Source organism: Sorangium sp. So ce381 (genome assembly GCF_051473845.1).
Classification (GTDB): domain Bacteria; phylum Myxococcota_A; class Polyangia; order Polyangiales; family Polyangiaceae; genus Sorangium; species Sorangium atrum.
Genome location: NZ_CP150336.1, coordinates 11818944 through 11934286 on the forward strand (window position 1 = coordinate 11818944; position 115343 = coordinate 11934286).

At 71.8% G+C, this 115343-nt stretch carries 88 protein-coding genes and 2 pseudogenes (2 of these 90 cut by a window edge); 40 read left to right on the plus strand and 50 right to left on the minus strand.

Annotation, left to right across the window (positions count from 1 at the left end):
• The 3 genes from WMF29_RS44300 to WMF29_RS44310 all read right to left on the minus strand — a co-directional run.
• Positions 1 to 679, minus strand: partial view of a CotH kinase family protein gene (locus WMF29_RS44300; protein ID WP_437326065.1) — the beginning only. It extends 1061 nt beyond the left edge of the window; only the first 679 of its 1740 coding nucleotides appear in the window; the start codon lies at positions 677 to 679; the stop codon falls past the left edge of the window.
• A gap of 262 nt (positions 680 to 941) precedes the next feature.
• A complete protein-coding gene (locus WMF29_RS44305; RefSeq protein ID WP_437326066.1) occupies positions 942 to 1571 on the minus strand; it encodes a hypothetical protein in 630 nt (209 codons plus the stop codon).
• 141 nt (positions 1572 to 1712) lie between these two features.
• Positions 1713 to 2300: a hypothetical protein gene (locus tag WMF29_RS44310; RefSeq protein ID WP_437326067.1), complete on the minus strand. Its 588-nt coding sequence runs from the start codon at positions 2298 to 2300 to the stop codon at positions 1713 to 1715.
• A gap of 647 nt (positions 2301 to 2947) precedes the next feature.
• Here WMF29_RS44310 and WMF29_RS44315 point away from each other — a divergent pair.
• Complete coding sequence (locus WMF29_RS44315) at positions 2948 to 4534, plus strand: vWA domain-containing protein (RefSeq protein ID WP_437326068.1); 1587 nt, start codon at positions 2948 to 2950, stop codon at positions 4532 to 4534.
• A 110-nt stretch (positions 4535 to 4644) separates the two neighbouring features.
• Here the strand turns inward: WMF29_RS44315 and WMF29_RS44320 are convergent, their stop codons facing one another.
• The 4 genes from WMF29_RS44320 to WMF29_RS44335 all read right to left on the minus strand — a co-directional run bounded on the left by WMF29_RS44320 (position 4645) and on the right by WMF29_RS44335 (position 8016).
• A complete protein-coding gene (locus WMF29_RS44320; protein ID WP_437326069.1) occupies positions 4645 to 5295 on the minus strand; it encodes an NAD-dependent epimerase/dehydratase family protein in 651 nt (216 codons plus the stop codon).
• Between the two features lie 66 nt (positions 5296 to 5361).
• Positions 5362 to 6444, minus strand: coding sequence for a hypothetical protein (locus WMF29_RS44325; protein WP_437326070.1), 1083 nt, complete (start codon positions 6442 to 6444; stop codon positions 5362 to 5364).
• Positions 6445 to 6774: 330 nt separating this feature from the next.
• On the minus strand, positions 6775 to 7170 hold the full coding sequence (locus WMF29_RS44330; RefSeq protein ID WP_437331236.1) for a GFA family protein: 396 nt from the start codon (positions 7168 to 7170) through the stop codon (positions 6775 to 6777).
• Between the two features lie 168 nt (positions 7171 to 7338).
• A complete protein-coding gene (locus WMF29_RS44335) occupies positions 7339 to 8016 on the minus strand; it encodes a hypothetical protein (protein ID WP_437326071.1) in 678 nt (225 codons plus the stop codon).
• Positions 8017 to 8176: 160 nt separating this feature from the next.
• Here WMF29_RS44335 and WMF29_RS44340 point away from each other — a divergent pair, with 160 nt between their 5' ends.
• Both WMF29_RS44340 and WMF29_RS44345 read left to right on the plus strand, forming a co-directional pair.
• A complete protein-coding gene (locus WMF29_RS44340; protein ID WP_437326072.1) occupies positions 8177 to 11347 on the plus strand; it encodes a hypothetical protein in 3171 nt (1056 codons plus the stop codon).
• Positions 11348 to 11559: 212 nt separating this feature from the next.
• Positions 11560 to 12087 (plus strand): RDD family protein, encoded by a 528-nt coding sequence (locus tag WMF29_RS44345; protein WP_437326073.1) that lies wholly within the window; start codon positions 11560 to 11562, stop codon positions 12085 to 12087.
• 36 nt (positions 12088 to 12123) lie between these two features.
• On the opposite strand, the gene WMF29_RS44350 is transcribed toward WMF29_RS44345, so the two are convergent.
• The 3 genes from WMF29_RS44350 to WMF29_RS44360 all read right to left on the minus strand — a co-directional run bounded on the left by WMF29_RS44350 (position 12124) and on the right by WMF29_RS44360 (position 15747).
• Entirely contained in the window at positions 12124 to 13284 is a 1161-nt protein-coding gene (locus tag WMF29_RS44350) for an epoxide hydrolase family protein (RefSeq protein WP_437326074.1), read from the minus strand.
• A gap of 120 nt (positions 13285 to 13404) precedes the next feature.
• Positions 13405 to 14094 carry a helix-turn-helix transcriptional regulator gene (locus WMF29_RS44355; RefSeq protein ID WP_437326075.1) on the minus strand — a complete coding sequence of 230 codons (690 nt, stop codon included), beginning with the start codon at positions 14092 to 14094 and terminating at the stop codon, positions 13405 to 13407.
• 87 nt (positions 14095 to 14181) lie between these two features.
• Positions 14182 to 15747, minus strand: coding sequence for an MYXO-CTERM sorting domain-containing protein (locus WMF29_RS44360; RefSeq protein WP_437326076.1), 1566 nt, complete (start codon positions 15745 to 15747; stop codon positions 14182 to 14184).
• Between the two features lie 483 nt (positions 15748 to 16230).
• On the opposite strand from WMF29_RS44360, the gene WMF29_RS44365 reads away from it, so the two are divergent.
• The 3 genes from WMF29_RS44365 (at position 16231) to WMF29_RS44375 (ending at position 18605) form a co-directional block, all read left to right on the plus strand.
• Positions 16231 to 16911: a hypothetical protein gene (locus WMF29_RS44365; RefSeq protein WP_437326077.1), complete on the plus strand. Its 681-nt coding sequence runs from the start codon at positions 16231 to 16233 to the stop codon at positions 16909 to 16911.
• A gap of 252 nt (positions 16912 to 17163) precedes the next feature.
• Positions 17164 to 17748, plus strand: coding sequence for a TetR/AcrR family transcriptional regulator (locus tag WMF29_RS44370; protein ID WP_437326078.1), 585 nt, complete (start codon positions 17164 to 17166; stop codon positions 17746 to 17748).
• A gap of 104 nt (positions 17749 to 17852) precedes the next feature.
• On the plus strand, positions 17853 to 18605 hold the full coding sequence (locus WMF29_RS44375) for an SDR family oxidoreductase (RefSeq protein WP_437326079.1): 753 nt from the start codon (positions 17853 to 17855) through the stop codon (positions 18603 to 18605).
• Positions 18606 to 18683: 78 nt separating this feature from the next.
• On the opposite strand, the gene WMF29_RS44380 is transcribed toward WMF29_RS44375, so the two are convergent.
• The gene (locus WMF29_RS44380) at positions 18684 to 19562 is read right to left on the minus strand and encodes a hypothetical protein (protein ID WP_437326080.1); all 879 of its coding nucleotides are present in this window, start codon (positions 19560 to 19562) and stop codon (positions 18684 to 18686) included.
• The gene (locus WMF29_RS44385; RefSeq protein WP_437326081.1) at positions 19559 to 19702 is read right to left on the minus strand and encodes a hypothetical protein; all 144 of its coding nucleotides are present in this window, start codon (positions 19700 to 19702) and stop codon (positions 19559 to 19561) included. Before WMF29_RS44385 ends, WMF29_RS44380 begins: the two co-directional genes overlap by 4 nt.
• Before the next feature lie 49 nt (positions 19703 to 19751).
• Between WMF29_RS44385 and WMF29_RS44390 the strand changes: the two genes are divergently transcribed.
• The 3 genes from WMF29_RS44390 (at position 19752) to WMF29_RS44400 (ending at position 23885) form a co-directional block, all read left to right on the plus strand.
• Complete coding sequence (locus WMF29_RS44390) at positions 19752 to 21053, plus strand: outer membrane protein assembly factor BamB family protein (protein WP_437326082.1); 1302 nt, start codon at positions 19752 to 19754, stop codon at positions 21051 to 21053.
• 225 nt (positions 21054 to 21278) lie between these two features.
• Positions 21279 to 22403 carry a pectate lyase family protein gene (locus WMF29_RS44395; protein ID WP_437326083.1) on the plus strand — a complete coding sequence of 375 codons (1125 nt, stop codon included), beginning with the start codon at positions 21279 to 21281 and terminating at the stop codon, positions 22401 to 22403.
• Positions 22404 to 22715: 312 nt separating this feature from the next.
• A complete protein-coding gene (locus WMF29_RS44400; RefSeq protein WP_437326084.1) occupies positions 22716 to 23885 on the plus strand; it encodes a protein-glutamine glutaminase family protein in 1170 nt (389 codons plus the stop codon).
• A 70-nt stretch (positions 23886 to 23955) separates the two neighbouring features.
• Here WMF29_RS44400 and WMF29_RS44405 read toward each other — a convergent pair whose 3' ends face one another.
• Positions 23956 to 24219, minus strand: a complete 264-nt coding sequence (locus WMF29_RS44405) for a hypothetical protein (RefSeq protein WP_437326085.1) — start codon at positions 24217 to 24219, stop codon at positions 23956 to 23958.
• 76 nt (positions 24220 to 24295) lie between these two features.
• Between WMF29_RS44405 and WMF29_RS44410 the strand changes: the two are divergent.
• A pseudogene (locus WMF29_RS44410) lies at positions 24296 to 24475 on the plus strand (helix-turn-helix domain-containing protein); the annotation flags it as partial.
• Positions 24476 to 24480: 5 nt separating this feature from the next.
• On the opposite strand, the gene WMF29_RS44415 reads toward WMF29_RS44410, so the two are convergent.
• The 9 genes and pseudogenes from WMF29_RS44415 to WMF29_RS44455 form a co-directional block, all read right to left on the minus strand.
• Positions 24481 to 25434 carry a hypothetical protein gene (locus WMF29_RS44415; protein WP_437326086.1) on the minus strand — a complete coding sequence of 318 codons (954 nt, stop codon included), beginning with the start codon at positions 25432 to 25434 and terminating at the stop codon, positions 24481 to 24483.
• Positions 25435 to 25897: 463 nt separating this feature from the next.
• Positions 25898 to 26098, minus strand: a complete 201-nt coding sequence (locus WMF29_RS44420) for a hypothetical protein (RefSeq protein ID WP_437326087.1) — start codon at positions 26096 to 26098, stop codon at positions 25898 to 25900.
• A complete protein-coding gene (locus WMF29_RS44425; protein WP_437326088.1) occupies positions 26095 to 26277 on the minus strand; it encodes a VF530 family DNA-binding protein in 183 nt (60 codons plus the stop codon). Before WMF29_RS44425 ends, WMF29_RS44420 begins: the two co-directional genes overlap by 4 nt.
• 234 nt (positions 26278 to 26511) lie before the next feature.
• Complete coding sequence (locus WMF29_RS44430; protein WP_437326089.1) at positions 26512 to 26871, minus strand: hypothetical protein; 360 nt, start codon at positions 26869 to 26871, stop codon at positions 26512 to 26514.
• A gap of 76 nt (positions 26872 to 26947) precedes the next feature.
• Positions 26948 to 29518 (minus strand): sensor domain-containing diguanylate cyclase, encoded by a 2571-nt coding sequence (locus tag WMF29_RS44435; protein ID WP_437326090.1) that lies wholly within the window; start codon positions 29516 to 29518, stop codon positions 26948 to 26950.
• A gap of 380 nt (positions 29519 to 29898) precedes the next feature.
• Entirely contained in the window at positions 29899 to 30531 is a 633-nt protein-coding gene (locus WMF29_RS44440) for a nucleotidyl transferase AbiEii/AbiGii toxin family protein (RefSeq protein ID WP_437326091.1), read from the minus strand.
• A 178-nt stretch (positions 30532 to 30709) separates the two neighbouring features.
• Positions 30710 to 30916: pseudogene (locus tag WMF29_RS44445) on the minus strand (DUF6922 domain-containing protein); the annotation flags it as partial.
• A gap of 316 nt (positions 30917 to 31232) precedes the next feature.
• Positions 31233 to 31664 (minus strand): hypothetical protein, encoded by a 432-nt coding sequence (locus tag WMF29_RS44450; RefSeq protein WP_437326092.1) that lies wholly within the window; start codon positions 31662 to 31664, stop codon positions 31233 to 31235.
• Between the two features lie 333 nt (positions 31665 to 31997).
• Positions 31998 to 32855: a CPBP family intramembrane glutamic endopeptidase gene (locus WMF29_RS44455; protein ID WP_437326093.1), complete on the minus strand. Its 858-nt coding sequence runs from the start codon at positions 32853 to 32855 to the stop codon at positions 31998 to 32000.
• Positions 32856 to 33259: 404 nt separating this feature from the next.
• Between WMF29_RS44455 and WMF29_RS44460 the strand changes: the two genes are divergently transcribed.
• Positions 33260 to 34807, plus strand: coding sequence for an ATP-binding protein (locus WMF29_RS44460; protein ID WP_437326094.1), 1548 nt, complete (start codon positions 33260 to 33262; stop codon positions 34805 to 34807).
• A 37-nt stretch (positions 34808 to 34844) separates the two neighbouring features.
• Here WMF29_RS44460 and WMF29_RS44465 read toward each other — a convergent pair whose 3' ends face one another.
• Genes WMF29_RS44465 through WMF29_RS44475 form a run of 3 tightly spaced genes read right to left on the minus strand, consistent with a single transcriptional unit; the run spans position 34845 to position 36999 of the window.
• Complete coding sequence (locus WMF29_RS44465) at positions 34845 to 35600, minus strand: transglutaminase-like domain-containing protein (RefSeq protein ID WP_276596780.1); 756 nt, start codon at positions 35598 to 35600, stop codon at positions 34845 to 34847.
• Positions 35601 to 35634: 34 nt separating this feature from the next.
• Positions 35635 to 36435: a polysaccharide deacetylase family protein gene (locus WMF29_RS44470; protein ID WP_437326095.1), complete on the minus strand. Its 801-nt coding sequence runs from the start codon at positions 36433 to 36435 to the stop codon at positions 35635 to 35637.
• Positions 36436 to 36438: 3 nt separating this feature from the next.
• A complete protein-coding gene (locus tag WMF29_RS44475; RefSeq protein WP_437326096.1) occupies positions 36439 to 36999 on the minus strand; it encodes a hypothetical protein in 561 nt (186 codons plus the stop codon).
• A 317-nt stretch (positions 37000 to 37316) separates the two neighbouring features.
• On the opposite strand from WMF29_RS44475, the gene WMF29_RS44480 reads away from it, so the two are divergent.
• The gene (locus WMF29_RS44480) at positions 37317 to 38804 is read left to right on the plus strand and encodes an MBOAT family O-acyltransferase (protein ID WP_437326097.1); all 1488 of its coding nucleotides are present in this window, start codon (positions 37317 to 37319) and stop codon (positions 38802 to 38804) included.
• Between the two features lie 176 nt (positions 38805 to 38980).
• On the opposite strand, the gene WMF29_RS44485 is transcribed toward WMF29_RS44480, so the two are convergent.
• Positions 38981 to 39994 (minus strand): hypothetical protein, encoded by a 1014-nt coding sequence (locus WMF29_RS44485; protein WP_437326098.1) that lies wholly within the window; start codon positions 39992 to 39994, stop codon positions 38981 to 38983.
• An 18-nt stretch (positions 39995 to 40012) separates the two neighbouring features.
• Complete coding sequence (locus WMF29_RS44490; RefSeq protein WP_437326099.1) at positions 40013 to 44110, minus strand: PAAR-like domain-containing protein; 4098 nt, start codon at positions 44108 to 44110, stop codon at positions 40013 to 40015.
• A 205-nt stretch (positions 44111 to 44315) separates the two neighbouring features.
• Between WMF29_RS44490 and WMF29_RS44495 the strand changes: the two genes are divergently transcribed.
• The 6 genes from WMF29_RS44495 (at position 44316) to WMF29_RS44520 (ending at position 51671) form a co-directional block, all read left to right on the plus strand.
• Entirely contained in the window at positions 44316 to 44657 is a 342-nt protein-coding gene (locus WMF29_RS44495) for a hypothetical protein (protein ID WP_437326100.1), read from the plus strand.
• A 203-nt stretch (positions 44658 to 44860) separates the two neighbouring features.
• On the plus strand, positions 44861 to 45268 hold the full coding sequence (locus WMF29_RS44500) for a hypothetical protein (RefSeq protein ID WP_437326101.1): 408 nt from the start codon (positions 44861 to 44863) through the stop codon (positions 45266 to 45268).
• A 34-nt stretch (positions 45269 to 45302) separates the two neighbouring features.
• Positions 45303 to 45986 (plus strand): hypothetical protein, encoded by a 684-nt coding sequence (locus WMF29_RS44505; RefSeq protein ID WP_437326102.1) that lies wholly within the window; start codon positions 45303 to 45305, stop codon positions 45984 to 45986.
• Between the two features lie 241 nt (positions 45987 to 46227).
• Positions 46228 to 47340: a tryptophan 2,3-dioxygenase family protein gene (locus WMF29_RS44510; protein WP_437331237.1), complete on the plus strand. Its 1113-nt coding sequence runs from the start codon at positions 46228 to 46230 to the stop codon at positions 47338 to 47340.
• Positions 47337 to 49385 (plus strand): DCC1-like thiol-disulfide oxidoreductase family protein, encoded by a 2049-nt coding sequence (locus WMF29_RS44515; RefSeq protein WP_437326103.1) that lies wholly within the window; start codon positions 47337 to 47339, stop codon positions 49383 to 49385. The genes WMF29_RS44510 and WMF29_RS44515 overlap by 4 nt, the downstream gene beginning before the upstream one ends.
• A 9-nt stretch (positions 49386 to 49394) precedes the next feature.
• Complete coding sequence (locus tag WMF29_RS44520) at positions 49395 to 51671, plus strand: hypothetical protein (protein WP_437326104.1); 2277 nt, start codon at positions 49395 to 49397, stop codon at positions 51669 to 51671.
• 294 nt (positions 51672 to 51965) lie between these two features.
• Here the strand turns inward: WMF29_RS44520 and WMF29_RS44525 are convergent, their stop codons facing one another.
• A complete protein-coding gene (locus tag WMF29_RS44525) occupies positions 51966 to 52850 on the minus strand; it encodes a hypothetical protein (protein ID WP_437326105.1) in 885 nt (294 codons plus the stop codon).
• 321 nt (positions 52851 to 53171) lie between these two features.
• Here WMF29_RS44525 and WMF29_RS44530 point away from each other — a divergent pair, with 321 nt between their 5' ends.
• A complete protein-coding gene (locus WMF29_RS44530; protein ID WP_437326106.1) occupies positions 53172 to 54266 on the plus strand; it encodes a PEGA domain-containing protein in 1095 nt (364 codons plus the stop codon).
• 92 nt (positions 54267 to 54358) lie between these two features.
• On the opposite strand, the gene WMF29_RS44535 is transcribed toward WMF29_RS44530, so the two are convergent.
• Complete coding sequence (locus WMF29_RS44535; protein WP_437326107.1) at positions 54359 to 56071, minus strand: ABC transporter substrate-binding protein; 1713 nt, start codon at positions 56069 to 56071, stop codon at positions 54359 to 54361.
• A 526-nt stretch (positions 56072 to 56597) separates the two neighbouring features.
• On the opposite strand from WMF29_RS44535, the gene WMF29_RS44540 reads away from it, so the two are divergent.
• The 6 genes from WMF29_RS44540 (at position 56598) to WMF29_RS44565 (ending at position 69235) form a co-directional block, all read left to right on the plus strand.
• Positions 56598 to 57461: a hypothetical protein gene (locus WMF29_RS44540; RefSeq protein ID WP_437326108.1), complete on the plus strand. Its 864-nt coding sequence runs from the start codon at positions 56598 to 56600 to the stop codon at positions 57459 to 57461.
• Between the two features lie 241 nt (positions 57462 to 57702).
• On the plus strand, positions 57703 to 58725 hold the full coding sequence (locus WMF29_RS44545; protein WP_437326109.1) for a hypothetical protein: 1023 nt from the start codon (positions 57703 to 57705) through the stop codon (positions 58723 to 58725).
• 57 nt (positions 58726 to 58782) lie between these two features.
• Positions 58783 to 60045, plus strand: a complete 1263-nt coding sequence (locus tag WMF29_RS44550; RefSeq protein WP_437326110.1) for a PP2C family protein-serine/threonine phosphatase — start codon at positions 58783 to 58785, stop codon at positions 60043 to 60045.
• A gap of 118 nt (positions 60046 to 60163) precedes the next feature.
• Positions 60164 to 63838 carry an FIST N-terminal domain-containing protein gene (locus WMF29_RS44555; protein ID WP_437326111.1) on the plus strand — a complete coding sequence of 1225 codons (3675 nt, stop codon included), beginning with the start codon at positions 60164 to 60166 and terminating at the stop codon, positions 63836 to 63838.
• 67 nt (positions 63839 to 63905) lie between these two features.
• The gene (locus WMF29_RS44560) at positions 63906 to 67262 is read left to right on the plus strand and encodes a protein kinase domain-containing protein (RefSeq protein ID WP_437326112.1); all 3357 of its coding nucleotides are present in this window, start codon (positions 63906 to 63908) and stop codon (positions 67260 to 67262) included.
• A 230-nt stretch (positions 67263 to 67492) separates the two neighbouring features.
• Positions 67493 to 69235 carry a protein kinase domain-containing protein gene (locus WMF29_RS44565; protein ID WP_437326113.1) on the plus strand — a complete coding sequence of 581 codons (1743 nt, stop codon included), beginning with the start codon at positions 67493 to 67495 and terminating at the stop codon, positions 69233 to 69235.
• A gap of 119 nt (positions 69236 to 69354) precedes the next feature.
• Here the strand turns inward: WMF29_RS44565 and WMF29_RS44570 are convergent, their stop codons facing one another.
• The 7 genes from WMF29_RS44570 to WMF29_RS44600 form a co-directional block, all read right to left on the minus strand.
• Complete coding sequence (locus WMF29_RS44570) at positions 69355 to 70014, minus strand: superoxide dismutase family protein (protein WP_437326114.1); 660 nt, start codon at positions 70012 to 70014, stop codon at positions 69355 to 69357.
• Positions 70015 to 70225: 211 nt separating this feature from the next.
• Positions 70226 to 71257 carry a hypothetical protein gene (locus WMF29_RS44575; protein ID WP_437326115.1) on the minus strand — a complete coding sequence of 344 codons (1032 nt, stop codon included), beginning with the start codon at positions 71255 to 71257 and terminating at the stop codon, positions 70226 to 70228.
• Between the two features lie 187 nt (positions 71258 to 71444).
• On the minus strand, positions 71445 to 72614 hold the full coding sequence (locus WMF29_RS44580; protein WP_437326116.1) for a response regulator: 1170 nt from the start codon (positions 72612 to 72614) through the stop codon (positions 71445 to 71447).
• The gene (locus tag WMF29_RS44585; RefSeq protein ID WP_437326117.1) at positions 72611 to 74299 is read right to left on the minus strand and encodes an ATP-binding protein; all 1689 of its coding nucleotides are present in this window, start codon (positions 74297 to 74299) and stop codon (positions 72611 to 72613) included. The genes WMF29_RS44580 and WMF29_RS44585 overlap by 4 nt, the downstream gene beginning before the upstream one ends.
• A 255-nt stretch (positions 74300 to 74554) precedes the next feature.
• Positions 74555 to 75706 carry a hypothetical protein gene (locus WMF29_RS44590; RefSeq protein ID WP_437326118.1) on the minus strand — a complete coding sequence of 384 codons (1152 nt, stop codon included), beginning with the start codon at positions 75704 to 75706 and terminating at the stop codon, positions 74555 to 74557.
• Between the two features lie 174 nt (positions 75707 to 75880).
• Positions 75881 to 76570 (minus strand): sterol desaturase family protein, encoded by a 690-nt coding sequence (locus tag WMF29_RS44595; protein WP_437326119.1) that lies wholly within the window; start codon positions 76568 to 76570, stop codon positions 75881 to 75883.
• Between the two features lie 66 nt (positions 76571 to 76636).
• Complete coding sequence (locus WMF29_RS44600; RefSeq protein WP_437326120.1) at positions 76637 to 76834, minus strand: hypothetical protein; 198 nt, start codon at positions 76832 to 76834, stop codon at positions 76637 to 76639.
• A gap of 328 nt (positions 76835 to 77162) precedes the next feature.
• Here WMF29_RS44600 and WMF29_RS44605 point away from each other — a divergent pair, with 328 nt between their 5' ends.
• The 3 genes from WMF29_RS44605 to WMF29_RS44615 all read left to right on the plus strand — a co-directional run bounded on the left by WMF29_RS44605 (position 77163) and on the right by WMF29_RS44615 (position 81198).
• Positions 77163 to 79997, plus strand: a complete 2835-nt coding sequence (locus tag WMF29_RS44605; RefSeq protein WP_437326121.1) for a DUF4388 domain-containing protein — start codon at positions 77163 to 77165, stop codon at positions 79995 to 79997.
• Between the two features lie 80 nt (positions 79998 to 80077).
• Positions 80078 to 80773 (plus strand): hypothetical protein, encoded by a 696-nt coding sequence (locus WMF29_RS44610; protein WP_437326122.1) that lies wholly within the window; start codon positions 80078 to 80080, stop codon positions 80771 to 80773.
• Between the two features lie 41 nt (positions 80774 to 80814).
• Positions 80815 to 81198 (plus strand): nuclear transport factor 2 family protein, encoded by a 384-nt coding sequence (locus WMF29_RS44615; RefSeq protein ID WP_437326123.1) that lies wholly within the window; start codon positions 80815 to 80817, stop codon positions 81196 to 81198.
• 102 nt (positions 81199 to 81300) lie between these two features.
• Here the strand turns inward: WMF29_RS44615 and WMF29_RS44620 are convergent, their stop codons facing one another.
• The 3 genes from WMF29_RS44620 to WMF29_RS44630 all read right to left on the minus strand — a co-directional run bounded on the left by WMF29_RS44620 (position 81301) and on the right by WMF29_RS44630 (position 87068).
• Positions 81301 to 84135, minus strand: coding sequence for an AAA family ATPase (locus WMF29_RS44620; protein WP_437326124.1), 2835 nt, complete (start codon positions 84133 to 84135; stop codon positions 81301 to 81303).
• A 96-nt stretch (positions 84136 to 84231) separates the two neighbouring features.
• A complete protein-coding gene (locus WMF29_RS44625) occupies positions 84232 to 85704 on the minus strand; it encodes a delta-60 repeat domain-containing protein (RefSeq protein ID WP_437326125.1) in 1473 nt (490 codons plus the stop codon).
• A 170-nt stretch (positions 85705 to 85874) separates the two neighbouring features.
• On the minus strand, positions 85875 to 87068 hold the full coding sequence (locus WMF29_RS44630) for a glycosyl hydrolase (protein ID WP_437326126.1): 1194 nt from the start codon (positions 87066 to 87068) through the stop codon (positions 85875 to 85877).
• 763 nt (positions 87069 to 87831) lie between these two features.
• On the opposite strand from WMF29_RS44630, the gene WMF29_RS44635 reads away from it, so the two are divergent.
• Both WMF29_RS44635 and WMF29_RS44640 read left to right on the plus strand, forming a co-directional pair.
• Positions 87832 to 88773: a hypothetical protein gene (locus WMF29_RS44635; RefSeq protein ID WP_437326127.1), complete on the plus strand. Its 942-nt coding sequence runs from the start codon at positions 87832 to 87834 to the stop codon at positions 88771 to 88773.
• A 411-nt stretch (positions 88774 to 89184) separates the two neighbouring features.
• A complete protein-coding gene (locus tag WMF29_RS44640; protein ID WP_437326128.1) occupies positions 89185 to 90423 on the plus strand; it encodes a type I restriction endonuclease in 1239 nt (412 codons plus the stop codon).
• A gap of 274 nt (positions 90424 to 90697) precedes the next feature.
• Here WMF29_RS44640 and WMF29_RS44645 read toward each other — a convergent pair whose 3' ends face one another.
• Positions 90698 to 91474 (minus strand): helix-turn-helix domain-containing protein, encoded by a 777-nt coding sequence (locus tag WMF29_RS44645; protein WP_437326129.1) that lies wholly within the window; start codon positions 91472 to 91474, stop codon positions 90698 to 90700.
• A gap of 106 nt (positions 91475 to 91580) precedes the next feature.
• Here WMF29_RS44645 and WMF29_RS44650 point away from each other — a divergent pair, with 106 nt between their 5' ends.
• The 4 genes from WMF29_RS44650 (at position 91581) to WMF29_RS44665 (ending at position 94734) form a co-directional block, all read left to right on the plus strand.
• A complete protein-coding gene (locus tag WMF29_RS44650) occupies positions 91581 to 92330 on the plus strand; it encodes an SDR family NAD(P)-dependent oxidoreductase (protein WP_437326130.1) in 750 nt (249 codons plus the stop codon).
• A gap of 310 nt (positions 92331 to 92640) precedes the next feature.
• Positions 92641 to 92964, plus strand: a complete 324-nt coding sequence (locus tag WMF29_RS44655; RefSeq protein ID WP_437326131.1) for a hypothetical protein — start codon at positions 92641 to 92643, stop codon at positions 92962 to 92964.
• 238 nt (positions 92965 to 93202) lie between these two features.
• Positions 93203 to 93757 carry a hypothetical protein gene (locus WMF29_RS44660; RefSeq protein ID WP_437331238.1) on the plus strand — a complete coding sequence of 185 codons (555 nt, stop codon included), beginning with the start codon at positions 93203 to 93205 and terminating at the stop codon, positions 93755 to 93757.
• A complete protein-coding gene (locus tag WMF29_RS44665) occupies positions 93754 to 94734 on the plus strand; it encodes an HTTM domain-containing protein (RefSeq protein ID WP_437326132.1) in 981 nt (326 codons plus the stop codon). The genes WMF29_RS44660 and WMF29_RS44665 overlap by 4 nt, the downstream gene beginning before the upstream one ends.
• Position 94735: 1 nt before the next feature.
• Here WMF29_RS44665 and WMF29_RS44670 read toward each other — a convergent pair whose 3' ends face one another.
• The 5 genes from WMF29_RS44670 to WMF29_RS44690 all read right to left on the minus strand — a co-directional run bounded on the left by WMF29_RS44670 (position 94736) and on the right by WMF29_RS44690 (position 102651).
• Complete coding sequence (locus WMF29_RS44670; RefSeq protein WP_437326133.1) at positions 94736 to 96079, minus strand: serpin family protein; 1344 nt, start codon at positions 96077 to 96079, stop codon at positions 94736 to 94738.
• 205 nt (positions 96080 to 96284) lie between these two features.
• A complete protein-coding gene (locus WMF29_RS44675) occupies positions 96285 to 97238 on the minus strand; it encodes a class I SAM-dependent methyltransferase (RefSeq protein ID WP_437326134.1) in 954 nt (317 codons plus the stop codon).
• 171 nt (positions 97239 to 97409) lie between these two features.
• Positions 97410 to 99881: an FG-GAP-like repeat-containing protein gene (locus tag WMF29_RS44680; protein ID WP_437326135.1), complete on the minus strand. Its 2472-nt coding sequence runs from the start codon at positions 99879 to 99881 to the stop codon at positions 97410 to 97412.
• A gap of 473 nt (positions 99882 to 100354) precedes the next feature.
• Entirely contained in the window at positions 100355 to 101527 is a 1173-nt protein-coding gene (locus WMF29_RS44685; RefSeq protein ID WP_437326136.1) for a hypothetical protein, read from the minus strand.
• A 188-nt stretch (positions 101528 to 101715) separates the two neighbouring features.
• On the minus strand, positions 101716 to 102651 hold the full coding sequence (locus WMF29_RS44690; protein ID WP_437326137.1) for a LysR family transcriptional regulator: 936 nt from the start codon (positions 102649 to 102651) through the stop codon (positions 101716 to 101718).
• Between the two features lie 68 nt (positions 102652 to 102719).
• Here WMF29_RS44690 and WMF29_RS44695 point away from each other — a divergent pair, with 68 nt between their 5' ends.
• Together WMF29_RS44695 and WMF29_RS44700 are read left to right on the plus strand one after the other, a co-directional pair.
• Complete coding sequence (locus tag WMF29_RS44695) at positions 102720 to 103334, plus strand: NAD(P)H-dependent oxidoreductase (protein ID WP_437326138.1); 615 nt, start codon at positions 102720 to 102722, stop codon at positions 103332 to 103334.
• An 80-nt stretch (positions 103335 to 103414) separates the two neighbouring features.
• Positions 103415 to 104668 (plus strand): P1 family peptidase, encoded by a 1254-nt coding sequence (locus tag WMF29_RS44700; RefSeq protein WP_437326139.1) that lies wholly within the window; start codon positions 103415 to 103417, stop codon positions 104666 to 104668.
• Positions 104669 to 104739: 71 nt separating this feature from the next.
• Here WMF29_RS44700 and WMF29_RS44705 read toward each other — a convergent pair whose 3' ends face one another.
• Positions 104740 to 105171 carry a hypothetical protein gene (locus WMF29_RS44705; RefSeq protein WP_437326140.1) on the minus strand — a complete coding sequence of 144 codons (432 nt, stop codon included), beginning with the start codon at positions 105169 to 105171 and terminating at the stop codon, positions 104740 to 104742.
• A 337-nt stretch (positions 105172 to 105508) separates the two neighbouring features.
• On the opposite strand from WMF29_RS44705, the gene WMF29_RS44710 reads away from it, so the two are divergent.
• Positions 105509 to 105760, plus strand: a complete 252-nt coding sequence (locus WMF29_RS44710; protein ID WP_437326141.1) for a hypothetical protein — start codon at positions 105509 to 105511, stop codon at positions 105758 to 105760.
• Here the strand turns inward: WMF29_RS44710 and WMF29_RS44715 are convergent.
• The 3 genes from WMF29_RS44715 to WMF29_RS44725 form a co-directional block, all read right to left on the minus strand.
• A complete protein-coding gene (locus tag WMF29_RS44715; RefSeq protein WP_272096158.1) occupies positions 105757 to 106167 on the minus strand; it encodes a response regulator in 411 nt (136 codons plus the stop codon). The genes WMF29_RS44710 and WMF29_RS44715 overlap by 4 nt on opposite strands.
• 228 nt (positions 106168 to 106395) lie before the next feature.
• Positions 106396 to 107568, minus strand: coding sequence for a hypothetical protein (locus tag WMF29_RS44720; protein WP_437326142.1), 1173 nt, complete (start codon positions 107566 to 107568; stop codon positions 106396 to 106398).
• 16 nt (positions 107569 to 107584) lie between these two features.
• Complete coding sequence (locus WMF29_RS44725; protein WP_272096160.1) at positions 107585 to 107806, minus strand: DUF350 domain-containing protein; 222 nt, start codon at positions 107804 to 107806, stop codon at positions 107585 to 107587.
• A 165-nt stretch (positions 107807 to 107971) separates the two neighbouring features.
• Here WMF29_RS44725 and WMF29_RS44730 point away from each other — a divergent pair, with 165 nt between their 5' ends.
• The 3 genes from WMF29_RS44730 to WMF29_RS44740 are packed head-to-tail and all read left to right on the plus strand — an operon-like array spanning position 107972 to position 112646.
• Complete coding sequence (locus WMF29_RS44730; RefSeq protein ID WP_437326143.1) at positions 107972 to 109894, plus strand: insulinase family protein; 1923 nt, start codon at positions 107972 to 107974, stop codon at positions 109892 to 109894.
• A gap of 35 nt (positions 109895 to 109929) precedes the next feature.
• On the plus strand, positions 109930 to 111591 hold the full coding sequence (locus tag WMF29_RS44735; protein WP_437326144.1) for a M16 family metallopeptidase: 1662 nt from the start codon (positions 109930 to 109932) through the stop codon (positions 111589 to 111591).
• Entirely contained in the window at positions 111588 to 112646 is a 1059-nt protein-coding gene (locus tag WMF29_RS44740; RefSeq protein ID WP_437326145.1) for a hypothetical protein, read from the plus strand. Before WMF29_RS44735 ends, WMF29_RS44740 begins: the two co-directional genes overlap by 4 nt.
• 1984 nt (positions 112647 to 114630) lie before the next feature.
• Here the strand turns inward: WMF29_RS44740 and WMF29_RS44745 are convergent.
• Positions 114631 to 115343, minus strand: partial view of a DUF6999 family protein gene (locus WMF29_RS44745; protein ID WP_437326146.1) — the 3' portion only. Its footprint extends 193 nt past the window's final position; 713 of the gene's 906 nt are visible here — the last part of the coding sequence; its start codon lies beyond the right edge, outside the window — the gene reads right to left on this strand; it ends in the stop codon at positions 114631 to 114633.

Genomic DNA, 115343 nt, shown 5'->3' on the forward strand with positions numbered 1-115343 from the left:
ACTCGCGAGACGTCGCGCCGCGGACGTGGATGCCGATGCGGCCATCGAAGCTCGCGCGGCCCAGGAGCTTGGTTTGCCCGGCGCTGGGCTCGAGCAGCATGAATGTGGCCGGGACGAACTCGGTTCCGAGCGGGTCGAGCTCCTTCGACTCGAAGGTGTGGATCACGACGATCGGCAACTCCGAGCTGAACTCCGCGCTATCGGCGTCGACCTTGAAATACGCCTCGGTCGCGATCGGCCCGAGGAGGTCGGCCCCGTCGCTGCCGATGCCGCCGTTGCCGCCGTTGCCGCCGATGCCGCCGTTGCCGCCGTTGCCCCCCTCCCCGGAAGGCGCGGCGTGAGGGACGACGGCGAGGGCGCGCACCCGCGTGGACGTGGTGAGCACGAGCGGCTCGGCGTAGACAGGCGAGCTCGCGGTGGGCAGCGAGCCGTCGGTCGTGAAATGCACCACAGCGCGCTCGTCCTCGACCGTGAGCTCCACGGGCTCGGACGCCTGGAAGGTGCCTCCCTTCGGCGTGAACACGACGGACAACGACTTCGGGGCAGGCTCAGGCGCAGGCTCAGGCGCAGGCTCAGGCGTTTTCGCGTCATCGCGCGCCTCGCTGGAGCAGCCCCCGAGCGAGGCCAAGACGAACACCCCCGCGATGCGCAGCGCCACGAGCTTCGATAGGTCGAACATTCCCGCACAGTTTACTCGGGTCGCTCGTGAATTCGAACGAGCGCGTGATGGGTCTCGCGTCCTCTTCGAATCGAGCCGAGATCCAGGCCACTCCTGCGTGTCGGATGGCTCGCGATGAGTAGGCATGCTCGCGACATTGACGCCAATCGACGCCAATCGACGCCAATTGACGCCAATCGACGCCCGACCCCGCGCCACGCCTCGGCGTCCTGCGCCGGCGGGGGCTGAGCGGCGGGGCACGGAGGAGCCCCGGAGGTCCCGTCTAGGCGGGCTCGAACGCCTTGCTCGACGCGTACCCGCGCGCGGCGGACCGGATCTTCGCGATCTGCGCCGCGTCGAAGGAGACGGGCGCTCCGGTGCGCGCGTAGCTCATCACGTTGTCGTCGACGCCGCTGTGCCCGAGCCCGAAGAAGTGCCCGAGCTCGTGCGCGAGCACGGTGGGCCGCGCGTTCGCAGCGAGGATGACGAAGCGCCGCTCCGGCGTCGCCCGGTGCCGCCAGTGCACGCCCATCCGGAAGCGCCGCGGATCGTCGACGTCCCGCAGCGACGCGACCACCATCACGTTGATCCGGCGCGCCTCGATCGCCGAGGCGAGCGCGTCCCGGTCCTCGCGCGTCTCGATCCGCGAGAACCGCGGGGCGAGCGCGCGCGAGCCGACCTTGCGCAGGGCCACGCCGGCGGGCTCGAACAGCCGGACCGCCTCGGCGATCTGCGCGTCGATCCAGGCGTCGTCGCGCACCGGCTTGCCCGCCTCCTCCTCCGTCACCCCGATCGAGAGGGGAAACGCCGGGAAGGGCGCGGGCACGCGCCCCGCCGCGCGGGCCAGGCCCGGGGCGAGCGCGCCGGCGGAGAACAGGCCGGCTGCGGCGATCACGGCGCGGCGGGAGATCATGGATGAGGCCCTATACCATCACCGGCCGACGATCGCGAAAGCGCCGGTGAACCGCCGCCGGAGAGAAGGCATCATGGAAACATGGCGTCCGCACTGTGGTGCGCTGACGGCCGGCGCGCGCGTTGCCGCGGCGTCCCGCGCTCACGCGCGCGGGGCGAGCACCTGGAAGCGCCGTCCGCTGGATAACACGTACGGGTCCTCGCCGGTCGCGAGCACGTCGTGCTGCTGGCTCAGCTGATGACCTGGCTGGCAGCAGGCGAGCGTGTACGCGACGTTCCAGCGCAGCCGGGCGAGGACATCGTCGATGGGGACGTGGGCGTGCACGAACGTGACGAGCACGGGCATGTCGGGCAACGCGTTGAGCCGTTCGATGGCCGCGAAGACGTCGGCGCGTTGCCAGGCGAAGCGGCGGATGCCGAATCTGGTGCGCCAGGCCTCGACCAGCGGCTCGTTGAGCACCGGATCGACGCTGACGTTCTCAGCCTCCGTCTTCAGCGCGAACAACGCCCCGGTGCGGGCGTGGGCGCCGTCGCCGACGTGGATGACCCGGCACGGCGCGCCGGACATGAAGGGCCGCAGGTGCTCGAGCGCCGAATAGCTCTCGGTCATTTCTTTGGCGGGGCGCGTGGCTTTGGCGAAGAGCGGCCACAGGGCTTCGAACGACCCGCGACGCATCAGGCGATCCAGGTAGTCGCTGCTCGTCGGGCCAGCGTCCGTGTGCGGATTCACGGCGGTCGTTCTATCACCGGGCGCCGGAGCGCGTGGCCCAAAGCGCCAGCTCGACCGTTCGCCGTCGGCTCCGCGCCGAGAGCTCCAAAAATCCGACCTTTTCGTGCGATCGCTCCGCCGGCGCGCTGCCGCAGGCCACCATCGGCTCCAGCCTGCCATGGCCAGCGAGCGCCGGCGCGCGGGCGCTCTCCAGGATGAGCCGACGCTGATCTCGGTCTTGGACTTGGGGCCGCTGCTCGACGGGGCGTTGTTCGCAATGTCGCGCTACGTCGAGTGAGCCGTGCTCATGATACGCACGTTCGGGTTCGATGCTTTGCGATGCCCGAGATGCGAACGGAAGATGCGCGCGCTTTCCACGACGACGGACCCAAAAGGGCCTCCGGGCAACGCCTGTTTAGCGTCCGTGTGGGCCGAGCAATGCCAGCGTGCGCCATGCTGAGACGCGAACCTGACAACGCTGTCATGGTATTTGACGCCGGAGCGCAGATGGCCTCGGTTCGAGCTGTGTGGCCCGCGCGATCCGGCGCGATCGGACCAGCGGCGCTCGGGGGCGGCGCGGCGTCCGGATGGCATTGCGCGCGCGGCACCCATGTTGCTCGGCGGGCCGTCTCGAGCGCGATGCGGTCGCATCGCGGAGGAGGGTGCCAGTGCGAACCGTTCCCGCGTCCCTATCTCTCTGTCTTTACGCTGTATCGGCGGTCCTCCTTGGCGGCGCCGGGCTCGCCGCCTGCAGCCTGGACGCCGGCTACTCGGAGGATCTCGGTCCCGGCAGAGGTTCCTCCCCGGAGCCGCCCTTCGTCAACGGCGACGGGAGCGTCGGCAGCACCGGCGCCGGCACCGGCAGCACCGGCGCCGGCACCGGTGCGGGCGAGGTCGATGGAGCCCAGTCCGAGCCGCCCCTGGCGCCGTCCGACGAGGACGCCGGCGCGGCCCAGGCGTTCACCTGCGAGGGGCTCGACTCGAGCCAGCCCGTGGTCCTGTACCTGTCGGCCGACGACTCCAATTCGATGAGCTCGCCGGTGCACGTGCGCGAGCTGCTCCGCTCGGGCAGCGCGCCGGAGCCGCGGCAGGTGCGCACGTACGAGTTCCTCAATTACTACCGCATCGATTACGCGCCGCCGGACGAGGGCGAGCTCCGCGTCGAGCCCCAGATCGAGGCCGGTGACGAGGCGGGGACCTACGCCCTTCAGATCGGCGTTCGCTCCTACGATCCGCCGAGCCCGCGCCGCCCCATTGCGGTCACGTTCGTCCTCGACACCTCCGGATCGATGGAGGGTGAGCCGATGGCGCGCGAGAGGGCCACGGTGCGCGCCGTCGCCGCGAGCCTATCCGAGGGCGACGTCGTGAACATGGTCACCTGGAACACCCAGAATTCGGTGATCTTGAGCGGCCACGTGGTGGACGGCCCGGACGACCCGGCGCTGCTCGCGGCGGCCGACGCGCTCTCCGCCAGCGGCGGCACCGATCTCGAGAACGGCCTCCGGGTCGGGTATCAGCTCGCCCAGGAGCACTTCGAGGAAGGCCGGATCAACCGGGTGATCCTCGTCAGCGACGGCGGCGCCAACGTGGGAGTCACCTCCGAGGAGCTCATCGCGCTGCACGCCGAGGACGCCGACCAGGAGGCGATCTACCTCGTGGGCGTGGGGACGGGTCCGGCGTTCGGCTACAACGATGTGCTCATGGACGTCGTGACCGACAAGGGGCGCGGCGCCTATGTCTATCTCGATGACGTGGACGAGGCGTTCCACATGTTCCGGGATCGCTTCGCGGAGGTGATGGAGGTGGCCGCCCGCGGCGTCCAGGTGGAGCTCACCATGCCGTGGTACTTCAAGATGGAGAAGTTCTACGGCGAGGAGTACTCGACAAACGCCGAGGAGGTCGAGCCGCAGCACCTCGCGCCGGGCGACGCGATGATCTTCAGCCAGCTCGTGCGGGGGTGCGATCCGGGCGTGATCAACGACGAGGATACCCTCACCGTGCGCGCGCGCTGGCAGACGCCGCTCACCCATGAGCCGAAAGAGGCGAGCCGCGAGGCGACCCTCGCGGAGCTCGCCGCCGGGAGCAAGGAGCAGCTCGTCAAGGGCAAGGCCATCGTGGCCTACGCCGAGGCGCTCAAGGCGGGCACGAGCGAGGCGCTGCACGCCGCGCGCGAGCAGGTGATCGCGGCGAACCCGGGCGGCGATCCGGAGCTCGACGAGATCGCGGAGCTGATCCCGCTCCACCCGCTCTACTGAGAGGTATGCACGGGCTCTGAAGAGACAGAGAGCTTCAATCGCCAATGCGCCAAGAGAGGAGAGAATAGATTCTTCTCGCTCTACTCTGCCTCTCCCCCGGCGCCCGTGAGCTACGCCGAAGCGAGCGCCTTGATGTCGGCGACCTCGAGCACCTGCTTCGGCGCCCCGCTCGTCACGGAGCGCACCATCGCGCGCTCCACTTCTTCGAGCTTCAGGGCCGGGAGCACGAGCTTCATGAGCGGGACGAGCGGAAGCAGGAAGCGGTAGACTCGCTTCAGGTTCTTCTGTCCCGGCACCGGCGTCATCAAGCCCGGCCGGAAGTTGTAAACGCCGCGAAAGGGTAAGCGCATCAGCGCGTTCTCGGCCTTGCCCTTCACGCGCGCCCACATCACCCGGCCCTGCTCGCTCGAGTCGGTGTGCGCACCCGAAACGTGCGTGAGCACCATGCCGGGATTGAGGCGCGTGAGCGCCGTCGCGAAGGCGAGCACCGTATCGTGCGTGATCGCCGTATAGTCCGCTTCGCTCATGCCAACCGAGCTCACGCCGGCGCAGTAGAAGCACGCGTCGTAGCCCGAGAGCCGCGCTTCGAAGGCGCCGAGCTCGCGAAAGTCGGGGATCAAGCACTCCTCGAGCTTCGGGTGCGCGTGCCCCGACGGCCGGCGTGCCACCGACAGGACCCGCTCGACCGTGGGATCCCCGAGACAAGCGAGCATCACGCCTTCGCCGACCATGCCGGTCGTTCCGGTAACGATGACCTTCATGGCCGCCATGTTCGACCCGAATCGCCGACGGCGCAAACCATAGAACGAGCGAGCGTGCCCTTTCTTTCAACTGGACGGCGGCAGCCGGATCTCGATCCGATTCGTGTAGCTGCCGGCGGCGTGACCCACGCTGTCCCAGCCGCGCCCGACGCTCGTCCCGGCCAACGTGAGCGTGAGGTAGGCCGCGGACGAAGGGGCGTTCGAGGCGAGCCCGAACTCGAACGCGTTCTGCGGCAGGCCCCAGCCGGCGGTGGGCGAGAGCTCCGTCGAGAGCTGCCGTGACCAGTCGCGGAAGACGATCGTCGCGAGCTCGCGGGGTGGCGATTCTCCCTGCTCGACGAGCGCGACGCTCAGGGGTTCGCCGCGGGCGAGCCGGCCTTCGCCGAGCGTCGTGAACGGCCCCTTCTCGGCGTCGCTCGCCTGGACGACGCGAAACGTGCCGCCGGCGTCGAGGTACGCGAAGCGCGCGGGCGCGCCGAACGGATAGTCGAAGTGGATCACCTCGACCACGACCTCGGGGCAAGGCGAGAACCGCAAGCCGAGCCGGCGATGGCCGGTGATCGAGACGCGCGTGAAGGAGTTCAGGTGCGAGAACACGGGCACCTGAAGCGCGGTTCGTGCGTCGATGGCGGCAGATTGATCCGAAGTGGCCCTCACCCGCAGGCTCCCCTCGTCCGAGTAGCCCACCGCGAGCTCGCGATCGGCGCGCTCGAAACGACGGACGGGCGAGTCGCCGCGCCATTGCAGGGGCGCGAACACCGTCCAGAAACGGTCCGGCGAGCGCGAGATGAACTCGAGCCGCGGCTCGACGACGATGCCCACCGCGCCCGCCTGAAGCGAAACCTCACCCGAGTCCGGTATCACGCGAAGCCACGGGGCCACGTCGAACGAAGCGGGCCCAGCGAGTGATCGCGTCGAGCGATCGCCGCCGAGCTCGACTTCGGGCGCAGCAAACGGAGCTGTCGAAGGCTCCGGCGCCCGCTGCGCGGCCACGAACCCCGCACCGAGAACGACACCGGGCAGCGCAGCGAGCCAGGTCAGCCGCGGCGGCACCCCGAACCGCCACCACGCCATCGCGAGGCCCAGCGACAAGACCACCGCCAGACAACCCGCACCGAACGCGACCGTCCCGCCGCTCTCCGAGAACATGGTCCCTGCAGCGAGAGCAACCCCGAGCCACGCCGCCGGAAAGAGCAACAGCAACACACGCGCGCCCGTCGACCGTCGCGCGGCCAGAACACCGATGGCGATCACGCTCCCGACCGCGACCGCCGGCAGAGCGCGGTTCGCGAAGAAACGCGCGTGAAGGAGGGGAAAGCCGCCGGGAAGCAGCGCCCAAGCTGCGATCGCGGCGGCAGCATGCGCGAGCAACGCCAGCGACCAGAACACCCCGACGAGAGCCGCCGAGGTCGCTCTGGAGCGGCCAGCTGCTCCGCGATCAGGAGAACTTCGCTCTTTCAGAAGCCGCTGCTCCTTGGGTCATGCCATGTGCTCGATGCCAGGGGGCATGTTGACCCAAGAGTGCATGCGCTCCTCGTAGACCGAGAACGTTGGGGCTGGAAACTCAGGATCGGCGAATGCGCCAACGGGAATTGCCACGGACTCGGGATGACCTTCGAGGGTGTAGTAGACTGTGGCACCGCAGCGAGGACAGAATCTGAAAGTGCTTCTTGTGCCTTCGTCCCCGACGCGGACGTACTCGACGCTCTCGCCGACGATGGTGACTGCTTCGCTCGAGAAGCGAGCCTGAGCACCGAAGACGCTGCCGGTACGGCGCTGGCACGCTAGACAGTGGCACACGGAAACGCGAACAGGCTCGCGAGCAGTTCTCGCTTGTAATTGGCCGCAGCTGCAGGATGCGATACGAGGTGCCATGGGCAGTGAAGTGGTTTCCATTGCGCCGCCTAACTAACTATCTGTCGATTGGTCAACCGAAACCGCCGGGCCAGGTCCGTCTAGCTCGTCGCCTTTTGTAACGTCCCCCCACGGAAAGTCTCACGGATCGGCTCTGCACCGCAAGGCTCACAGGCGCCATCCGACGCGCTAGCGCGCCCCACGCGTGGCACCCACGCGCGCAATCGTGCCCATCCACCCGATCACCGAGAGCGCCGCGAGCTTCTGAAGCACTGGCAGAAAGATGTGGCAGCCCGGCACCGCAATCGCATACACGTAGTACGCGGCGTCCGCGCTGCCGAGCGCGAGCGAAAGCGCACCGAGCCACGCCGAGAAGCGCAACGGTGACGAGCGGCCTTCGCCCGCGTTGCCCTGTGCAAACGCGCCGGTCACGCCGAAGAGCGTCGCCAGCAGCCCGGGGATCGTCGCGGCGAACACCGACACTGCGTGGAGCCGCGGTGAGACCACGGATGGCAGCCACGCGATCAGGTTCGTGCCGGCGGCGGAGAGCAGTCCGAACACGCGAACCATGCCGCCGAGCCGGCCGCCGAGCAGGGCGCCGTGAACCCACCAGAACGGGACGAGCGCGAGGGAAAAGCAGACGAACGAGGCCTGCGCGAGCGAGCGCGCGCGCGCGTTGTCCACCCCGCGCTGGGTCACGGGCTGCGTGAGGTCGCAGAAGAAGTTGCCCCAGAATTCGTAGCCGGGCGCGTTCGCGTCGCAGAAGGTGCCGCCCGGATACGCCGCTGCGGCGAGCGCGGTGAGGACGAGGAACGAGGAGACCCCGACGAGGATCAGAGCGGGTGCGACGCGGGCAGGCTGCCCCACGCGCTCGAGAATAGCACGAGGGCCGAGGCGTTCCGGGCCATGCTCGAAGCTCGGTACGCCGCTGCCCCGGGCTACGCCGCCTGCCCCTGCTAGCATCGGCGGGAGCCGCGACGCCCCACACGTCGTCGTCGGCGGCGTCGCGTTCGTCTAGACTCGGAGGATGCTGGAGCCGCTGTCGGAGGTCCGTCGACTCGGAAGCCTGAGCTTCGCGAAGCGAGGGCGGGCGCTTGCCCTGCTCGCCCGCGGCTGGGATCAGGCCACGGGCGATTCAGTCATGGCTGCGCTGGACGGGGGCGACGGCGACGAGCGGCGGCTGGCGCTGGACCTGGCGACCTATCGTCGGGACGTGGCGCGCATCGAGAGGGCGCTGCGCGACCCCATGATGCGTCGGGCCGCGCTCTCCTCGGCGCGCCGAGTGCCCGTGTCCGACGAGGCGTTGCTCCACGTGCTGCGCGAGGGGAATCGCCGCGAGGCACGCGGGGTGGTCATGATCATGCAGAGGCACCGTCTCGTCGCCCAGGCGACGGCGGTCATCCCGCTGGTCATCGCCAGGCATGGTGTGGGGCTCGCGACACGCCTCTTCGCGACATGCGATCTCGACACGCTGGAACATCACGCGGCCGAGCACGAGGCCGCGTGGCGCGAGCTGGTGACGCGCGCGCCGGAGCGGGGCCTTCGGGTGGCCCTGGCGACGAGGCGTAAGATCACGGCGGACGAGGCCACGCTGTTCTGCACCCGATATCCGAGGGAGGCCCTGGCGCTGCTCGTGCGGCGGGATGCCTTGGATGGGCGGGCGATCCACGCCTTGGTGATGGCTTGCCCGGCCGAGCTGCTCGAGGTCTTGCGCCGGAACGACTGGACCGTCTCTCTCGCCAACTTTCCGCTTCCCTCCGGATCGCTGCCGCTCTCGACGCTGCCGGCCGAGGATGTGCTGGAGCTCCGGAACCGGTGCAAGCCCCTCGACGCCTCCGCCGATCCGCTCTTCCGCTTCCTGCCCCTGACCGAGCGCGAGCGTCTTCTTGGCGCCGAGCTGGAACAGGCCGCGACGGCGGCATGGTCGCCCCGTCGTGGCATGGACGCGCGGCTGGCCACGATGCCACCGGCGAGCGTCGCGCGGCTCACGGCGGCGGCCCTGAGTCCTCCCGTCGATCCGGACACGCGGCGCAAGCGGCTTCAGGCCATCGAAAAGCACCTCGACCTCGCCCAGCTGCGATCCGAGCACGAGGCGCTGGGCGCGGCCAGGGACCGGGGCGAGCGCGCGGCGCGCATGGTTGCGCTGGTGCGTTCGCTCCGCCGCGGCGCCGACCCGGCGACCTGCGCGTCCGTTCTCGCCGAGGTGGAGCCGGCATGGCATGGCTCCAGCCGCCACCTGGTCATGGCCGAGCTGGCCCAGCTGTCCGATCGTCAGGTCTCGGAGATCCCCGTGCAGACCTATCGGGACGCCCTGCTCACAACAGTGCAGTCGCGCGAGTCGAACACAACCACCCTGGCACAGGCCGAGCGGGCCGTGCACAAGGCCATCGGCGCCGCGATCCTCCGGGACGACATCCCGCGCGCGGCGCAGCTGCTCGGGCTCCTGGTTCAAATTCGCCTGGATCCCCGGGTGCGCTGGCGCGCCGACAAGGCGCCGGCGCCTGGTCACAAGCCGCCGTCCATGGAGTATCTGCCCAGCCCGCTGCGCATCGCCGAAGGTCTCGCCGCCCAGCTCCATGCGGCCTACGAGGGCGTGCGCCTCGACGGCACCACACCCATGCTGGGACCGGTGGCGGTCGGCCGCTACGAGCCCGAGGCGGAGCGGCTCATCCTGGACCTGCTCCTCGGAAGAACACCGAAGGCGCCGCGGCCTCCGCGCAAGCCCGTCACCTGCGGCGGGCCGCTGGACGAGGTGATGGGATACGTCCCGGAGATCAGCTTGAAGGAGACTGCCCTGGTCGACGAGCTGCTGGATCGGGACGACACCACCGATCCCCACAAGACCGATCTGGTGGCGGCGATCTCACGATCGGCCCCCGGGCGGTGGACGCCCTCCCAGCGCAGGCGCTTCACGCAGCATCTCCTGCGGGTGGCACGGGACGCCAGCCTCGATCTCTCGAGGCGCGTCAAGGCCATCGGCCGCGTCGAGGACGCGCCGCTGCTGCTCGAGCTGCTGCCGGGAGCGGCCGGGCCGGTCGCCGCCGCGATCCTGGCGCGCTGCGCCCGGATCGCTCCGCCGACCACCGAGCTCCGGCGGCTGTTCCTGGAGCGCGCGCGAAGATCCGGCGTTGTGGGGCGCGCGGCGATGAGCGCCCTCAACGTGCTGTCCGAGCGCATGCCCGGTCCGTTCGATCTGGCGCCGTACCGTGCGCTGCTGCTGTCGAAGGACTGCGCGGTGGTCAACCGCAAGAACGCCGCCAACAGGGTCTCAGCCTCTGCGACCGTGGAGGCCCGCGACCTCCTGATGGAAGCGTGGCGGTCCGAGGACCTGCACCCCAGCATCCGGCCGGACATCCTGGCGGGGTTGCTGCGCTTCGTCGACCAGGCCGACGTCCGACAGGTGCTCATCGACGGCATCACGACGCTGCCGGATACGTGGCCGCTGCTCAACCCCGGGTCGAGGCTCCTGTTCCCGAACGAGTCGCAGACGCGACCCGCGGTGGCCCGCGGCTTCGTGGCCTTGGCCGAGGTGCTGGTCGAATCCGGCGACGAGCGTGTCGCTTCCACGGCAGCGGGCGTCTGCATCGCCCAGCATGACCTGTGCTCGGAAGGGCTTGGTCTGGCTACCAGGCTCCTCGCCGAGGCGCGCACCTCCGGCCGCGTCCTGGTCCAGACCGTCGAGTCATTGAGCCGCCTCCCTGACGACGCCGGATTACCCTGCTGGCAGGCGGCGCTGGCCCGGCTCGTCGCAGCAGCGAGCGGCGGTCAAACCTGGGCACTGGCTCGACTGGCGCGGCTCGCGCCCAGGCCACGGGCGTTCCGGATCGCGCTCGGGCTGGCTCAGAAGGCTGCAGGCCTGCGCCTCACGGCCGCCGCCTCGCTGAAGGAGATCCTCGACGTCGATCTCGTCGAGGTCAGGTTCGCCACGGAGCTATGGTCGGAGTATCTCGCCCTGGTAGACGAACAGCCTGCGCGTCGGATCCCCTCCACAGGCAAGCTGAAGGATCCCGGGCTCGCCGCCTCCCTCGTCGATTGGCTCATCCAGCATGGCGGACTGGGGGCCGCGCTGTCGGCTGCCGAGCTGTCGCTGCAGGTCGAGAAGCAACTCCGAGACAGCCCCGCGTGGCGCGCTCGGCTGGACGCCATCCGCGCAATGCACACCGACGCCGCCGAGCGGTTGCTGCTGGCGGACACCTAGCTTCGTCGCCCGTGTCGCGCTCTGCTCCTGCGCCAACCGGACAGCCCTCGCGGCGGGGCGCGGGGGAACATGGCGGACGAGGCGGCGCCCGCACCTTCGACGCAGAGAGGTGGCCGTCGCCCTCGATGGTCGACCAGCAGCGGCGGCAGGGCACCATCGTCGGAACCGTGGTCGCCAATTGACGCGCGGCTGCGGTCGGCGTTGCATGAGCCATGGCCCAATTCGCTCCCAACCCGTATCAACCGCCGACCTCGATCGAGCCGATGGCTGACTCGGAGCGAGCCCGCGATGGCAGCGCGTCGCGCATGTCGCGCTTCTGGGCGGCGATGATCGACGGGGTTCTGGCGATCATCATCTTCGTCCCGCTGCAGTATTTCGCCGGTGTCTATCGCGACTTTCCGAAGATCTCCGAGCCGCCGTTTTGGCAATCGTTGTTGTGGGCGCTGGCGGGGTTAGCGATCACCCTGGTGCTGCACGGCACGTTCCTCGCCCGCAGCGCGCAGACCATCGGCAAGAAGGCGCTGGGCATACAGATCGTCAACGCCAGCGACGGCAAGCCCGCGGCCTTCGGCACGATCGCCTTGCGACGGCTCCTGCCGATGTCGTTGGTGGCTCTGATCCCGTACGTGGGCGGCGTCCTCAGCATCGTCAACCCGTTGTTCATCTTTCGCAAGGATCGGCGCTGCGTGCATGATCACATCGCGGGCACACGCGTCGTGAAGCTGGACCGAAGCAAGTAGGCCCGAGCGGCATACGAGCGAGCGGCGTGGAAGGTCCTAGGACAGCGAACCGAAGAACTCCCGCAGATCGCCGGCCAGCGCCATGGGCGCCTCCGTCGCCAGGAAATGCCCGCCGCTCGCCAGCTCGGTCCAGCGCACGATGTGGTGGTCGCGCTCGGCCAGCCGGCGCACCGCCACGTCCTGCGTCAGCGACACGGCCACGGCCATGGGCACGGTGCCGCGCGGCTTGGGCGCCCAGGCGGACGGGTCGTTGAAGGCTTCATAGTACAGGTTGGCCGAGGGGCCGCTGGTGCCGGTGAACCAGTACAGGCTCACGTTGTCCAGCAGCGCGTCCAGGCCCACCGCGTCCTCCGGCAGAGCGGCCGCGGGATCGGTCCATTCCTTGAACTTCTCGACGATCCAGGCCAGCTGGCCCACCGGCGAATCATGCAGCCCGTAGCTGAGCGTCTGCGGCCGCGTGCCCTGGATGTGCGCGAAGCCCATCATCCGGTCGCGGAAGTTCTGCAGTCGCTCCAGGCGCTGCTGCTCCGAGGCCGTCAGGCCCTCCAACTCGGCGGGGTCGCCGGATGGAAACGTCACCAGCGCATTGCAGTGCACGCCTCTGACATGCTCGCTGTCGAGGCGGCCCAGCTCCACCGCGATGAACGCGCCCACGTCGCCGCCTTGCACGCCGTAGCGTGTGTAGCCCAGGCGCTGCATCAGCGCCGCCAGCGCACGGGCACAGCGGCCGTGGTTCCAGCCGGCGTCGGCCAGCGGCATCGAGAACCCGTGACCCGGGATCGACGGGATCACCAGGTGGAACGCCTGCGAGGGGTCGCCGCCGTGGCGGCGCGGGTCGGACAGCGCGTCCACCACGCGATCGAACTCGGCAAAGCTGCCGGGCCAGCCGTGCAGCAAGAGCAGGGGCTGCGCGTCCGGCTCGGGCGAGCGCACGTGCACGAAGTGGATCGTCTGGCCATCGATCCGGGTGGTGAACTGCGGGCGGCTGTTCAGGTGGGCCTCGCAGCGTCGCCAGTCGTAGTGGTGCAGCCAGTGCGCGGCCAGCCGCTGCAGGTAGGCCACCGGCACGCCCCTCACCCAGTCGCCGCCCGGCAGCTGCGCCGGCCAGCGCGTGCGCGCCAGGCGTTCGCGCAGGTCGTCGATGTCGGCTTGCGGAATGTCGATGCGGAAGGGGTGGATCTCGGAGTCGCGGTGCATGGGAGTCCTCGGGTTGGTCGAGCTCGCCGGTGCGAGCCGGCGATGGCACCGTATCCACCGGGGTGGGCCCCGTATTGGAAGAAAACGACAGACTCGGGACTCGCCGGACCGTCTGGGCCCTCAGCGCCCAGCCCTGGGCCGGGCCGCAGCCCGCACGACTTCGCCGGGCGTCCTGCCCATGATCCGCTTCAGCGAATTGCCCAGGTGCGCCTGGTCGGCGTAGCCGCAGGCGGCAGCCACGTCGGCCGGCGCATTGCCATGCATCAGCTGCTGCAGCGCCGCCTGCGCACGGTGGATCTGCGACAGCTGCTTGGCCGTGAGACCGGTGGCGCTCAGGAAACGGCGCTGCACCGAGCGCAGGCTGGTGCCGGCTCGATCGCCTTGCAGCACGCGGAACACCACCGGGTCCGCCACCAGCAGGCCGGCCCCGATGAGGCGCGCCACCAGATCGTCGGCGTTCTCGAAGTCGGGCACCTCGAAGGCTCGCGGCCCCAGCAGGAACGAGCGCGGGTTCGCCAGCGGGCGCAGCACGCCCTGGTCCAGCATGCCCATCGCCGGCACCCCCGGCATGAACACGCCTGGCCGGAAGGCGATGCTCAGGTACTCGTCGCCGGTCTCGTAGCCCAGCGCTACCGGGTGCGTGATCAGACCGGTATGCAGCACCTGCAGCCGGCCACGGCGCTTCATGAACACAAGGTCCCAGCAGCCGTCGGGCAGGGACTGGTCCTGCGTGTCGTCGCCATAGGCGACGTGCGTGATCCGCTGCACCAGCGCATGGTCGCTGCCGCGGATGGAGCGCGTGGTCCTCATGGGCAGCTTCCCTTCGTCATGCTGCGCAGTATGGCCGACCCTGCGGTCCACCGCGAGCCCGGGTGGATCGCAGTCGCCCCTCTCCACCTACCTGGCGTCGCTCAGCGGTGAGGAGGCCTGTCGTCGCCGGAGGGCGAGCGCGGCGAGGACCGCCGCCAGGAGGCCAAGGGTGTGATTCCCGCCGACGCCCGCGGCGCGGCAGCCGCAGCCCTCGCCGTCACTGGAGGTGTCGCCACCCCCGCCGGCCGCGCCGGTGCCGCTGCCTGCGCCCGTGCCGTCTGCGCCGCCCGCCTCGCCCCCGCCCGCGGAGCCGGCGCCGCTGCCCGTCCCACCCGCAGATCCGGTGCCGCCGCCCATCCCGCCCGAGCCGGTGGTGCCGCCGCCCGCGCCCCCTTCGCCGGAGGGCCCCGGCGGCGGCACCGTCGCGCAGTCGCCGAGCGAATGTTCGAGCGCGCCGAGCGTGAAGCTCCCGCTGCCCGGCCGCCCGCGCGCGCAGTAGTCGTCGGTCACCGCGGCCTCGGCGGGCGCTTTGCCGACGAGCGGCGCAACATCCCCTTTGAGGTGCAGGTCGCCGAGACCTGGATCTTCGTACCACGTCTGGAACGTCGCGAGTCCTACCTCGGCCAGATTGTCACTCTCCTCATGCGTGCCCCCGTCGCGGTCGCGGATCTTGCCCGTGAGGACGTTGCCGCGCGCGACGCCGCTCGTCGTCGCGAAGCGGAAGTCGATCCCGCTCGTCGCGATCAGCGTATTGAAATGAAGCCGCGTGTCCGTCGCGCGGTTCAAATAGACCCCGACGTCCGAGCAGCTCGCGATGATGTTGTTCCGCATCGTCCCGCCTGTGTGCTCGACCTCGCAGGGCACGTCGGGATCGTAGGCCGGCGCGCAGTACTGCGCCCCCGTGCCGCCGCCGCCGAACGACAGCCCGATGCGCGCCCCGTCCGGCGAGCCGGCGGTGGTGCAGACGACGAGGTTGCGCTCGAAGACCCCGTCCGAGCCGCCGCTCTTCATGAACGCGCCGTAGCTGACGGTGTCGCCGCCGTCTTTCTGGAAGTCGTGCAGGTAGCTGTCGCGCACGGTCCAGCGCTTGCCGCCGTCGATGTTGATCTTGGTGACGGGATTGCCGGTCCTGCGCGGGTGGGTGTCGAACAGCTCCGAACGCTCGATCAGCCCGTCGTCGGGGGCCGTCCAGACGCCGCCCACCTGCGCGGCGTTGATCTTGAGCTGGGCGTTGAAGTCCCGCACCCTCGAGCGGCGGAGGGTGAAGCGGCTGGCAGCGCCGAACACGTGGAAGGCATGCTCGCAGTCCGAGTCGTCGGCGCAGACGCCGCGGATATCGAGGTCTTCGAAGTGCCAGTTCGGTCCGCTGACCTTGAAGCCTTCGACGCCCGACAGCTCGAGGATCGCGCCGAGCGGCTCGGCGGCGCGCACGACGATCGGCGCGGCCTCGGTGCCTGCGGCCGCGCAGGAGACGCCGTCGAAGGCGTAGGTGCCCGAGGCGAGGACGATCTCGTCGCCCGCCTTGGCCGCGCCGATCGCGGCGACGAGCTCGTCGGTCGTGCCGACCGGCACGACGGCCGCCGCGGCGGGGGCGGCGAGGAGGAGGGAGGTGAGCAGGGCGAGCGGAGCGACGGGCGCGCGGCGTAGGGACATGGCTGCCAGAATGCGCGGGCGCGCTCGCCCGTCAAGACGGCGCGTGCAACGTGTGGCGGCCGTGCGCGACCTTCTCCCCGTACGGGCTCATCCAGGCCACGATGAAGCGCGGTGGATTATCGGTCTGACGTGCTGTGCGTCGCGGCCGGGTGAGCCGGGCGCGAGCACGCCTGTCGTGACCGAGCGCGGAGCGCGTGCGCCTCGTGGCGGCCCGGGCTGCTGACCTGGACATTCACGTTCATTCGTAGGAGAGCAATGATGTCCTCCGTCCGGAGAGGCCTTGCTCGATGACGGGGACACAGGGGGGATATCGGTGTCCGTTCTGTCTCCCTGTCTTCGTCTTCGCGTGACAGGCTTGCTCGATTGCACATGGTCACGCTGTGGGTATCGTTGTCGCCGGGAGACATTTCTTTATTTGATGTTTCAAGCGTATCCACGTCGAGGGCAGAGCATGGCTCCGTCCCTCGTGAGAAGGAGAGCGCCATGAAGAGCAGCGCGAGGAGCCTCGTCGCGATGATCGTGCTCGGCTTCGGGGTCATGGCTCCGACCGGAACGGGGCCCGCCGGCCCCAGGCCTTACCGCGATCTGAGCATCGCGTGGTGGCAATGGGCAACGTCGATACCGAGCCCCGTAAACCCTCTGGAAGACACGACTGGGGAAGATTGCATGGTCGGTCAGCGGGGCGACGTCTGGTTTCTAGCGGGCACGGTCTTTGGAGGAACGGTGACCCGAAGCTGCACCGTGCCCGAGGACAGAAAGATCTTCTTTCCGATCGTGAACATCCTGGGCTGGAACAGCCCGAACGTGTGCGGGCAGGGCGCGGCGAACCTGAGCGCCCAGGAGCTGTTCGAGGGGATACATCCGTTCATCGAAAGCATAACCGACGCGTACGCCACGGTCGATGGCGCGAAGGTCAGGCATCCGCGCCACGTCCGGTCCGATGCCTTCGCGATCACGGTGCCCGAAGACAACCTGTTCGACGCGCCATGCGGCGAGGATGTGCCGGCAGGGATCTATTCGCCCAGCGTCGACGAGGGGATCTACGTGCTGCTCCCGCCGCTTTCGCCAGGCAGGCACACGATCTTTATCCATGCCGAGAATTCGAGCGGGTTCGAGCTCAATGTGACGTACAACCTCACCGTCGAGCCGGTGTTGCTGGAATAGAGCACCTCGGTTCTGGGCGCGAAAGGCCGACCGGGGTTCCTCGGACCTTCGTGCGGAGCAGCGTGGCCGGAGCATCGAGCTGGCCGTTGTCGTCGTTTGTCGTCCTGCATGTCGAGCCTCCCGCCTCGGGTGCGCGCCTCGGCGGAGGCGTCCGCCTCGTACACGGTCGCCCGGATCCCGTGGACGTGGGCGACGGGCCCGGGCGCTCTTTTTTTTCTGGACCTGGCAGTCCAGAACGTTCATGCTCTCTCCGTGGCCCGTCCCAAGGAGTTCGATCGCGACGAGGTGCTCCGGCGCGCCATCCCGGTCTTCTGGGAGAAGGGCTTCGCCGGCACCTCGACCGAGGATCTCGTGCGTGCCATGGGGATCGGCCGACAGAGCCTCTACGACACGTTCGGCGACAAGCGACGCCTCTTCCTGGAGGCGCTCCGCGCCTACAACGCCGACAGCATCGCCTCGGTGATCAAGGCGCTCCGGGCCGGACCGACCGCGCTCGCGGCGCTCGAGCGCGTCCTCGTCGACCTCGCCGAGGAGCACGGCGCGGCGCGCTCCCTCGGCTGCATGGGCGTGAACGCCGTCTGCGAGCTCGCCCGCGACGACGACGAGGTGCGCGCGCTCACCGCGACCAGCGCCGCGCTGCTCGAGACCGTGCTGAAGGACGTCATCGACGACGGCAAGGCGGAGGGCGACATCGGCAGCGCGATCGACAGCCTCGAGGCCGCTCGCTTCCTCGCAGCCACGCTCAGCGGGATGAAGGTGCAGGCCAAGGCGGGCGCGTCGACCGAAGCCCTCCGCGACGTCGCGGCCTTCGCGGTCCAGAGCCTGCGCCCGCGCTGATCGCGCGGCGCTCCGCCCCGGACCGTGCCCTCGCCGCGCGCTATTTTTGACTGATCGTTCAAGTAAACCAACGCACAACAGCCAACGAAGCAAAGGAGCTCAACATGAACAACGACATCAGGCCGCTCGCAGGGAAGAAGGCGATCGTCATCGGCGGATCGCGCGGCATCGGCGCGGCCCTCGTGAAGCGCTTCGCGCGTGAGGGCGCGGCGGTCGCCTTCACCTACGTCAGCAGTCCGGACCGGGCGCGAGAGCTCGTCGCGGCCGTCGAATCCGAGGGCGGGCGCGCCGTCGCCCTTCAGGCCGACAGCGCCGACGCGAGCGCGCTCGAGGGCGCGATCGCCGAGGCCGCGAGGGTGCTCGGCGGGCTCGACGTCCTCGTGAACAACGCCGGCATCCTGATCTTCGGCAATGTGGACGAATACAGCCTCGAGGACTTCGACAGGATGCTCGCCGTCAACGTGCGCGGCGTGTTCGTCGCCGCCAAGGCCGCGGCGAATCACCTCTCGCGCGGCGGGAAGATCTTCGTCATCGGCAGCAACACGGCCGAGCGCGCGATGCTCGCCGGCCTGACCGTGTACGGGATGACGAAGGCTGCGGTCGCACGGCTGGTGCGCGGGCTGGCGTTGGATTTCGCCCCGCGCGGCATCTCGGTCGTCAACATCCAGCCTGGCCCGACGACGACCGACATGATGCCGGCCGACGGCCCGCACGTCGACTGGGTGCGCAACCAGAGCCCCGAGAAGCGCATCGCCGACCCCGACGAGATCGCGCGGTTCGTCGCTTACCTGGCCCGGCCCGAGTCGACCTACATCAACGGCGTGAGCCTGACGATCGACGGCGCCTTCCTGGCGTGAGCTGCCAGCGCCGCCATCGCGGGGAGCTTCGTCACGGCCCTGCGCGATCACCTCGTTGAAGGGCGCGACGGCGCGCGCCTACGCCTCGTCCTCCACCAGCGTGACGGCGAGCAGGGCGCCCCCGGGAGCGATCGCCCGCAGCGCCGCGGGGACGGCGGCGAACGCGAGGCGCTCGACCTGCTCGGCAGCCACCGTGGGTCGCACCAGGATCGCGCCCGGCGCGCGCTCCGGGGCCGGCGCATCGCCGTCGAGCGCGGCGAGCGATATCCACACGAGCCCGTCGTGGTCGCCGCTCACCGCGTGGGCTGCCGGGCCGACGCAGCACTGGGCCGCGAGCAGGACCAGGCGCGCGATGTCGACGTCGACCTCGGCGGCCCCGGACGCAGGATCGACGCAGGAGGCCGCCTCGACCGCGTCGGGCACGAGCTCGCTCCAGTCGACCTGCGGCGACCACGAGGGCTGCGCGATGAGGCGCGCCAGCTCGAGCTCGAAATCGATGATGGCGTCGGAGGCGGCGAGCTCGCGCAGCGCCTCCACGCGCTCCGCCGCGCGCGAGAGCGAGTTGTAAACGACGGTCGACCCCTCGACGAGGCCGGCGCCCGTCGCGCGGGCGCGCAGCGCTGCCGTCACCTCGTCGCGCGAGAGCCGGAGGACCGCTGCGAGCGTCGCGAGCCGTGACGCCTCGATGGGCGAGCGCATGCCGGCGAGCGCGCGGTCGAACGCCGGCCGCCGCCGCGCGAGGAACCCGAGCAGGTCGTCGAGGGCGAACGCGCGGGGCACCTGGCCTTCGATCTCGGCCGGCGTGACCACGTGCTGCTCACGGAACGTCGCCTGCAGCACGGCGTGGAGCTCCTGGACGACCTCGAGCTCTGCAGGAAACACCCACGCTCCAAGAGGAAAGGGCGCGTGCCCCTCGCAGCCGCGGACGGAGAAGCGCTCGGCGGAACGGACCGTCATGCCGGCATGGCTATCACGGGTGAGCGCAGGACCTGACCGTCGAGGAGCGGCATCGCGTCGTCGTCGTCGACGAGCACCGTACCGAGACCCGTGTGCAGGAGCCACCTCGCTTGCTCGGCGAGCCGAAGCCACGCTACCACCGGCGCAGGAACACATCGCATGCGGGGGATCGCCGGAACGTGGACGCAAATGCCCGAAATCATTGATTCGAACAGGGCTATTCCGGCCACGGCCCGCCATCGAACCCGGCGCCCGCGCTCGCGCTCGCTCGGGCTCGGCGCCGCCGCCTGCGCCCGCGAGCTGCTCGTCCCTGTGTGCGCTGCCCTCGCGGCCCTTTCCGTGGCCTGCGGCGGCGGCCAGACGCAGGGCGAGGCGTTCGACCCGCGCTGGAAGGACGACGGCGGCGCGGGCATCGCGGCCTTCCAGCAGCGGTTCGCGGGCAGGCGCATCCCCCTCGGCGCCGACGTGGCGGTCGGCGTCGTCGCGGGCGCGGGGGCGGGGGCGCTCGAGCTCGTCGGGGTGCCGCTCGACGGCGGCCCGGCGTGGACCTTCGCGCACCCGCTCGACGCGCGCCCGGCCATCGCGGGGAGCGTCGTCGTCGGGCTCGGCCGGGGTGAGCTGTTCGCCCTCGACGCGCGCACCGGGGAGCTGCTCTGGACGCGGCGCGCCGGCGGCAGGCTCCGCGGCGCGGGCGATGACGGCGAGACCACCGTTGTCTCGCTCGTGTCGACCACCGGCGCCACGAGCGTCGTGCTCGCGGTGAGCCGCGAGGGCCTCGTGCTGCGCCAGATCGAGGACTCCGCCGCCATCGGCGTGCCCGCGGTCGTGGGGCGCTACGCGTTCCTGCCCTGGCAGGGGCGCTACGTCACGGTGTTCGACCTGCAGACCGGCGGCGAGGTGGCGCGGGCGCTGCTCCGCACCGAGGTGAGCCGCGCCTTCCTGCTCGGCGGAGCGGTCTTCTTCGGCGGCGAGGCGGCGACGCGGTTCGACGCCTCGATCGGGCTCGGCGCGGCCGGGCGCGCGTCGACCGCGCGGCTGCCGGCGCGCGAGCTGCCCGGGGCGCCGGTCTGGATGACCGCCGGGACCGACGTGCTCGCGCCGACCGCCTCGGCCGGAGACATGGCGCGGCTCTACGCACGCCCCCGGCCGACCGGTCCGCCGGGCATCGAGGCGGAGCGCTTCGTGGCGACGTACTACCGGGCCGCGGTCGGCCTCGACGCGCGCTCCGGCGCGCTCGCCTGGGCCCACGCCGGCGAGGCCGACTTCCTCGGCGGCGCCGCCTACGTGGGGGGCTTCGCGCTGTGCGACGCACACGGCGGGATCTCGTTCCTCGACGCGGAGCGCGGGGCCGTGGCGGGGCGCGCGTCGCTCGGGCGGCCGGTCCAGGCGTGCGTGGTGCAGGCCGACGGGCTCACCGCGGCGTCGCTCGGCCCGAGGCCCGTGGAGGCTGCGTGGCCTGGCCGGGTGTTGCCGCAGGGGAATGGATTTTGATGAGGGGTTTCCGGTCGCTCGGGCAACCGAGGGTCCATCATGACCCTTTCTTCCCGCTTTGCTCGCCGCGCACTTCGGATCTCTCGAACCATCCCGGTCGCTTTGGGCATTCTGGTCGCTTGTTCCGACGGCGAGGGCGTGGACGATGGCCACCAAGTGGGCTCAGGCGGCGGCGCCGCTACGGGCGGAGAGCGGGCTGCGGGCGGTGCGACCAGCTCTGGGGGCGTGAGCAGCTCGCAGGGCGCCACGACGGGAGGCTCCGCTGCCGGCGGTGCTGGGAGCGGCGGTGATTCGACGGGCGGAACGGCCAGCAGCGGTGAGCCCTCCACGGGCGGCACGTCGAGCGGCGGCGGCGGAGCTACCGGCGGCGCTGACGGCAGCGGCGGAGCGACCGCCGGCGCGGGCACGGGTGGCTCTCCGGGCAACGCCGGCGGTGTCGTGGGGGAGCCGATCGGCTTCGCCGCGCTGAACGGCGGCACCACCGGCGGCCAGGCCGGCGAGACGGTCACGGTCGACAGCTACGCCGAGCTGAAGAGCTACGCGGAGGCCAGCCAACCCTACGTCATCCTCGTCCAGGGCCGCATCACGAACGGATCGGGCGGCGGTCAGATCCGCGTCAAGTCGAACAAGTCGATCGTCGGCATCGGCAAGGATGCCTTCCTCGACGGTGTGGGCATCGACGTCTCGAGCCAGAACAACGTCATCCTGCAGAACCTGCGCGCGACCCTGGTGGGGACGACCACGCCCGCGAACGTGAACGGGGGCGACGTCATCTCGATCTCGGGGACCAGCAAGAACATCTGGATCGACCACTGCGAGGTGTACTCCGAGGACCCGAGCGCCCAGACCGACAAGGACAAGTACGATGGTCTGATCGACATCAAGGGCCAAACGGGCTTCATCACCATCTCGTGGACATACCTGCACGATCACCACAAGGGCGGCCTGGTGGGCGCCGCGGACGACGATCTCCACGACGATCGCAAGGTGACGATGCACCACAACCACTACAAGAACGTGTTGCTCCGCGTTCCGATGTACCGCGGCGCCGTGGGGCACTTCTTCAACAACTACATCGTCGGCGCGAAGGACGCGACGGAGATCCGCGCCAACACATGCGTGCGCGTCGAGCGGAACTACTACGAAGCGCTCCACTACTCGATCTACACGCCGTCCGATTCGCCTGGAAAGACGGAGCGCATCTCGAACGTCGAGGTGAGCCGCACGTCGCGCGCCTATCCCGCCAATTGCACGGCGGACATCCCGTACGCGTACTCCTCTGTGCTGACGAGCGACACGAACGACGTGAAGACGGTCGTTCCCGCGTCGGCCGGAGTGGGAAAGCTCTGAGCGGCAAAACACGTCGCCCAGCGCGGAGAACGGAGCCGTGGCAATCTCGCGTCGCGGTGCGTGGTTGCGCACAGCAGGAAAACGGCGCACTCCGATGCGGTTCGAGCGAAGGACGACCGCGGTTGCCGGCATCCACCCGGTAACCGTCGAGCGGCCGCGCAGGAGCCAGCCGAGCGTCGAGAATCGCCGATGTCCGCCTTGCGGGTACCGCGAGCGGCGCTATGGTGCGCCGCACCCCGCGGCCCCCGACATGCTCCGAGCGTGACGGCTCCTCTCGGGGTGCTTCATATCTTACGCAGGGAGATCAGATTCATGCGACAGCCTTATTTCACTCTTGCAAGTGTGTTGTGCGTCGCGGGGGTGGCCCTGGCCGCCTCGGCCTGTGGAGGCGACGAGGGCGCTTATTCCGATCAGGCTCCTGACATCGAGCGCTCCGACACGGGAGCGCTGCAGGAGGACGCCGCCGACTCCTCTCCGTCCGGCGCGGGCTTGCCGGGTGACGAAGGATCCCCCGGAGGCAGCGCGAGCGGGACCTGCCAGCTGCCCGACGGTCCGCGCTCGTTCGATGAGCTCAAGGGCCCGCCCGGGAGCCTGGCAGCCGATTGCGTTCCCACGTGGACCGAGGAGCAGCTGAGCTCCGGGTTCGCCGCGATCCGCGACAGCCGGCTGCTCACCATGCCGGAGCAACCCGAGTTTCTGCGGCGGCTCCCCTGGCTCGCGGCCGACAACGGCTGCGAGGAGCGGGCCGAGGCGGCGATCTACTTCTTCCAGCAATGGGGCTATCCGACGCCCTACTTCGCCAGGGTCAAGGCAAAGCCGCGCAAGCAGCTGGTCTTCCAGACAGCCAACGAGCCGTCCGGAAGCGTGACGTGGTCCGGCCACGTCGCGCCCGTGGTCCGTGTCGGTGGGCAGCTCATGATCCTCGATGTCGCCATCGATCCGTCGCGGCCCCTCCCGATCGCGGAGTGGCTCTCTCAATTCAGCGTCGTCGACGACATCGACGTCGCGTTGTGCCGCGACCACGCCCTGGGGGAGGGGTGCTTCGACGCTGTGCCCCTGGAGCCGCCGCCGCCCAACCTGAACCCCTATGGCAGCATGTACAACCGGCTCCTGACCGAATGGCGAGTTCAGGAGATCCTCGGGCGCGATCCGTACCGGGTCCTCGGCGAATGTCCGCCGTGGGGCCCCTGCGCCGAGCCGGAGCCCACGCCCGATCCGGGCCTCCCGCCGACCATCCGGCGCTTTGCGTCGGACCAGTTCGACAGCTTCGTCTGGTATCCCCTCTACGTCATCGGGGACAACTTCGTCGAAGGCTGGACGACCGTGCGCATCACCGGAAACGGCATCGACGAGCTCGCGCCCATCGACGCCTGCAACATCCGCAGGATCCTGATCACCCAGGAGTATCCGCCCGGCGACTATCAGGTGACGGTGGCAAACGGAGAGCTCGCGAGTCAGCCGATGGACCTTCGTATTCAGTGACTCGGATGGCCAGGCGCGTGCTGCTCGGGCCGGGGGCGGTGGACGCGACGCCGGGCGGGGCGCCGGTCGACTACGCGATACGGCAGGCCTCTTCGAAGCCGAGGCGCGGGTTGCGCGGGTAGAGCTTCGCCGGATCGCCGTGGCCCAGGTTGATGAGGAGGATCGATTTCCAGGGCACGTCGGCGAAGAACGCGGCGTGGCCGAGGGGCAGGGCTTCGTGGAGGCGGTGCAGGGTCGCGTCGTCGATGGGCTCGGCGAGCCAGCCGTTGTGGGTGCGGGCTTCGAGGAGGCTCGTCGCGATCCAGTAGCCGATGGTGCGTGCCTTGTCGTTCATGAGCGGGCATTCTGAGCGCTGGACACGCCTGTAAAATACATCAACAGTTGGAAGCACCTGCCAGGATTTGATCCAGATGGACGAACCCCTCGAGACCTCTGAGCTCGTCGCCTTCTCGAAGACCGTGAAGGCTGGATCCCTGTCCCGCGCCGCTGCCGAGCTCGGCGTCCCTCGCGCCAACGTCAGCCGCCGCCTCGCGCGGCTGGAGGAGCGGCTCGGCGTGCGCTTGCTCAGGTTCGGCAAAAAGCGCCTGGCGCCGGATCATTCATCGATGAAGATGCCGGCGTAGCGGTGGATGCCGGCGTTCTGCGACTGTGCCGTGAATCGGACGTCGATGTCCTCGAGCCCGCCGGTATACGAGATGTTCCACGTGTACACGCCCCCAGGGCCAAGGGGGACAAATATGCTGCTCGTCCAGGGATCGCCGGCGTCCCACCGCCAGAAGGCCTGGAAGATGGTGTAGTCGATGCACGACGCGACGGTCTCCTCTCCTATGTTTCCCTCTTCCCGGAGGCCATTCCCGCTGCCAGACATGATGTTGGAGTGGGATTTCTCTTCGGTGAATTTGCACCAGGAATTAACAAGGGCGCTACCATCCTCGGCCCTGACATCGTCTGCCCAGCGAGAGTAGTAGCGGCATCGATCGGTGAACTCCCATCTCGGGTTTTCACCTTCGCAATAGACGGCCTCGGCAGCCATGGCAAAGCTCGCCGGATCGGGGGCACGGAGCCGCTCGGGAGCGGAAGGGAGCCGAGCCTGGCGCCGGGCCGGATCGCATGAAGCCTCGAGGCGCGCGGGCACGCGCTGCTGGGGCGCGATCGCCCGCAAGAGATCAGCCGGGCACATGGTCTCAGCGTCGTAGCCAGCCCTCTTGAGCAGCGAGGGCGTGCCGTCCTGGCGATGCTCTCCCACGGCGATGACGCCTCTGTCGTCGAGGACGCAGAAGACCACCTTGACGCCGCTCTGGTGGCTCACCACCGCCACCGTGTTGTCGCCGCAGGGGCGATCTTCATCCGCATTGGCCACGGTGGGAACGCCCTCGACCGATGTGTCGTCCGCGCTGGAAGAAGGCGGGAGCGCCGCGGGCTCGGTCAGAGCCCCGGTGTCGTCGGGGAGCGGAGATTCGAGCTCGGTCCCGCCGGAGCATGCGAGCAGCGGGAGCGAGAGCAAGCAAAAGCCAAGCATCGTCCGGTTCTTCATCCTTCTCTCCTTCATTGTCCGCACTCCGTGCCGCGTCGAGCGATGGGTCCTCCGCTCGCGGCAGGACGTCATCCGACCTGCCAGCGGCCTGGTACGACGGCGTGTGCCGGGCAGCCTCTGTGATGTTGCCCCTTGCACAGCTTGTCTCTGCAGTCTCTGCAGCCTTTGCAACGCGTGTGCCGGCTCGGGCCGCGCTGGGCTCTTGTTGCGTCGGCGCACCGAGCTTGGATTCGTACAGCTCAAGAACCGCAATCCAGCGGAGAGAGCGCCTCGGCGCGCGACGTGCGGCCAGATCTCTGCCGGTACGTGGGCCGAGCCAGCGGAGCTCGTCCCCGTGAGGCCGTGGCATGTCCCGTGACATGTCACGACGGGGCCGTGACATGTCACGGGGACATGCCACGATGACGCCGTGAGTTGCCCGGGAGCTCGCCCGCGGAGGCGCCTCGCGCGGCGCAGCGAGCGCTGCGCCGCGGGGGCGTCAGGCGCTCTCGCCGAGGTCCCGCAGGGCGCGCGCGAGGCCGTCGGCGAGCGTGTTGGAATGCCGTGTCCGGCCGAGATCGCTGCCGGCGAGCAACCGCGCGACCGCGGGCTGGATGCCGGTGATGAAGCAGCTTGCGCCCACGACATCGATCGCGCGCCGGCTCCCGGTGCTCGGCGTGCGATCGAGCGGGCCGGTCACGGGGTGGGCTTGGCTTTGTCCCGCAGGTAGAGAGCCTCCGCCTGCGGCCGGGCCCGCGGGGTCCGTCGCAGGAACTGCAGGCTCGATTGGATGCCGGGATCGTACCTGAAGCAGCGAATGTTGATCATGCGTCCGAGCTGCTCCCAGCCATGCTGCGCGACCAGGTGATCGAGGATCAATTGGAGCGTGACACCGTGAAGAGGATTGTCGGGCTGGGCTGAGTCCTATCGATGCTCGCGGGGCGATCGCCGCGGAGGGCCAGCGTGAGCCCGCCGTGTAGCACGTCGCGCGGCGGCCGTCGCACCCACGCCGCTCGCGCGCCCACGCCGCCCGTGCACGCTGAGGAGCGCTCGGTCTCATCCGTCCCCGCCCCGTCATCGCAGCAACCCTGGCGGGATTCCTGACCGACGCAGCTAGCGGGGCTTCGTGTCCTTGTCCTCCGGGTCGACCGCGATGCGGAACCCCGGGTCCTCCGGCGTGGGCCCGGCGGGCCGCGTCTCGGGCCCCTCAGCCTCTTCCCCGCGGCCCTCGGAGCGCTCGTCCCGCGGGGGCGCCTGCGCCGGCCCCTTGCTCAGCTCGGCGCCGATCCGGCCGACCACGTTCGTCGCGGCCCGGACGAGCTCGCGCCCGGCGTCGTCGATCGCCTTGCCGACGTTCGTGCTGTCGAGGTCCTTGCGCAGGTCCACGGCCGTCTTGCGCGCCGCGCGCCAGAGCAGGCTCAGCCCCTGCTTGAGATCCTCCCTGGGGTCGTCTCGATCGGGGTCCGAGCTCATCGCGCCTCCTTGGCTCCGGTTTCGCCGAGGAGGCTTATGTTCCCGCCGCGCCTGCGCCGCAAGCGGCGCGCAGACCTCAGGCGGCCGTCTTCGGCTTGCTCGTGGGATCGACGTCCGGCGGGCGCCTCGGCTTGCTCCGAGGCTCGGCCTCGCCGGGCGCCTTCACGGGCGCCTGCGCGGCGGCCGTGGCGCGCTTCCCGGCCGACGGCGCGCCGTCCTGTCCCTGGGTCGCCGGGGCGCCGCCCGCGCCGCCCGTCACAGCCGGCCTGCGCTGCGGCGCCGGCGCCCCTGCCGCGGGCTTCGCCGCCGCAGCCCTGGCCGCCGCGGCCGTCGCCGCGGGCCGCGCCGTCGCGGGCGCCGCGTGCCTCGCCGTGGCGGCCGCCTCTGCCGCGTGCCTCGCCGTGGCCGTGGCGCCCGCCTCCGCCGCCTGCTTCGCCGCGCCGGTCGCCTCCGCCGCGTGCTTCGCCGGAGCGCCCGCCTCGGCGGCGGGCGGATGCGCGCTGTTCGACCGCACCGCCGGCGACCACGCCGTGGAGCGGTTCCGGCCCGACCGCTTCGACACGTAGAGCGACTCGTCCGCGGCCTTGAAGAGCTCCTCCCACGTGCTGCCCGCCTCGGGGTAGGTGGCGATCCCGATCGAGCAGGTCACCTGGCACTGCACCGGCCCGTTGCTCCCGGCCGCGTGGAACGTCGTCCGGCCGAGCTCCTCGCGCACGCGCTCCGCGAGCAGCATCGCGCCGCGCGCGTCCGTCTCCTCGCAGATCACGACGAACTCCTCCCCGCCGAAGCGCGCGACCGCGTCGGTCGTCCGCTTCGCGCGCCGGAGGACGTCGCCGAGCCCCTTGATGATCACGTCGCCCACGTCGTGGCCGTACGTGTCGTTCACCTTCTTGAAGTGGTCGATGTCCGTGACGAGCACCGAGAGGCGCCGCGAGAACCGCCGCGCCGCGGTGATCTTCTGGTCCGCCACCTCGAGCATCGCGCGCTTGTTGAGCAGCCCGGTGAGCCCGTCCATCGTCGCGAGCTCCTCGAGGCGCCGCACCATGCGCGCGTTCGAGAGCGACACGGCCATGTGGCTGGCGAGGACCTCCAGCGTGCTGCGCACCGAGTCGGTGAAGGCGGCGCGCCGCCGCGAGCCGAGGACGAGCGTGCCGAGCGGCCGGTCGTGCACGACGAGCGGGAGCACGATGATCGACGGCATCGACGGCGGCGTGACGCGGCGGGTGAAGACGATCTGCCGCTTCTCGTCGTACTCGCCGCGGTACGGCAGCGGGTGCCGGTTCTGCAGCACCATCGAGACGAGCCCCGCGTTGTGGCGGAAGCGTTGCCCGGTGAGCTCGGCGACCCCGTCGCCGCTGACGGCGCGGATCTCGTGGACCTTCTGCGCCTCGTCGTACAGCGTGACGGCCGCGAAATCGACGGACGTGATCTCGCGGGCGCTCGTGACGCCGGCCTCGATGACGCCGGCCTCGGTCGTGGCGGCGCCGAGCCCCTCGGCCGCGCGGTAGAGCTTGCCCTGCTCGACCTTGGCGCGCTCGAGCTGGACGAAGACGCGCTCGTTCTGGATGGCCCGCACCGCGTAGCGGCAGGCCTCGTCGATGAGCTCGAGCTCGCGCGGCGAGAACGGCCGGTCCTCGACGCGATCGACGACGAGCACGCCGCGGAGCTGGCCGTGCTCGAACACCGGCAGCGCGCACACGGCGCGCACCGGGGAGGGGCCGACGTAGTAGGGGAGCTTGTAGCCGGGCTTGAGGCCCCCGAGGACGACCGGCGCGCGCTGGGTGATCGCCGCGCCGAAGACGCCGTCGCCGGAGAGGAACGGGCCCTCGGAGAGGTTCGGGGCGTCGCTCGCGAGCTCGCTGATGCGCAGGTGGGTGCCCGCGTCGTTCTGCCAGAGGAGCACGGCGGTGTAGAGCTCCAGCGACTCGCGCAGGAGGCGAAGGGCGAAGAGCACCGACTGGTGGATCTCCTCGACGCCGGAGCGGGCGAGCCGCTCGTCATCGCCTCTCTGGGCCACGCCGCGCGCCTGGGCCGGGGCCGAGAGCAGGCGGTAGCTGCGCGCGTCGTCGCGGAGCCGCTCGATCTCGGCCTGGAGGCGGGTGTGCGAAGCCTTCCTGACACGGCCGAGCTCTGCGCGGAGGATGGTGGCGTTCAGCAGCGAGAAGACGGCCATGAAGCCGATGTGCGGCGCGGCCGCGCGCGTGACGTCGAGGAGGCTCGGCGCGCCGCGCGAGGCCGCGGCCGAGCGGACGGCGATCTCGAGGGCGGCGGCGGCGAGCGCGACGAGCAGCGACGCCCCCGGGCGGGCGAACGCGCTCACGAGGGCGATGACGACGTAGAGGGCGGCGTGGGCGTCGCCGTCGAGCGAGCCGTCGAGGCGGAGGACCGCGGCGAACGTGGCGACGAGGAGCAAGGCGCCGACCTCGAGGTCGAGCAGCGCGCTCGCCTCGATGGCGGCGGCGCGCCGCCGCGCCCGCTGGACGAGCGCCACGAGCAGCACGAGCAGCGCGGTCGCGGCCGCGAGCGGCGGGAGCGGCGCGGCCGCGTCGAGGACCACGAGCCCCCCGAGGGCCAGCGCGCAGGCGAGCGGCGCCGCGTTGCGCGCGATACGGCGGGCGGTGAGCACGGCGAGCACCAGGTTGGCCATCGGCTCGGATGCCGGTACCAGAGGTCGATCCCCCGGGCCCAGTTCTCTGCCGGCACAGGGAGGAGGCTGGTCAGTGGGGGGGAAAGGGGGGAGAGCGGGGGTGGGGGTGTGACCTGGGATCGTGGGTAGTCTGAGGAGGGGTCGAGGAGCGAGGTTCGGGCGCGCGCGGCGGCGGAGCGACGAGGTTTGATGATGGGTACACGGCTCGACGGGTGGATGCGCGAGGTGACGCGAGGCGAGCCGGCAACTAGGCGGAACGCTCCTCCCGGGGGGCCATGGCATCAGGTCGAGGTGCTGCGTGGCCTTGGCTCTAGATTTGACTTGGATACAGATGTCCGACACCGGGCAGCTGTGCCCAAGTCAAGACCAGCGACCGCTCCTCATAGTCTTCTAGCGGCGTCGCGGATCCAGCTCTCGACACTTCGCCTGATCGTCTTCCAGTCGATATCCCAGTACATTCGTGGCATCCGTGTCCGCTCGGCATCGTCGAAGTAGCTGAGAGCGACGAGCACATGGCCAACGTCGGCCGTCTGGAAGCGTTGTTGATAGAGTCCGATCAACTCATGGAGCGGACGGTGCTTCGTGCACAGAGCGAAGACGTCCACGAAGTCTTTCTTCGAGCCGCGATCGACGATGGCGCTGAGCTTCATGCTGGCGAGATCGTCGAGTGATGCGATGCTGAACTCGCGTGCTTTCCCCAGGCCTCGGAGGCGTTTGTACGGATACTGTAGGAAGCTGGTCTGCACGCCTGCGACGGTCCCGTAGAGCGTCCCTTCGGCGATCATGGACGTCGCGAATGGTACCCCAGCTATTCTCAACTTTTCGGCGAGCAACAGCGGATCGCCGAGCTGCGCATCTGAGAACCAGTCGAAGTCAATAGAAGACCTATGGCCCAGGCGCAGCGCCAGGGCGGTGCCGCCGCCGAGGTAAAGGCCGCGAGACGTTGCCGGAGGACCGAGCAGATCCAGGGCCTTCCGTTGTGCTGCGGTGAGGATTCCTCGGTGTAGCTTCATGACCGGTCCTCGAAAACCAGATGGACTTCTTCTTGTCGTCCATCCACGAACGAACGCTCTTCTCCGGAAGCTCCAGGATGATCTGCCAGAACCGGAGTTGACGCGGAGCGAGCGCGCGCCCCCTGGTTTTGGTCAGAAAGTCGCGTAGCGAGCCGTCTCCGAGCTCGTCCCTGAGCCACCGCCACGTGGACCAGGAGCCGCGACTGAGGAGCCGTTCGATAATCATCGCGCGGTCGGCTTGCCACGTCAGCTCGTCGAAGTCGTACTCCCAGAAGAACGGCCGGAGCAGCTCGGGCAGCTTGTCGTTCCGCGAGCGGCGCGCGCGGCCTCTGGTCGGCGGTGTTTCCCCGCGGGGAGCGGGCTTGGGCTCGGACGTCGGGCACACGGTACTGGCACCTTATCATGGTTACGACGTGTTCACGCGAACGGTCGCCAGATCTCCCGTCCTGCGAGATCCTCATCGTTCTCCCGTCTCCCCTCGCTCACCCCGCGACTCGCCACGCCTCGCCGAGGTGGCGGCGGGTGCTCGCCCGCGCCCGGTGGGCGCAGAGGCCGGCCGCCATCGCGGTCCACCCGAGCCGCTCGCGCCGGGCGGAGCGCAGGTGCTCGATGAACAGGCGCGAACATGGGGCGCGCGATCGTCACCGCCCAGGGCGCCATGCTCGCGCCGTGCCAGTAGCTCGCGTGCGCTCGTGCGCGGGTCAGCCGGCCCTGTGCTCGACGCTCGGCGCCAGGGCCTGCTGGCGGAGCTCGAAGTTGAAATGCTGGAGCACCCAGCGCTCCGCGTCGGTGATGGACGAGAAGACCCTGACGGGATGCGGAGGCGGCTTCAGCCAGTTGAGCGCGGTCAGGATGCCGTTCACCAGCCTGGAGTCGCCCACGATGCCGGACGCGAGCAGGTGCGCGCGCGCCTGCTTCTCGTAGTCGACGTACATCTGCGCGACGGCTCGCCGCTGCACGGCGTTCGGCATGCTGCTGCCGCGCGTGTCGTTGATCAGGCCGAACGGCCCCGAGACGATGAGCTGGATCATGCCGCGCATCAGCACGTCCCAATCGTCCTGGGTGTAGTGCTCGCCGGCCCGCATCACGACCAGCGGATAGCGCGAACGATCCAGCTCAATCCCGCGAGCCAAGGCCGCCTCCGTCCCGACGAACGCCACGCTGGCCCGAAACGCGGATGGATTCGTACGAGAGGGCGGTCGCGGAGCATGCGGCGGTCATGTACGTCCCGGTCGGCTCAGAAGGGCGGCATTACAATGAAGAGCAAAGCGATCCGCGGCTGTCAATGACAATTCACGGTGCCGACGTGGGGCGACAAAAGTCTCCAGCACGCCCCGCTCTCCTGGACAGCTACGCTGTATCCATCATTTCTGCGTGCGCCGGAGGGCCGCCGTCGGTGGAGGCTCGAACGCGGGCGCGAGTGCGCGAGATCGTCGCTGCGAACACGGCTGTTCCAGCCGCTGCCGTCAGTTGAGGCCAGCGGCGACGCTGGCGAGACCGACCGTGAGATGGACGGCGGTGACGCCGACGAGGGTGCGGTGGCGCGCGTAGAAGAGGCCGAAGAGGACGCTCGCGGCGAAGGTGATGACCGCGAAGGCCAGCGAGACGTAGAGGTGGAACACGCCGAAGAGCACCGAGGTGACCACGATGGGCGCGAGGCGTCCGGCGTCGGGCAGGAGCCGCTCGAGCGAGGTCTGGATCACGCCGCGCGCGATGAACTCCTGGAGCAGGCAGTGCGGCCCGTAGCTCGCGAGGAAGATCGCGAACTCGAGGCGCGAGTACCCTGCGACCGAGCCCCAGTCGAGCAACGGCTCGCCGCGCAGGGCGGGGCCCGCGCGGAGCGCGAGGCACGCCGCGAAGGCCATGGCGGCGATGACGAGCGCTTCGCGGAGGCTATGCCGCGCGCCCGAGAGCGTCACGCCGAGCCGCGCGAGCGGCAGCGGCTGCCGCCGGGCGAACCACCCGATCGGCACGAGGAGCAGCAGCAAGAAACCCCACGAATAGCCCATCTGGAGCAGCGGCGGCAGATCGGGGCGGATGAGATCCCGGACGAGCTGCGCGACGCCGAAGAGGGCTATGACGACGAAGAAGAACGCCGCGAGCTCCCGGCGCAGCTCCAGGGCGTCCCGGCCGCCGCGGCGGAGGAGCTCGATCTCGAGACGGAGCAGGTCGTGATCGGCGTCGCTCGCCACGGCCAGCCCAGCGCGCTCGGTCGAGCGGTCTCGCCGACCGGTCGACGGGCGCGCGTCACGGGCGGCGGAGCCAGCGAGGAAAGGAACATGGTGGGGGTCGATCACGTCGGAGGAGGATTCGAGCAAGCTCATAAGAGTATCCCCATTGAACCAGCCATGATGTCACGTCTCTCGGCGAGCGATCAAGCGCGGAAGAGGTCCGCCGTTGTAGCAGCCAGCGCGGTTCGCGTTGTTCGCGTTTGTTCACGCTGTTTGCGCCGCTTACGGCGTTCCAATCGTTCACGCCGCTCACGGCGTTCCGATCGTTCACGCCGCTTACGTCTGGTCCCAGCGGCGGGCACCCGGCAGGCGCGGGGCAGCAGGCCCAGCCATCGGTTGGCCCTTTGCGCGCTCTGCGCGCTTTGCGAGCTTCGCGAGCTTTGCCATGGGCGCGCATGCCGCTATCAGAGAGGTCGTTCCTCCGAGCCCGGCGCGCTGCCACGGACGAGCGGGCGCCGAGCTGGGCGAGGACGGTACGACAGGGGGCAGACAACACCGTGCGGCTCGGGATCCGGCTTCAGCTCTTGTTCGCGATCGGCGCGCTGCTCCTCCTGGCGTTCGTGCCGCTCTTCTTCGCCGTGGCGAGCCTCACGCGGGCCACGATGAGCGGCGCGCGCGCGTCGAGCGCCCGCGCGATCGGCCGCGCCATCGCCGGGCACGTGGCCGCGGCGCGGACGACGCGGTCCGCCCCGGAGCTCTCGCTCCTGCTCGAGGCGCAGCTCGGCCCGGACGGGGCGTCGGCGATCGGCGTCTACGACGCGGCGGGCGCGCTCTCGGGCCGCGCCGGGGAGCCGGAGATCGCGGCCGCGCTGCCGGCCTCGGTGGAGGCCGGCACGGAGGTGCTGAAGACGGTGCGGACGGCGCGCGGCGACGCGCTCCTGGTGGTCGTCCCGGAGCCTGCGCGCGAGGCGGCGTCTCTCGCGGAGCCCGCGCCCGCGGCGTCGACGGGCTCCGTGGCCGTGCTGGTGCCGACCGACCCGTCGACGGTGGCCGCCGCGCCGCTCGTGCGGATCGTGGCGCTCTACACGGGCATCGTGGCGCTGGCGCTGCTCGTGTTCGCGTACATCTCCATGACGCACCTCGTGGTGCGGCCGATCGACGCGGTGTCGCAGGCCGCGCGCCGCGTGGCCGGCGGGGCGCGCGACCTGGAGGTGCCGCGGGCCGGCGCGCGGGAGCTCGCGGAGCTCGGCGCGAGCCTCGCGCTCATGACGGGCCGCCTCCGCGCCGACGAGGAGTCGCTGCGGGCGAAGATCGCCGAGGTCGAGCGCTACGCGGCGGACCTGAAGAGCGCGCAGGAGCGGCTGGTCCGCTCGGAGCGGCTCGCGTCCGTGGGGCGCCTGGCGGCGGGCCTCGCGCACGAGATCGGCAACCCGCTCGCGGCGATCCTCGGCCTGCAGGATCTGCTGCTCGCCGGGGGCCTCACGCCGGCCGAGGAGCGCGACTTCGTCGAGCGGATGAAGCGGGAGACGGAGCGGATCCACAAGATCCTGCGCGACCTGCTCGACTTCGCCCGGCCCGCGGCGCGCGGCGCGGCCGAGGCCGGCGATGACGGAGAGGCAGGGCGCCGCCCCTCCGGGTCGGTCGCGGAGGCGATCGACGATGTCGTCTCGCTCGTGGCCCCGCAGAGGGCGTTCCGCGCGATCGAGCTCACGCGGGACGTCGCGCCCGACGTGCCGGCCGTGCCGCTCGCGCACGGGCAGCTCGTGCAGGTGCTCCTGAACCTGCTCCTGAACGCGGCCGACGCGGCGCCGCGCGTCGGCGGGCGCGTGGCGGTGCGCGCGTCGCGGGGCGCGTGCGGGGGCGCGCGGATCGAGGTCGAGGACAACGGGCCGGGGATCGCGGAGGCGGTCCGCGAGACGCTGTTCGAGCCGTTCATCACGACCAAGGAGGTCGGCGAGGGGACGGGGCTCGGGCTCGCTGTGTGCCGGGGGCTCGTGGAGGCGGCCGGCGGCTCGATCGGGGTCGAGCGAGGCGCGGACGGCGGGGCGCGGTTCGTGGTGCTGCTGCCGGGCGCAGCGCAGCGCGAGGCGAGCGAGCCGCCGTGAGGCCACGCTGGCCCACGTCGGCCTGCGTCAGTTCACGTCAGTTCACGTCCCGCCCCGCAGACGGCCAGGGGCGCTCGCCGCCGATCTGATCGAGCTCCTTCCGAAGCTCGTCGGTCGGCGCGAGCACCTGCATCCGCTCGAGCACGCTGCGCAGCCGCGACGCGTCCGAGCGGCTCGAGTAGATCGACCGCAGGTTGTTCAGCATGCGCACCAGGATCTGCCGCTTCTGCGCGGGCACGAGCAGCCGCGGATCCGGATCGCGCGTGGTGCCCGTGGCGCGGGTGTGCAGCGCGCGCAGGTCGTCCCGGCCGAGCAGGCGGCCCTCGAACGGGTCGATGAGCAGCACGCCGCCGCGGACCGGCGTCCTCACCAGGAAATGGCCCGGGAACGAGACGCCCTGGGCCTCGAGGCCCGCGCGCCAGCACACCTCGAGGAGGACGACGCCCAGCGTGATGGGGATGCCCGTCCGGCGATCCAGGACCTCGTGCAGGTAGCTGTTCTTCGGGTCGTAGTAGTCCCCGGAGTTGCCGTGGAACCCGAGGTCGCCGTAGAACCAGCGGAGCAGCTGCTCGATGGGGCCGCTGCCCGGCGTCGCCTCCGCGGCGCGCAGGGGGCGATCGACCGCGCGCCGCGCCTCGCCGCCGAGCCGGTCGAGCACGCCGAGGTAGTGCGGGATGTCGAGGCCCGGGTACGCGGCGTCGTCGATCAGGAGCGCCGCCTCGGCGAGGTCGAGCTCGTCCTCCGGTCTCCCGGCGATATGCGCAAAGAGCGTCAGACTCACCGGCGCGGCCATTGGACCGAGCGTAGCGCCACCCGATGGAGATGGTCTAGGCGTCCCGGTCGCCGTCGTCGAGCCACGCGTCGACGCGGACCCCGACCAGGTTGCGCTTCTCCATCGCCGCCAGGATGCGCGGGAGCGCCAGGGGCCCCGCGGGGGCGTGGTCGTCGCGCTCGGCCGCGTCGTGGAGCAGCACAATGGCCCCGTCGCGGAGCCCCGGGATGATCCGCCCCGCCACCCGTCCGGGGTCCGCCCCAGGGAGCCCGTCGAACCCCCGCGCCGACCAGCCGATTACGTCGAGGTCGAGCGCGTCCACCACGCGGGCGATGCGCGGGCTCGTGTGGCCGACGGGCGGCCTGAAGAAGGTGGGGCGGGCGCCGGTGATCCGCTCGATGACGTCGAGCCCCTGCCGGAGGTCGCGCTCGACCCGGCGGGCCGAGCGCAGCGAGAAGAGCCGGTCGTGCGCGTGGCTGTGCAGGCCGATGGCGTGACCCCGCGCCGCGATCTCGCGGACGAGCTCCGGGTGGGCCTCGGCCTTGCGGCCGATGACGAAGAACGTCGCCTTCACGCCCGCCTCGTCGAGGAGCGCGAGGACCGCCGGCGTGTGCTCCGGGCTCGGCCCGTCGTCGAAGGTCAGCGCCACGCCCCGCGCGCCGGGCGGGCCGCGCTTCACGACGTCGACGAACATGCCGAGCCCGAGGAAGAAGACCCCGCACAGGATCAGGGCGACGTAGCCGGCGATGGCCGCGCACGCGACCGCGATGGACACCGGCGCGACGAGCAGCGAGCGCGCGACCAGCGCGAGCGCGCCCAGCGACGCGGCATAGAGGAGGGCCCGCGCGAACGGCACGGGTTACTTCTTCGCGCGCTTCTTTTCGGGCTCGACCTCGAGGTCGTCGTCGAGCTCGTCCGCCGCGGCGGAGGCGGCGATGCGCTTGTTGTTGCCCCCGGCCGCCGCCTTCACCGCCGGCTTCGCGCCCGGCTTCTCCTCGTCCGAGGGGTCGTTGTCGGCCTCGTAGAAGCCGCCGAGGAGCGCGGCGATCGCGGCGAGCGACGTGACCGCCAGGCCGCCGAACGTCCCGGTGCTCCCCGCGGCCTCGCCGAGCGACAGGTTCGCGCCCCCGAGCTCGCCGAGCGGCACCGGCACCGGCACCGTGAGCCACCTGCGCGCGGCGTACATCAGGCCAGCGCCGAGCAGCGCTCCGACGAAGGCCTTCATCCCCGCCTCGATCTTCGCGTCCTTCGCCCAGATGGGCTTGCCCGCGATCAGCCCCACGAGGACCCCGGCGAGCGCCGCGGCCACGTAAGCGATGATCGCCACCGGCGCGGCGAAGCCGAGCTTCGCCAGCGCGAAGCCCAGCAGGCCCCCCACGATGAGCCCCTTCACAACCCCGAGGATCAGGCGACCCAGCATCAGATCCATCCTTGGCACGACGCGGGGCGCCGTTCAACATGGCGCGGCGCCATGCCGCCGTTGAAACGCGGCCCCGCGCGGTCGCGTCCCCGGCGCCGTTCCGCGTCGTTCCGCGTCGTTCCGCGTCGTTCCGCAGGGCGCCGTGTTGTGAGCGCGACCGCGCGGCGCCATCGGGCCGCGCCAGGAGAGCGACCGCGCGGCGCCCCCTGTGGTAGACGGCCCCCACCGCCCGGGTAGCCCGCTCCTCCTCGACAACGCGCTCGGCCCTGCCGCGCGCCGCGCCCCTCGCCACAGCCTGACCCGGACTCCGACCGGCCGTGCTCTTCAATACCCTCCGTTACGCCGAGTTCTTCGCCGCCGTCTTCGTCGGATCGTGGGCGCTCGTGCGGTACGCCGGCGCCTGGCCGCGCCTCGTGTTCCTGCTGCTCGTCAGCTACGGGTTCTACGCGGCCTGGGACTGGCGCTACCTGCCGCTCATCTTCGCCTCGTCCACCGTCGACTTCTTCCTCGCCCGCGCGATCGCCCGCGAGGAGCGGCCCCGGGCGCGGCGCGCGATGCTCGTCGCCACGGTGGTGCTGAACCTCGGGTTCCTGGGGTTCTTCAAGTACTGGAACTTCGCGCTCGAGAACGCCGCGGCGCTCCGCGCCCTGCTCACGGGCGAGCCGGCGAGCGTGGGCCACGCGTTCCGGGTGCTCCTGCCGCCGGTCGGCATCTCGTTCTTCACGTTCGAGTCGATGAGCTACGTCGTCGATGTGTACCGGGGCGAGCTCCCGCCCCACAAGAGCTACCTCCGCTACCTGCTCTTCGTCGCCTTCTTCCCGCACCTCGTCGCCGGGCCCATCGTGCGCCCGCGGGACCTGCTCCCGCAGTTCGAGCGCGCCCCGAGCCTCACCCTCGAGGAGGGCGGGGCGGGCCTGTTCCTCGTCGCGATCGGCCTCGTGAAGAAGGTCGTCCTCTCCGACCAGCTCGCGCTCAACCTCGTCGACCGCGTGTTCGAGCGCCCGGAGAACTACTCGGCCCTGGAGGTCCTCGCGGGCGTCTACGGCTATGCCGCGCAGATCTACTGCGATTTCTCGGGCTACACCGACATCGCGATCGGCTCGGCGCTCCTGCTCGGCGTGCGGTTCCCGAAGAACTTCGACGCGCCGTACAAGGCGCACAACCTCGCTGATTTCTGGCGCCGCTGGCACATCTCGCTCTCCACCTGGCTCCGCGACTACCTGTACATCCCGCTCGGCGGCAACCGCGGCTCCGAGCTGGCGACGTACCGCAACCTGATGATCACGATGCTGCTCGGCGGCCTCTGGCACGGGGCATCGTGGAACTTCGTCTTCTGGGGCTTCCTCCACGGCCTCGGCCTCGCCGTGACGCGCGCCTTCCAGCGCGCCGTCCAGCGCCGACGATCGGCCGGCGAGGGCGAGCGCGGGGGGGCGACCGCGAGCTCGCCGCTCGCTTCCTTCCTCGTCCGCTTCCCCGTCCGCGCGCTGTGCGTGCTGCTGACGTTCCACTACGTCTGCTTCGCGTGGATCTTCTTCCGCGTGCCGACCTTCTCGCAGGCCGTGCTCATCCTGCGGCAGATCGGCACGCTGACGACCTTCCACCCGAACCTCCCGCCCGTGCTGGTCGGGCTCCTCGGGGTCGCGCTCCTGTCCCATTACGTGCCGGAGCGCCTCTACGAGCGCGCCCGCGGCGCCTTCATCGCGGCGCCGGCGCCGGTGCAGGGCGCGCTGCTGTTCCTGGTGGCGATCGGGCTCCACGAGGCGGCGAGCGCGGCCGCGGTCCCGTTCGTATACTTCCAATTCTGAGAGCGACGGTCACCCGCTTCGGATACGGGCCCATCTCGGCGTTTTCGGTGCTCAGCGCACTGGAGTGCGCTTCCGCGCCGAAAACGCCGATCTGGACCCGTCTCCTGTGCGGGTGACCGCCGCTCTGCGGCGCGTGTGCAGAGCGTGCGCGACGGGGCGGAGGGAGCGGGGCGCGATCAGCGCAGGTGAGGCCCCGGCCATAACGATGGATCGAACGGGGGGAATGCCGGGGGCGCGGGCGCCGGCTGCTCCTGCATCCACGCCGTGGTCTCGACCCAGAGCGCGAGGTACGGAATGGGCGCGGAGCGGCAGATCAGCATCAGCAGGAAAGGTCTTGTGACGATGAAATAGCGCTTCCGCGCCGGCGCCCCATACCCGTGAATGACCGCCTCCGCGGTCACACTGGCGCCTGTCTCGTCGAGCCTGAATTTCACCCGTTGCTGCACTTCATCAAGGCACCTGCCCTGAAGAGCTTGATTGCAGAGAGGCCGATGGGTGAGCTCGTCGAACTGTCGGAAGACGTCTAACTGGAGCCGTGGAACGCTCAGCTCCTCGTCGGATCGGAGCGCGCGGTCCTCGGGGCGCAGCCGCTCGAGCCGGTCGAGCGCAGCCCCCACCGTCACGCCGAGCCGACTGCAGGGCGGGATCTGGGCGATGACGATGCGATCCTCGGTGTCGCCCGCGCAGAGCTCGATGACGAACTCGTCCGACGACACATAGTCGTGCGCGATGACCTGCGCGTGGCGGGCGGGGTTGTCGGGATGAGGGCCGTCGTTGATCCCGAAGGCGCGGACATACCGCCCCTGAAACCAGAGATCTCGTACGGCGAAGACCGTCGGGAACTGGAGATCGCGCGAGAGATAGCCGTAAGCGAGCAGCTCGTCAGGCGCCAGGTTGCTGGGCAGCAGCTCCGGATTGGCGTCAGGGAACTTGGCATGGAGCTCGCTGCGCAGTCGCTCGAGGACTCCCTCGGCGCCAAAGCCAGCCCCGGTGACGCACCACGCGGGGTTGACGACCTCGTCGAGAGGAACGCGGTTCATTGCGTCGGCAAGAGACGTCTGCGGGTCGAAGCGCAGCGGGCCGAAGCGATCCTGCAGCTTGCGCCAGGCGAGCGCGAGCGGAACGCAAAAGACGAGATCCGTTCCCGTGGCGTGGGGCTCGGCGAGGGTGGCGCACATCGTGACGGGCATTGGCCTCTCCTGGGCGAATCAGCCGTTTCTATGAGGCGACGACGTTGGCTCGAATGTCATCATCCTGCCGCGCGACCCCGCGATCGTCACACCGGGCAGTGTTGGATGATCGTACATCTTGTCGCCGACGCAGCCAATGGTCGTTGCGCCTGTCGTCATGGCGACGTGATGGGCAACAGAGGCTCCTGGATACCCCGGCGGATCCGTGCCTCCATGGCAAAGGGTCATATGGATTGTCTCGCCCCTGAAGCCGGCGTCCCGGATGGCTTGTCCGAGCTGCTGGCCGTTCATCCATGGCCCTCTCCACCGCTCATACGAGTCGCGGTATAACAGGTAGCCCGGGTCGCCATGCCCGTAGAGATCGATGTGCGGCTCGCCCGCGAGCACGTTCGGCGTTCGTCCGAGCTCGCTCCAGTGCACGATGCGCTGGCCGGTCTTCGCGGCGCGTGACTGCGCGCCGTGCCGGCACTGCCAGTCATCGCTCATCAGCAGGATCACCAGCCCCAGCGGGTCGATCCACGCCGTTACGTTGGGCACGAACGCCACCTCGAACGCCGACGCGTCGGGTCCGAGCGGGTCCGCGGTGGTGAAGGTCCCGAGCTCGGGCGCGTACCAGCGCGCGCGCTGGTAGCAGAGCCCCGTGAGCTCGTCCTGCCGCTGGCCGGCGAAGCGCAGCCCGGTGAACCTCCCCTCGGCGCGCCCCACCGCGCCGAGCGCGCCGAGATCGAGCGAGGCGAGCGCGCCGGTCGGATCCACCATGAGCCACGGCGTCGACGCCGCGTCCGTCACGACGCCGCGGAAGGCGCCGCCCGCCTCGGCCTCCGCCAGCGGCGTGTGCTCGTCGTCCGCAAACACGCGGCGCACCGACCGGCCGTCGCTGCCGATCTCCTCGACCGGCGCGTTCTCGTCCCAGCCGTACCAGATGCTGGTGCCATCGCCGCGAACCTCGCCGAGCCGCCGGGCGAAGGCGTCGTAGTGGTACTGGACCACCAGGCCGTCGCCGCGCTCCGCGCGCGCGAGCTGATCCAGGTCGTCGTACGTATACGCCCAGGTGCCGCGCCGATCCGGCGCAGCGCGCCCCGACAGGCGGCCCAGCCCATCCCACGTGAACGCCGCGGTCTCGGTGCGCTGCACGCGGCCTGCGGGCCCAACGACCACGCCCGACCCCGTGACCGGCGTGCCGTTCACGTCGTAGGTGAGCTGCTCCTCGACCCCGAGCCCCGTGACCGCCAGCGGGCGGCCGTAGACGTCGAGCGCGTAACGGCGCCTGCCGTGTGCGCTGTCCTCGACCTCCGTCACCGGCCCGGCCGCGCTCCAGGCATACCGACGCTCGCGCAGCGGCCGGCCCGCGGCGTCCTCGACCGTGATGACCACCGGCCGCCCGCTGTCGTCCCGCGTGGTGCGGATCGCATAGCCGCCCTCGCGCACGCGCGCCGCCTCGCGGCCCAGGCCGTCCTCCTCGACGCGGATGCGCTCGACCCCCGCCGCCGACTCGATCGTCATCGACGCGACGCCGCTGCCATGCTCCCGCTCGAGCTTGATCTCCCAGCCCGTCGAGTAACGTCGGCCCACCGTGTGGCCCTTGGCGTTGAACGCCCGCTCCACAACGAAGCGGAACCCGCCGAGCCGCTGCTCCTCACGCGCGACACGCCCGAGCGCGTTGCGCTCCAGCAGCACCTCGGTCGCCCCGCGCGTGGCTCGGCGGAGCAGGCCCCGCGGGTCGTAGGCGAACGTCGTGACGACGTCGCCGTCCTCCCGGTGGACCGGCGCGCCCGTGCGGTCGTACACGAAGCGCCGGACCACGGCGCCGGGCACCTCCGCGCGCACGACGCGGCCGCGCACGTCGTGCTCGTACTCCGTGAGCACGCCGGAGAACGTCTTGCTCCGGGCGACGTTGCCGCAGGCGTCGCGGTCCATCGAGAGGCGCTCGCCGGCGGGGTTCTCGATCCACGCGAGCCGGGCGAGCGCGTCGTATCCATAACGAAAGCGGCTGCCGTCGGCCTTGATCTCCTCCACGAGCAGCCCCCCGGCGTAGCGGAGCCGCGTGAGGCCGCCGCCCGGGTGGCGCGTGGCGACGCGGCGGCCAGCGTCGTCGTATCCGTGCTCGACCACGACGCCCCCCGGCCCATTCACCCGCACCAGCAGGCCGCGGCTGTCGTATTCGAGCTCGTAAACCGCGCCGCGTGGCGTCTCCACGCGCACGAGCTGCCCGAGCAGATCGTACGTGTAACGGAACGTCGCGCCGCTCGGCCACGTGCGCTCGGCCAGGTTGCCGCGCGCGTCGTAGACGAACCGCTCCGCCGAGCCGTCCGGACCGGTGATCGCGGTGACCTGACCGCGCGCGTCGTACGCGTACGACGTCCTCGCGCCGAGCGGATCGATCCGCTCGATCACCTCACCGTGCGGCCCGGGGACGAGCGCGTACCGCTCGCCGGCCGGATCACGCACCTCGGTGATCGCGCCGTCGCCGTCGCGGCGCCGGAGCGAGAACGAGCGGCCCTCCGCGTCCTCGAACCCGACGAGGCGCCCCGCCGCGTCGTACGCCCGGCGCTCGCCGCCGTCCGGTGTCACGGAGCGCACGACCTGTCCCAGGGTGCTGTAGACGAGCTGCTTCCACCCGCCTCGCGGATCCTCGTAGCGCTCGACGAGCCCGAGCGCGTTTCCCCGGTAGCGAAACCGGGCGCCGAGGCCGTCCTGGACCGTGGCCTCGAACGGGCCGGGCCCATAGCTGAGCCGCATCGCGTAGAGGCCTCGCGGCCGCTCCGCGGCGGACGCTTCGGGCGCGCCGATCGCGACGAGCACGTCGGCGCCCTCCAGGTCCGCCCACGTTTCGACGCACCGCCGCTGGCCCAGCACGTCGGCGTAGCGGAAGTGGAACGTGAGCCCGTCGGGCTGGCGCTCCCGTACGAGGTAATGCTCCTCGTCGTACGCGTAGCAGACCTCCGCGCCGCCGGCGTCGATCACCCGCACGAGATCGCCGGCCTCGTCGAGCTCGTACGTCACGAGCCGCCGGCGGTGCACGTCGCCGTCCTCACCGGTGATCTCGACCCACCAGACCTTGTAAGGCCCTTGGCGATCGAGCCACGCGCGGCGCCCGACGGAGTCGACGATGCCGACCACCTCGCCGTCGTCCCAGCGGATCTCGGCGGCGTTGCCGAACCGATCCCGGAGCGCCGCGAGCCGGTACTGCCCGGCCTCGCCCGCGGGCCGAAGGACGCGGAGCAGCCCGTCGTCGAGGTCGACGACGAGCGCGCCGTTCTGCCACCACAGTCGCCGTCCGAATTGCAGGAGCAGCTCCGTGCCGGCGTCGGGCTCGCGCATGGCCGTGCGGCGCAGCGTCTCGTCGATGAGCGTGAGCACGCCGTCGCTGAGCTCCGCCCGCCAGGCGAGCGCGTGTGACCAGCCATGGCCCAGCCCGACGTGATCGCGGACGGACGACGTCCGGTAGAAGCGCGTCCAGGCGACCGGCAGGAAGCCGGGCAGCAGGAAGTCCGTGCGCGGCGGCGTGTACAGGGTCCCGGTGATCACGTCGACCGGGTGGCCGGCTCCGGCCTGCCCCTCCGCGGCCGGCGCTGCCGGCGGGCTGGGCGGCCCTGCACCCTGGTTGCTCCCGCCGCCCCCGCCCCCGCCGTTGCTCGGGCCCTGCGGCCCTCCCGCGCCCGGCGCTCCTGCCCCGCCCCCGCCCCCGCCGCCCCCGTCGCCCCCGCCCCCTGCGCCGCTCGCGCTGCCGCTCGCGCCGACGGTGATCGACTTGTTCATCTGTCCCATGCTGCCGGTGATACCGGCCATGCCGAGCTCGATGAGCACGTTGGGCGCGCCGAGCCACGGGAAGCACGGCCCGCCCGTGTTGAGGCTGACGACCTCCTTCAGCGTGCCTGGCTCGTTGCCGTGACACGCCTTCATGCAGCCACCCACGGTCAGGATCTTCGCGCCGGTGATCTTCGTGCGCATCGGGGCGTCGATGATCCCCTCGGACACCGTGCCCACGGTCGGGTAGGGGATAGGCACCGGGCTCGGCGCTGCGGGCGTGGTGCATACGCTCACCGCCATGCCGGTCATCTGATGCCCCGACTTCTCGGTGATCGTGTCCATCCCGAGCGCGGTAACCTTGCTCATGAGCCGGCGAGCGTAGCTGCCTTCTGGAGCGGCGATCTACGCACGTGTCGGGTCGACCTCGGCCGCGGAGTGTGACGGGCTCGGCCGCGATGACGACGCGACCCGCCGGCACGACGACCGCACCCGGCCTGGACGAGGATGGCCGCCGCCGGCACAGAACAGAGATGAGTCGGCGCGATCTCCCGATGTGATCTAGGCTCTCGCCGTGCGCCCGCCCCCTCTCGCCGCCCTCGCCCCCCTCGCCGTCCTCCTTGCCGGCGCGCTCTCGCTGGCGTGCAGCGTCGCCAACGTGCCGGCGAACGCGATGCCGATGATCCGGGCGCGCGCCACCTCCGACCTCGACTGCGCCGACAGGGACGTCCGCATCGAGGAGCAGCTCGGCGGCCATTTCAAGGCCGTCGGCTGCGGTCGCAAGGCGTACTACCGGGCCGCCTGCGAGGCGCTCCGCTGCGTGGTGAGCGGCGAGGGCGAGGCGATGGTGCCCTGGAGAGACCGCCCGGATCCGGCCGAGGTCGACCGGCAGCGGGACCGGCTGCCGTTCGAGTAGGCCGGGGAGTATCGGATGAGCGCGCCGCGCGCCCGGCGCTTGCCACCGGCGCGCCCGGGCGGCCCGCCGGCGGCAAGCGCCGGCGGACCGCGGGTTTTCCGGCCTTTTTCGGGCACGCGCGGCCGGGCTTGGGGTAGCCTGCGCCGTCCCGGGGATCTGCCGCGGGGTTCGGCCATGGCCTACATCACCACCGAGAGCTGTACGTGACGGACACGGAGCAGGCCGACACCGACGCCCGGCCCGAGCCGGATCCGAGCTCGCCGCCGGACGCGCAGGCCGACGCCGAGCCGCGGCGCCCGCCGAAGAAGCGCAGGAAGCGGCGCGACGAGAAGGCGGCGCCGCCCCCCGGCGACGACGCGCCGGCGGGCCCTCGCGATCCCGAGATCGAGCGCCTCGAGCAGGCGTTCGAGCGCGGCGACTACGCGCTGGTCCGCGCGGAGGCGGGGCGGCTCGCGAAGGAGGCCGAGCACGACGACGTCCGCCGCGCGGCGCGGGCGCTGCTGCGCCGGATCGACCCCGACCCGCTCGCCGTCGTCCTGCTCGTCGCGGCCATGGCGCTGCTCGCGTTCCTCGCGCTCTGGTACTGGTCCCACGGCCACGCGTCTCCGTGACGACCCCGCCCGTGACGACCGAGGAGGCAGCGGGGTGAACGCCGAGCCCGGACGTCCCTCAGGCCGCCGCCCCGCGCGTTGGCTCGCCGCGCTCGCGCTCGCGCTGAGCGCCTGCGGGGGCGCCGCCAGCCCGGGTCGGCCCGTCGTGTGGGACGCGGCGCCCGACGGGCAGCAAGGCGCCACCTCGGGCACGCGGGCCGAGCGCTACTTCCCGCTCGTCGACGGGCACATCTACCACTACGCGACCCTGAGCGAGGGCGGCGAGCAGGGCCTCCTCGTCGCGCGCGTGCACCGCGCGGACGCGCGCAGCGGCGAGCTCCGGTTCCCCTCGGGGGTGAAGCGCTTCGAGTTCACCGGCGAGGGCGTGATCCGCAGCGACACGGGCGTCTTCGTGCTCAAGGAGCCGATCGCGCCCGGCACCACGTGGACCGGCGAGCACGGCGGCCGCGCGCGGATCGCCGCGGTCGACGTGGCCATCGAGGTGCCCGCGGGGCGGTTCACGGGGTGCGTGCAGACCGTGGAGGAGCGCCTCGGCGACAGGCCGGCGCGCTACGTGTCGACGTTCTGCCCGGACGTCGGCGTGGTCGTGATCGAGGCCGCGGGCGGCGCGAGCTACGAGCGGGCCGAGCTCAAGAGCTACGCGCCGCCCGTCGACATGGGCCCCGACGGCGTGCGGCGCGCCCCGGCCGACCCGCCGCCCGGCGCGAGCGCGCCCTGAGCGCGCCGCGCACGCTCCTCGGTGGAGGCCGCCCGTGCGCGCTCGCCCGGCAAGGCGCGTCGCGCGCGCTCGCCCGGCGGCGCATCACGTTGCTTTTTGCGCAGGCGCGCAATCCGTGCGACCCGTGCCAGGCCCTTCCGTTTCCCGGGGGGCGGGAAGTAGACTCCCGGCGCCGCTCGTGGCGCGGGCGCACCGCTTGCTGCGAACACGCCGCACGAACGCTGCTGGCGGCGCCTCTCGAATCACCAACGACATGAATTACTGGGATTACATCCACGTCGAGGAGCTGCTCGCCCTCCAGGGTGGATTCGACGACGACGAGCAGAAGGTCGGCAACGACGAGGCCCTGTTCATCGTCGTCCACCAGATCTACGAGCTCTGGTTCAAGCTCATCCTCCGGGAGCTCACCTCGGCGCGCGAGCTCTTCCGCCAGAACCCCGTGCCCGATCAGAAGCTCGCCTCCGCTGCGCGCTCGTTCCGGCGGGTCGTCACGATCTTCGAGCAGGCGATCGAGCACTTCCGGGTCATGGAGACGCTCACGACCCGCGATTACCTCGATTTCCGCGATCGCCTCATCCCGGCGAGCGGCTTCCAGTCGGCGCAGCTGCGCGAGATCGAGCTCGTGCTGGGCCTCGACGACGCGCTCCGGATCCCGCTCGGCCGGGAGGGGAGCTACAAGGAGGCGCTCAAGACCGCGGACGGCGCGCCCTCGGCGGCCACGCGCCGCGTGGAGGCGCGGCTCGCGAGCGGGCCGAGCCTCAAGCACACCCTGTACGAGTGGCTCTCGCGGACGCCGATCGACGGATCGAGCGAGCCGGAGGGCGTCCTGAGCTTCCTGCGCAGCTACACGCGCTCGATGCGCGAGGAGAACGAGCGCCGCGTCCAGATGGCGATCGACAAGGCGCTCACCCCGCCGGACGTCGAGCGGCTCCGCGCGCGCTACGAGGCGGAGAGCGCGGCCGCCGAGGCGTTCCTGCTCGCCGAGGACGATCCGGCGGCCGACGAGGCCACGCGCGAGAAGCGCCGGGCGATCCGCGCGGCGATCGTCTTCATCGAGAGCTACCGCGAGCTGCCCCGGCTCGCGTGGCCGCGCGAGGTGCTCGACCGCATCCTGGAGATGGAGCAGGCCATGCTCATCTGGCGGCAGCGCCACGCGCGGATGGTCGAGCGGGTGATCGGCCGGCGCACCGGCACGGGCGGCTCCGCGGGCGTCGATTACCTCGACCAGACCGCGCTGCGCTACCGCGTCTTCGGCGATCTCTGGACGGTGCGCTCCCTGCTCTTGCGTAAGCCGAGCGTCCCTGTGCTCGAGCACGCATCGGATTACGGATTCCGTGTCGAGGACTCTCCGTGAAATCACTTCGCGATCACTTCTTGCGTCTTGACGCCCGTTCGCTCGGGTTGTTTCGCATCACCTTCGGGCTGGTCCTTATCGCCGACCTCTTCGGGCGGTGGCGATGGGTGCGGGACTTCTACTCGAACGAGGGCGTCCTCCCGAACCACAACCACCTCTTCAACCTCCGGGGCAAACAGCAGGTCTTCAGCCTGTTCCACGCCATCTCGACGGAGGGAGAGGCCCACTTCGCCTTCTCGCTGGCGCTCGTCGTCTACGCCCTGTTCCTCATCGGCCACCGGACGCGCGTCTTCCACGTGCTCTCCCTGCTCGTGCTGGTGAGCCTGACGTCGAGGAACATCCTGCTCGAGAACGCCGGCAACTACGCGGCGATCGCGATCCTCGCGCTCACGGCGTTCCTGCCGTGCGGGAGCCGCTTCTCGCTCGACAGCCTCCGCGCCTCGCTCGCCTTGCGGGACGAGAAGCGCGACACGGAGCTGAACGACAGGTCGAGGGTCTCGGAGGCCGAGATCGCGGCCGGGCGCCTGCCCGGGTGGTCGCCGACGTCGCTCGCCGCGCTGGCCGTGCTGCTGCAGCTCGCCCTGATCTACCTCTGTACGGCGCTCCAGCAGCGCGGCGCGGCGTGGCGCGACGGGACGGCGTTCTACTATGCGCTCCACGCCGAGCGCCTGGCAAGCGACGCGGGCATCTGGCTCCGCGACGCCCTGCCGCTCGGCACGCTGCGCGGGCTCACCTTCGGCACGTGGGCCATGCAGCTCGCCATCCCGGCGCTGCTCTTCGTCCCGGCGCTCTTCCGCTGGACGCGCGGGGCCGCCGCCGCGCTGATGGTCCTGCACGGGCTGATCCTCGGGGTCTTCTTCGATCTCGGGCTGTTCGGCTGGGGGCTCGCCGCCGCGGCGCCGATCGTGCTCCCCGGGGAGCTCTGGGACGCGTACGAGCGCTCCTGGAGCGAGGGGCGCGCGCGCACGCTCGTGTACGACGCCGATTGCGGCGTCTGCCTCCTGCTGGCGCGCCTCGTCAAGCGGCTCGATCTGCGCGAGCACCTGACGTTCCAGGGCAATGTCGCGCTCGACGAGCTCTACGTCCGCAACCAGACCGGCGCCACGGAGCGCGTGCCGATGCCGAAGGAGGTCACGCCGGAGCTCGTGGAGCGGACGGCGCTCGCGATCGACCGGAAGGGGCGCGTCTACACGCGAGGCGGCGCGGTGACCGAGGGGCTCCTGGCGTTGCCGCTCGGCTGGCTCGCCTGGCCGCTCAAGCTGCCGGGCGTCTCGCACCTCCTGAACGCGCTCTACGACGTGGTCGCGGCCCGCAGGCACCGCATCAGCGAGCTCCTCGGGCGGCAGGCGTGCGGGATCCCGCTGCCGGACGAGGGCGAAGCGGACGGCGGCGACGCGGGCCCCGCTCCGGACGGCCCTGCGCCGGCGGTGCGGACGGCGCGGCTCGCGCTGGGGTCGCTGCGGGAGGCGGCGGTGCTCGTGGTGCTCGCCGCGGTGCTGGCGCAGACGGCGAAGGAGAACCCGCTGCCCGGCGCGGCGGCCGTCCCGCAGGGGGCGGTGCTCGCGGGCGTGGCGTCGTGGCCGCGCATGCTGGCGAGGTGGAACGTGATGGCGCCCGAGCCGCCGCGGGACAACGCGCTGATGGTGATCGACGGCCAGACGCGCGCGTCGCAGCCGATCGATCCGCTGACCGGGGAGGAGCCGCGGCTCCAGCCTGCCGGGAACCCCGGGGCGCGGCTCGGCCAGCTCTGGTCCGATTACCTCGATCGCATCCGGCGGCCGGAGTGGTCCGATTACCAGCGCGCCTTCCGCGACTACCTCGCGAAGGGCGGACCTCAGGCGTCCGGAACGGGGCGCGAGGCGTCGCTGGGGGGCTTCGACGCGTACTGGGTCTCGGCGCCGATCCCCGCGCCGGGCGAGCCCGCGCCGACCAGCTTCGAGCGGGACAAGCTGTTCTCGCACTCGCGGGGTGGCACGGGAAAGCTGGGCGAGGGGGGCCTACCCTTCGCGCCGAGCGTCCTCCGGCACCACGGCAAGCCGAACTGAGGCGCTCGGATGGGTCGGCCTGACGAGGACCCGAGCGCCGCGGACCCCGACGCGGCGCTCGGAAGTGGCGCGGACGCGCCGCCCGGCGAAGGCGCGTCGACAGCGGATGTGCCGCCCGGTGAGGGCGCGCCGACAGAAGATGTGCCGCCCGGTGAGGGCGCGCCGACAGAAGATGTGCCGCCCGGTGAGGGCGCGTCGACAGCGGATGTTCCGCCCGGCGACGGCGAGCCGCGGGAGAGCGCGCCGGGCGGTGAGGGCGCGCCGCGAGCGCCCGAGGGCGGGGCTCCGAGGCGGCCGGCCGAGGGGCGCCTCCGGCGCGTGGGGCGATGGATCAAGGAGCATTACTGCACCATCGACGTCCGCACGCTCGGCCTGTTCAGGCTGGTGCTCGGCTTCCTCCTCTCGGCCGACTGCGTGCGCCACTGGGCCGAGGCGAGCTGGATCTACAGCAACGACGGGGTGCTCACCAACCACTATCACCTCTTCCACCCGAGCAGCGGATACAACTTCAGCCTGTATCACGCGTTCTCGTCGACGGGAGAGGTCCACGTCGCGTTCGCGCTCTCGCTCTTCTGCTTTCTCTGCTACTTCGTCGGATGGAACACGCGGCTGTTCTCGATCCTGTCGTTCATCCTCGTGACGAGCAGGGACAACCGGATCGTGATGATCGAGAACGGCGGCTATGTCGTCGTCAACATCATCACCTGCTGGGCCATGTTCATGCCGACCGGCAGGCGCTTCTCCGTCGACGCGCTGATTCGCTCCTACCGCGAGCGGCGGGAGCGGACGGCCGCCGATCTCGCGGATCGGAGGCGCCCCGACTGGGCCGAGCGGCCGTACGTCTCGGGGATCGTGCTCCTCGCGATCCTGAACCTGGCGACCATCTATTATTTCAACGTCGTCAACAAGTCGGGCCAGATCTGGCGCCACGGCGAGACGGTGCACTACGTCTTGCACCTCGATCGCATGGTGACCGGGGTCGCCGTCCTCGCGCGGGAGCTCATCCCTTTCTGGGCGACGAAGGGGCTCACCTGGGGCGTGCTGATGCTCGAGGCGCTGCTCGTGACGTGGATCCTCTCGCCCTATGGCCGCCGCTTCACGCGGGCGCTCGCGATGGGGGGGATGTGGGCCCTGCACGGGTCGTTCGGGGTGATGATGCGCCTCGGCCCGTTCTCCTGGTTCATGATCGCCTGGTCGTTCCTGCTGCCGACGGCGCAGCACTGGGACGCGCTCGAGCGCTGGTATCGCCGCCGCGCGGCGCCCCGGGTCGTCGTTTATGACGGCGATTCACCGCTCGCCTTCGCCCTCATGCGCTTCCTTGTCCGGCTCGACGCGCTGGAGCTGCTCCGGTTCGAGGAGGCGCGCGCTGTCCCCGCGGGCGGCGCGGAGGCCGCCGGGGGAGGGGAGCCCCGGCCGGAGCTCTTCGAGGTGCGCGACGCGAGCGACCCGGCGGATGGGCGGGTGTTCCGCGGTGCGGCGGGGCTGCGCGAGATCGTGCAGGCGCTCCCTGGAGGTCGTTTTGCCTGGCCGTTCGTCTGGGCGCTGGCCCTCGGCGCGCCGGGCGCCTTGCTCGGGGTCGCCTCGAGGCGGCGCGACGAGATCGCGCGGTATTTCGGGCTGAGCCGGGTGCCGCGCGGGAGGGCGGCGGGCGTGGTGGAGAGCCCGTCGCCGCTCGCGGAGCGCTTCGCCCGCGGGAGGACGATCGCGCGGGAGGCGCTGATCGCGTACCTCGGGCTGTGCGCGGTGAGCCAGGCCATCAACGAGAACAAGAGCGTGCCTGCGTTCCTCAAGCACTCTCAGCCGAGCTTCGTGCAGGCGACGATCGTGTATCCGCGGATCCTCCAGGGGTGGGGGATGTTCGCGCCGAACCCGATCACGGAGGACGGGTCGATCAGCGTCGACGCGATCACCGTCGATGGCCGGCATGTGGATCCGTTCACGGGGCTCCCGCCGGATCTGAACCTCTCCGACGCGCGGGGGCTGGGGCTCGGGCAGATCCAGCAGGACTATTTCAACAGGATCAGGCTCGATCGGAACAAGGCATTTCGCAAGCCGGGCCTCCAGGACTACCTGCTCAGGTATCATGAGCGGACCGGGCGGCCGGAGGACGAGATCGTGGCGTGCGACGTGTACTGGGTACGAGATCAGTGCCCGAAGCCGGGGGAGAGCGCGCCGTACAAGAACGAGGCGATCCCGATCCTGTCGTACCGGAAGCCCGGGTATCGGCCGCGTCCGGGGCTGCCGGCGTTGCCGCCGCCGCTCAAGGAGGCGAGCGCGGAGAAGTAGGGGGTGCAGGGGCATAGGCGTCAGCCAAGCTCGTTCGACCACCAACGTTTACGTGAACGTGAACGTGAACGTGAACGTGGTCGTGGTCGTGGTCGTGGTCGTGGTCGTTCACGGCCTATCGTTGACGACCACGACCACGACCACGACCACGTTCACGACCACGTAAACGTTCGGATGTAGGAGAACGCGGCGCGAAGCTTGGTTAACGCCTATGGGGTGCAGGGGACACCCTGCATCGCCGCCTGGCGACAGGGGCAGCGCGCTCGGCTGCTCCTGGGGGCCCGGGGCGTCGGTTCAGGAGCCGGTCGTGGCGAGGAGCTCGCGGGCGTCGCTGATCACGGCGGCGCGGCGGACCCAGCGATCCAGCTCGTCGAGGTCGGTGCTCGCGAGGACGCGTTCCCGCACCTCGGCGGGGACCTCGAGCCCGCGGGCCTCGAGGAAGACGAGCACGTCGTGCGCCTTGGCTTCGAGGATTCCCTCCTGCCGGCCCTTCGCCACGTAGCTGCGCGCGAATTCGCTCTGAAACTGGTAACCGCTCTTCATCATCGCCTCCAACTTCCGCCTCGCCGCTGCGTTCAGCGAGGATAGCACCAGGTCCCCGTAGACGGCCCGGCGCTCCTCATCGAGCTCGTCCGCCGCCTCGAAAAACGCCACGCCGATCGCTTCGGCGGCCTCGCTCTGTCCGTGCGCCATCGCGGAGAGCACGGCTACCTCGGGCGCCGCCTTCGCCTGCTCGGCGTCGGTGACGACCGGGACGCGCTGGGGCCCGAGGACCAGCGGCGTCAGCGTCCAGCCAGGGTGGCCGGTGTCGATCGGCCGCGCGCTCCACCGCGCCATCGCTGCGTTGATGGTCACGACCAGCAGCCGGGTCGGGCAGCGGCGCCGGGCGCGCGTCTGGGTGACGTACACCGGCCAGACGTAGGGCTTGTCCGGGTCCACCCCGAGCTGGACCTCCACCACGATGGCCATCGCGGGCCGTTGCTGCTCGCCGACCAGCAGCACGACGACGACATCCGCGCGGCGGTCGGAGGGCACGATCTCGGTGAAATCGGAGGACTCGACGCGCGCCTCCGTGAAGGTCGGGACCGGATGGCCGAGCGCGTCGTTCAGCATCTCGGCGGCGAGCGTGGGCCGGTTCTTGAACAGCTCCACCAGGGCTTCATGGGTCACTGAGGGCATCGGATCGTCTCACAAGTGGTTGCAGTCATGCTGGATTTGCGTGGCGCGCCAGGCTCATGCGGTGGATTCCGCACGGGCCGAGCAGCCACCTCCAACTGAGAAATTCCGGGCAGCTCCTCGGGTTCATCACGCCATGTGAATCGCGTGAATCGCGTGTGCCCCTACGGGGCTGCGCGTGGGGCTCTCGGGTGGACGAGCGGACTCAGGTCCTCGGTCGGTTGCGTTCCTGAGACGACGTCAAACCTGTCGTGTAAGAGCGCGATGCCACGCCGGTGTGCGCCGTTGCAGGGCTGGCGACGTCGTTGATAAGGTGGGCTGTACATGACGCGCTTGCGCTTGCGGTCGGTCCTGTTGCGGTGCTGCCTTCTCGGCGCGTTGATCAGCGCCACGGCGCCCTCGCGCGCGGCGCCGCCGCCCGGGGGCTCGCCGCCGGCGGCCGCGGCGCTGCGCCAGCAGGCGCGGATCGCCTTCTTCGGGCGGCGGTGGGCGGACGCCGAGGCGCGCTTCGAGGCCGCCCTGGCGGCGCCCGACGCCGCCGGGATGACCGAGGTCCAGCTGGCCGAAGTCCTCGGGTATCTCGGGCTCTCCGAGCTGGAGCAGGGCAAGCACCGCGAGGCCGCCGAGCACCTGGGGGAGAGCCTCGATCACGACGCCGTCCTGAAAGAGCCGCTCGTCCGCCGGTTCAAGAGCGGGTTCAACAAGGCGCTGGAGCACGTCGGAAGGATCTACGTGGCTGCCGCCCCGCCCGACGCCGAGGTCCTCCTGGACGGGGAGCCGATCGGCACAGGGGCCACGGTCCTCGAGCTGTTCGTCGATCCGGGGACGCACAGGCTCCAGGCCCGCTTGTCGGGGTACGAGGAGCTCTCGCAGCGGGTCGAGATCGCCGCTGGGGCGACGGTCGGCGCGACGCTGACGCTCTCGCGCGTGGCCCCGCCGCCCCCGCCCGCCCCAGAGCCGAGCGCGAAGAAGAGCGCACCGGCCGGGCCGGCCGCGCCCACGGCGCCGGGGCCCTGGGCGTCGTGGCCGGGGACGCTGCGGATCGCGGGGATCGCCGTCACGACGGCCGCCGTCTCGTCGGGGGCCGTCTTCATGCTGCGGGCGAGCGCGCTCGACGGGGACATCGACGAGCGGATCGAAGGCCTCAGCCGCGATCCAGCGTGGACCTCGGACGCGTGCTCCAAGGCGCCGCAGCCCTCCGCGTGCCCCGAGCTCCACCGCTTGCGCGTGCAGCGCGACAGGTCCGGCGTCCTCGGGGCCGCGCTCGTCGCGACGGGGGCAGTCGTCGGCGCAGCCACCGTGGCGTCCTTCGTCCCCCACATCTCATTCGACCGATCGAAGCCGGGGACGACCGCGCTCCGTGTCTTGCCAGTGACGGCGGCGCACCAGATCGGCGTTGTGACGCTCGGAGCGTGGTGAGCCCGCCACCGATGAAGGGGATCACCGCCGACGCGGCCTTCGCGGTACCCCCGCGAAGGCCCGCGGCGCGTCATCTCGGCCTGAGCTCCGTGTCATCTCGGCCTGAGCTCCGTGAGGACGAGCAGGTACTCCGGCGGGTTGTTCGGCGACAGCTTGGCGTACGGGTTCTCCTTGGTGGGGAAGCCGGTGAAGCGCTTCGTGCTGTACTCGCCCCAGGACGGGTTCTTGAAGAGCGGGATCACCGGCGCGTTCTGCGCGTAGAGCAGCTGCACCTCGTCGAGGATGCGCTTCTGCTCGGCTGACTCCGTCGCTGCCTCGAACTGCTGGAACAGCTTGTCGGCCTGCTTGTCGCCGTAGCGGTGCCAGTTGCGCGCGCTCGCCTCGCCGACGGGCTTCACGAGCTCCGCCGACATGAGATCGCGGTAGTAGTTGTAGGGCGTCGGCTCGACGGTGGTCCACCCCATCGACATGTCGAACGTGCCCTTCTGGAGCGCCTCGAAGAACGCGCTGAAATCGTACGCCTTGAGCGAGGCGTCGATGCCGAGCTGCTTGAGGTTCTGCGTCATGATCTGGACCGCGCGGACCCAGTCGGACCAGCCGGTGACGACGTTGATCTCGAAGCGCATCGGCTTGCCGTCCTTCACCCGGATCCCGTCCGGGCCCGGCGTGTACCCGGCCTCGTCGAGCAGCTGCTTCGCCCTCGCCACGTCGAGCTTCACCCAGTCGCCCGCCGCCACGGCCTTCGGGTTGCGCCATCGCTCGTAGGAGTCGTCGAGCCCTGTCGCGTCCGCCGGCTGGGTGTAGTCGTTCGACGCGATCTTCACGATCTGCGCCCGATCGATGCCCATGCTGATCGCCTTGCGCACGCGCACGTCGTCGAACGGCTTCTTCGTGCTGTTCGGGTAGAGCGTGGCCATGCCGCCGACGAGCGGGAACCAGTAATGGTGGTTCGCCGGGTCCTTGGCGACATAGACCTTCTCGATCTCGGGGACGAACGCGCCCGCCCAGTCGACCTCGCCGTTGATGATCGCCATATTGACCTGGTCGTTGCCCGGGTACGCCGGGAAGCGCAGCCCATCGACGGCGGGCTTCCCCTTCTGCCAGTAGTTCGGGTTCTTGCCGAGCTCGTACACCTGGTTCTGGAAGGTCTTGATCTCGGTGAACGGCCCTGTCGCCACGGGGGTCTCGTTCGCGTACGTGACCGGATCGGCGACGTCCTTCCACTTGTGCTCCGGCACGATCGGCTGGTGGCCGATGTAGCTGAGTCCCGGGACGTACGGCCGCTTCAACGCGAACTCGACCGTCGTGTCGTCCGTCGCCTTCACGGACTCGACGAACTTCCACACCCCCGAGAGGTCGAGCGCGGGGTGCTTCTTCAGGAGCTCGAACGTGAACGCCACGTCCTTCGCCGAGAACGCCTGTCCATCCGACCACCGGACGCCGGAGCGCGTCGTGAAGGTGAGCCTCTTGTTCCCGTCGCTCCACGCGTATTTCGTGGCGAGCCACGGCGTGTACTCCCCCTTCATCGTGTTGAAGATGAGCATCGGCTCGTAGATGCCGGCGAGCGTCGGGAATCGCACGCTCCCCTCGGCGAGCAGGGGGTTGAAGCTCCTCACCCAGGAAGCCTGCTGCTCCCTCGATATCGTGACCATCGTGGCGCCCTTCGCCGCGGCCGCCGCCGACCCCTCCGGAGCGCCACGAGCCGCCTCGGCTTTCTCCTTCGAAGAGCAACCGGCGGCGGCGCCGGCGGAAAGCATCAGCGCCGATAGAAAGAAGATGCGACGCGGCATAAGTCCAGTCTTCATGACAAGCCTCTCCGCGCGGGCGACGCCGGGTCCCCGCGACGCTCCATCCCCGTGACAGCGCGCGGCGCCGAAGCCCGGCAAACAAGGGACGACGGACGGCCGCGCGAGGTCCTCCATGCCGTGCTCGGCACGGCATGGAGGACTTTACCGGTTAAGTCATGTGGGTGTCAACGCGCAAACGTGGCAGTCGCCGCGCGATCCGTCGCCGCCGTCGGGCGAGGGGCGGCGAGGGACGGCGAGGGACGGCCAGGGACGGCGAGGGATGACGGGAGCTGGAGACTGGAGGCCAGGCCGAGCGGGGCGCGCGCGCCGGACAGGGACGCGCCGGACAGGGACAGGCGAGCAGGGGGCCCACCCGCGCGTGGTGCTCGTTTATTTCGGTCCTCCTCCCTCATGCTTCATGTCGCAGAGAAGGCGCTGCTCGAAAGTTAACCATGTTGACAAACCGTCGTCGAAAACGATAGAGGTCGTAGTGTTGTCCTGAACTTGAAATCGATTCACTTCCCCTCTGCCAAGGAGCTCCTCCATGAGATCGAATCCGCTGGTGAACAAGCCCTGGAGCGCTCATCTCGGCTCGGCGTTGGCGCTGCTCGTCGCTCCCCTGGCGCTCGGCTGCGTGGGCGAGGTGGGCCATGAGGACGAAGGGGCCCTGGACGAGGCCGTCGGGGAGGCGCAAGCGGCGGTCGGCTGGTCGGGGTACAGCTGGGGATGCGGCGGGAGCTGCGAGCTCAACCTGGGGACGGACGTCGACAGGACGTGTTTCCTCGCAGGCGTCTGGGGCAAGCTCGGGGCCAGCTCTCAGGCCTCGGTGCGCGTGCAGCGGTCCGGCGGCGACTGGATACTCGACGTCGACGCCGCCAGCGGCCAGAACCTGGGCGCCAACGCCGTGTGCGTCAACACGGCGGAGAACAGGACGGGTCAATACACCTGGACCTGGGGACCGGGGGACGGCCTGCCGACGAGCATGGGGTTCGGCACGTCGTCACGGCGGTGCTTCCTCACGCAGGTGATCAGCAACGGCGCATTCAGGTTCAACAACTGGATCACGGACTACGCGAGGGTGCGAAAGGACGCCTCGGGCGAATGGTTCCTCGAGGGCGTCAGCACCACGGGCGTGGATACCCCGGTGACGGCCACGGTGAAGGCCATCTGCGTGGATGTGCCGCAAAACTACGGTGCCTGGCAGTGGCTCGCCGGCAACAACCATCGCATCGATCCTCTGGCGAGCAATTCGATCGGCGGGGTGGCGTGCGGCATGACAGGGCTGGGCGGGCCCTTCACGTCGAACACCTGGACCGATGGCGTCTGGCTCGAGTACAATCCAACGACGCTCGACTGGGAGCAGCACACCGTCAACAACAAGACGGCGTGGTCTCAGTGCGTCCGGTGACCGGCGCGGCGGCTTGACGGCGGCTCGACGGAGCGATGCCGTACAGGGCCCGGATCCGGCGCTCGGCGGCGACGCCGCCTCTGCATGTGCGGTCGTCTGCGGGGGCGAGCGCCCCCCGCGCCTCCACGCCCGCCCGGCGGCCCGGCGTCTTCACGGCGCCTCTCGGACGCGCGCTGTGATGTAATGGGCCGTGTCCACCCCCGGGGCAGCCGGTGCCAGGGGGATAACCCGCGGTGAGCCCTTGAGCGCCTCTCCTCCCAAAGCGACCATCGCCGTCCTCGAGCGGAACCGCGTCGTCGGCCAGCGCATCGCCCGCGTGATGGCGGCGGCCTCCGGCCTGCAGGACGTGCCCGTCGCCAGCGATCCCGCCGAGCTGCGCGCCCGGCTGTCCGAGCGACCCCTCCTGCTCGGCTGCGACGCCGCCGATCTCGACCTCGCGCTCGAGTGGGCGGCCGAGCGATACCCCAGCATGCACCTGCTCGTGTGGACCTCGGGCAGCACCGACGCGATCCTCCACGCCGCCCTCAAGGAGCCCCGCCTCTCCAGCATCGTCGGCTGGCCGAGCTTCGCCTCCATGCCGCGGCCCTGGGAGATCGCCCTCGCCGTCCGCCGTATCCTCAAGCCGCTCGCCCTCCCGCCTCGCCTCTCCGACCTGCTCTCCTGGGGCGCCACCATCGTGAAATGGCGCCCGCGCACGAGCGACGATCGCGACCGAACCGTCACCGAGGTCGCGCACTGGGCCGAGCGCTCCGGCGCCCCCGCGCGCGTCGCCGAGCGGCTCGCCGCCCTCGCGCACGAGCTGCTCATGAACGCGATGTACGACGCGCCCGTCGACCGCCGCGGCCGCCCCCGCTACGCGCACGACAGGCGGCGCGACGTCGTGCTCGAGGAGAACGAGATCCCCACCCTGCGCCTCGGCACCGACGGCGCGTACCTCGCCCTCCAGGCCCACGATTCGTTCGGCGGCCTCCGGCGACACCACGTCTTCGAGGGCATCACCCGCGGCCTGAGCGCCCGCGGCGCCGACGCCGCCGGCTCCCCCGTGCTCGACACCTCGCGCGGCGGCGCCGGCCTCGGCATGCTCAAGATCTACGCGGCCGGCGCCGTGCTGGTCGTCGACGTGTCGCCCATGGCCTCGACCATGGTCACCTCCTTCTGGGACCTCGACGTCAACCCGCGCGAGTTCCGCTCGCTCCCGGCGTCCCTCCACTTCTTCGAGCGCTCCACGCCGGCGATGGAGACGCTGGAGCGGACCGGGTGGTGACGCCCGCGCTCGCCGCGCGCGGCGCGAGAGGACGGCGAGCCGGCCGAGGCGGGCGCCATGGCTGAGATCGATCCGCTCCTCGCGCGGCAGCTCAGGCGCCTCGGGCTCGAGGACCTCGGCGAGCCGCCCGACAAGGAGACCTGGCACAAGGTGGTCGCGCGCATCAGCGAGCACTACCGCCACGTCGCCGACGACCGGAGCCTGCTCACCCGCTCGCTCGACCTCTCCACGAACGAGATGGGCACGCTGCACCGCCAGCTCCTGGCCGAGCGGGACCGCCTGCGCAGCGTCGTCGTGGCCATCGGGGACGCGCTGACCATCTTCCACGACGCCGCGAGCTCGCAGGTCGAGCCGTCGCGGCCGATCGAGGTCGGCTCGACGATCTCCACGGCCAAGCGGCGCTTCGCGTCGAAGCTCGGCGAGCTCTTCTCCCTGAGCGGCGCGACGCAGGCCGCGCCTGGCAGCGCGACCCAGGACGCCGCAGGCGCGAGCGGCTCGGACGAGGCCATCAACGAGGTCCGCGTCCAGCTCGTCGCGCTCGGGGACCGGCTGGTGCAGCTGCTCTACGACACGGCGGAGAAGGCGTCGCTGAAGAAGCAGCTCGAGGTCGCTCGCGCCGTCCAGCAGATGCTCGTGCCGAGCGAGGACGTCATCGAGCGGCCCTCGCTGCGGCTCGCCAGCCACTTCCAGCCCGCGGCGGAGTGCGGCGGCGACTGGTGGACGTTCCACGATCTGCCGGACGGCAGGCTGCTCACCGTCGTCGGCGACGTGACCGGGCACGGCATCTCGTCCGCGATCATCACGGGGGCGGCGAAGGCCGCCTGCGACGTCGTGCGCACGTTCGCGCGCGAGCAGCTCAGCCCGGCGCAGCTGCTCCGGGTCATGAACTGCTCGATCTTCGAGGCGGGGCAGCAGAAGTTCCTGATGACGTGCGCGGCGTGCATCTTCGACCCCGCAGCCGGCTCGCTGACCCTCGCGAACGCCGGGCACCCGTTCCCCTACCTGGTCAGGAACAGCGCGATCCGGCAGCTCGCGGCGCAGGGCGAGCCGCTCGGGGCGGCGAGCTCGGCCGAGTACACGTCGAGCACCATCGCCCTGGAGGGCGGCGACGCCCTGCTCTGGTTCACCGACGGCGTGACCGAGTGCGAGAACGAGTCGAGCGAGCAGTTCACCGAGAAGCGGCTGCGATCGCTCTTCCAGAGCGTGGCCGCCAGCGCGCCCGAGGAGGCGAGGGACGCGATCGTCGAGGCGGTGTCCAGGTTCCGCGGCGAGCGCGCCCTCGACGACGACGTGACGCTCGTCGTGGCCCGCGTATCGTAGGGCGCCACGCAGACGACGGGCGCACGAGCGAGCTCGACCGCCGCGTCATGGCGCCGGTCCCGTCACGACATGACGCCGGTCGTCGCCCGCGTGCTGTAGCCTGAGAGCGCGGAGCTCCATGATCCTCGAGACCTTCCACTACGATCGGGACACCAAGAAGTGGTCCGTGCGGGTGCTGCCGGTGCTCGACAGCGAGCGGACGCTGGTGCTGGCGTTCGGGGCGCCGGAGCTCCTCGACGACCCCGGGGCGATCCGGGAGCTGCGGCGAGCGTACCCGCGGTCGCACGTGGTGGGGTGCTCGAGCGCGGGGGAGATCGCGGGCACGTCGGTGCGCGACGGGACGCTGACGGTGGCGGTGGCGCGGTTCGAGCGGACGACGCTGGCGACGGCGCAGGTGGAGGTGGCGAGCGCGTCGGAGTCGTTCGCCGCGGGGCAGGCGCTGGCGCGCAAGCTGGAGCGGCCGGGGCTGCGCGGGGTGCTCGTGCTGTCGGAGGGGCTCGGGGTGAACGGCAGCCAGCTGGTGCGCGGGCTGAACGCGGTGCTGCCGGAGTCGGTGGTGGTGACCGGGGGCCTGTCCGGGGACGGGACGCAGTTCAAGCGGACGTGGGTGTGCGCGGGGGACGTGGTGCGCAGCGGGCTCGTGGCGGCCGTGGGGCTGTACGGCGAGCACGTGGTGATCCAGCACGGGTCGAAGGGCGGCTGGGACAAGTTCGGGCCGGAGCGCGTGGTGACGCGCTCGGAGGGCAACGTGCTCTACGAGGTCGACGGCCGCCCGGCGCTGGCGCTGTACAAGGAGTACCTCGGGGACAAGGCGGCGGAGCTGCCGGCGTCGGCGCTCCTGTTCCCGCTGGCGTTGCGCGCGACGGCGCAGGACGAGAAGGCGCTGGTGCGGACGGTGCTGGCGGTGGACCACGACGCGCAGTCGCTGACGTTCGCGGGGGACGTGCCGAGAGGGCACCTGGTGCAGCTGATGAAGGCGGACTTCGAGCGGCTGATCGGGGGCGCGGAGCAGGCGGCGAGGGCGGCGAGCGAGGCGGGCAAGGCGGGCGGGGACAATGCGCTGGCGATCGCGATCAGCTGCGTGGGGCGCCGGATCGTGCTGGGCGACCGGACCGAGGAAGAGGTCGAGGCGGTGCTGGACGTGCTGCCGAAGGGCACGCAGGTGACGGGGTTCTACTCGTACGGGGAGATCTCGCCGTACGCGACAGGCCACTGCGACCTGCACAACCAGACCATGACCCTCACCGTGCTCTCCGAGGCGCCCACGCCGCTCGTCAGGAGCGAAGGCCCGAGGGAGCGGAGGCCGCGCGCCGCGAAGCGCGCGCCGGCCGTGGCGGCGCGCGTCGTCGCGCAGCCGGCCGGCGGGATGGCGGAGTTCGAGGAGCTCGAGATCGCGTCGGACTCGACCTTCACGTCCGAGACCGCCTTCGACGCGCCGGCGTCGGCGTCGAGCGCGACGCCCGGGCCGTCGCCGCTGTCCCCGGCGCTCGAGGGCGAGGACCCGCGGCCGACCGTCCGGGTGCCGCCGCCGAACGGCCGCAGGGCGTCGCGCCCGCACAGCGCCGAGCCCGCCTCGGGGCCGGTCTCGTCGGGGCACAGCCCGACCACCGTGGACCGGCCGCCGCCGGCCGCCTGGGCGCACCGCGCGGCGCCGACCCGGAGCGTGCCGCCGGCCGGCGCCGCCGGCCGCCTCGACAGCCTCGCGTTCGATCGGCGCACGATCGGCGACGTCCTCGTCGTCCGGCTCGCCGGGCGCATGACCGAGGCGTTCAAGGGGGCGGCGCTCGCGCGGGAGCTCGAGGGCAAGGTCCTGCTCGACCTCGCCGGCGTCGAGCGGATCACGTCGTTCGGCGTCCGCGAGTGGCTCCAGATGATCCACGCGGCCCAGCCGCGCCTGCGCGCCCTCTACCTCGCGCGCTGCTCCGAGCCGGTCATCAACCAGCTCAGCATGATCCGGCGGTTCGCCGGCAACGGGCGGGTCGTCTCGTTCTATGCGCCGTACTGCTGCGAGTCGTGCGGCGCCCAGTTCGAGCGCCTCGTCGACTGCGCCCACGACGCGGCCTCGCTCGCCGAGGGCAAGGCGCCCGACGCGGTGTGCCCCCGCTGCGAAGGCGCCGGCGCCTTCGACGACGACGCGGAGACCTATTTCGGGTTCGTCGCCCAGCACGGCGCCGGCGCGATCCCGCCGGAGGTGCGCGAGATCCTCCTCGAGCTCGAGCGGGCCGACGAGCCGGCCGTCGGCGACGTGGTGGAGAAGTCCGTCGAGGGGCGCGTCACGCGCCTCAAGGTGGGCAGCAAGCTGACCGCCACGCTCCGCTGGAGCCGCATCATCGACGGCCTCGAGGGCCAGGTCGTCTTCGACCTGAGCAACGTCCCCGCGGTCACCGCCGACGGCGCGGCGCGCTTCGAGTCGGCGCTCTGCAAGATCGACGGCGCCGTCGAGGCGATCCGCATCGAGGGCTGTCCCCGGCTGCTCGCCGAGCGCACGGCGGGCCCCTCGTGGCCCGAGCGCGCGAGGATCGCGTCCGCGGTCGTCGAGGGCCGCTGCGCGTCGTGCAGCGCGATCCGGACGGTGCTCGTCGAGGTCGATCGGCGCGCGCCCCTGCTCCACGGCGGCCAGGACCCGGGCGTCACCTGCAAGCGCTGCAACACGCCGCTCGCCTTCGACGGCTCCCGCTCGCTGCTCTACCTCCTCGGCGCCCACGCGGCGCGCGCCCCCTCCGCCCCGCTGCCGCCCGCCCTGCCTCCGGCGAGCCCGCAGCAGCAGCAGCAGGCCGCGGCGCCCGAGGCGCAACAACAGAGCGCGGGCGCCGCCGCGCCGCAGCAGCGCGGCGCGGGCAGCAATGGGGCGTTCCTCGCGCTGCTCGGCGGGGTGGCGCTCGCGGCCGTCGGCTTCGCGGCGTGGCGCGGCGGCGTCGGCCGCGCTGCGGGGCCTGCGGCCTCGGCAGCGCCCGCGGCCTCTGCGGCCTCGGCAGCGCCCGCTGCCTCTGCGGCGCCTGCGGCCTCGGCGGCGCCCGCGGGCGAGGCGCGAGCGCCGGCGCCGCCCGCGAGCGGCCCCGGCACGGCGGGCTGGTCGGTCATGGACGACCTCCCGCCCGCGTGGGTGGAGCGGCCGTTCGTCATCGAGGGCGAGAGCGTGCTCGTCGTCGGCCGCGGCGGCCCCGCGGCCAGCGAGTCGGGCGCGCTCGCGGCGGCGCGCAACGGCGCGCTCGAGCGCCTCACGTCCGGCCTCGCCGCCGAGCTCGCGGGCTCCCCCGCGGCCGAGCTGCTCGCCGCGCAGCCGCCGGCCGACGCCGGGCCGGCGCAGCGCGCGGAGATCGTCGAGCGCATCGCCGGGCGCTTCCTTGCGCAGGCCGGCGCGTTCGCGACGCCCGAGCGCGTCGACGCCGTCGTGCGGCGGGAAGGCGACGGCGTGCTCGCCTTTGCGCGCTACAGGCTGCCCCGGGAGAGCTTCGACGCGGCCGCGGAGCTCTACCGCCAGACGGCCACGTTCCAGGGGATCACCGTTGCGCGCTTCTTCCCGCAGCTCGAGGCGAGGGTACGCACCTCCGGCGAGCTCGTCGTCGTCGCGGCGGAGCGCTCGCAGCGCGGCGCGGAGCCAGGGGTCGTCGCGGGGGACATCGTACTCTCGGTCAACGATCGCCCCGTCCAATCGGTCGAGATCTTCGGGAAGGCCGCGGCGGACGCGTGGGCGCGCGCGCCGGCCGGTGGTACGATGACGCTCCAGATCGAGTCGCGCGGTGAGCGCCGCAGCGTGAGCTTCGCGAAATCCCAGGCCGAAGGCCCTCGATGAGCACCATGTCCGCCCGCCGCGCTCCTGGAGAAGTGACGCCGCCGGCCCGCGCGATGGAGGCGGTCGAATGACCGAGCGCTACGCCGCCGGCCCCATGAGCGTCGGCTCGCGCCACCCCTCCACGCTCGGCAGGTACCGGCTGATCAAGAAGATCGGCATGGGCGGCATGGCCGAGATCTGGGTGGCCTCCGTCGCGGGCATCTCGGGCGTGAGGAAGATCTGCGTGGTCAAGCGCATCCTCCCGCACCTCGTCGACAGCCCCGAGTTCGTGCGGATGTTCCTCGACGAGGCGCGCATCGCCGCCACCCTGGACCACCCCAACCTCGTCCAGATGTACGACGTCGAGGACGTCGACGGCGTGCCGGTCATCGCGATGGAGTACCTCCACGGCGAGGATCTCAGGACCGTCAGGAAGTCGCTCCGGTCGGCGAACCGGCGGATGCCGATCGAGCACGCGATCACCATCGCGGCGGGCGTCGCGGCCGGGCTCCACTACGCGCACGAGAAGGTCGGCTTCGACGGCAAGCCGCTCGACATCGTCCATCGCGACGTGTCCCCGCACAACGTGATCGTCACCTACGACGGGGCCGTGAAGATCCTCGACTTCGGGATCGCGAAGGCGGCGAACCGCGTCAACGAGACGCGCGACGGCGCGCTCAAGGGCAAGGTCCCGTACATGTCGCCCGAGCAGTGCACGAGCGAGCACCTCGATCGCCGGAGCGACATCTACTCGGTCGGCCTGCTGCTCTACGAGATGTCGACGGGGAGCCGGATGTTCCGGCGCGGCGCAACCGAGTTCGAGCTGATGCGGGCGATCGTGGAGGACCCCGTGCTGCCGCCGAGCGAGGTCTGCGCCGACTACCCGCCGGGGCTGGAGCGCATCCTGCTCAAGTGCCTGGAGCGGGATCGGGAGAAGCGGTACGCGACCGCGAGGGATCTCCAGATCGACCTCGAGGCGTTCGCCCGGGAGGAGCGGCTCGCCACCTCGGCGCTCGCCCTGTCGTCGTTCATGTCGGAGCTGTTCGGCCAGCGCGTGGAGGTGTGGCGGGGCGCGCTCGCCTCGGGGGAGGACCTCGAATCGCACATCGTCGAGAAGCAGGAGGCGATACAGAACGAGGACTCCTTCGCGGGCGCGCTCGACGCCGTGGCCGAGGCGCCGCAGGCCGTCGAGACCGGCCGCCCCGGCGGGGTCGCCACGAAGCTCTCCGCGCCGCTCTTCGCGGCGTCGCGGCCCGACGCAGCGGGAGATCTGGACACGCCGCCGCGCTCCAGGAGGCTCCCCGCGCTGTCGCTCGCGGACGCCGGCGCCGGCGTGGAGGGCGCGGAGCCCGAGGGGGCGCACGGGCACGGCCCGCGGGCCCTCACGGTGACCAAGCGGAGGCTGGGCAGCCTGCTCATCGTCTCGCTGTCGGGGCGGATGACCGAGGAGCTCCAGGGCCTCGCGGTCGCGCGCGGCATCTCCGGCCGCGTGCTCTTCGATCTGGGCGGGGTGCAGCGGGTCACGTCGTTCGGCGTGCGCGAGTGGATGGCGATGCTGGCCGAGGTGTCGCGGAGCGCGTCCGAGATCTACATCGGCCGCTGCACCGAGCCGATCGTGAACCAGATCAGCATGATCCGCCGCTTCTTCGGGGACGGGCGCGTCGTGTCGTTCTACGGCCCGTACCGGTGCGAGCGCTGCGGCGCCGCCTTCGACCGGCTGTTCGACTGCGACAGGGACGCGCACCTCGTCAGGACGCACGAGCCGCCCGCGAGCCCCTGCCCGCGCTGCGGCGCGGCGGCGGTGTTCGACGACGACGCCGAGAGCTACTTCGCGTTCGCGGCGAGCCAGGCGGGGATCGATCTGCCGGCGGACGTGCGGGCCGCGCTCGACGAGCTCGCGCGGCTCGACGCGGGGACCCACGAGGCGATCGAGAAGACGGTCGACGAGCGCGGGACCCGCATCCGCGTGCGCTGCAAGCTCGACGCGCACGTCCGGTGGAAGCGCGCGCTCGACGGGATCGAGGGGGCGCTGGTCCTCGATCTCGCGGGCGCGGCGGGGGTGACGTCCGAGGGCGCGAGGGCGCTCGCGCTGTCGCTCCGCGCGCTGGGCGGCGAGGTGACGTCGATCCAGATCGAGGGCTGTCCGGTGGTGCTGCTCGAGCACCTCGCCGCGGAGAGCCCCCCGCTGCGCGCGGAGGTGGTCTCCGCGATCGTCGACGGCACCTGCGCGCGGTGCAACGCGCCCCGGCAGACGCTGCTCGACGTGAAGGAGGCCGCGCAGGCCGCCCGCGAGGACCGGGAGCCGTACGTGCCGTGCAAGCGGTGCAACGCGCCGCTCGCGTTCCCGTGGCTCCGGCCGGCGCTGAAGCGCCTCGGCGCCGCGCCGGAGCCGGCGCCCACGCTCGCCGGGGCGCATGAGCCGGCGACGAAGCGGTCTGCCGCGGGGGGGCACGTGACGGCGGCGGGGGCGGGGGCCGGGGCGCCCGTGGGCGCAGCAGCGTCGGCAGCGCCGTCCGCGGGCGCCGCGGGCGCCGCGGCGCCCGCGGGCGCAGCGGCGTCGGCGGGGGCGTCTCCGTCGGCCGCGGCCGTCTCGGCGGCCGGAGGCTCCAGATCGCGCGGGGTGCTCGCGGCGTTCGCGGCGGGAGCGCTGCTCGTCCTCGCCGTGGCCTTCGCCTACCAGGGCCGGGGACGCTCGCGCCCCGCCGCCGGGGCGGCCCCGCCGCCCGCGCCGAGCTCGGGGTGGCGCGCGGCGCCGCCGGTCGAGGACGGCCCTCCGTGGATGGACAGGCCGTTCACCGCCGAGGGCGACGCGATCTTCGTTGTCGGCGAGGGCTCGGGCGCCAGCCGAGAGGCGGCGCTCGCGGTCGCGCGCGCCGACGCGATCTCCCGGCTCGCGAGCAACGTCGTGCCGGCGCTCGCGGGGTCGCAGGCGTACGGCTTCATCCAGGCGCACGGCGGCGGCGCGCGGCGCGCCGGCATGGCGGAGGCCGAGGCGAGCCGCTACCTGAAGCAGGTCGGCGCGTTCGCCACGCCCGAGCGCGTCGACGCGCGCTTCCAGGAGCGCGACGGCGCGGTGGCGGCCGTCGCGCGCTACCGCATGCGCAAGGAGAGCTTCGACGCGGCCGTGCAGAGCTACCGGAGGACGGTCAGCGCGCTCGGGCTGACCGCGGCGCCCCTCTTCCCCCTGCTCGAAGGCGAGCTGAAGACGAGCGGAGACGCCGTCGTGATCGCCGTGGAAGACCGCGGCCCCGCCGCGACCGCGGGCGTCCGCGTCGGCGACGCGGTGGTCGCGATCAACGGCCGGCCGGTCGTCAGCTTTGAAGCGATGCGTCATGCGCTGCCGAGCGCGCAGGAGGGGACCACCCTCGAGCTCACGCTCGAGTCGGGCGGCGCGCGGCGGACGGTCGCGATCAAGAGGCCGAGCGCGGCGCGGGAAGGGGGCTGAGCCAGGGCGGGCCGCGGCGTCGCGGTGCGCTCCTGGGAGCGCGGCGGCGCTCGGCGCGCGGTGAGAGCGTCCGCGACATCGCGCGCGCCGGCACGCGGACGTCGCACCGGCCAGCAGAGGGCGCAGAGGGCCGGATGCGCGTCGCTCCCTCGGCATCGGCTGTCCGGCCGACGATCGGCTGCGCTATGCTGGCTGCCGCGGCGCGGCGCTCTCGGTCGGAGGTTTCGAACATGCGCGGCCTGGAAGAGATCGAAGGCCTGGAGGTCGGAACCCTGATCGCCGGCAAGTACCGCGTGGACCGGCTCCTCGACAAGGGCGCGATGGGCGCCGTCGTCGCCGCGACCCACGTCGATCTCGACGAGCTCCGGGCGATCAAGGTGCTCCTGCCGGCCACCGCGGCCGATCCGGAGATGTGCGGGCGCTTCCTGCAGGAGGCGCGGATCGCGTCGCGTCTCAGGAGCGAGCACGCGGTCAAGGTGCACGACGTCGGGCGGCTCGAGAACGGGCTGCCGTACATGGTGATGGAGTTCCTCGACGGCCGCGATCTCCGGGTCATCCGCAAGCAGCGGGGCCCGCTGCCGGTGGAGGAGGCGACGCTCTACGTCATCCAGGCGTGCGACGCGCTCGCGGAGGCGCACGCGCTCGGGCTCGTGCACCGCGACGTGAAGCCGGCCAACCTCTTCTTGACGCACACCCGCGAGGGGACGCCGTGCATCAAGGTGCTCGACTTCGGCGTCTCCAAGGTGTCGCAGGCGGCGCTCCTCGGCGTCGCCGAGATGCGGACCAGCACGGGTCAGATGCTGGGCACGCCCCACTACATGCCGCCCGAGCAGATGCGCGGGCAGCGCGACGTCGACGCGCGCGCGGACATCTGGGCGGTCGGGTCGCTCCTCTACGTGCTGCTCACCGGCCGGTATCCCATGCACGCGCGCTCCGTCCAGACGGTCTCGCTCGTGCTCGGGGGCAAGTTCGTGCCGCAGCTGCCGTCGAAGGTCTGCCGCGGGCTCTCGCCGGAGATCGATCCGATCATCATGCGGTGCCTCGAGCGGGACCGCGACAAGCGCTGGCCCGACCTGGCGGAGCTCACGCTGGCGCTCCGCCCGTTCGCGCCGCCTGCAGCCCAGCCGCTCGTCGACCGCATCCAGCGCATCCTCCGCGGGGGCGTGCGCGACTCGCTGTCCGGGGCGCGCCCCGGCGTGGACGGCAGCGACGCGGGGGAGCGCGGCTCGATCCCCACCACGATGGGCTCCGGCCCATCCACCGGCGGCATGGCGATCGAGCTGCGCCCGGAGCTGCCGCCTCCCGTGTTCCCTGCGCCTCCTGCGGACGACGATCCCGCCGAGCGGAGCGAGGTGGCCACGGTCCCGGACCGCTCGCGCGCCCGTGCGGCGGAGGCCGACGTGGTGGAGCGGAGCGAGGCGGCGACGGTCTCGGACCGCCCTCGCGCCCAGGCGGAGGCGGATCCCGGGGAGCGGAGCGAGGCCGTCACGGTCTCGGAGCGCCCCCGCGCTCGGGCCGAGGCCGGTTCTGCGGAGCGGAGCGAGTCGGCGACGATCTCGGACCGCCCTCGCGCCCACGCGGAGCTGGATCCGGCGGAGCGGAGCAAGGCGGCGACGGTCCCGGACCAAGCGCGCGCCCGGGCGGAGGCTGGCCCTGCGGAGCGGAGCGAGGCGGGGACCGGCTCGGGCCGGCCGCAGACCCGGGCCGAGGCCGGCCGCGCCGCGCTGGGCGCGGCCGGCCCAGCTCCGGCGAGGGCGCGCGTCGAGGAGGACTCCGACGAGACGACGATCGCCGACACGCTCCGGCGGCTGCGCTCGCCCTTCAGGGCGGGCTTCGTCCTGGCGGCGGTGGCGGCGGCGATCGTCGTCGCGCTGCTGGCCAGCGGAACGCGGCCCGAGGAGCGGCCGTCGGGCTCCAGCGCTTCCGGGCCGTCGGGGGTAAAGGGCGATCCGGTCAGCGTTCCGCCCCGGTGACAACAGAGAGCGAGACTCCCGCCCTGCGGGCGCTCGGGGAGAGGCCCCCTCAGGACGGGCGGCGAGGTGGAGTCAACGTGTCCTGAGCGTGGAGCGGCGGACCGCGTCGCGCGCGGCTCTCACTTGCCCTGCGAGATGACGCCGCAACCGATGCGGCCACCGGCGTTTCCGGCGGGCTGGCTGCCGTCATCCGCCTTCTCGTGGACGATGATGGCGCGGCCGAGGAAGGTGTTCGGGGCGCCCTCCTTGAGATTCGCGCCCTTGGCGATGATCTCATGGGCGCCGGTCCCATCGGCCTTGACCTCGATGTTGCCGAGATCGCCGAGGTGGTGAGGCGCGCCGTCGGGGATGCCGTGCGGGTGGTTCTCGGGGTTGTAATGCGCGCCCGCGCTCTTCGCGTCCGGCGCGCTGCAATCGCCGGTCTCGTGCACGTGGACGGCGACCTTGCCCTTGGGAGCGCCCGAGACCTGGACGGCGACCTTCACGCCGCCCTCGACCTCGGTGAAGGTCGCGGTGCCCTTGAGCTTCGACTTGGTCCGCGCCTCGATGGGCACCGAGATGCTCACCGGCGGCGCAGGCGGCGGAGCGGCCTCCGGCGCCGCGGCCGGCGGGGCGGCCTCGGGCGCCGCGGCCGTGGGCGCCGCGGGCGCCTCCGGCGCAGGCTGCGCGGGCTGGGCGGGGACGTCGGGGACCGCGGGGGCCGGCTCGGGCGCGCCGCCACAAGCGGTGGCGCCCAGGACGAACGAGGCGAGCAGCGAGAGACGATAGGCCGGTTTCATCACAGCGGAGACCTCCAGGTTCGTGAGGCGTTGGACCTCCGCCGTCTCGTAGAGCGGTCCTGGCGAGCGATCAATCGGCGAAATTCGTCAGGCGCGTCGGCTCCAGCCGCGCCGCCCGCGGCGCCGCGGGCGGCGCGCGCCCGACCCTCGGCCAGAGACGGGCGAGGCGCGGAGTTCTCCTCGGCGCCTCGCCGAGCTCAGCGACGCGCGCTCACTGCGCGGGCGGGCAGCCGATGGGCCCGGTGCCGATCACGACGTCATCGATCCACATCGAGCGGGCGGAATCCGCCTGATAGGACTCCCAGCCGAGGCCGATGCTGTCGAACGCCGGCGCTTTCCACGTGTAGTTCTCCACGTTGTTGGCGCAGCCCTGGCCGGTCCCGGACACCTTGAGATCGGAGAGCTCCTCGCCATTGAGCCAGAAGCGCATCTCGTTCTTCGGCCCGTCGAAGCTGAACTCGACGCAGGTCCATGCGCCGGTCGGGACCACCGTCGTCTCCTCCGCGTGGTGCCAGCAGTCCGACTGCGGTCCGGTCTTCGGGTCGCTCCAGTATCCGGGCGTATCGTAGTTCGCCATGAGCTGGCTGCCGCCCGCGACCGGGTGCTGCCCGCCGTAGCGATACTGTGCCGCGTAGGGCATCCCCTCGAAATCGCTGCCAGGAATCGTCCCTGAACCGTCGATGATGGTCCAGTGCACATCCCCCGTCGGCGCAGCCTCGAGGAAGAACATCATGCGTCCATGGATGACGTTCTCGTCGGTGGGCAGGGCGTCGGTGCCCGTGAACTTGATCATGGCCGACTTGTAGTTGTTGTCGCCCGAGCTCGCGGGCGTGGTCACCTTGATGGACTTGGTGCCGCTGTAATGCTTCGACGTGTCGACCGACACGGTGGAGCCCGTCATGGCCGTGTAGACCGTCCACTTGCCCAGCTTCTCGCCGTTCTCGCCCTGGCCCTCGTACGACTCGAAGTCGTCGCAGAGCAGCGCCTCACAGGCCGAGCCGCCGCCGGTCCCGCCGCCCTCGCCGGCGCCGCCGCCGCCGGTGGCGCCGCCGCTGGTCGTGGCGCCGCCGCCCTCACCGGCGCCGCCGCCGCCGGTGGCGCCGCCGCTGGTGGCGCCGCCGCCCGTGCCGCTGGTCGAGGACGACGTCGACGTCGTGCCACCATCGTCATCCGAGCACGCAGTCGCGCCCGCCGCGAAGGCCGCGAGCAGGCCAAGCAAAGTAACGCTAACTCGAAGCTTCATGTTCGTTTCCATCCTCCGCGGCGACTATTGCACGAGGCCATCGCGTCGTTCAAGAACGAACGTTTTCGGCAGATCGCACGATCCAGACGCTCGAACTCGAATGGCGCCGGCGGTGTGGGGCGACACGATCAGGCGCGGGAGCAGCCTTGAACAGCGAGCCTCTCGGGCCGTGAGCGCGCGTGAACGTTCAACCGCCCTCCGCCCCGCCGCGCCCGCCGCCTTCCACCATTGCCTCCGGCGAGATCGCATAGAGCCTCTCCTCTCCCTGCTTTCCCCGGATCCGCACCAGCGCGGGCATCGCTTCTCCCGGGCTCCCGGCCGCGGTGAACGTCGCCTCATCCATCAGCAGGCCACCGGCCCTCGCCTGTGCCTGAATCCGAAACGCGGTGTTCACACGATCGCCGATGATGGTGAACTCTCGCCTGCCGCTCGACCCGATGCTCGCCAGGAGGACCGGCCCTGTCGAGAGCCCGAGCCGCGTCGGGAAGGCGGGCCGGCCCTGCGAGCGCTGGTGTTCGTTGAAGGCCGCGATGCTCCGCTGGATCCGCAGCGCCGCCGCGAGCGCGTCACTGGCGCTCCGGAAGAACGCCAGCATGCCGTCGCCAACGTACTTGTCGACCTCGCCCGCGTGGTCGTAGACGATCTGCGCCACCGTGGCCATGTAGAGGCTGAGATCCGCGATCAGCGGCCCGGGCTCCTCGCTCTCCGAGAGCCGCACGAACTCCTCGATGTCGCTGACCAGCACCGTCAGCACCTCGCGCGCCGGCGGGCTCGGCCTGTTCGACGAAACGCTCTCCTCGATGCTCTCCCACGCCCGGTCGGAGAGGTAGCCGCGCAGCGCCGCCTGCATCTGGCGCATCTGCGCGTAGCGCTCCTCGAGCTCCCTCCGCTGCCGCTCGAGCTCCCGGCGCTGCCGGTGCAAGAGCAGCTGCGTCCCCACCCGGGCGAGCACCTCGCGCAGCTCGAACGGCTTCGTGACGTAATCGACGCCGCCCGCGTCGAACGCCATCACCTTGTCGCCGATGCCCGTCATCGCGCTCAGGAAGATGACCGGGATGTCCGCCGTCCCGGGATCGCCCTTGAGCCGGCGGCACACCTCGTAGCCGTCCATGTGGGGCATGCTCACGTCGAGCAGGATGAGGTCCGGAGGCGCCGCCGCCGCCGACATCAGCGCCATCGCGCCGCTGATCGCCGCCCGCACCTCGTAGCCCTGCGCCGTCAGCATCGAGGTCAGGAGCGAGAGGTTCGCCGGCATGTCGTCCACGATCAGGATGCTCGGGGGCTCTTCCCTGGGGCGCTCCGGCCGCGCGCCCGGGGCCGCCCCGCGGGGGGCTGGCTTTGCGTCGGTGTCCGTCATGACGGCTCCTCCTCGTCGGCGCTCGATAGCGCCAAGATGCTGTCGAAGCGATACCCCCGTGCGAGCTCAGCCACGGCCCCCGCGAGCTCCGCGTCCTCCGGCCGGAACCGATCGATCGTCGCCTGGACGGCCTTCGCGTCGAGCCGCGTCGCCGCCCGCCGGAGGTCCTTGCGGAGCGCGGCGGGCAGCCCGGCCGCCGCCCGGGCGAGGTCGACGGCCGGCGCCCCCTGGGCCGCGCCGGGCTCGGCGGCGCGCTCCTCGTACTCGAAGCGGGCCCCGAGGTGCTTCGTCAGGAGGCCGAGGATGTCCGCGTCGCGGAACGGCTTGCTCACGAAGTCGTCGCACCCCGCCTCCGCCGCGAGCGCCCGGTTCTGCTCGAACGCGCTCGCGGTCATCGCCACGACGACCGTCTCGTGCCCCCGCGGGCTCGACTTGATCCGGCTCGCCGCCTCGTAGCCGTCGAGCAGCGGCATGCGGAGATCGAGCAGGACGAGGTGCGGCGACCACGTCTCCCACTGCGCCACCGCGCCAAGCCCGTTGGTCGCGCTGCGCGCCTCGATGCCCACCGAGTCGAGCAGCTTGAGCAGGCAGTGGCGCACGTCCCACCGGTCGTCGACGACGAGCACGCGGTACCTCGGCTGGCCCGGCGACAGCCCCACGGCCCGGAGCGCCGCCGGATGGCGCGCGGCGCCGCCGGCGCGCGCGTCGGGCGCGTCGACCAGCGACAGGCGCACGTCGAACCGGAGCGTCGTCCCGCGGCCCGCCTGGCTCTCCACGCGGATGTCGCCCCCCATCATCCGCACGATGCGCCGGCTGATGTGCAGGCCGAGGCCCGTGCCCTCGCGCGACTGCCGCCCGGTCGCGGTCTGCGCGAACGCCTCGAAGAGCTCCGCGAGCTCCTCCTTGGCCATGCCCCGGCCGGTGTCCGCCACCTCGAACGACACCCGCACCCGCCCCGCCGCGCCGTCGTGCGCGCCGCCCTCACGCACCCCGGTAGAGCGCCGCGCCGAGGCGCGCAGCGTGACCGACCCGCGCGGCGTGAACTTCAGCGCGTTGCCGAGCAGGTTGATCAGCACCTGCCGCAGCTTCCCCTCGTCGCCGTGGACGTGCCGCGGCACGTCCTGCGCCCGCTCCACCGTGAGCGTGAGGCCCCGCTTCTGGGCCTCGACGGCGAACATCTCCGAGAGCCCCGAGAGCGTGTCGTGGAGGTCGAACTCGGCGTCGACGAGCGTCATGCGGCCGGCCTCGATCTTCGCCATCTCGAGGATGTCGTTGACGAGGCCGAGCAGGTGCTCGCCGCTCTTGCAGATGACCGCGAGGTTCTCGCGGTGCCGGTCGGCGAGCGAGGGGTCGCGCTCCACGAGCTGCGCGAAGCCGAGGATCGAGTTGAGCGGGGTCCTGAGCTCGTGGCTCATGTTGGCGAGGAACGCGCTCTTCGACCGGCTCGCGTTCATGGCCTCCTCCCTCGCCCTGCGCGCCTCCTCCTCGGCCCGCCGCGCCTCGGCGAGCTCCTCGACAAGCCGCTGCTCCGCGGCGCGGCTCACCGCGAGCTCCTGCGCCTTCCGCTCGAGCTCGCGCTCGCGGGCGTGGAGCCGCCGGCGGAGCGCCCAGAGGGCGACCAGAAGGAGGGTCCCTACGACCACGAAGGCGGAGATCCCGACGACCTGCATGCGATGTGCCCCCACCCGCCTCCTGCGCGGCGGGAAGGACCGGAGCGCCGATCCCGTCGGAAGGCAACGATCAGGTTACAGGAGTTCGGGGCAGCCCGTGGGGGCCCGATCGGCCGTGCCGCGCGGCTTTTGGCGGCGGAGCGGCGCGCTCGTCAGGCGGACCACGGAACCATCGAACCATGGATGGTGAATGGCAGAGGGGAAGGGGCGACCCATGGAGCCCCTCCGCCGCAGCGCGGCGCTCGGTTCTCCGCGGCGCGGGCCCATGCGCTACCGCGCGCCGCCGTCCGGCGTCGCCCGCGGGCGGGGTGTGACGACCGCGTCGGGCGGCGGCGGGCCAGCGTCTGCGTGCGGCGGCGGGCCGGCGTCTGCGTGCGGCGGCGCGTCGCTGTCTCCCTGCGCGGGCGGCGGCCTGGGCGGGAGCGCGGGCTGACGGAGGCCGCGCAGCGAGGCGAGCCGATCGACGAGGACGCCGGCCTCCTCGGCCGACAGCTTGACGCGGGCGTGGAGCGCCTTGCCCTCGGCCGCGATCGCGATGCGCTCGAGCACGGACCCGAAGCCGACGAGCCGCGTCGCGAAGTCCGCCGCGCGCGCGTCGCGGGCCGCGCGCAGCTCCGCGCCGAGCGCGGCGCAGGGGGCCTCCGCGTCGCAGAGGACGGCGGCGTGGACGGCGATCTCGGGGCCGAGCGCGACGCTGGCGCCGCCGGAGAGCAGGGACGCCGCGGGCGATCGGCTGGAGCCGCTCAGCGCGAGCTCGCGCCCGATCTCGGCGCGCTGCTCGGGCGTGAGCACCACCGTGACGCGCGCCGCCCCCTCGCCCACGGCGCGGGCGATGGCGTCGTGCGCGCCGCTCGCGCCGACGTTCCCGCCGCGGCCTTCGGCGGCGTCGATCATGGCGCGCAGGTACGCGCCCCCGCCGAGCAGGATCGGCCCCCCGGGGCGCACGGCGATCTCGCCGTGGCCCTCGGCGCTCGAGTCCCGCACCGCGCGGAAGCTGCCGATCCCGGCGACGACCGGCCGCCCGCCGCGGGCCTCGATGACCTTGGAGGCGCACGCGAGCAGCGCCTCGTCCTGCACCGCGCCGGCCGCGACCAGCCCGAAGTCGCCGCCCTCGCCCGCCGCCGGGATGGCGATCGCGACCTCGGTCAACGCGGCCACCGGGTCGAAGCCGCACACGTCGCGCACCTTGCCGAGCCCCGGGATCTCGCGCTCCTCGCGCAGGAACGAGGCGAACGCGGGAGAGGCGCGCAGGGCCGGGAGGTCGAGCGTCGCGACGAGCATCGCGCCCGCGGGCACGGCGTCGAGCGCGCGCGGCGCGGCGGGCGGGCTCTCCCGCCGGCGGCCGAGGAGCCAGGCGACGCCGCCGCCGAGCAGGACCCCGACGAGCAGGAGGACGAGGCCGTCTCTGGTCCGCGGCTGCACCCGCGACCCGTTAGCACACGGCCGCGGCGGACGCCCCGGCGCGCGCGCGCACCTCGCGCGCCCCGGCGGGGCGGAGGAGGGCGCTGCGCCAGGGCGCGCTCCTGCGTTGCGCGGCGCGCCCCTGCGCGGCGGCTACGTGCCGTTGCGCGGCGGCTGCGCGCCCCCGCGCGGCGGCTACGCGCGCGGCGCAGGCCGGCGCGGCGGCGGCGACCAGCGCGTCCCGCGGACGAGATCGAACACGGGCACGGTCACGTTGAAGTTCCAGCGCTTCATGAGCCGGGGGTCATGGTGCCGGCGGTGGTGCTCGCGGAGCCGCGCGAGCCCCGGGATCCGGTACACCGGGCTGCCCGCCGGCAGGTGATACGCGAGGTGCAGCCACTCGTAGCTGACGAAGAACGCCATCGCCGTCGCGAGCCCGAGCAGCGCCGCGTCCCGCGAGAACAGGGCGCCCGCCGCCGCGGCGAGCGGCAGCAGCGAGGCGAGGACCAGGAGCGCCGAGGCGGGCGGCGTCAGCACCAGCCAGAGCTCGCGGGCGCTCCGCAGCGCCATGTCGTCGGCGGTGAAGGCGAGGTGGTGCTCGCGCTCGTGCCGCTCGCACAGCGCACCGAGCAGCGGCGCCCGCCGGTGCAGCACCGACCGGTGCGCCCACCACTCGAAGGCGAAGGCGAGCAGCAGCGTCGCCGGCACCGCGAGGAGCTCGACCGTATCGACGGCGTCGAGCAGGCGCACCGCCGCCGCGAGCACGAGCGCGCCGAGCAGCGTGGGCGCCGCGAGGTGGAGCGCCGGGCGGTACCCGCGCGGGATCCGCGCCGCGATCTCCGCGCGCCGCCGCGACCGCGGCGAGGCCGGCTCGTTCACGACCATCGGAAACTATGAATTCTAAAAAAACAGAACGCAAGCGCGGGCGAGGCCGCCGGCGAGGGGGCGCGCTCAGCTTTCCTGGCGCTCTTCCTTCTGCTCCGCCTGTTCCGCGCCGTCCTCGGGCGCGCCGCCGTCCGTCGCGGGCGCTCCCCGCTCGAACAGCCCCCCGATGGCCTCGCCGATGCGGCCGATCTTCGCGGCGAGCAGCACGACGATGAGCAGGAAGGCCGTCAGGGCGATCTCGTTGTGGGAAGCGCCGAGCACCATGCGTCGACGTCTACCACGCGGCGCCCGCAGCGGGGGCCGCCGCCGCGCGCGTGCGGGCGTGCGGGCGTGCGTCGATGCGCGGCGACGTCGACCTCGCGCTCGCGTCGCGGAGGTGATGTCGGCCGGGCGCTCCCAGCGCGGCAGGGGTGGAGACCTCGCCGCGCCGGCGGGGCCGTTGTGGAGGGAGCTGCGCTGCGCGGCGGGAACACGAGCGGGAACGCGAGCGGGCCGCGATCGCGTTTGACAGCCCGCCGACGACCGTCGAGAGTCCAGTCGATGCGGGCCCCTGGGCGCTGCTCCGCCGGGCCGCCTCCATGAGATGACCGCCGTGTCCGAGCTCCGCGACGACTACGAAGCAGTGCACGCGCGCCCGCGCGAAGGCGCCATCCTGCTGGCCGACGCGTCGGCGGACGGGGAGGCGATCGGCGCTGCGCTGCGCGGCCGGGGCTTCGAGGTGATCGCGGCGCCCATCGCCGAGCTCGACGCGCGCCTCGCGAGCGACGCGCCGCGGGTCGTGATCGTCGACATCGACGAGCCCGGCGCGATCGAGGCGCTCGAGCGCCTCTACCTGCGGCCGGGAGGCGTCGCTGCGTCCGTGCTCCTCGTGGGGGATCCGGTCCGCTCGGCGGAGCTCGATCCCCAGCTGTTCGGGCAGGTCTTCGAGCGCCCGGTCGACACCGCCGAGCTCGCCGCGCACGTGAGCGCTGTCGCGGAGCCCGGGCGGTTCCGCGGGGAGCACGCCGTCGAGGCGCGCCTCGCGGCGGGCCTCCCGCTCGACAATGACGTCCCGTCGAACCCGGACTTCTCGAGCGATCTCGATCCGCTCGACGTCGGCTCGGTGCTGCCGCCCCCGGAGGAGGACGGCGACGAGGTCGGCCCGCGGCTCCTGCCGGCGCGGATCAGCCCGGAGCTCGAGGAGATCCTCGTCGCCGCCGAGCAGCGGGTCACGGCGAAGGCGCACCCGTCGAGCATCCCGGCGGCCGAGGAGGAGGTCGACCTGATGCTGTCGCCGGAGCTGCTCTCGGCCCTCGACGAGCCGCTGGATCCGGACGAGGACGAGCCGCGGACCGGCGCGAGCGCGGCCGTCGCCCCGGTGCCCACCGGGTCGCCCTCGCAGCCGAGGACGAGCGAAGGCCCGTACGGCGTCGCGCCCGCTCCGCAGCCGGCGGCCACCCGCGCCGAGCACACGGGGCCCGGCGACTCCCTCGTCGAGCTCGCCGAGCCGGGCGACGAGCACGAGGACGACCTCGACGCCGAGCCCGCGCTCGACGGGGCGCACGCGACGAAGCGCGCCGGCCCCGAGCTCGCGGCGCTCTCGCTCGACAGGGAGGCGCACCTGCTCGGCAGGGAGGAGCGCGATCACGGCGGTCCCGCGCGCCGGAGCGGCGGCCGCGACGCCGCGCCGCCGACCCCGCGCGACGCGGGCCGGCCCCACGCCTTCGCGTCGCCGCCGCCGCGCCCCGAGCCCGCGTGGGATCGGTCGCCCTCGCCATCCCCCGCGCCGCGAGAGGAGCCCGCGTGGGACCGCGCCCTGCCGGGCCCCGCGCGCGGCGGCGACGACGTCGACTGGGCGCGCGCTCCGTCGGGCCGCCTCGAGCCGAGCGTGCGCCAGCGCATCACGGAGCCGCCGCCCCGGTCGCGCGAGGCCCGTGACGCCCGCGCGCCCGGCTTTCCGCCGCCGCCCCCTCCGGGCGTCGCGTTCGTGTCGCCTCCCTCGGTCGAGGTGCGGACCGCGCTGTTGCCGTCGGTCGGCAGGGCCGAGCCCGAGCCGCTGCCGCCTGTGCCGTCCCAGGCCCGCTCCGCCCCGGCGGCGCGCGCCCCGGCGCCTCCTGGCGTGCCCGTCCCGGCGAGCGCGGGTGGCGTGCCTGTCCCGGCGAGCGCGGGCGCCGGCTCGCTCGGGCGCGGCCTCCTGGCGCCCAGCCCGCCTGCCGCTCCGAGCCCGGTCTCGCTCGGCCGCGGGCCCCTGCAAGCTCCGCCGTCCATGGCCGTCTCCGGCGCGGCCCTGCGTGGGCCCGCGCCGCCTCCGCTGCCGCTCGTGCCGCCCGCGCCGGCCACGGTCAGCGCGGCCGTGCTCGGCCGCGCCATGGCGCCTGAGCCGGTCGACGAGGCGCCGAGCTCCGGCGGGGCCTCGTCGGCCACGGTGCTCGGCCCGGGCGACGCGCCGCGCGCGCTCGCCCGCGCGGTGGGCAGCCGCTCCTCCGGCGCGCTCGCGATCACGACCGAGGAGGGCGCGCGGCGCATCGTCCTGCACGAGGGCGATCTCGTCACCGCCGGCTCGAGCATCCCCGAGGAGACGCTGCTCGCCTTCCTTGTCGGGCGGGGCGACCTCGAGCGCGAGGTCGCGGCGCGGCTCGCGGGCAAGCTCCCCGCCTCGGGCCGGCACGCCGGCGCGGCGCTCATCGCGCACGGCCACCTCGGCCAGGACGACCTCTGGCCGGTGCTGCGCGCGCACGCCGAGTGGGTCATCGGCCACGTCGTGCTCGTCGAGGCCGGCACGTGCGACCTCGAGCCCGAGCCGCCGGGCCGCCTCAAGGCGGAGCCGAACGTCTTCGGCGGCGCCACCGGCGCCGAGGTCTTCGTCGAGACGATCCGCCGCGTGATCGCCCCCGAGGTCGCCCTGCGCCGCCTCGGCGGCCCGGGGGCGCGCCTCGACGACGGCGTCCGGCGCAACCTGCTCGGCGAGTGCGCGCTGCGGCGCGAGGAGGAGGAGCTCGTGCGCACCGCGCGCGGCCGCAGCGTCGGCGAGCTCGTGAGCGTGGCGGAGCCCGAGAACGCGAGCGTGCTCTACGCGCTCGTCTGCCTGGAGGTGCTCGACGTCCTCATCCCGCCGTCGATCACCGAGGCGCCGCCCCCGCCGGTGGAGGATCCGCTCGACGAGGAGGCGATCCGGCAGCGCGTCCGGGCGCGGCTCGCGCTGGTGGAGGACGGGGACTATTTCTCGATCCTGGGCATCCCGCGCGACGCGACGAACTACGAGATCCGCCGCGCGTACCTCGCGCTGAGGAAGGCCTTCGAGCCCTCCACCCTGCTCACCGCCGCGACCGTGGACCTGCTCGACGACGTGCGGCTCGTCATCGAGGTGCTCGACGAGGCCTACGAGATCCTGCGCGAGCCGCACCGGCGCGAGCGGTACCGGCGGGCGATCGAGGCGGGGCCGCCGTAAGCGGCCGCGGGCGCGGGGAGGCGGCTCCGCGCACGCTGCAGGACGCGCGGCGGGCACGGTTGATGAAGGCCGGCGCGGCTGTGCAATGCTCGCTCTCTCCCGGACCCGGACCGACGGCGTCGCGCACGGGCGAGCCGACGCGCTCGGGCCGATCGGCCGCGGCGGCGCTGATCGCCGCCCTCGCGCTCGCCCCGGGGTGCGTCCGCGAGGCGGCGAAGGAGGCGACCCACGGCACGATCGAGGCGCTCGAGGGCAGCGCGCAGGACCGGGCCGGGCCCGCCGGAGGATCGGCCAAGAGGCCGGCCGAGGGCGCGCACGAGCGCGAGCGGCCGCTCGTGGGGGCCATCGTCCACGATGCGGTCCGGGCCGGCGCGGCGGAGATCGGGCGGCAGGCCGAGGGCCTGGAGCCGGTCATCGCGCAGACGAGCGAGGCTGTGAGCAGCGCCGTGATCGAGGGGGCCCTCCAGCACGACCGGGCGCTCGTCACCCTCGTCGAGCAGGGCACGGGCGCCGCTGCGAGGGCCGCGGCGCGCGAGGGGACAGAAGAGCTCATGGAGCAGCTCGCCGGGTGCCCCGCCGGCGACCCGGGCTGCTCGAGCGTCGCGATCGAGCGCGCGAGCCGCGCCGCCGCCACGGGCTTCGCGGACGGCCTGGGGAGGGCGATCCAGCCCTGGATCATCGGCCTCGCGTTCGGCGGGGGGTTCCTCCTTGCCGCGCTGATCGCCGTCGCCATCGCGGTCGTCACGCGGCGGCACGAGCGCGCCGTCGCGCACTGAGAGGTCCGCCCCTTGCAGGCACCCGCACCGCAGGAGGCACCATGTCCAAGGCGAGCGAGTTCATCGAAGCGCTGCGTCGGATCGAGGAGAGCGGCGACGTCGAGCCCATGGCGCGGCTGTTCGCGCCCGACGCCGAGCTCAGCAACCCGACGGTCTCGAGGCCGCTCCACGGCCCCGACGGCGCCCGCAACTTCTGGCGCAGCTACCGGCACACCTTCGGCGAGGTGCGGTCGGAGTTCCGGTGCGTCGTCGAGTCGGACGAGGCCGCCATCCTCGAGTGGACGAGCCGTGGAAAGCTATCCCACGGAGGGGAGTTCTCGTACGACGGCGTGAGCGTCATCGAGCACCCGGCCGGCGCCATCAGGAGGTTCAAGGCGTACTTCGATCCGAGGGCCCTCGGGCTTCAGCTGGAGCACGCGGCGTAGCGCCGCGCTTCAGCTGGAGCACGCGGCGTAGCGCCGCGCTTCAGCTGGAGCACGCGGCGTAGCGCCGCGCTTCAGCTGGAGCACGCGGCGTAGCGCCGCGCTTCAGCTGGAGCACGCGGCATAGCGCCGGGTGCCGGCCCGCGCGATCGCGTCCACCACGACCTCGCCCTGCTCGACGCCCACGAGCGCCGCCGACCCTTCCTCGAGCTGGCCGCGCAGGATGAGCTCCGCGAGCGGCGCCTCGACGAGGCGCGCGATCGTGCGCTTCATCGGCCGGGCGCCCAGCTCCGGGTCGAACCCCCCGGCGTCGAGCAGCGCGTCGATCGCCTCGGGCTCGACCTCGAGCTCCACGCCGCGCGCCTCGAGCTCGCGCTCGAGTCCGCCCAGCAGCCGCCGCGTGATCTCGGCGACGTCCGCCCGCGTGAGCGGCGCGAAGCAGAGGACCTCGTCGATGCGGTTGTAGAGCTCGGGCGGGAGCGTGGCGCGGGCCGCCGAGAGCATCGCCTCGCCGAGGCGCTCGGGCGACACGGCCGCGGAGCTGCGGGCGAAGCCGACGGAGCGCTCGGAGCGGAGCGCGCCGGCCTCCGCCGCGCCGAGGTTCGAGGTCATCACGAGGACCGTGTTCGTGAAGTCGACCCGCCGTCCGCGGCCGTCGGTCAGGCGGCCCTCGTCGAAGACCTGGAGGAACGCCTCGAGCACGTCGCGGTGCGCCTTCTCGATCTCGTCGAGCAGCACCACCTGGTACGGCCTCCGCCGCACCGCCTCGGTGAGCTGGCCGCCCGCCTCGTGGCCGACATAGCCGGGCGGCGCGCCGACGAGGCGCGCGACCGCGTGCGACTCCGCGTACTCGGAGAAGTCCAGCCGCGTCATCGCGTCGGGCGAGTGGAACAGCGCCTCGGCGATGGCCTTCGCCGTCTCCGTCTTGCCCACGCCGGTCGGCCCCAGCAGAAGGAACGACCCGATCGGGCGGCGCGCGCGCAGGCCGGCCGCGTTCCGGCGGAGCACCCGCGCGATGCGCGCCAGCGCCTCGCCGTGGCCGACGACGTTCTCGGCGAGGAGCGTCTCCAGCGAGAGCATCCGCTCGCGGTCGGTCTCGAGGAGCCGCTCGACCGGCAGGTCGGCGAGCTCGGCGACCACCTCGGCGACCTCGGCGGGGCCCACCTGCCGCGCCGGCTGCGCAGGTTGCGCAGGTTGACGGGGCGCCGCGCGCGACGCGCGTGACGCGCCTGACGCCGACGACGCGCGCCGCCGCGTGCGCGCGCCCGCGAGGTCGAGGATCGAGAGCGCCTTGTCGGGCAGCGCGCGCCCGGGCAGGTAGCGCACGGACCAGGCGACGGCCGAGGCCAGCGCCTCGTCGGTGAACGCGAGCCCGTGGTGCGCGCCGAGCCCGACCGCGACGCTCTGGAGGAGCAGGAACGCCTCGTCCTCCTCGGGCTCGTCGATCTCGACGATCGTGAAGCGCCGCGCGAGCGCCGGGTCGACCTCGATGCTCTTGCGGTACTCCTCGGGCGTGGCGGTGCCGATCAGCGTGAGCTCGCCGCGGGCGAGCGCGAGCTTGAGCTCGGCCATCGCCTCGTCGAGCGCGCCGCTGCCGAAGAGCTCCGACAGGCCGTCGATGAACAGGATGACCCGCCCGCCCGCCTCGCGGAGCTCGGACCGGAGCGCGGACAGGCGCTCGCTGAGCGCGCCGCGCGCGCCGGTGCCGGCGAGGAGCTCCGAGGGCACGAGCTCGACCACGATGCGCGGCTCCCGCTCGTCGAACGCGAGCCGGTGGGCGACGCCGCGCGCCACCGAGGTCTTGCCGACGCCCGCCGGGCCGAGGAGGCAGGGGTTGTTCGCGTGGCGCTTGGCCAGGACGTCGAGCGCCTGCTCGATCTCGTGCTCGCGGCCGACGATCGGCTCGAGCTCCCCCTGCACCGCCGCGAGCGAGAGGTTGTGCCCGAGCGAGGCGAGGGCCGGGAAGCGCGCGCGGTCGAGGGTGAAGCGCGCCGCGAGGGCGGCGCTCGCGGCGGCGCTCGTGGCGGTCGGCGGCGCGAGCGGCGGGAGCGGCCGCCCCGGCGCGGGCGCGGCGGGGGAGGCGGCGGAAGCGGGGGCAGGGGAGGTCGAGGACGCCGGGGAGGGGGTGGGCGTGAGGGCGATCGGCTCGGCGGAGCTCAGCGCGTCGGCTCCGATCGGGGCCGCGGCGGGGCGGGGGCGCCCCGGCGGGAACAGCGGCGTCGGCGGGAACAGCGGCACGGTGACGCCCGGGCCGGCGCCCTTGGCGGGCCGCGATTCCGGCGCGCCGGCGCCCTTGGAGGGCCGCAGCTCCGGGACGGCGACGCCGGCGCCCTTGGAGGGCCGCAGGTCCGGGACGGCGACGCCGGCGCCCTTGGCGGGCCGCAGCTCCTGGGACGTGCGTGGCGAGCGCGGCGTGCGCGCCGGATCGGCGGCCTCGCCGCGGGAGCGTCGCGCCGCGGGCGTCGCGGCCGGCGCGGGCGGCGTCTCCGGCGCGCCGCCGTCCTGGAGCAGCCGCGCGGGCGTCCGCCGCGCCTGCACAACGCCGAGCGCGATCTGGAGCGCCGCGGTCCGCAGCCGCGCGAGGTCGACCCCCGACTGGGTGAGCGCGCGGTGCGCGGCCGAGCTGCGGTCGGACAGGAGCGCGAGCAGCAGGTGGAGCGCCGCGGGCTCCTTCGCGGTCGCCCGCTTCGCGACGTCGCGCGCGCCCCCCATCGCCCGGCCGATCGGGTCGGGGCCCTCGTCGTCGACCGAGCGGGTCGCCTTGAGCAGGGCCTCGTCGTCGAGCCGCCGATCGCGGAGCAGATCGGCGGCGGGGCCGCCGCTCATGGCGATGGCCACGAGGAGGTGCACGCTCGACAGGCGCTCCTTGCGCTGGGCGGCGAGGTCCTGCGCGAGCTTGCGCAGCGTGACGAGCTCGGCGTGGGAGCGAGGGCTGGTCATCCTTGCAGAGGTCTCCGGGCTCGGGGTTCGCACGCCGGGCGAGGGCGGGCCAAGTTTCGGAGGCCGGCGGCCGCGCGCTGCGTGCCGCGTGCCACGTCACTGAGGGATCACCTCCTCGGTCTTGCAGACGGGCGTCGGGGCGGAGCCCTCGGCGCACCCGAGGCGCACCGCGCGCAGCTGCGAGGCGGACGAGCTCGACGGCCGCTCCGCCCACGCGATCAAGAGCCCGCGATCGCGCTGTGCGATCATCGACAGGCTGCCCTCGACCTTTCCTCCCGGGATAAGGGTGGTCATCGAGATCAACGTGCCATCCGCGTCGAGGCGGCGGAGCACGATCCGGTCCTGGCCGCGCGTGTTCGTCTCGACGACCGCGACCACCAGGTCTCCGTCCACCTGCTCGGCGGCCAGCGATTCCGCGACGGGCGTGGAGCACGAGGGGACGGTGATGGGGGGCAGCGCGATCCCGCCCGAAGGGGTCATGCGCGCGACGCGCAGCGCGCTCGGCGCGTCCTCGACCGGCGCGAGGGTCCAGGCGACCCACGCGCCGTCGGGGCGTGGGGCCATGCGGAGGCGCGCGACCGGCGCGGCCTCGTGGATCGCCTCATTCGAGGTCATCGCGCCGCCGTTGGAGCCGATGCTGAGGCCGTCTGTGGAGTACCGCCCCAGGTAAATGGTCGTCGCCGGTCCGACGCCCGGGTACTTGACGTCGCACGGTTGCCACCCGGGCTGCCAATCGGTGGGCGCGCCCAGCGCGGCGCCGAAGAGCCAGTAGCGCAGCACCCATCCCGTTTCCTCTTCATCCACTCGCTTCCACCATGCCGCATCGAAGGCGATGGGCGTTGTTGCGCACCCGACGTACATCCCGGTCTTCGAGCTGCCCACCCCTTCCCACACGGTGCCGACCATCATCGAGTACCGCGGGCCGGGCTCGTGGACCTCGGTGATAGCGAGCTGTTCCGCCCCTGAGGAACGAAACGACACCATGCGTTCGCCGTAGTGCTTGCCGACGTGGCTCGACCATGAAGAGAAGGGCTCGCTTCCCTCGCTCCAGGCGCGCGCGGTCCTGAAAAAGCCGCCTGGCGGCAGGTGATCCGGGAAGGTGGTCGTATAGCGCTCTCGGTAAACGACCACGGACTCGAAGTTGTCGTCATCGTCGAGCGGATAGAGCTGTGCCACCGCGAAGGCATCGCCCGGGATGATCTGGTGTTCTGCGTCCAGCACCAGCGCCGGCTCGCTGAAGGCGGGCGGCTGCGCTGACCAGGGATCCAGGGCGACGCGCTGGAGGACCCGGCCCCCCGTCGGGGTCGCGGACGCGGACGAGGTGTAGAGATAGACCGGCGCGTCCTTGGCATCGAGGACCCACTGAGGATCGAGCAGGTCCGTGCCCGGCTGCGCGAGGCTCAGCACGGGCCCCGCGGGCGCGAGGGCGCTGCAGGCGGCTGCCTCGCCGGCGCCGGAGGCCGCGGGCGGTTCCTCTACCGAGAGCGCGCGGGGCGGCTCGTCTGGAAGCGCCGAGCACGCCGCGAGCGCAGGGAGAGCGAAGAGCGCGAGCCATGTCCCACATCGCATCCGGTACCTCCCAGGTGATGGTCGAGGCTGTGTGGCCGCACCTCGTCGCCGCCATCACCCGTTCTTCGGGACCGGGAGGGCGCTCCTGCCCCACGGCCGGGCGACGTCCGGGGCGCAGGGACGCTTCACCCCGTACACCGGGCACTCCGCCGCGCGCGGTCGTGCTGTGGTCACAGCCCCGCGGCGAGGAACCGGGCGAGGAAGCCGCGGGTTCCGGCGTTGCCGAGGGAGTTGCACACCGGCGAGGCGGCGCCGATCGGGCAGTCGACGTCGCGGTCGTAGGACCAGTAGTGGACGCCGGCGAGGCCCTGGGACCTGGCGAAAGCGGCGGTCTCGTCGACGTCGGTCAGCGTGTAGAGCTCGCCGCGGACGTCGTTGCCGCCGATCATCGGGGTGAGCTCGATGTTGGCGTAGGGCACGCCGAAGTGATCGTGCAGGTTGTGCGCGGCCTGGATCGCCGACTGGCCCATATCGCACTGGCCGCCGGACACGACGCACACGCCGGGACCGGGCGAGCCGTAGTTCATGGTCATCAGGTTGACGGTGACGTAGCTCGGCCAGGTCGCCGCGCTGCCGTCGAAGCCGAAGACGTCGGCGACCGCGGCCATGGCGGTGTCGCCGAGGACGTTGAGGCTCGAGCCGATGTTGCTGCCGAGGGAGCGCGCGGTCGACGCGCCCTCGTTGCTGGCGAGGGTCGCCACGGTCAGGCTGAAGCGCAGGTCCGGGTACGCGGCGTGCGCTGTCTCGATGCGCTGCACCAGCGCCGCGATCACCTGGGGCGACTGGCCGGCCTCGATGTCGAGGTCGACGCCGATCAGGTGCGCTCCAGTCCAGCGATCGAGGAAGGCCGCAAAGCCGGCATCGGAGCCGCAGGTGAACGAGCCCGCCGCGCCGCCGGTCGACAGGATGTAGTCGACGCTGGCAGCCTCGAGCACGGGGACGTTGGCGGCCGCCATCGCCGCGCCGGGCACGTCGCCCCAGCGCTCGTTGCCGCACTCGCCGGTGGCGAAGGCCAGGCTGACGACGTTGCCGCCGGCGGCGGTGAGGTCGTCGGCGAACACGGTCTGGGTCCCCGACACCTTGGTGGAGATCACGTTGGTGCCCCAGTTCATGTTGACGCTGGTGTCCTTGTAGGGGCCGAACAGGAGCGCGCCGTTGGCGGTGTCGCCGCCGCCGTTGCCGCCACCACCGCCACCGTTACCGGCGTCGCCGCCGCCGTTGCCGCCACCACCGCCGCCGTTGCCGGCGTCGCCGCCGCCGTTGCCGCCACCACCGCCGCCGTTGCCGGTGTCGCCGCCGCACGCGGAGGCGAGTTTCGCCGCGGCGAGCAGGAACAGGAAGAGGAGGAAAGGGCGGCTCTTCATCGGGTCCTCGTGAAGGGGCGTCGGGCTAGATCCCGGGCTTGCACGAGGATAGAGCGCGGCTCGCGAGCGCGGCATGTCGTGGCCGACCGGCAGGTGGTGAACTTCAGAGCGGAGCCTGCCGGGAGTCGCCGGGTGAGTTGGAACTCTGCCCCGAGGCTGCCGAGAGGCTCCGGGGAGAGCTCGAGCTTTGGCCGGAGGTTGGCGGGAGCCGCCGGGGGAAGCTGAAACTCTGCTTGGAAGCTGTCGGGAGGCTCCCGGGAGAGCTCGAGCTCTGGACGGCGGTTGGCGGGAGCTGCCGGGGGAAGCTGAACCTCTGCCTGGAAGCTGTCGGGAGGCTCCTGCGAGAGCTCGAGCTCTGGACGGAGGCTGCCGGGGGTAACGGTCAACCTCGACCCACAACGGTCGAAATTGCCTGCAGCGCTCGACGACCTGACCGCAGTCGACCGAGCCCCCACCGAGAGCCTCGCCGGCGTCTCTTTCTCGTGTCGACGGATCTCCGGACGTGCAGGGCTGCCTCCCGGATGGATAGACAAGGAAAACGACGGGCTCGGGTCGATTTTCGTGACCCGATCGGGGTCGCGCTCCCGATTGTTCTCCTCGACGGGACGGAAGAACGCCGGGCGACGGATCCCCTTCGCGCGGCGCGCTCGATCCCGGCGGCACGGGGCCATCGTTCGCTCGCGCGGCTTGCGCGGCGAGGTGACGGCCCGGGTCGAACGCACCCGACACACTCCCTTTTCGAGGAGACTTCAGGAGGAGAGATATGCCCGCTGTGACCAAGTCGAAGAAGCGCTCCGCGGCCGCCATGCCAGCTGGAGAGACGACGTATCCCTCGCCCATCTACTCTCCCGCCGCCGGCAAGAAGGCGATCGAGGCGCTCGCCGCGGAGCTCGACCGCCTCGCCGAGGCCGACCTCGTGACCGTGAGGCTGGATGTCGAGGCGGCCACGGTTGCGGCCCTCGGCGTCGTCGGGTTCGTGTCCTCGCCCGACGTTCGCGCGCATTTCGCGCGGTTGCCCCGGGAGGACTTCGACATCACGCACCTCGATGAGCTGGAGCTAGTGTGCTTCGCCGCGCTCCATGCGCTGGCCGAGGCCCGCGCCGCCGGCGCGCTCACGACGGACGCGCGGCTGCCCGTCGAGCTCGTCAGCGAGGCGATGGAGATCGAGGGGCGCATGCAGGCGCTATGCGAGTACCACCTCTCGGACGACCCGGTGATCAAGCCGGAGCTCGATCGCCTGCGGCCCGGCACCGGGCACCGCGACCTCGCGAACGACCTGCTCGGCTACGCGCGGATCTACGAGCTGCGCGCCGGCGTGGTGAAGGACGACCGGAAGCTCTACCGGGCCGGCGACGCGGCGCGCGCGCGGGAGCTGGCCGGGGTGATGGTCCAGCGGCGCTCGACGGCGATGACGCCGAAGGCGCGGGAGGCCTACGGCCGGTACGTGCGGGTCTGGACGCTGCTCTGCCGGCGCTACGACGAGGTGCGGGCGACGGCGCTGTGGCTATGGCGGAGGAACGCGCGCGTGCAGGAGCGGTTCCCGTCGCTGTTCGCCGCGGGCCGGCCGAACTCGGGCCGACCGAGGAAGGAGGGGGAGTCGGACAGACGTGGAGAGAGCGACGGCGGCGGGAGCGGGCGCGCGGCGGGCGGGGAAGAGGCGGTGGGGACGCCCTCCCCGGAGGGCGTGGAGGGAAGCCCTTCGTGAGCCGGGGGCCACCAGCCGCCTCGAGCCCTAGGGGTCGGCCCGTCCAGATTCACGCAGTCCCCGGGGAGGGAGGCTCGGGACGTCGCCCTTCCTCATAGGGCTAGGACCCTCCCAACGATGGGAAGTGCAGCACGGCGGCTCCGGAATGCCAGGCGCTGGGAGCCGTCGCCATCGCGCGGGCCCCATCTATACGGCGCAGCCACCGGCGAGCGCGAAGTCCAGCGGGACGACGCCCGAGCGAAACCGCTGGTTCGGCCCGTGCCCAAGCGGAGAACGGAACCCAGGTAATACCTTTTACTACCACGGCGGCTACTGTTGTCGCGAGACCGCGCCGTTGACTGGCATCTCGCCGAGCGCGTAGCCTTACAGGCTTCCTAGCCAAGTATGGCTCGGCTGGAGCAGGAGGCAACGATGGCGCTTATTGACAACATGCGGCGTCTCGCGGAGCAAGTTCGGAAGAGGCTCCCAAACACGATCGGCGAAGAGGCGACCAAGAACGCTCTCGTGATGCCATTTCTTGGAGCACTTGGCTACGACGTGTTCGACCCGACGGAGGTTCGCCCTGAGTATGTGGCCGACTTCGCCAAGAAGAAGAGCAACGGTCAGTTCGAGAAGGTCGACTACGCGATCTACATCAATGGCGTGCCGGTGATGTTCATCGAGTGCAAGCCGGCCGATGCGGAGCCGAACACGCACAGCGGCCAGCTGTCACGGTACTTCAACTCGACTCCTTCCGTCAAGGTGGCGGTTGTCACGAACGGCGTTCGATACATGTTCTTCACCGATCTTGAAGAACCTAACATCATGGGCGAGCGACCGTTCTTCGAGTTCAATGTGCTCGAATTCACGGAAAGAGACGTCGAAACGCTCGATGCGTTCTCTAAGGACAACTTCGATGCCGGTACCGTGCGAACGCGCGCGGAGGACATCATCTTCACCGGGCGAATGACGGCGTACATCAACGACGTGCTCCGCAACCCGACAGAAGAGTTCACGCGCTTCATTCTCGGCGAGTTGAACATCACGACGGGCAAGCTCACAGCGAAGCGCGTCGAAAAATTCATACCGATCGTACGCAAAGCTATCCAGACAACCCTGCTCGACATGGCGACTAGATCGATCAGGCAAGAGACGCAGGACGTGGCCGTTGCCGCGCCGCCCCCGCCCCCGCCCATGCCACAGCCACCCCCGCAGGCTGCGCCGCCTGCAAGAGACTCAGCTCCGGAGCAGGCGAAAGGCGTCGTCACGACTCAAGAGGAGTTGGACGCCTACGAGGTCATTCGTCGCATATGCGCCGACTCGCCAGCGGCCAGCAAGGCCCAGGTTCACTACCGAGACGCGGTTAACTATTTCGGCATCAACATCGGGAACACGAAGAAGTGGTTTGTTCGCCTGTTCTTCGACGGCAAGCGCAAGTCCGTGGTTACCAAAGTCCCCGCCGACAGAGCAACGCTGCTCACGCCCGGATTTGAGGTCGACGTGCCGAGCGAAAACGTCGGGAAGAGCCGCGTGTACGTCAGCGGCCTGAAGGACCTCGAGCGTCTGAGGCCTCTGCTGATGCTCGCCTTCGAGGACGAGATTCGTCGCGCCGAATCTGGCGATGCTCCCGAGGAAGAGGAGTCGCCGGCTGGCGTCGCCATGCCCCACTAGGGCACCGATCACGTTGGAGTCCCGAGGAAATCAACAGAAGGCAAGAGAAACCGCAAGGGGCGCGAGGGGCGCAAGGGGAAGGCAAGAAAATAATCGGTCGGGCCTCGCAACCTATTGTATTTAGGCAACTTTCAACCCGTTTGTCCCTCTAGCAACTCCGAGTGCCACTATCAGGCACGCCCTGCCCTGACCCCACGCCGCCGTGGACGACCCGGCGACCACCGCGCAGCCTTCGCCTCATGACCGAAGACGTCGTCTCCCACGAGTACGTCCCCTACCCCGCGACGCTCACCCTCGCGTTCCCGTACCTCGCCGGCGTCACCCCGACGATCCTCCTGAAGTGCCGCGTGAGCTGGCTCTGATCATAGAACCCGACGCGCGGGGCGAGCTCGGACGCTCTCACGCCCTGGGTGAGGAGCTGCTGGGCGCGCTGGACGCGGAGGTGGGTGAGGTACATGTGGGGAGGCATGCCGATCTGCGCTCGGAAGGCGCGGCAGAGGTGGAACTTGTCGAGGGAGGCGTGAGCCGCGAGGTCGTCGAGGGTGATCGACTCGGCGAGGCGCTCGCGGAGGTACTCCATGGCGCGGCGGACGGGCCGTGTGTGGTCGGAGCGGGCGCTGCTCAGGCGGCCGAAGGTGGCGATGGCCTCGGCGAGGGTGACCTCGAGGGAGAGGCGATCGGCGCCGGCGCAGATGGCGTCGTGGAGGCGGTGGAAGGGGGCGGCGCGTTCGTCCCCGGCTTCGAGGTGGGGAATGGCGACGACCTTGCCCGCGTCGCGGGCGCGGGCGACGTCGTTCGCGGGGAGGACGACGGCGGTGAAGACGGTGGGCCCGTGGAGGGCGAGGTCACGGTGGACGTCGCCGGGCTCCTTGACGAGGATGGAGCCGGGAGGGCTGTGCCACGCGTTGCCTCGCCCCCACCAGTCGAAGCCGCCGCGCTCGATGCGGGCGACGGCGTAGTACTGCTTGACGCCGGCGCGGATGGTCTCGGTGGTCGTGCGGAAGACGCGGAGGCCAGGCACCGAAACGGGGAGCTCGACGGAGTCCGTCATGTCGGGACGGTAGCGTGCGCGGCGGCTCGGGGCTTGGGCATTCTTGGCGGATAGGTCGCGCCAAGGATCGCCTAGTGGGCGCTCGGGGCGGCCGCACACTGGGGCCATGCATGACAAACTCGTCGCCCTGGTCACCGGGGCAAACAAGGGAATCGGTCTTCAAATCGCAAAGGAGCTCGCCGGGCGCGGCCTCACGGTGCTCGTCGGGTCGCGGAACCTGGAGCTCGGGGAGGCGGCCGCGAAGAGCGTCGGGTCCGGGGCGCGCGCGGTGCAGCTGGACGTGACGAGCGAGGCGTCGATCGCCGCGGCGGCCGCGTGGATCCGGCGCGAGCTCGGGCGCCTGGACGTGCTCGTGAACAACGCCGCGATCTCGCACGCCGGCAAGCCGGGGACGCCGTTCGAGGAGCTGCTGAAGGCGAGCCGACCGAGCGTGGCGCCCGTCGCCGAGGTGCGGGCCGTGTTCGAGACGAACGTGTTCGGGGTGATCGCGGTGACCCAGGCGATGCTGCCGCTGCTCCGCGAGGCGCCGGCGGGGCGGATCGTCAACGTGTCGAGCGAGGTGGGGTCGCTGGCGAGGCAGCGCGATCCGTCGAACCCGCACAGGATGCCGAACGCGGCGTACGTGCCGTCGAAGACCGCGCTGAACGCGATCACGGTGGCGTTCGCGAACGAGCTGGAGGGGACGCGGATCAAGGTGAACGCGGCGTGCCCGGGGTTCACCGCGACGGATCTGAACAATTTCAGGGGGACGCGCAGCGTGGAGCAAGGGGCCCGTGAGCCGGTGCGGCTGGCGCTGCTCGACGCGAACGGGCCGACGGGCACCTTCTCGAACGAGGAGGGACCGCTGCCCTGGTGAGCGTCCTGAACACGGTCTCCCAAGAACCTGGATGCTCCCCCGCTGGGGTAGGTCCACGACTGCCTTGAATGGCTGCAATGCCGCTGATGCTGCGGTGCCGCAGCACGATGCTCACGCATTGCACAGCTTCACCTGGCCAACCCACAACTCAGGAATGATTGGTGCGCTGCGATCAGCAGCATGCCACCTGCCGTACCGGTCGAACTCGGCCCGTCCCCTGCATCGTCATGGGCGCACCGTCGTGCCCGTGGGCGCAACGTCACGCAACGTCGCGCCCACGGGCGCGACCGAAGAGGGAAGGAGCCGACGAATGAACCATCTGAAAATTCTTGGCGTCATCGCCGTCAGCGCAGGAGTGTGCGGGGTCTCTGCGCTTGCTTCTGCGGCGAATACGGTGCCGATCGAGAACCTGAATCTCGTCGAGGAGACAGCATCGCCAACATCGCTCGACAGCGTCCGTTACCCCTTCCGTCCGGCTATCGGCCACTACCGTCCGGCCGCCGGCTACTACCGCCCGGCCGCTGGCTATTACCGCCCGGCCGCCGGATATTACCGTCCGGCTGCGGGCTACTACCGTCCGGCTGCGGGCTACTACCGTCCGGCTACCGGCCACTACCGGCCCTATCGGCGCTAGGACGGGTAGTAGCTCTACCGTGATGGGCACGGCGCTTGGCGCGGCCATCACGGAATGTCGGGTCCGCCTTGCCGATCGCGGAGTCGAACATTACGGGCCATCGCGACGAGACATCGCACGTCAAGCGTCGCCGTCCGGCAGAGGCGCGCTCTGCGGCCCGACGGCGACGCATTGGAAACGTGGGTGGCGAAAGCGGGTGGCACGCTGCGCGCAACATGGATCCATGGGGGTGAGCTCCATGGAGGAGACAGGAAACATAGAAAAGCGCTTGCTCTTCGTGCTTCCCGCCGCTGCGATCCACCTCGGGCTGGTGATCGTGCTGGGTGTGCTGCATGTGCGCTTGCCGTATGGAGGCTGGGTGGAGCGCGCGGTGGGCTATTATGGTGCGCTCTCCGGGGCCAGCAGCGCGTATTCCTTCTTTGCTCCGAGCGTCGGACCCCTGCCCTGGGCCACCTTCGAGGTCAGGGATCGCGCGGGAACGCTGAGGACCGAGGTGCTGGAGACAGGGGCGAGCCGGGAAGCGGACCTCCGCATCAAGAATATCATCGGCATGTACTGGGATGAGCAGGACCCGGCCGCAAGGCGCTCCCTGATCGCGTCCTGGGTAGCGAAGGTGTTCGCCAGGCACCCGGAGGCGGACAGCGTCGTCGTCCGCATCGAGAGCTACGACCTGCCCTCGATGGAGGAGTATCGCGGGGGCAAACAGCCGCGGTGGTATGTCGAATATCAGGCCAAGTTCAACCTGAAGGTGCAGCTCGCCGCCGGCGAGATCCACAAAGGGGCGACGCCATGAGGCAGCGGACCCATACCCTGCTCCTGCCGAAGGCCAGAGAGGCAGCTGCGCGTCTGTGGGGCTCGATGGGGCGATTCGCGTTCGCGCCCGCGTCGGCGCGGCCCCTGGCGGCGCTCCGCATAGGGCTCGCGTCGGTTCTCCTGGTGCAGGCGGCGCTGATCGCGCCCATCGCTGACGAGCTGTACTCGCGTTCGGGCATCGTGCAGGGACAGCTCCTCGACGGGGCCGGCGCGATCGGCTTCCCCCGGATCGGCCACCTCGTGAATGCCTTCTCGCGCCTCGGGGTCGCCGAGAGCTCGGTGATCGCTGGCGTGGGTGCGCTCTACATGCTGTCGCTCGGGGGTCTCCTGCTCGGCTGGAGGACGAGGCTCTCCGCGGCGTGCGCCTGGCTCCTGCATTTGACGTTGATGATGACCGCGGAGAGGACGAACTACGGAGCAGATCAGTTCGCGAACATCTTCCTGTTCTACCTCATCTTCATGCCTTCCGGCGCTGCGCTGTCGCTCGATCGTGCCTTCGGGCGAGCGCCGCGCGAGCCGAGCGCGGCAGCGCGCCTCGGGCTGCGGGTGGTGCAGCTGCACCTCTGTCTCGTCTACCTCTCGAGCGGTGTGGAGAAGGCATTGGGCTCAGCGTGGTGGGACGGCGACGCGATGTGGCATTCGCTCATGCTGCCCGAGTACCGGCGGTTCGATTTTTCGTGGCTCGCTCACCACGCCTGGATCGCCGTGGCCGCGGGGTGGCTCGTGCTGCTCGTGGAGATCGGGTACCCGTTGTTCATCTGGCCACGTCGGACCCGGCGGCTCTGGGTGGCAGCCACGGTCGGGTTGCACGTCGGAATCGCGGTCTTCATGAGGCTCGACGTCTTCGGCGCCATCATGTCGGTGTTCACCATCGCCGCGTTCGGCGTGAAGGCAGACCCTCGACGGGCGCGAGGGCCCTCGGCTGTGGCACGCTGGGCTCGGCGTGGCGAGGCCTGAGTCAGCTCGCGCTGGGGTCGGCGACGCGGCCGACGAACAGGATGCTGCCCGTCGCGTTGTCGCGGATGAGGAACAGGAAGGGATTCACGAGCGCGAGCGACGCCGGCTGGGGCGCCGACTCGTCGCCGACGATGACCGCGGTCGCGGCTGCCGCCTCGGTGCCGGCCTCGTTCACGCCGACGAACGCCTTGTGGATGACGTCCTGGATGTAGGGCTGTCCGCCGGAGTTGATGCCGGTGAAGTCCGCGGCCCCCGGCGTGAACGCGATCTCCATCCCCATCGCCTCCAGCGTCTTCTTCAGGCTCAGCTCGTACTCGAACTTGAACCGGGGCATCGTGGTGTCGACCAGGTGCTCGCTCATCGCGCCGGCGATGCTGTCGACCTTCGCCGCGTCGAGCGACGCCTCGAACGCGTCGAGCGTGCCCTTCGCCGGCAGGAGGATCAGCATCGACAGCTCGTCCCCGTCGTAGGGCATCGCGACCGCCTGGTAGCCGTCGCCCTCGGCGTAGGGCATCTCCAGGCTGCCGCGCATCAGCGGCACCGTCACCTCGGTCCCATTGGCCGTCTCGAACGCGCCGTCCTCCGTCGCGGTGGGCTCGAACGGGGTGCGCCACGCGGCGTTGAAGTAGATGGCGTTCGTGAGGACCAGAACCGTCTCCGCGGTGATCGCCTCGACGGGCACCAGCTTTTCGATCTTGCCCTCGGTCTGGTCGCTGACCCAGCCGTTGATGAGATCGACCGACTCCTGCCGGTGGCCCACGAAGTCCACGACGCGCATTCCAGCGCCGTAGTGCAGCCCGAGCGTGTCCAGGAAGGGCGCCTCGAACGAATAGCCGATCTGTCCCCAGAGCGCGTTCACGACGTTGAGCCGGAAGCCCTGTCCGTCGGCGCCCTGGGCGCCCTGACCGCGGCTCTCGAGCTCCTGGTCGATCCAGTTGAACGCCGGGTGGAGCTTGTCCTGCCCGAGGTCGAAGCGCAGCGTGTCGGCCATGGCCGCCTCGGTCTCGCCCTTCGCGCCGGCCCACGTCATCGCGAGCGCGGTCGAGATGCTGTAGGGCGAGTAGAAGACGTTGCCGGGCTCCTGGCGGAGCTCCTGGTAGAGGTCGAGCGCGAACGCAGAGTTGCCCGAGACGAGCGCGGTCTTGTCCTCCGGAGGGATGTCCGGGCTCGAGATGCGCTGCTTGTCCGAGGCGATCACGCAGATGGCCCTGTCGGAGTCGCTGCACTCCTCGTCCCCGGTGTCGGGGTTCGGGTTCGTGTTGGGATCGGTGGACGCCTCGCAACCGAGGATGGCGGCCAGAGATAGGGCGAAGAGCGGAGCGCAGGTTCGGAGGGTTCGCTGCATGCCGCCCCGTCCAGCATCGGCCGTGCCGCGCCGGCCCCGATCGCGGGCTCGTGTGTTTCCGAGGCGAACCGCGCGGAGCGACCGAGCCGCCGCGCGCGGGGCGCCCCCGAACCCTGACATCCGGCGAACGGCTGGCCCGTTCTGGCACAAGAGGCCCTGTCAGAGCCCGGAGCTGGCTCGCGCACCAGAAACCCCGCACGGCGCCTCAGCGCGCCGCCAGCATCCAGGCCGGCGCCCACCAGTAGCGATGGAGCAGCCGGCGGTCGACGCGCGCGAAGCCGGCCTCGTGCAGCAGCGCCGCCCAGTCGTCGATGGGGTGCTCGAACGTGGTGCGGGCGGCGCCGCGGTCCACATAGCCGAAGAGCACCGGCATCAGGAAGCCCTGCGCGACCGTGTCGAGATCGGCGCCGGCGTACTCGGCCAGCCCTTCACGGTAGCGCGCGAGCACGTGCCGCGCGGTGTCCGGCGAGAGCGGCTCGTCCATGCGCGGCGCGTCGAACTCGGCGACGAGCAGCAGATCGCAATGCGCGCGCGCCCAGCGGAGGAGGGCCGGCCTCTCGGCCGGAGCGATCGCGTGCAGGCAGAAGGTCGCCTGCGCCACCGCCCAGCGCCGCGGCGCCATGCCGGGGTCGGCGGCGAGATCCTGGAGTCGCCCGCCGAAGGCCTCGAAGTCGACCCCTCGCGCGGAGAGCGCCGCGGTGCAACGCTCGAGCAGCGGCGCCGCCGGCTCCGCCACGGTGACCCGCCGGACCGCCGGCGTCAGCGCGGGCAGGAGCGCCAGACCATCGCCGGCGCCGATGTCGAGCAGATCGAACGGCGCCTCCGGGTACTGGCCGGCGAGCGCCGCGCTGGTCTCCCGGTAGAGCGGCACATTGCCGCCGCCGCGGATGAAGGCGGCGAACCCCTCCGCGGACACGTAGACATTGCGCTTCCCCTCCCGGGCGACCCGCTCGAGGTGCGCCGCGGCCGCCTGGAACAGGATGTCTCCCGGCGAGGCCTCCGCGGCGCGGGCGGCGAACGCTGCGGCGTCCGCGTAGCGCTCGTCGGAGAACGCCAGCATCGCGAGGTAGCAAAGGCCCTCCGGCGACGGCGTGGCGACGGCGGCCGCGGCTGCGTCGAGCCCGGCGGCGCGGTGGCGATCCCAGATCCTGTCCAGCATGGCTCTGCCCCTTTTTCCAACTGGTTCCCGGCGCGGAAGCGCGCCTCCCGACAGGCTACCTCGCGGGCGGGCTGGGCCGGACGATGAACGGCAGCTGCGCGGAGTACACCCGCGCCCCCGTGATGAACGTGGCGACCATCGAGTCGAAGGCGGCGTGGACGTTCAGGAACGCTACCGGGCGTGGGCGCAGAGGATGGCGGCGCCGCCGCGGCCGCACACGTCGACAGCGCCGTCGCCGTCGAGGTCGGCGAGCTCCAGCGTCATCCCGTAGCGGTCGACGCCCCAGCCCGCGACGTCGGTGTAGTCCTGCGGCAGGATCCGGCGGACGTGGTCGAAGCCGTTGCCGCTCGACAGGCCGCAGACCAGGCCTGTCGGGCTGCGGCCGCACACGTCGGCGTAACCATCTCCGTTGACGTCGCCGAGGCGGATGGATCCGTAATCGGCGCGCGACGCGCCCCAGCCGGTCGGCGTCCCGGCGTCGGCGAAATCGTTCCGCAGCGACCACCTGCGCGGGTTCTCGAAGCCGCCGCCGGCCTTGCCGGTGGCGCAGAAGATCTTGCCGCCGCCGCGGCCGCACACGTCGGCGCGGCCGTCGCCGTTGATGTCGCCGAACGCGATGGTCATGCCGTACCGCTCCGCGCCCCAGCCGAGCGAATCGAGGTACTCGGTGCCGAGCCACGTGACGGCGGGCTCGAAGGCGCGTTGCCGGTTGTTGATCGCGCACTGGATGCCGCCGGCGCCGCGGCCGCAGACGTCGGCGTAGCCGTCGCCGTCCACGTCCACGAGGCGCAGTGAGCCGTAGTACTGCGCGCCGGCCGCGAACTCGGTCGCGTTCGAGAACGACGACGTCCAGACGCGGAAGTCGGGCACGAACGCGGTGCCGGTCGCGTTCGCGGTCGCGCAGAAGATGCCGTTGCCGCCGAGGCCGCAGGCGTCGGCGCGGCCGTCGCCGTTCACGTCCCCGAGCATGAGCGTCATGCCGTGCATCTCGGTGGCCCAGCCGCGCGCGTCGCTGAACTCTTCGGTGTAGAGCGCGAGAGCGCCGAAGCTGGCGCCCCCCTGGTTCAGGGCGCAGTAAACGCCGTCGGGGCGGCGGCCACAGACGTCGGCCAGGTGATCGCCGTTCACATCGCCGAGCCGGACCGAGCCATAGTAGAACGAGTAGAGCCCGTAGCGGCCGGACGCGTCGCTATCGCTGAGCAGGCCGCCGCTCGTCCAGGCGGCCACCGGGCCGAAGCGCGGGGTCCAGCTCTGCTGCGGGACGACCTCCAGGCCACCGCCGCTCGCGGGCTGCGCGACGCAGTCCCAGACCTGGACGACCGTGCCGTTGGCCGGATCGGCGCCCCTCACGTCGAGGCACTTGCCGTCCAGCCCGCGCAGCATGCCGTCGCTGGTCAGGGTCCACTTCTGGCTGGGCACGTCGGCGCAGTCCCAGATCTGGACGGGCGTGCCGTTCGTGGTGTCCGCGCCGAGGAGATCGACGCATTTGTTCGCGCCGGCGAGCTGGATCTTAGCGCCCGTGAGGGTCCATTTCTGATGCGGCACGTCGGCGCAGTCGCGGATCTGGAGCGTGGCGCCGTTCGTCGCGTTGCCGCCCGGGAGGTCGAGGCACTTGTCCGAGAGGCCGGCGAGCCACCCGTGGGCATAGGTGACCTGGGCGCTCGAATACTGGCTGCCCCGCCATGAGCCGTGCGCGCCGTCGCCGTAGGTCGAGCAGTCGCGGATATTCTCGTCGTGCTCCGCATAGGTGCAGAAGACGTCGGTCTTGTCCGCCTTCTGCCGCGCCGAGAGGTTCTCCTCCTCGTTCGCGATGTTGTAGTCGCGGTGGACGACGAGCTGATGCGCCCCCGCATAGGCGTGGTGCGCGTTGAACGCGAACTTCCCCGCGTGGATGTGATCGGGGTGGCCGCCGCCGTACAGGTCGCTCAGGTCCTGGATGTGCATGCGCGTCGGGCCGAAGCTCTGCACGAGCGAGCGTAGGACCGCGCCGAGCTCACCCTTCGTGTAGGTGGTGCCGGCGCAGCTGCCCCAGGTGCCGAGCACCGGGACCGTATAAGCGCCCGTGGCGTCGTTCCACAGGTTCCTCAGGCTCGTGTTGCCCGGGCGGTTACAGTCGGTATCGCCCGAGGGGGAGGGGAAGCCGTCGCCGCTGCCGCCGTTGGGCAAGCGCAGGAAGACGACGGAGACGCGCTGGTTGCCGTCGAGCGTGAAGCGATAGGTGGGTTTTCCCTGTACCGTGTCGACGCTTTCGGTCCAGCTGTTGACCACGCCGGCCATGAGCGCATAGGCCTCGCGGATGCCCGCCTCGCGCCCGTCCTTCCAGTAGGCGCTGGTTTTGCCGGCGTCGCCGGCCGTGAGATAGACGGTGCGTACGGTGTGCCCGGCGCGGATGCTCTCGGGCACGTCCGGGCTCATGAAAAGCAGGTCGTCGTCCTCGTGGGCGACCATGTAGAGATCCCTAAACTGGGGCCCTGTGGGGAGCGTGAGCGCCCCGGCGGCCTCCCCCGATTCGTCGTCCGGCGCGTCGTCCTTGGCGGCGTAGCACCCGATGGCGAGCGAGCTCGATCCGAGCAATCCAACGAGGAGGACGCTGCGCGCTGCGGCGCGCTGCCAGCAAGAGGGAAATTGGGTCTGTTTCGACATGGCCACTCCTGCCTTTGAGCCCGCGGGTCGCGAGGCGAGGAGACACAAGAGCATGATGCGTGCCCCTGCGATGGACGTGGAATTGGCGAGGATCCTGCGGGATTCTGCGGAGAGCGGGGACGAGGAGGGCTCGCTCAGCCGGCCAGTGGCCGGCAGGTGGACTGGCCGCGTGGAGCGAGGCTGCGCAGCATGGGCAAGAACAGGCCGCGCAGGTGTGGAACGTACGGTGCCATCTGAATCATTCAACCCTACAACTGCGCCAGTGCTCCGGTGAGCATTTTACCTCTCCGGAGGGGGCTCGACAGGCTCTGGTCTGAATTTCAATTCTCCCGGGAGGCTCTCGGCAGCCTCCGGCCGGTGGTCCGAGCGGAGCCTCGGCGCCATGCGGCAAGGGCGTTGTCATCGGGCGGTCACGCGGCGCGGGGGGCGTCTTCGGCGGCCGCAAGACCGGCCCCCGGATCGACCTCCGCCGGCTATGCGAGCATCGAGTAACGCTGCTCGGCCGCGAGGCACGGGGCCGGGTCGAGCCCGAGCTCGCGGCGGACGATGTTCGCGCCGCGCACCAGCGACACCATCTTGTGAAAGGCGTGCATCCGGCTCATGCCCTGCCGGCCGAAGCCGCAATCGCTGCTGAGGATCAGCCGCTCCGGCTCGATGAACCGGAGCGCCTTGCGGATGAGCGCCGCGACCTGCTCGGGGGTCTCCACCTCCAGGCTGCGGTGGTGCACGACGCCGATGCAGACCTTCTTGTCCTTGCCGACGGCCTGACCGATCGCCGGGAGCGCCGCGCCTCCGTCGCTCGCGGCCTCGAAGGTGATGACGTCGACGTCGAGCCGGTCGAGCAGCTCCAGCGCGCCCTCGTAACCGCTCGTCGCCACCTCCACGCGCTGCGCCGCCGGGTTGCCCCAGCACGTGTGCACCCAGACCTCGGTCTTGTCGCGCAGCCCGGCGACCTCGCGGTTGAACGCGTCGATGTAGAGCTCCGTGTCCAGCTCGGCGCCCTGGTCATGACCGGCGATGTAATGGAGCAGGGGCTCCTCGAGCTGGACGACGGGGCACCCCGCGTCGGCGACCTCGTGCAGCTCCTGGTTGAGGCTGTCGGCGATCGCGAAGAGCAGCTCGCGGCGGCTCGCGTAATGCTGGTTGAGGACGACGACCTCCAGGAGCTGGCCGCAGCAGGTGCCGAATTTCATCGGACTGTGGGTCATGCGCTGCGCCGCCTTCCAGACGCGCGCGTACTCCAGCCCTCCCCGGCCGACCGGGCCGCGAACGAAGAAGGGGAGGCGAGCCTCCATCACCTCGTGGAGGATGTCGCCTGCGGCCCTCTCCCTCGGCGACGTCCAGGGCTGGGGCCGGAGCCCGGGATCGTCCAGGCCCTCCATGCGCTCGGCCAGGTAGCTGAACCAGGAGCGGCCGCCGACATCCATATCGAAGCGGGCGTCGCCGTCGGTCAGGATATCGAGGCCTGCCCGGATCTGATCGGTGATGTGCACGGCGAGGGTGTCGGTGTACTGCTCCCTGAACACGAGATCGGCCATGGCCATCGAGAACCTGCGGCCCGCGAGGTTCGAGACATACCATGACGGCCGCGGCAGAGAGCCGGTGATGGTCGTGGCGAGAGGCGTGTGCTTCGTTGCCTTGATCATGGAAACCTCGTTCGCGTGCGCCTGCAGCGCGCCGCGGATGCTAGCCGAGAAGACAAGCGTGAGCGAGCCGACACCTCGGCCATGCCTGCACAGCCTGGTCGCTCAGGAGCCGTGTGCTCTCGAGCAGCGCTCGATCCTCAGCGACAGGCCTCAGCGACAGGGAGGACCACCTGCGCCGGCGATGCGGCTCATCGCGAGCGCAATCGCGCCCGCGCGCGTCGCGGGGCGTTCAGGAACTGGAGGTGCTCTTCGAGGGCGCTCCACACGGCGGCGATGCGCGGCACCCGGCGCAGGCCGCGCGGCGTGACGAGCCAGAGCTCGAGCACTGGACCTGCGGGCAGGCCCAGATCGAGCTCCACGAGGTCGTCGTCCAGATCGAGCGCGCTGCACGGCAACACGGCGGCGCCGAGCCCCGCGCGCACGGCCTCGATCTGGGCGACGTAGCTGCTCACGATGAGCTTCGGGGCCTTTTTTACATGCCGCTTCTGGTAGTCGTCCTCGACGGTGGGGGTGCGGCCCAGATCGACGCCGATCCAGTCGAGCTCGTCGCGGCCCTTCTTGGAGAGCCTGCGGTGGGCGATAGGCACCGTGGGCAGGGTGACGACGCGCGCGGCCACCAGATCGCCGCTCTTCGGCCGGAAGAAGCGCACGGCGATCTCGGCCTCACGATGGCCCAGATCGGCCACCTCGTAGCTGGTCAGCAGGTGCAGCGACACGCGCGGGTGCCTCTCGGCGAGCGCCGGGAGCACGCGCGGAATGACGCCGTGTACGGCGATCGACTCGGTGAGCGCCAGTCGGACCCTCCCCTCGGCCTCCCTCTCGTGGCCGCTGGCCTCGCGCACGAACTGGTCGGCGCCGGCCTCCATCGACTCGACGTGGCGACGCAGCTGCTCGCCGAGCGGGGTGAGCATGGAGCCTCCCGGCAGCCGATCGAAGACCGCCACCCGGAGCGTTCGTTCGAAGGTCGCCATGCGCCGGCTCACCGTGGATTGCTCGATGCCGAGCTTGCGGCCGGCGGCCGAGAAGCTGCCGGCGCGCGCCACCTCCAGGAAGAGGCGCAGATCGGCCCAATCCAGGTCGGCGAGCGGCCTGCATGCGGGCGGGGACGCGGGAGAGCGAGCCATGCATCCACGCATGGCACGCCTGCTCAGAACCGTCTACCCGGACGCTGCTGCATGGGCAAGATCAACGCATGCACCTCGTCATCCAAGGTCACCCAGCCCCCGACAGCCTGAGCGACGCGCTCGCTCGGGCCTACGCCAGCGGCCTCGAACGAGGCGGAGCCCGCGTCGAGCTCCTGGCCCTGCGCTCGCTCACCTTCGATCCGCACTTGCGCGCTGGCTTCAGCGGTCAGCAGGAGCTCGAGCCCGATCTCCGCCAGGCCCAGGCCACCATCGAGCGCGCGAGCCACGTGGCCTGGTTCTTTCCCACCTGGTGGGCAGGGCCGCCCGCGCTGGTCAAGGGCTTCATCGATCGCACCTTCTTGCCAGGATGGTCGTTCGCCTATCGAAAGCGGAGCGCGCTGCCCGAGGGGCTGCTCGCCGGCCGCAGCGCGCGCGTCGTGACCACGATGGATAGCCCGGGCTGGTGGTACCGATTCTGGCACTGGCGCTCCGTCCACACCTCGTTCATCAACGCGACATTGCGCTTCGTCGGCTTTGGGCCCGTCCGCGAGACCACCTTCTTCGATCAGAAGACGCGGACCCCGGAGCAACGCGCGGCATGGCTCCGGGAGATGGAGCGCACCGGCGAGCGGGATGCGCGGCAATTCCCCGCCAGATCCTCCCGCACGCTGGCTGTTGCGTGAAGGTCGGTTGTGGGGCATTCGGGGGGTGCTGGGGTCTTTTGCGGAGCTCCAGGGCACCGCCGTCAGCTATCCTCCCGCCGATGCGTTGTCCACGCCTCCGCTCCGGCGCCGCGCTCGCCGCGGCGCTCCTGCTGCCCTCGCTCCTCGCGTGCGCCGGCCCTCGGGCTCGGCCTCTCCCTCCTGCATCGAGCGCCGGTGCGCTGTCCGCGGCGCCCGCCGGCGAGGCGCGCCGGCGCGCGCGGGATCTCGGCATCGTGATCGGCCGCCTGCCCACCGGGAAGCTGAACGCGATCACCGATGTCCACGGCGTGCGCGTCGGGCACGTGACCCACCACCGCGGCGCCGGCCGGCTCGACCCGGGCAAGGGGCCGGTGCGCACGGGCGTGACCGTCATCCTGCCGACGTCCGATGATTTCTGGCACAACAAGGTCCCCGCCGCGAGCTTCGTCCTGAACGGGAACGGAGAGATGACCGGCCTCCATTATGTGATGGAGTTCGGGGTCCTCGAGACACCCATCGTCTTCACCAACACCCTCGCCGTGGGCCGCGCGCTCGATGGGGCGATCCAGTACATGCTCCGGCGCTATCCGGGCATCGGCGTGGACGAGCCCACGGTGACACCGATCGTCGGAGAGTGCGACGACAGCGCGCTGAACGACATCCGCGGTCTGCACGTGTCGGCCGAGGACGTCCTCGAGGCGGCGGAGCGCGCCGCGGATGGCCCTGTCGACGAAGGGGCGGTCGGCGGCGGGACGGGGATGATCTGCTACGACTTCAAGTGCGGTATCGGGACGGCGTCGCGCGTCCTGCCGGAGGCCGCGGGCGGGTTCACGGTGGGCGCCATCGTGCAGGCGAACTTCGGGGCGCGCGGCGAGCTCCGGGTCGACGGCGTGCCGGTAGGGCAGGAGATCCGCGATCTCCTGCCGGTGCCGGCTGTCCACGGCGAGGGCTCGCTGCTCGCCGTCGTCGCGACCGACGCGCCCCTGTCCGCGCGGCAGCTCGAGCGGGTGGCTCGGCGCATCGCGCTCGCGGTGGGGCGCACAGGGACGATATCGCGCGACGGCAGCGGCGACCTGTTCCTGGCCTTCGCGACGGGCAACCGGGTGCCGGCCGCGCCCGGCGGGCTGACTCGGGATCTCCGTGAGGTGGACGACGCGCGCCTGAACCCGATGTTCCAGGGCGCCGAAGAGGCGGTGGAAGAGGCCATCCTCAACGCGATGACCGTGGCGACGACGACGTTCGGACAGGACGACCACGTCGCCCACGCCATCCCGCTCGACCGGCTCCGCGAGGCGATGCGACGGTACGGGAGGCTCGGTGAGCCGGGACGCTGAGCCGGATTGCGCGCCGCGACGCCGGATCGAGAGCCGAGATGCGCGCCCCCCGGGAAGAGCGAAGTCTCGACTCAGATGATCAGCAGGAGCTCGAGCTCGCTCTCCTTTCCCGTCGCGCCCCCCGCCCCCGCCGGCACGTGAGGCGCGTTGATCGGCGCCAGCCGGAGCGCGCCCAAGGGCCGCGGCCCCGAGCTCTCCGGCGGAGGCCCGCCGGCGTCGGCCGCGCCGCGATCGCCGTGCGCGCGCTGCGCGCAGCCGGCGATCGCGGCGCGCACCGCGCAGAACACGCGCTCCGTGTCGAGCCCCCCGGGCTCCTGAGCCGCCCTGGCCAGGCTCTCGTCGACGCAGGCGGCGCACGGGGCGGAGGTGGCCGCGAGCCGCACCACCAGCGTCGCCTCCAGGCGACCGAGCTCTACCCTGTTGAATGGCACGGTGAGCGCCGAGCCGCGGCCCCGGCCGACATCGACGCTGACGAGGAGGGTATCGCCATCACGTATCACCATGGTTTCCCGCGGGGGGCGGCCACTTACGCGCTCTGGCGCAGACTCACGAAGACTTGTGTTGACAAGGATCCACAGGCGATCGGAGCTCGCCTGTCCGCTCTTCTCCGCAGCGTCGCTGGTGCGGCCTTCTGCCATTCTCACGCCCTCCGAGGAGGCGAACCTACAGCCGTTGGAGGCGGACGGCGATGGTCCTTCCGGACAGACAATGTCCGGACGGGCGCGTCCGCCGGGGACGCCGCCGCGCCCGGTGAACGCGGCGGACACGGAGGTCGTTGCCGCGTCCGTTGCGCCGTCCGGCGCGAGGCGGTAAGCACAGCCGGCGAGCGGAGGGCGGAGCGTGGATGAGCCAGAGCGACGCGACGAGGACCCGGACCAGGGCGCGGGCGAAGCCGGGAGCGAGCGCGCGTCGCTCGCCATCCTGTTCCTCGCCGCGGCGTTCGCGCTCGCTCTCCTGCTGACCGTCGTGGCGCTCCTCGCGTTCGCGGCGATGAGCCAGCGATCGCCGTCGCCGGTCCAGGTCGGCGCTCTGGTCGGCGCTCCGGCCGGCGCTCCGGTCGACGCTCTGGCCGCGCTCGGCCGGCGGGGCTAGCCGCAGGTCTTCTGGACCACGCCGAGCAGCGCGCTGAAGTCGACGGGCTTCTTCAGGTAGGCCGTGCCCTCGGGGGGGCCGTCGTGGCCGGAGACGATGGTCACCGGGATCGCCGCGAGCGCGTGCACCTGCTTCAGCGCGGCGAGCATCTCCTCGCCGGTCATGATCGGCATCATGAGATCGAGCAGGATGAGCCCGGGCGGCGGGTCCGCCTGGTGCAGGAGATCGAGCGCCTCCCTGCCGTTGCTGGCGCAGTAGACATCGTAGCCCGACGACTCGAGCATCTCGCGGAGCATCTCGCGGAGCTCGGCGTCGTCGTCGACCAGGAGGACGGGGGCGCGCGGGTTCGGGGGAATCGGCGTCACGCGCGGCCCGTTGAGCCCGTCGGTTGGCAAGGGTTCACTCATCGCTGTTACCTCTTCCAGACTGCGCAAGCATGCAGGAGCGATAGCAGGCGAACACCGCGCACGCATTGCATGCCCTCAGCATCGTCGGATCTTCTCCGGACATGGTTCCGGGCTACGCGGGGGCGGCGCCGCTCCGCGCCGAGCAGGGGGCGAGGGGCGTGGCGGGAGCACGGGCACCGCGAGCGAAGCCATGCGAAGCGCCGAGGGTTACGGGAGTTGCGCCGTGGGTCAAGCCTCTCCGCTCTCGCCCCGCTCGCCCTCCGGCGTTCCGGGCCGGAACCCGAGCGCGCGCGCCTGGGCTGGGCCGGTGTGGCGACGGCGCCAGACCACCGCGTCGAGCATGTAATGGGTCGCCTGCGGCAGCGCGAGCAGCGGCACGAGCAGCGCCCGCGCGCGCGGCCCGAGGAGCGGCTCGTCCCCTGTCCGCGCGCCGCCGAAGAGCTCCGGCCGGTCGTGCCAGACGAGCCGGTCCCAGAGCATCTCCTCGACGAACGCGAGCGCCAGCGCGATCCCGAGGAAGGCGAGGAGCCCGGAGGCGAGGACCCGCGCGAGCAGCGAGCGCGGCGCCTCGCGGGCCCGCTCCCGGGCGTACGCGAAGACGAGCGCCATGTACGGGACCCCGTGGACGATCACGTTGGTCACCGTGAACTGGAAGTCGCTGTCGGTCGCGACGATGCCGACGTACCAGGTCGCCGCGGTCGTCGCGACGACGACGTGCTTGCCGAGGTTGAGCGGCGCGCGGTCGACGCAGGCCCGCTGGATCGCGCGGGCGACGTACGCGACGGCGAGCGCGGCGTACACCGCGCCGAGCGGGCCCACCGCGGCCGCGAGCCAGGGCGCGCTCACGAAATCGCCGTCCACGAACCACTGGAACGCGCGCGGCGGGTGGGCGTGCGCGTGCCAGTAAAGGAGCGGCCACCCCGTCGCCGCGTAGACGAGCGCGTCGTCGAGGAGGCGATCGACGCGCGAGCGCTCGCCCGCGAGCGCGCGGTAGATCGCGACCCACCCGACCTGCTGGCGGACGAAGTGGATCACGGCCACGTAGGCGAGCGCGCGCCAAAAGGCGAGCTCGGAGGCGAGGTGGAGCGCGACGCCGGCGGCGTAACAGGCGAGCGGAACGCCGGCGTAGAGCGCGGGGTGGCGGCGGAGCTCCTCCGGGTCGAGGTACGTGCGGAAGAGCGTCGTGTGCACGTGGGCCACGTCGACGCCGACCACGAAGAGCAGGAAGCCCCAGGCCGGGAGCGCGCCCCCCGTCGAGAGCGCGGCGAGGGCGAGGGCGACCGCCGCGGAGCCGCCGAACACCGCGAGGTCGACGCCGCGGCCCCACATGAAGCCGCCGCGCGCCGCGCCGCGGGGCCCGGCCGGCAGCGCGCCGAGGAGGTCGGGCCCGGCCGAGGCCAACGCCGAGACCCGCGCGTCAGCCGTGGATGGCCGCGGAGATGATCCAGGCGAGGCCCAGGATCACCGAGCCGATCACGATCGCGAGCGCCGTGTTCTGGTCCTCCTCGATCTCCTTGCGGATGGAGAAGGGGGTGAGCTTCGTGATCAGCACGAACGCCAGGAGGAAGACGAGCAGCCCGACGGCGACGAAGACGAGCGTTCCGATGACGGCTTTGATCAAATTTTGAACGTCGGGCATCGGCGGTTCTCTCTGGGCGCGGGGCGGCGCGCGGCGCGCGCTCGTGACGTCGTGAGCTGGGGGGCGTGAGCCTACGCGAGTCGGCCGGCAGGGTGAAGCGCGGTCGCTGCGCCGCGTCGCGTCCTCGACGCGCGCGCCCGGGCGGCGACGTGCTATCGCCCTGCGGTGTCCACGACCGTGCGCCGAACCCTGCCCCGCCGCGCCCTCACGGCCGCGCTCGCGGCGCTCGGCCTGCTCTGCGCAGGCGCGCCCCACCTCGCCGCAGCGGCGCCTCCGTCCGGCGAGCCGGCGCCGATCGCCGCCGCGCGGCCGGCTGGCCCGCGCCCGCAGGCGGCAGCGCGCCCGCAGCGCGCCTCGGCGCAGCGGGCGGGCGCTGCCGGGGCGCATCGCAAGCCGGCCGGTGGGCGCGCGCACGGCGGTGGCGCGCAGTCCGGCAAGGCGGCGGGCGTACCGGCCGGCAAGGCGGCGCACGCGCCGGCCGGCAAGGCGCTGCGCGGCGGAGGCGCGCCGATCGGCAAGGCGGCGCACGCGGCGGGGACGCCGAGGAGCGCCGTGGCGGCTCCGGCGGAAGCGCCGCTCGATCTCGCGTTGCCCGTCGAGCGGGTCACGCTGAAGAACGGGCTGCGCGTGGTGCTGAGCCCCGACGAGAGCTCGCCCACCGTCGCGGTGGCCGTGACGTACGACGTGGGCTCGCGCGACGAGCCGAGCGGCAGGAGCGGCGTGGCGCGCCTCGTGATGGACATGATGGCCCGGAGCAGCCGCAGCCTGCCCGCAGGCGAGCCCCAGCGCCTCGTGGCCGAGCGCGGCGGCGAGCTCCACGCCGAGGCGGACGTCGATCGCACCACCTACACGGCGGTGGCGCCCGCGAACGAGCTCGCGCTGGCGCTGTGGCTCGAGGCCGATCGCATGAGGGCGCCCGCGCCGAGCGCAGAGGGCTTCGAGGCGCAGCGCAGGGACGCGATCGAGCGGCGCGGCGCGACCCTCGGCGCCGCCCACGGCCAGGGCGCGATCCGGCTCAGCGAGCTCGTCTTCCAGGGGTACTGGCCCCACGAGCACCCGGCGCTCGGCGAGGCGAACGATCTCGCGGGCGCGGAGCTCTCGTGGGTCCGCGACTTCCGCGCCGCCCATTACGGCCCGAACACGGCGGTGCTCGCGATCGCCGGCGGCTTCGAGGCGGGCGCGGCGATGGCGCTCGTGCACGAGTACTTCGACGGTATCCCCGCCGTCACGGCCGCGCCCTTCAAGGACGTGCCGTTCCCCGAGCAGACGAGCCAGCGCACCGGCGTCGTGAGGGACAGCGCCGCCCGCGCGCCGTCCATCCTCTACGGGTGGGCCGCGCCGCCGCCCGAGCACCCGGATCACCACGCGCTCGCGCTCGCGGCCTCGCTGCTCGGGCGCGGGGAGAGCTCGCGGCTCCAGGCGCTCCTGGTCGGGAACAAGGCCGTCGCGCGGTCGGTGCAGGTCGCGATCGACGGGCACCGCGGGCCCGATCTCTTCTCCATCGACGTGCGGCTCGCCGAGGACGCCCAGGTCGGCGACGTCGAGAAGCTGATCGAGGGCGAGATCCGGACGCTCGCGACGGCGGGACCCTCGCAGGCCGAGCTGACGAGGGCGCGCCGGTTGCTCCAGTCGGCGTTCGTGTCGGGCCTCGCGGACTCGAGCGCGCGGGCGCGGGCGCTCGGCGAGCACGAGCTCCTCTTCGGGGACGCCGCCCACCTGAACGGGGAGCTCGCGCGCTACTTCGCGGTGACCCGGGAGGACGTGCAGCGCGTCGCGCGCGAGCACCTCGGCCCGACGCGCCGGACGATCGTCGAGACCTATCCCCCTGCAGTGCCGGGAGCCGCCCCGCCTCCGCGCGCGTCGACCGGCGCGCCGCGGCAGGACGCCGAGGTGGCGACGCCTGGCAAGGGCGCGGAGAAGGCGGCGCCTGGCAAGGCCGCGTCGGGCAAGGGGGCGAGCAAGGCCGCGCCGGGCAAGGCGACGCACAAGGCCGCGCCGGGCAAGCGCCCGGCGAAGGCGCGCGGCGCGGCGAGCCGGCCCGCGCCGGATCAGGCGCCGAGGAAGCCGGCGAAACACACGAAGAAGTGACGCGAAGAGGCGGGCGACGGAGAAGGCGTGACCCGATGAACGAGCGAAGCGAGCGACGCGACCTGCGCGGGCGGCGGACAGCGCGCCCCTGGCTCTCCTGGACCGCGGCGCTCGCGGCGGCCGTGGCGTGCGGCTGCGCCGGGCGCGCGCCGCAGCCGCACGCGCAGGCGGGCGCGCCGGCGAGGCCCGCGCCGGCGACGTCTGCGCCGGCGGCGCCGCCGGCCGAAGTCGCTCGCGGGGAGCAGCCGCCGCCGTCCGGCCCCGCGAAGCCCGCGCGCATGCCCCCGATCGCCTGGGCCGAGCTCCCGAGCGGCCTTCGCGTCGCCACGGCGGTGAGCCGCGCGTTGCCGCTCGTGGAGGTCCGGGCGGTCATCCGCGGCGGCTCCGCGGCCGACGGCGAGCGCACGGGGCTCGCCGCGCTCACGGGCGAGCTCCTCCTGCGCGGGGGCGCGGGCGGCCTCCCCGGCCGCGAGGTGCTCGCGCGCGTCGAGTCGCTCGGCGCCTCGCTGCGGGTGGACACCGGCCTCGACGCGACCGTGATCGGGCTGCGCGCGCCCAGCGATCGCCTCGCGGAGGCGGCCCTGCTGCTCGGGCTCGTCGTGCAGCGGCCGCGCCTCGACGCCGCGGAGCTCGCCAGGCTGAAGGTCCAGGCCGCCGAGGCGGCGAGGGAGAGCGCGCGCTCGGACGGCCGCTGGGGAGCGCTGATGGTCCTCTTCCGCGACCTCTACGCGCTCCCCACCGAGCTGCACCCGTACGCCTCGTTCGGCGCGACCGCGGCGGAGCTCCCGCAGATCACCGCCGCCGACTGCCGCGCGTTCCACGCGGCGTGGTACGTCCCGAAGAACACCGTGGTGGTGGTGGCGGGCGACACGACGCCCGAGGCCGCGCGCGCGGCCGTGGAGAAGGCCTTCACCGACCGCCGCGGCGAGGAGCCCCCGGCGCTCTCGTTCACCGATCCGGTGGCCCCGGCGTCGCTCAAGATCACGATCGTCGATCGCCCGAAGAGCGCGGAGAGCGAGCTCTTCCTCGGCGCGCTCGGCCCCGAGCGCACCGCCCCGGAGTGGCCCGCGATCGCGGTCGCGGCCGAGGTCCTCGGCGGCCCCTCCGGGCGCCTCTCGCAGGAGCTCCTCGAGCCGCGCGGGCCGGCGCGCGAGGTGTCCGCGGCGCCGCTCGACGTCGCCCACGGGCCCGTCCCGCTCCTGGTCCACGTCCGCGTCCCTGCGGCGCGCACGGGCCTCGCCGCGCAGGCGATGCTCGAGCACGTGGAGCGGCTCGCGGCCGCGGCGCCCTCGCAGGAGGAGGTCGACGCCGCGGCGCGGCGGCTCACGGCCGGCCTCGGCCTCGGCCTCGGGACGGCCACCGGGCTCGCGGACGAGATCGCCGGCATGCAGGCGCTCGATCTGCCGGACGACCACCAGGAGAGCTACCGCAAGGAGCTCCGGGACATCACGCCGGCCTTCGCCGGCAAGGTCGCGCACGACAACGTGCGACCGGCGCACGCTGCGATCGTCGTGGTGGGCGACGCCCAGGCGATCGGCCCGATGCTGAGCCGCCTCGGGGACGTGAAGGTGGTCGACCCGACCCGCGCCTTCGAGCGGAAGCGCACGATCCCGCGGGACGCGAGCGCCTCGTCCGCCCCGTCGCAGGCGCCGGCGCCCGGCGCTGGCCGCGCGGCGCCGGCCGAGGAGCCGCAGTGACGGCCGCCGGGGGCCGCGGGGGCGCGCGCGCGCCGCGTGGTCCAGCGCCGGCGATGCGCGCCTTCGCGCCGGCGAAGCGCGCCTTCGCGACCGCGGCGCGCGCCTTCGCGCTCGCGGCGGGGCTCGCGGCCGCGTCCTCTCCGGGCGCCGCGCGGGCGCAGCCGAAGCCTGCGCCGGCGGCCCCCGCGCCGGCGGCGTCGACGGCGGCGGCCGCGCAGCTCGACGGCGCGACGTACGACTACGAGCACCCGTCCGCGCCGGCGAGCGGCGCCGCCGAGCAGGGCGCAGCGCAGGCCGGGGACGCCGCGCCCGCGGTGCCGCCGGAGCGGCGCTGGCGGGGTCGCGCCTTCGTGCACCGCCTGGCGGCCGCCGATCCCGCGCGGCCGCTGCCGATCCTCGTGTTCCTGCACGGCACCAACGAGGCGCGGATCGAGCACCGCTGGATGGGCGGCGGCCAGGAGGGCGACGTGCGCCGGATCGCGGCGCAGCTCATGGAGGCGGGCCGGATCCCGCCGATGCTCGTCGCGGCGCCGAGCGCCGTGCTCCCGGCGGCCGTGGCCGTCGCGCGGACGAGCTGGCCCGCCTTCGATCTGGACGCGTTCCTCGACGCCACGGCCGCGCGGCTGCGCGGCGTCGCGACCGTCGACCGCGCGCGCGTCGTCGTCGCGGGCCACTCCGGCGGCGGCTGCAACAAGGCGGGCGGCATCGCGGCGGCCTTGAGCGCGTCGACCCCCGTGCACGCCGCGCTCGTGATCGACACGTGCATGGACGTCGACATCGCGCTCCCCCTCGCTCGCTCGCGCCCGACAACGCACGTCGTCGTGTCGTGGCAGACGATGACCTGGGTCAAGCGCCCCATCGCCGACTTCCGCCGCGCCTTCCAGCGCGGCGTCGACGCGCACCCTGCGGCGCCTGGCGTCCTCCGCGAGCTCGAGCCGCTCATCCCGACGGAGCCGATGCCCCACGACGCCATGGTGCCCCTGGTGCTGCGGCGCTGGCTGCCGCCGCTCCTCTCGCCGGACGCCGCGCCGAGCGTGCCCTGCGTCTCGCCGTGACCGCCCCGGGACGCGCCGCCGCGTCCGTCACCTGGTAGCCGCGCGGCGCCGAGGCAGCGCCGCGCACAAAACAGCTCAAGCCGGTTGGCCGGCATCCCTCGGACGCGCGCCCCATGTTAGGTCGTGTACAGGATGAAGCTCGACCTGTTGACCGTCGCGCTCGCCGCTTCGACGGCGGTTGTCCTCCTTGACGCACAGGCCAGGGCGGACTGCGGCTGTTCAGGAACCCCGAGCGCCATCACGTCCGATTCGAGCGGCCCCTGCCTGCGCTACGAGGCGCCATCGGGGCCGAGCAATGACATCACGTTCCGCTTCGACAAGGCCTATGCCTGCGGTCGGTATGCGACGGGCGAGTACTTCGTGATCAGCGAGGACGGCGTCGCCAGCATCAAGACCATCACGCCCGAGGCGGCCGGCGGCCGTCACGGTGTGGACGTGAACCCTTCCCCCGACGGGCCGCAGCGGTGGGACGACCGGCTCGACGACCATGCGCCGCCCATCAGCCTGCCTTACGCCGCGCCGCCCGGCAGCTCCGTCGTGAAGTACGTGTCCGACAACCCGTCGGGCGATTGCGATGGCGCCGGTGAGAAGTCATGCGGGCGTTTCGCGGCGGTGGTCACTGTGATCGACGCGCCGCCCGCTGACCCGAGCACGACCTTTCGTCCTCCTTTCGTGGGCACGAACAAGCCCGTGCTCTCGACCTCCACGCTGCAGACGCAGCTCCTGTCCCGCCTGCAGGCTGCGTGCGCCGACACACCCTCGCTGGAGACGGCCCTGGCCTGGACGCGTCACCTCCGCCTCGATTACACGAGCCATTCGGTCACGTGCGACCTCATGCCGCCGGAGGACGCGCTCCCCGACGGCAGGCCGTGGTCGACGGACATCTGGGCGCGCGACACCGACGTCTACGCATGGCTGCATCTCGCCGATGTGTGCAGCGCGCCGCCCTGCACGCCCGAAGAGGATCTCGCCGCCAAATTCCCCGTGCTCGTCGGCTACGTGCAGCACGGTATCGACATCTGGGGCGTCGACAGGATGGGCGCCAGCCTGTTCCGAGGCGGCGGCGGCAACGGCGGCGGCAAGCTCTTCGCCTATGCCTTCGCGGCCACGATGCTCGCCGACCCGGCGATGCTGGCTGACCTCTCGGCCGTCGACGCGGACCGATTCTTCGAGACGGCCAGCTATTACGCCGGCAAGAACGGCGCCGCCCTGTGGGGGCAGCCCGTCGGTTCGGAGGAGGAGTACTGGGCCGACTTCTCCGACCAGTCGACCCGGACGATCCGGGACCCCTATGGGTACATCGACGGCGGCTTCGAGCCTGGCGGATGGTATCAAGACAACACGGCCAAACCGACGAAATACTCGGCGCTCCTCATGCGGCTCATGCCCGCGCTCGCGGCCGCGTGGCCGGTCAACAAGGACGTCATCCTCTCGTATGCGGATCGCTGGGTCGACCACGGCGCCTTGACGCAGCCGGACCCCTGCGCGCCCGGCGGGGGCCGGTACGGCTCCGACTACGGTCCTGACGGGAGCGGAGAGTGTATCTCCGGCTCGGGGAGGGTGCCCGATCTCGATGGGAGCAACAAGGACGGGGGCAATCGTGAACGAGCGATGGGTGAGTGCATGTGGAGCAGCTTCCGGGGCTGCTCCGAGACTTGCTCCTGCCTGGGTCAGTCGTGTGAGCGCACGAGCCAATGCGGCGATGGCAAGATCGAGGCTCCCGAGGCGTGCGACGGTGACGATCCCGGGAGCTGCCCCGATGGATGCGTCCCTCCCGACCAGCCGGACGGCTGCAGGTGCGTGGCCGCTGGCGCCGGTAGCGGCGCTGGAGCCTCCGCATCCAGCGGCGGCTCCAGCACGTCGAGCGGCGCAGGTGGAGAAGGCGACGATGGCGGCGGGTGCACCTGCGGAGTGGCCGGCCGACCCGCCCCGACGGGTGCTCCGGCGGCATGGATGGCCGTCTGGGCGGCGGCCCTTCATCGCGTCATCCGGCGACGGCTCCCTGGGCCGCCGCTCTCTTCGCTTCTGCCTTCAGCTTCCTCAGGTGTCCGTGCAGGGTCTCGGAGTCGAGGCCATGTAGCGTCAACCGGAAGCCGGCCTCGAGCGTCGAGCTCGGCACCATGGGATGATGGTTGTGCACCAGGGCGACAGGCAGCAGGTCGTTCAGGATCTTGCCGACGTAGAGCGCGATGATCTCGTCGAGCTGCAGCGAATTGCTCGCTCGCCAGAAATGGTGGTCCGACAGGAACAGCGCATAGAGCGGCGTGTAGATCTCGATGGCGGTCTGCAGGTCGATGACGTTCAGCCAGGTGTTCGGGAGGTCGCCGATGCTCGCGTCGTCATCTGTGATGGCAGAGAAGTCGATCTCTTTCCGGGGCTCGATCTCACGCCCCTCTGCGCGAAGCTTCTCGTTCAGCTCGATGATGAAGTTGTAGAAAGTCAGATCGTGGACCGTGAACGTGTTGTCCAGGAGGTCCTCCAGCCTCCTGGTCCTCAGCGGCGTCGTCGTCTCGAGTTCGATGCCCGGGACGTTGTCCTCGATGAACTTCAAGATCTCCGTGCCGATGGTGAAGTGGCGCAGGATGAGGTAATTGGCCTCCGGGGCGACGAAGAGCCTCAGGCCCCAGTAAATGGACCGGTGCAACAACCACGGAGATTGCCAGCTCGCCGGGACAAAAATCTTCATGAGCTTGATGC

Excerpts from the sequence above, each read along its gene's own strand:
- WMF29_RS44685 (WP_437326136.1), bottom strand. The coding sequence starts at position 101,527 with ATGATCAAGGCAACGAAGCACACGCCTCTCGCCACGACCATCACCGGC.
- WMF29_RS44535 (WP_437326107.1), bottom strand. The coding sequence starts at position 56,071 with ATGAAGACTGGACTTATGCCGCGTCGCATCTTCTTTCTATCGGCGCTG.
- WMF29_RS44645 (WP_437326129.1), bottom strand. The coding sequence starts at position 91,474 with ATGACGGACTCCGTCGAGCTCCCCGTTTCGGTGCCTGGCCTCCGCGTC.
- WMF29_RS44350 (WP_437326074.1), bottom strand. The coding sequence starts at position 13,284 with ATGCACCGCGACTCCGAGATCCACCCCTTCCGCATCGACATTCCGCAA.
- WMF29_RS44735 (WP_437326144.1), top strand. The coding sequence starts at position 109,930 with ATGAACGAGCGAAGCGAGCGACGCGACCTGCGCGGGCGGCGGACAGCG.
- WMF29_RS44525 (WP_437326105.1), bottom strand. The coding sequence starts at position 52,850 with ATGCCCTCAGTGACCCATGAAGCCCTGGTGGAGCTGTTCAAGAACCGG.
- WMF29_RS44555 (WP_437326111.1), top strand. The coding sequence starts at position 60,164 with ATGATCCTCGAGACCTTCCACTACGATCGGGACACCAAGAAGTGGTCC.
- WMF29_RS44345 (WP_437326073.1), top strand. The coding sequence starts at position 11,560 with ATGGCCCAATTCGCTCCCAACCCGTATCAACCGCCGACCTCGATCGAG.
- WMF29_RS44455 (WP_437326093.1), bottom strand. The coding sequence starts at position 32,855 with ATGAGCTTGCTCGAATCCTCCTCCGACGTGATCGACCCCCACCATGTT.
- WMF29_RS44380 (WP_437326080.1), bottom strand. The coding sequence starts at position 19,562 with ATGACGGTCCGTTCCGCCGAGCGCTTCTCCGTCCGCGGCTGCGAGGGG.
- WMF29_RS44430 (WP_437326089.1), bottom strand. The coding sequence starts at position 26,871 with ATGAGCTCGGACCCCGATCGAGACGACCCCAGGGAGGATCTCAAGCAG.
- WMF29_RS44330 (WP_437331236.1), bottom strand. The coding sequence starts at position 7,170 with ATGGCACCTCGTATCGCATCCTGCAGCTGCGGCCAATTACAAGCGAGA.
- WMF29_RS44520 (WP_437326104.1), top strand. The coding sequence starts at position 49,395 with ATGGGTCGGCCTGACGAGGACCCGAGCGCCGCGGACCCCGACGCGGCG.
- WMF29_RS44375 (WP_437326079.1), top strand. The coding sequence starts at position 17,853 with ATGAACAACGACATCAGGCCGCTCGCAGGGAAGAAGGCGATCGTCATC.
- WMF29_RS44660 (WP_437331238.1), top strand. The coding sequence starts at position 93,203 with ATGGAGGAGACAGGAAACATAGAAAAGCGCTTGCTCTTCGTGCTTCCC.
- WMF29_RS44465 (WP_276596780.1), bottom strand. The coding sequence starts at position 35,600 with ATGGCCGCGCCGGTGAGTCTGACGCTCTTTGCGCATATCGCCGGGAGA.
- WMF29_RS44400 (WP_437326084.1), top strand. The coding sequence starts at position 22,716 with ATGCGACAGCCTTATTTCACTCTTGCAAGTGTGTTGTGCGTCGCGGGG.
- WMF29_RS44695 (WP_437326138.1), top strand. The coding sequence starts at position 102,720 with ATGCACCTCGTCATCCAAGGTCACCCAGCCCCCGACAGCCTGAGCGAC.
- WMF29_RS44580 (WP_437326116.1), bottom strand. The coding sequence starts at position 72,614 with ATGACGGACACCGACGCAAAGCCAGCCCCCCGCGGGGCGGCCCCGGGC.
- WMF29_RS44390 (WP_437326082.1), top strand. The coding sequence starts at position 19,752 with ATGCCCGAAATCATTGATTCGAACAGGGCTATTCCGGCCACGGCCCGC.
- WMF29_RS44575 (WP_437326115.1), bottom strand. The coding sequence starts at position 71,257 with ATGAAGCTTCGAGTTAGCGTTACTTTGCTTGGCCTGCTCGCGGCCTTC.
- WMF29_RS44600 (WP_437326120.1), bottom strand. The coding sequence starts at position 76,834 with ATGGTGCTCGGCGCTTCCCACAACGAGATCGCCCTGACGGCCTTCCTG.
- WMF29_RS44365 (WP_437326077.1), top strand. The coding sequence starts at position 16,231 with ATGAAGAGCAGCGCGAGGAGCCTCGTCGCGATGATCGTGCTCGGCTTC.
- WMF29_RS44340 (WP_437326072.1), top strand. The coding sequence starts at position 8,177 with ATGCTGGAGCCGCTGTCGGAGGTCCGTCGACTCGGAAGCCTGAGCTTC.
- WMF29_RS44615 (WP_437326123.1), top strand. The coding sequence starts at position 80,815 with ATGTCCAAGGCGAGCGAGTTCATCGAAGCGCTGCGTCGGATCGAGGAG.
- WMF29_RS44715 (WP_272096158.1), bottom strand. The coding sequence starts at position 106,167 with ATGAGTGAACCCTTGCCAACCGACGGGCTCAACGGGCCGCGCGTGACG.
- WMF29_RS44440 (WP_437326091.1), bottom strand. The coding sequence starts at position 30,531 with ATGAAGCTACACCGAGGAATCCTCACCGCAGCACAACGGAAGGCCCTG.
- WMF29_RS44530 (WP_437326106.1), top strand. The coding sequence starts at position 53,172 with ATGACGCGCTTGCGCTTGCGGTCGGTCCTGTTGCGGTGCTGCCTTCTC.
- WMF29_RS44540 (WP_437326108.1), top strand. The coding sequence starts at position 56,598 with ATGAGATCGAATCCGCTGGTGAACAAGCCCTGGAGCGCTCATCTCGGC.
- WMF29_RS44690 (WP_437326137.1), bottom strand. The coding sequence starts at position 102,651 with ATGGCTCGCTCTCCCGCGTCCCCGCCCGCATGCAGGCCGCTCGCCGAC.
- WMF29_RS44620 (WP_437326124.1), bottom strand. The coding sequence starts at position 84,135 with ATGACCAGCCCTCGCTCCCACGCCGAGCTCGTCACGCTGCGCAAGCTC.
- WMF29_RS44635 (WP_437326127.1), top strand. The coding sequence starts at position 87,832 with ATGCCCGCTGTGACCAAGTCGAAGAAGCGCTCCGCGGCCGCCATGCCA.
- WMF29_RS44360 (WP_437326076.1), bottom strand. The coding sequence starts at position 15,747 with ATGTCCCTACGCCGCGCGCCCGTCGCTCCGCTCGCCCTGCTCACCTCC.
- WMF29_RS44650 (WP_437326130.1), top strand. The coding sequence starts at position 91,581 with ATGCATGACAAACTCGTCGCCCTGGTCACCGGGGCAAACAAGGGAATC.
- WMF29_RS44725 (WP_272096160.1), bottom strand. The coding sequence starts at position 107,806 with ATGCCCGACGTTCAAAATTTGATCAAAGCCGTCATCGGAACGCTCGTC.
- WMF29_RS44705 (WP_437326140.1), bottom strand. The coding sequence starts at position 105,171 with ATGGTGATACGTGATGGCGATACCCTCCTCGTCAGCGTCGATGTCGGC.
- WMF29_RS44570 (WP_437326114.1), bottom strand. The coding sequence starts at position 70,014 with ATGAAACCGGCCTATCGTCTCTCGCTGCTCGCCTCGTTCGTCCTGGGC.
- WMF29_RS44640 (WP_437326128.1), top strand. The coding sequence starts at position 89,185 with ATGGCGCTTATTGACAACATGCGGCGTCTCGCGGAGCAAGTTCGGAAG.
- WMF29_RS44475 (WP_437326096.1), bottom strand. The coding sequence starts at position 36,999 with ATGCTGGGTCGCCTGATCCTCGGGGTTGTGAAGGGGCTCATCGTGGGG.
- WMF29_RS44565 (WP_437326113.1), top strand. The coding sequence starts at position 67,493 with ATGCGCGGCCTGGAAGAGATCGAAGGCCTGGAGGTCGGAACCCTGATC.
- WMF29_RS44550 (WP_437326110.1), top strand. The coding sequence starts at position 58,783 with ATGGCTGAGATCGATCCGCTCCTCGCGCGGCAGCTCAGGCGCCTCGGG.
- WMF29_RS44700 (WP_437326139.1), top strand. The coding sequence starts at position 103,415 with ATGCGTTGTCCACGCCTCCGCTCCGGCGCCGCGCTCGCCGCGGCGCTC.
- WMF29_RS44670 (WP_437326133.1), bottom strand. The coding sequence starts at position 96,079 with ATGCAGCGAACCCTCCGAACCTGCGCTCCGCTCTTCGCCCTATCTCTG.
- WMF29_RS44490 (WP_437326099.1), bottom strand. The coding sequence starts at position 44,110 with ATGAGCAAGGTTACCGCGCTCGGGATGGACACGATCACCGAGAAGTCG.
- WMF29_RS44355 (WP_437326075.1), bottom strand. The coding sequence starts at position 14,094 with ATGAGGACCACGCGCTCCATCCGCGGCAGCGACCATGCGCTGGTGCAG.
- WMF29_RS44560 (WP_437326112.1), top strand. The coding sequence starts at position 63,906 with ATGACCGAGCGCTACGCCGCCGGCCCCATGAGCGTCGGCTCGCGCCAC.
- WMF29_RS44325 (WP_437326070.1), bottom strand. The coding sequence starts at position 6,444 with ATGTTCTCGGAGAGCGGCGGGACGGTCGCGTTCGGTGCGGGTTGTCTG.
- WMF29_RS44665 (WP_437326132.1), top strand. The coding sequence starts at position 93,754 with ATGAGGCAGCGGACCCATACCCTGCTCCTGCCGAAGGCCAGAGAGGCA.
- WMF29_RS44485 (WP_437326098.1), bottom strand. The coding sequence starts at position 39,994 with ATGCCCGTCACGATGTGCGCCACCCTCGCCGAGCCCCACGCCACGGGA.
- WMF29_RS44625 (WP_437326125.1), bottom strand. The coding sequence starts at position 85,704 with ATGCGATGTGGGACATGGCTCGCGCTCTTCGCTCTCCCTGCGCTCGCG.
- WMF29_RS44630 (WP_437326126.1), bottom strand. The coding sequence starts at position 87,068 with ATGAAGAGCCGCCCTTTCCTCCTCTTCCTGTTCCTGCTCGCCGCGGCG.
- WMF29_RS44405 (WP_437326085.1), bottom strand. The coding sequence starts at position 24,219 with ATGAACGACAAGGCACGCACCATCGGCTACTGGATCGCGACGAGCCTC.
- WMF29_RS44320 (WP_437326069.1), bottom strand. The coding sequence starts at position 5,295 with ATGAAGGTCATCGTTACCGGAACGACCGGCATGGTCGGCGAAGGCGTG.
- WMF29_RS44305 (WP_437326066.1), bottom strand. The coding sequence starts at position 1,571 with ATGATCTCCCGCCGCGCCGTGATCGCCGCAGCCGGCCTGTTCTCCGCC.
- WMF29_RS44680 (WP_437326135.1), bottom strand. The coding sequence starts at position 99,881 with ATGTCGAAACAGACCCAATTTCCCTCTTGCTGGCAGCGCGCCGCAGCG.
- WMF29_RS44435 (WP_437326090.1), bottom strand. The coding sequence starts at position 29,518 with ATGGCCAACCTGGTGCTCGCCGTGCTCACCGCCCGCCGTATCGCGCGC.
- WMF29_RS44655 (WP_437326131.1), top strand. The coding sequence starts at position 92,641 with ATGAACCATCTGAAAATTCTTGGCGTCATCGCCGTCAGCGCAGGAGTG.
- WMF29_RS44595 (WP_437326119.1), bottom strand. The coding sequence starts at position 76,570 with ATGGTCGTGAACGAGCCGGCCTCGCCGCGGTCGCGGCGGCGCGCGGAG.
- WMF29_RS44415 (WP_437326086.1), bottom strand. The coding sequence starts at position 25,434 with ATGAAGGAGAGAAGGATGAAGAACCGGACGATGCTTGGCTTTTGCTTG.
- WMF29_RS44675 (WP_437326134.1), bottom strand. The coding sequence starts at position 97,238 with ATGCTGGACAGGATCTGGGATCGCCACCGCGCCGCCGGGCTCGACGCA.